The 115,343-nt window shown below is 53.8% G+C and carries 82 protein-coding genes, 1 tRNA gene and 1 pseudogene (2 of these 84 cut by a window edge); 51 read left to right on the forward strand and 33 right to left on the reverse strand.

Annotated features, from left to right (window positions below; translation table 11 throughout):
* From MKX51_RS08970 to MKX51_RS08985, 4 genes are all read right to left on the reverse strand, one after another.
* Nucleotides 1–494 carry the start of a TerD family protein gene (locus MKX51_RS08970; RefSeq protein ID WP_340992099.1) on the reverse strand. It extends 814 nt beyond the left edge of the window, so only the first 494 of its 1,308 coding nucleotides appear in the window; the start codon lies at nucleotides 492–494; the stop codon falls past the left edge of the window.
* Between the two features lie 55 nt (nucleotides 495–549).
* Nucleotides 550–1,113, reverse strand: a complete 564-nt coding sequence (locus MKX51_RS08975; RefSeq protein ID WP_209874654.1) for a hypothetical protein — start codon at nucleotides 1,111–1,113, stop codon at nucleotides 550–552.
* A 139-nt stretch (nucleotides 1,114–1,252) separates the two neighbouring features.
* Entirely contained in the window at nucleotides 1,253–2,635 is a 1,383-nt protein-coding gene (locus MKX51_RS08980) for a sensor histidine kinase (RefSeq protein ID WP_340992100.1), read from the reverse strand.
* Entirely contained in the window at nucleotides 2,635–3,339 is a 705-nt protein-coding gene (locus MKX51_RS08985) for a response regulator transcription factor (RefSeq protein ID WP_445322065.1), read from the reverse strand. The genes MKX51_RS08980 and MKX51_RS08985 overlap by 1 nt, the downstream gene beginning before the upstream one ends.
* A gap of 172 nt (nucleotides 3,340–3,511) precedes the next feature.
* Here MKX51_RS08985 and MKX51_RS08990 point away from each other — a divergent pair, with 172 nt between their 5' ends.
* From MKX51_RS08990 to MKX51_RS09000, 3 genes are read left to right on the forward strand one after another with little or no spacing between them, the layout of a single operon-like run.
* On the forward strand, nucleotides 3,512–4,429 hold the full coding sequence (locus tag MKX51_RS08990) for an ABC transporter ATP-binding protein (protein ID WP_340992102.1): 918 nt from the start codon (nucleotides 3,512–3,514) through the stop codon (nucleotides 4,427–4,429).
* Nucleotides 4,426–5,178, forward strand: coding sequence for an ABC transporter permease (locus tag MKX51_RS08995; protein ID WP_445321992.1), 753 nt, complete (start codon nucleotides 4,426–4,428; stop codon nucleotides 5,176–5,178). The genes MKX51_RS08990 and MKX51_RS08995 overlap by 4 nt, the downstream gene beginning before the upstream one ends.
* Before the next feature lie 12 nt (nucleotides 5,179–5,190).
* Nucleotides 5,191–5,916, forward strand: coding sequence for an ABC transporter permease (locus MKX51_RS09000; protein WP_340992103.1), 726 nt, complete (start codon nucleotides 5,191–5,193; stop codon nucleotides 5,914–5,916).
* Between the two features lie 120 nt (nucleotides 5,917–6,036).
* Here MKX51_RS09000 and MKX51_RS09005 read toward each other — a convergent pair whose 3' ends face one another.
* On the reverse strand, nucleotides 6,037–7,179 hold the full coding sequence (locus MKX51_RS09005; protein ID WP_340992104.1) for an asparaginase: 1,143 nt from the start codon (nucleotides 7,177–7,179) through the stop codon (nucleotides 6,037–6,039).
* A gap of 587 nt (nucleotides 7,180–7,766) precedes the next feature.
* Here MKX51_RS09005 and MKX51_RS09010 point away from each other — a divergent pair.
* The 5 genes from MKX51_RS09010 (at nucleotide 7,767) to MKX51_RS09030 (ending at nucleotide 14,211) form a co-directional block, all read left to right on the forward strand.
* Entirely contained in the window at nucleotides 7,767–8,804 is a 1,038-nt protein-coding gene (locus MKX51_RS09010; RefSeq protein WP_340992105.1) for an ABC transporter substrate-binding protein, read from the forward strand.
* 45 nt (nucleotides 8,805–8,849) lie between these two features.
* Nucleotides 8,850–9,956 carry an ABC transporter ATP-binding protein gene (locus MKX51_RS09015; protein ID WP_340992106.1) on the forward strand — a complete coding sequence of 369 codons (1,107 nt, stop codon included), beginning with the start codon at nucleotides 8,850–8,852 and terminating at the stop codon, nucleotides 9,954–9,956.
* Nucleotides 9,953–11,608, forward strand: a complete 1,656-nt coding sequence (locus MKX51_RS09020; RefSeq protein WP_340942171.1) for an ABC transporter permease — start codon at nucleotides 9,953–9,955, stop codon at nucleotides 11,606–11,608. Before MKX51_RS09015 ends, MKX51_RS09020 begins: the two co-directional genes overlap by 4 nt.
* An 82-nt stretch (nucleotides 11,609–11,690) precedes the next feature.
* Nucleotides 11,691–13,409: a sensor histidine kinase gene (locus tag MKX51_RS09025; protein WP_340992107.1), complete on the forward strand. Its 1,719-nt coding sequence runs from the start codon at nucleotides 11,691–11,693 to the stop codon at nucleotides 13,407–13,409.
* Complete coding sequence (locus tag MKX51_RS09030) at nucleotides 13,381–14,211, forward strand: response regulator transcription factor (RefSeq protein ID WP_340992108.1); 831 nt, start codon at nucleotides 13,381–13,383, stop codon at nucleotides 14,209–14,211. Before MKX51_RS09025 ends, MKX51_RS09030 begins: the two co-directional genes overlap by 29 nt.
* 64 nt (nucleotides 14,212–14,275) lie before the next feature.
* Here the strand turns inward: MKX51_RS09030 and MKX51_RS09035 are convergent, their stop codons facing one another.
* Entirely contained in the window at nucleotides 14,276–15,043 is a 768-nt protein-coding gene (locus MKX51_RS09035) for an ABC transporter ATP-binding protein (protein WP_340992109.1), read from the reverse strand.
* Nucleotides 15,043–16,149: a FecCD family ABC transporter permease gene (locus MKX51_RS09040; protein ID WP_340992110.1), complete on the reverse strand. Its 1,107-nt coding sequence runs from the start codon at nucleotides 16,147–16,149 to the stop codon at nucleotides 15,043–15,045. Before MKX51_RS09040 ends, MKX51_RS09035 begins: the two co-directional genes overlap by 1 nt.
* 293 nt (nucleotides 16,150–16,442) lie before the next feature.
* Between MKX51_RS09040 and MKX51_RS09045 the strand changes: the two genes are divergently transcribed.
* The gene (locus tag MKX51_RS09045; protein ID WP_340992111.1) at nucleotides 16,443–17,507 is read left to right on the forward strand and encodes an ABC transporter substrate-binding protein; all 1,065 of its coding nucleotides are present in this window, start codon (nucleotides 16,443–16,445) and stop codon (nucleotides 17,505–17,507) included.
* A 43-nt stretch (nucleotides 17,508–17,550) separates the two neighbouring features.
* Here MKX51_RS09045 and MKX51_RS09050 read toward each other — a convergent pair whose 3' ends face one another.
* The 4 genes from MKX51_RS09050 to MKX51_RS09065 are packed head-to-tail and all read right to left on the reverse strand — an operon-like array spanning nucleotide 17,551 to nucleotide 21,390.
* Nucleotides 17,551–18,567: an ABC transporter ATP-binding protein gene (locus MKX51_RS09050; protein ID WP_340942160.1), complete on the reverse strand. Its 1,017-nt coding sequence runs from the start codon at nucleotides 18,565–18,567 to the stop codon at nucleotides 17,551–17,553.
* Entirely contained in the window at nucleotides 18,567–19,349 is a 783-nt protein-coding gene (locus MKX51_RS09055; RefSeq protein WP_340992112.1) for an ABC transporter permease, read from the reverse strand. The genes MKX51_RS09050 and MKX51_RS09055 overlap by 1 nt, the downstream gene beginning before the upstream one ends.
* 29 nt (nucleotides 19,350–19,378) lie before the next feature.
* The gene (locus MKX51_RS09060) at nucleotides 19,379–20,197 is read right to left on the reverse strand and encodes an ABC transporter permease (RefSeq protein WP_340992113.1); all 819 of its coding nucleotides are present in this window, start codon (nucleotides 20,195–20,197) and stop codon (nucleotides 19,379–19,381) included.
* The gene (locus MKX51_RS09065) at nucleotides 20,197–21,390 is read right to left on the reverse strand and encodes a serine hydrolase domain-containing protein (protein WP_340992114.1); all 1,194 of its coding nucleotides are present in this window, start codon (nucleotides 21,388–21,390) and stop codon (nucleotides 20,197–20,199) included. The genes MKX51_RS09060 and MKX51_RS09065 overlap by 1 nt, the downstream gene beginning before the upstream one ends.
* 220 nt (nucleotides 21,391–21,610) lie before the next feature.
* Between MKX51_RS09065 and MKX51_RS09070 the strand changes: the two genes are divergently transcribed.
* From MKX51_RS09070 to MKX51_RS09080, 3 genes are all read left to right on the forward strand, one after another.
* Nucleotides 21,611–22,918 (forward strand): APC family permease, encoded by a 1,308-nt coding sequence (locus MKX51_RS09070; RefSeq protein ID WP_340992115.1) that lies wholly within the window; start codon nucleotides 21,611–21,613, stop codon nucleotides 22,916–22,918.
* Nucleotides 22,919–23,063: 145 nt separating this feature from the next.
* Nucleotides 23,064–23,136: transfer RNA gene (locus MKX51_RS09075), tRNA-Lys, on the forward strand.
* 458 nt (nucleotides 23,137–23,594) lie between these two features.
* Nucleotides 23,595–25,262 carry a DUF6138 family protein gene (locus MKX51_RS09080; protein WP_340995571.1) on the forward strand — a complete coding sequence of 556 codons (1,668 nt, stop codon included), beginning with the start codon at nucleotides 23,595–23,597 and terminating at the stop codon, nucleotides 25,260–25,262.
* A gap of 92 nt (nucleotides 25,263–25,354) precedes the next feature.
* Here the strand turns inward: MKX51_RS09080 and MKX51_RS09085 are convergent, their stop codons facing one another.
* Complete coding sequence (locus MKX51_RS09085) at nucleotides 25,355–25,708, reverse strand: VOC family protein (protein ID WP_340992116.1); 354 nt, start codon at nucleotides 25,706–25,708, stop codon at nucleotides 25,355–25,357.
* A gap of 99 nt (nucleotides 25,709–25,807) precedes the next feature.
* Here MKX51_RS09085 and MKX51_RS09090 point away from each other — a divergent pair, with 99 nt between their 5' ends.
* From MKX51_RS09090 to MKX51_RS09100, 3 genes are all read left to right on the forward strand, one after another.
* A complete protein-coding gene (locus MKX51_RS09090; protein ID WP_340992117.1) occupies nucleotides 25,808–26,173 on the forward strand; it encodes a DUF4180 domain-containing protein in 366 nt (121 codons plus the stop codon).
* 131 nt (nucleotides 26,174–26,304) lie between these two features.
* Nucleotides 26,305–29,235, forward strand: coding sequence for an insulinase family protein (locus tag MKX51_RS09095; protein WP_340992118.1), 2,931 nt, complete (start codon nucleotides 26,305–26,307; stop codon nucleotides 29,233–29,235).
* A gap of 161 nt (nucleotides 29,236–29,396) precedes the next feature.
* Nucleotides 29,397–30,446 carry an Atu2307/SP_0267 family LLM class monooxygenase gene (locus MKX51_RS09100; RefSeq protein ID WP_340992119.1) on the forward strand — a complete coding sequence of 350 codons (1,050 nt, stop codon included), beginning with the start codon at nucleotides 29,397–29,399 and terminating at the stop codon, nucleotides 30,444–30,446.
* 103 nt (nucleotides 30,447–30,549) lie between these two features.
* Here the strand turns inward: MKX51_RS09100 and MKX51_RS09105 are convergent, their stop codons facing one another.
* Complete coding sequence (locus MKX51_RS09105; protein ID WP_340992120.1) at nucleotides 30,550–31,437, reverse strand: fructose bisphosphate aldolase; 888 nt, start codon at nucleotides 31,435–31,437, stop codon at nucleotides 30,550–30,552.
* Nucleotides 31,438–31,611: 174 nt separating this feature from the next.
* Here MKX51_RS09105 and MKX51_RS09110 point away from each other — a divergent pair, with 174 nt between their 5' ends.
* A complete protein-coding gene (locus tag MKX51_RS09110) occupies nucleotides 31,612–32,259 on the forward strand; it encodes a hypothetical protein (protein WP_340942146.1) in 648 nt (215 codons plus the stop codon).
* 308 nt (nucleotides 32,260–32,567) lie between these two features.
* Nucleotides 32,568–33,809: an RICIN domain-containing protein gene (locus MKX51_RS09115; RefSeq protein WP_340942145.1), complete on the forward strand. Its 1,242-nt coding sequence runs from the start codon at nucleotides 32,568–32,570 to the stop codon at nucleotides 33,807–33,809.
* Between the two features lie 100 nt (nucleotides 33,810–33,909).
* Here MKX51_RS09115 and MKX51_RS09120 read toward each other — a convergent pair whose 3' ends face one another.
* The gene (locus MKX51_RS09120; RefSeq protein WP_340992121.1) at nucleotides 33,910–35,430 is read right to left on the reverse strand and encodes a DUF4179 domain-containing protein; all 1,521 of its coding nucleotides are present in this window, start codon (nucleotides 35,428–35,430) and stop codon (nucleotides 33,910–33,912) included.
* A gap of 20 nt (nucleotides 35,431–35,450) precedes the next feature.
* Complete coding sequence (locus MKX51_RS09125) at nucleotides 35,451–35,945, reverse strand: sigma-70 family RNA polymerase sigma factor (protein WP_340992122.1); 495 nt, start codon at nucleotides 35,943–35,945, stop codon at nucleotides 35,451–35,453.
* 259 nt (nucleotides 35,946–36,204) lie between these two features.
* Between MKX51_RS09125 and MKX51_RS09130 the strand changes: the two genes are divergently transcribed.
* The 3 genes from MKX51_RS09130 to MKX51_RS09140 are packed head-to-tail and all read left to right on the forward strand — an operon-like array spanning nucleotide 36,205 to nucleotide 38,569.
* The gene (locus MKX51_RS09130; RefSeq protein WP_340992123.1) at nucleotides 36,205–37,137 is read left to right on the forward strand and encodes an alpha/beta hydrolase; all 933 of its coding nucleotides are present in this window, start codon (nucleotides 36,205–36,207) and stop codon (nucleotides 37,135–37,137) included.
* A complete protein-coding gene (locus tag MKX51_RS09135) occupies nucleotides 37,134–38,156 on the forward strand; it encodes an aminoglycoside phosphotransferase family protein (RefSeq protein ID WP_340992124.1) in 1,023 nt (340 codons plus the stop codon). The genes MKX51_RS09130 and MKX51_RS09135 overlap by 4 nt, the downstream gene beginning before the upstream one ends.
* Before the next feature lie 26 nt (nucleotides 38,157–38,182).
* Entirely contained in the window at nucleotides 38,183–38,569 is a 387-nt protein-coding gene (locus MKX51_RS09140; RefSeq protein WP_340992125.1) for an iron chaperone, read from the forward strand.
* Between the two features lie 144 nt (nucleotides 38,570–38,713).
* Here MKX51_RS09140 and MKX51_RS09145 read toward each other — a convergent pair whose 3' ends face one another.
* Nucleotides 38,714–40,405 carry a M3 family oligoendopeptidase gene (locus tag MKX51_RS09145; protein WP_340992126.1) on the reverse strand — a complete coding sequence of 564 codons (1,692 nt, stop codon included), beginning with the start codon at nucleotides 40,403–40,405 and terminating at the stop codon, nucleotides 38,714–38,716.
* A gap of 385 nt (nucleotides 40,406–40,790) precedes the next feature.
* On the opposite strand from MKX51_RS09145, the gene MKX51_RS09150 reads away from it, so the two are divergent.
* Nucleotides 40,791–41,066, forward strand: coding sequence for a CD3324 family protein (locus MKX51_RS09150; RefSeq protein WP_209874583.1), 276 nt, complete (start codon nucleotides 40,791–40,793; stop codon nucleotides 41,064–41,066).
* Nucleotides 41,067–41,859: 793 nt separating this feature from the next.
* Here MKX51_RS09150 and MKX51_RS09155 read toward each other — a convergent pair.
* Nucleotides 41,860–42,507, reverse strand: coding sequence for a transcriptional regulator (locus MKX51_RS09155; RefSeq protein WP_340995574.1), 648 nt, complete (start codon nucleotides 42,505–42,507; stop codon nucleotides 41,860–41,862).
* Between the two features lie 337 nt (nucleotides 42,508–42,844).
* Between MKX51_RS09155 and MKX51_RS09160 the strand changes: the two genes are divergently transcribed.
* The 3 genes from MKX51_RS09160 to MKX51_RS09170 all read left to right on the forward strand — a co-directional run bounded on the left by MKX51_RS09160 (nucleotide 42,845) and on the right by MKX51_RS09170 (nucleotide 45,238).
* Nucleotides 42,845–43,282 (forward strand): LytTR family DNA-binding domain-containing protein, encoded by a 438-nt coding sequence (locus tag MKX51_RS09160; RefSeq protein WP_340992127.1) that lies wholly within the window; start codon nucleotides 42,845–42,847, stop codon nucleotides 43,280–43,282.
* Nucleotides 43,283–43,316: 34 nt separating this feature from the next.
* Nucleotides 43,317–43,772 (forward strand): hypothetical protein, encoded by a 456-nt coding sequence (locus MKX51_RS09165; protein ID WP_340992128.1) that lies wholly within the window; start codon nucleotides 43,317–43,319, stop codon nucleotides 43,770–43,772.
* Nucleotides 43,773–43,930: 158 nt separating this feature from the next.
* On the forward strand, nucleotides 43,931–45,238 hold the full coding sequence (locus MKX51_RS09170; protein WP_340992129.1) for an amidase: 1,308 nt from the start codon (nucleotides 43,931–43,933) through the stop codon (nucleotides 45,236–45,238).
* A 37-nt stretch (nucleotides 45,239–45,275) separates the two neighbouring features.
* On the opposite strand, the gene MKX51_RS09175 is transcribed toward MKX51_RS09170, so the two are convergent.
* Entirely contained in the window at nucleotides 45,276–46,559 is a 1,284-nt protein-coding gene (locus tag MKX51_RS09175; RefSeq protein ID WP_340992130.1) for a S8 family peptidase, read from the reverse strand.
* A gap of 165 nt (nucleotides 46,560–46,724) precedes the next feature.
* On the opposite strand from MKX51_RS09175, the gene MKX51_RS09180 reads away from it, so the two are divergent.
* Entirely contained in the window at nucleotides 46,725–47,087 is a 363-nt protein-coding gene (locus MKX51_RS09180; protein WP_051478024.1) for a hypothetical protein, read from the forward strand.
* A gap of 371 nt (nucleotides 47,088–47,458) precedes the next feature.
* Entirely contained in the window at nucleotides 47,459–48,862 is a 1,404-nt protein-coding gene (locus MKX51_RS09185) for an NAD(P)/FAD-dependent oxidoreductase (protein WP_340995575.1), read from the forward strand.
* Nucleotides 48,863–48,970: 108 nt separating this feature from the next.
* Here the strand turns inward: MKX51_RS09185 and MKX51_RS09190 are convergent, their stop codons facing one another.
* Nucleotides 48,971–50,059, reverse strand: coding sequence for a low temperature requirement protein A (locus tag MKX51_RS09190; protein WP_340992131.1), 1,089 nt, complete (start codon nucleotides 50,057–50,059; stop codon nucleotides 48,971–48,973).
* 187 nt (nucleotides 50,060–50,246) lie between these two features.
* Between MKX51_RS09190 and MKX51_RS09195 the strand changes: the two genes are divergently transcribed.
* The gene (locus MKX51_RS09195; RefSeq protein WP_340992132.1) at nucleotides 50,247–52,094 is read left to right on the forward strand and encodes a UbiD family decarboxylase; all 1,848 of its coding nucleotides are present in this window, start codon (nucleotides 50,247–50,249) and stop codon (nucleotides 52,092–52,094) included.
* A 615-nt stretch (nucleotides 52,095–52,709) separates the two neighbouring features.
* Here the strand turns inward: MKX51_RS09195 and MKX51_RS09200 are convergent.
* The 3 genes from MKX51_RS09200 to MKX51_RS09210 form a co-directional block, all read right to left on the reverse strand.
* A complete protein-coding gene (locus MKX51_RS09200; protein WP_340992133.1) occupies nucleotides 52,710–53,882 on the reverse strand; it encodes a copper amine oxidase N-terminal domain-containing protein in 1,173 nt (390 codons plus the stop codon).
* 143 nt (nucleotides 53,883–54,025) lie between these two features.
* Nucleotides 54,026–55,423, reverse strand: coding sequence for a transcriptional regulator (locus tag MKX51_RS09205; protein WP_340992134.1), 1,398 nt, complete (start codon nucleotides 55,421–55,423; stop codon nucleotides 54,026–54,028).
* 167 nt (nucleotides 55,424–55,590) lie between these two features.
* On the reverse strand, nucleotides 55,591–56,748 hold the full coding sequence (locus MKX51_RS09210) for a glycosyltransferase family 4 protein (protein ID WP_340992135.1): 1,158 nt from the start codon (nucleotides 56,746–56,748) through the stop codon (nucleotides 55,591–55,593).
* A gap of 292 nt (nucleotides 56,749–57,040) precedes the next feature.
* On the opposite strand from MKX51_RS09210, the gene MKX51_RS09215 reads away from it, so the two are divergent.
* A complete protein-coding gene (locus MKX51_RS09215) occupies nucleotides 57,041–57,229 on the forward strand; it encodes a hypothetical protein (RefSeq protein WP_209994245.1) in 189 nt (62 codons plus the stop codon).
* 761 nt (nucleotides 57,230–57,990) lie between these two features.
* On the opposite strand, the gene MKX51_RS09220 is transcribed toward MKX51_RS09215, so the two are convergent.
* The 4 genes from MKX51_RS09220 to MKX51_RS09235 form a co-directional block, all read right to left on the reverse strand.
* The gene (locus MKX51_RS09220) at nucleotides 57,991–58,974 is read right to left on the reverse strand and encodes a zinc dependent phospholipase C family protein (RefSeq protein ID WP_340992136.1); all 984 of its coding nucleotides are present in this window, start codon (nucleotides 58,972–58,974) and stop codon (nucleotides 57,991–57,993) included.
* Nucleotides 58,975–59,225: 251 nt separating this feature from the next.
* Nucleotides 59,226–59,705: a GNAT family N-acetyltransferase gene (locus tag MKX51_RS09225; protein WP_340942110.1), complete on the reverse strand. Its 480-nt coding sequence runs from the start codon at nucleotides 59,703–59,705 to the stop codon at nucleotides 59,226–59,228.
* Nucleotides 59,705–61,516, reverse strand: a complete 1,812-nt coding sequence (locus MKX51_RS09230) for a family 20 glycosylhydrolase (RefSeq protein WP_340992137.1) — start codon at nucleotides 61,514–61,516, stop codon at nucleotides 59,705–59,707. The genes MKX51_RS09225 and MKX51_RS09230 overlap by 1 nt, the downstream gene beginning before the upstream one ends.
* A complete protein-coding gene (locus MKX51_RS09235; RefSeq protein WP_081751153.1) occupies nucleotides 61,513–62,277 on the reverse strand; it encodes a sugar isomerase domain-containing protein in 765 nt (254 codons plus the stop codon). Before MKX51_RS09235 ends, MKX51_RS09230 begins: the two co-directional genes overlap by 4 nt.
* A 352-nt stretch (nucleotides 62,278–62,629) precedes the next feature.
* On the opposite strand from MKX51_RS09235, the gene MKX51_RS09240 reads away from it, so the two are divergent.
* The 7 genes from MKX51_RS09240 (at nucleotide 62,630) to MKX51_RS09270 (ending at nucleotide 71,336) form a co-directional block, all read left to right on the forward strand.
* Nucleotides 62,630–63,484, forward strand: a complete 855-nt coding sequence (locus tag MKX51_RS09240) for a carbohydrate ABC transporter permease (protein ID WP_036725519.1) — start codon at nucleotides 62,630–62,632, stop codon at nucleotides 63,482–63,484.
* A gap of 67 nt (nucleotides 63,485–63,551) precedes the next feature.
* On the forward strand, nucleotides 63,552–64,340 hold the full coding sequence (locus MKX51_RS09245) for a carbohydrate ABC transporter permease (protein WP_051478036.1): 789 nt from the start codon (nucleotides 63,552–63,554) through the stop codon (nucleotides 64,338–64,340).
* A 104-nt stretch (nucleotides 64,341–64,444) separates the two neighbouring features.
* Entirely contained in the window at nucleotides 64,445–65,806 is a 1,362-nt protein-coding gene (locus tag MKX51_RS09250; protein WP_340942101.1) for an ABC transporter substrate-binding protein, read from the forward strand.
* Between the two features lie 125 nt (nucleotides 65,807–65,931).
* Nucleotides 65,932–67,758, forward strand: coding sequence for a cache domain-containing sensor histidine kinase (locus tag MKX51_RS09255; RefSeq protein WP_340992138.1), 1,827 nt, complete (start codon nucleotides 65,932–65,934; stop codon nucleotides 67,756–67,758).
* Nucleotides 67,751–69,394, forward strand: coding sequence for a response regulator transcription factor (locus MKX51_RS09260; protein ID WP_340992139.1), 1,644 nt, complete (start codon nucleotides 67,751–67,753; stop codon nucleotides 69,392–69,394). The genes MKX51_RS09255 and MKX51_RS09260 overlap by 8 nt, the downstream gene beginning before the upstream one ends.
* Nucleotides 69,388–70,167 (forward strand): glucosamine-6-phosphate deaminase, encoded by a 780-nt coding sequence (locus tag MKX51_RS09265; RefSeq protein WP_340942095.1) that lies wholly within the window; start codon nucleotides 69,388–69,390, stop codon nucleotides 70,165–70,167. Before MKX51_RS09260 ends, MKX51_RS09265 begins: the two co-directional genes overlap by 7 nt.
* Nucleotides 70,164–71,336 carry an N-acetylglucosamine-6-phosphate deacetylase gene (locus tag MKX51_RS09270; protein WP_340992140.1) on the forward strand — a complete coding sequence of 391 codons (1,173 nt, stop codon included), beginning with the start codon at nucleotides 70,164–70,166 and terminating at the stop codon, nucleotides 71,334–71,336. The genes MKX51_RS09265 and MKX51_RS09270 overlap by 4 nt, the downstream gene beginning before the upstream one ends.
* Nucleotides 71,337–72,212: 876 nt before the next feature.
* Here MKX51_RS09270 and MKX51_RS09275 read toward each other — a convergent pair.
* The gene (locus MKX51_RS09275; RefSeq protein ID WP_340992141.1) at nucleotides 72,213–72,782 is read right to left on the reverse strand and encodes a YdeI/OmpD-associated family protein; all 570 of its coding nucleotides are present in this window, start codon (nucleotides 72,780–72,782) and stop codon (nucleotides 72,213–72,215) included.
* 386 nt (nucleotides 72,783–73,168) lie between these two features.
* On the opposite strand from MKX51_RS09275, the gene MKX51_RS09280 reads away from it, so the two are divergent.
* Nucleotides 73,169–75,256, forward strand: coding sequence for a methyl-accepting chemotaxis protein (locus tag MKX51_RS09280; protein ID WP_340992142.1), 2,088 nt, complete (start codon nucleotides 73,169–73,171; stop codon nucleotides 75,254–75,256).
* On the opposite strand, the gene MKX51_RS09285 is transcribed toward MKX51_RS09280, so the two are convergent.
* Entirely contained in the window at nucleotides 75,236–76,135 is a 900-nt protein-coding gene (locus MKX51_RS09285; protein WP_340992144.1) for an NAD-dependent epimerase/dehydratase family protein, read from the reverse strand. The two genes, MKX51_RS09280 and MKX51_RS09285, sit on opposite strands and share 21 nt — an antisense overlap.
* 50 nt (nucleotides 76,136–76,185) lie before the next feature.
* Nucleotides 76,186–76,956, reverse strand: coding sequence for an RNA polymerase sigma factor (locus MKX51_RS09290; RefSeq protein ID WP_340992145.1), 771 nt, complete (start codon nucleotides 76,954–76,956; stop codon nucleotides 76,186–76,188).
* Nucleotides 76,957–77,132: 176 nt separating this feature from the next.
* On the opposite strand from MKX51_RS09290, the pseudogene MKX51_RS09295 reads away from it, so the two are divergent.
* Nucleotides 77,133–77,720: pseudogene (locus MKX51_RS09295) on the forward strand (ATP-dependent Clp protease proteolytic subunit); the annotation flags it as partial.
* Nucleotides 77,721–77,739: 19 nt separating this feature from the next.
* Nucleotides 77,740–77,946: a hypothetical protein gene (locus MKX51_RS09300; protein ID WP_340942085.1), complete on the forward strand. Its 207-nt coding sequence runs from the start codon at nucleotides 77,740–77,742 to the stop codon at nucleotides 77,944–77,946.
* Nucleotides 77,947–78,868: 922 nt separating this feature from the next.
* On the opposite strand, the gene MKX51_RS33175 is transcribed toward MKX51_RS09300, so the two are convergent.
* Nucleotides 78,869–80,773 (reverse strand): acyltransferase, encoded by a 1,905-nt coding sequence (locus tag MKX51_RS33175; protein WP_445321993.1) that lies wholly within the window; start codon nucleotides 80,771–80,773, stop codon nucleotides 78,869–78,871.
* Between the two features lie 172 nt (nucleotides 80,774–80,945).
* On the opposite strand from MKX51_RS33175, the gene MKX51_RS09310 reads away from it, so the two are divergent.
* From MKX51_RS09310 to nspC, 3 genes are all read left to right on the forward strand, one after another.
* Nucleotides 80,946–81,782 (forward strand): AraC family transcriptional regulator, encoded by an 837-nt coding sequence (locus MKX51_RS09310; protein ID WP_340992146.1) that lies wholly within the window; start codon nucleotides 80,946–80,948, stop codon nucleotides 81,780–81,782.
* A gap of 508 nt (nucleotides 81,783–82,290) precedes the next feature.
* Nucleotides 82,291–83,490 carry a saccharopine dehydrogenase family protein gene (locus MKX51_RS09315; RefSeq protein ID WP_036702452.1) on the forward strand — a complete coding sequence of 400 codons (1,200 nt, stop codon included), beginning with the start codon at nucleotides 82,291–82,293 and terminating at the stop codon, nucleotides 83,488–83,490.
* Between the two features lie 26 nt (nucleotides 83,491–83,516).
* Nucleotides 83,517–84,653: a carboxynorspermidine decarboxylase gene (gene nspC, locus MKX51_RS09320; protein ID WP_340995576.1), complete on the forward strand. Its 1,137-nt coding sequence runs from the start codon at nucleotides 83,517–83,519 to the stop codon at nucleotides 84,651–84,653.
* 177 nt (nucleotides 84,654–84,830) lie between these two features.
* Here the strand turns inward: nspC and MKX51_RS09325 are convergent, their stop codons facing one another.
* Nucleotides 84,831–84,965: a hypothetical protein gene (locus MKX51_RS09325; RefSeq protein WP_340992147.1), complete on the reverse strand. Its 135-nt coding sequence runs from the start codon at nucleotides 84,963–84,965 to the stop codon at nucleotides 84,831–84,833.
* A gap of 172 nt (nucleotides 84,966–85,137) precedes the next feature.
* Nucleotides 85,138–86,670, reverse strand: coding sequence for a stalk domain-containing protein (locus MKX51_RS09330; protein WP_340992148.1), 1,533 nt, complete (start codon nucleotides 86,668–86,670; stop codon nucleotides 85,138–85,140).
* A gap of 192 nt (nucleotides 86,671–86,862) precedes the next feature.
* On the opposite strand from MKX51_RS09330, the gene MKX51_RS09335 reads away from it, so the two are divergent.
* Together MKX51_RS09335 and MKX51_RS09340 are read left to right on the forward strand one after the other, a co-directional pair.
* A complete protein-coding gene (locus MKX51_RS09335) occupies nucleotides 86,863–87,486 on the forward strand; it encodes a deoxynucleoside kinase (protein WP_339313515.1) in 624 nt (207 codons plus the stop codon).
* Nucleotides 87,483–88,136 (forward strand): deoxynucleoside kinase, encoded by a 654-nt coding sequence (locus tag MKX51_RS09340; protein WP_340992149.1) that lies wholly within the window; start codon nucleotides 87,483–87,485, stop codon nucleotides 88,134–88,136. The genes MKX51_RS09335 and MKX51_RS09340 overlap by 4 nt, the downstream gene beginning before the upstream one ends.
* Nucleotides 88,137–88,229: 93 nt before the next feature.
* On the opposite strand, the gene MKX51_RS09345 is transcribed toward MKX51_RS09340, so the two are convergent.
* On the reverse strand, nucleotides 88,230–88,919 hold the full coding sequence (locus MKX51_RS09345) for an SDR family NAD(P)-dependent oxidoreductase (RefSeq protein ID WP_340992150.1): 690 nt from the start codon (nucleotides 88,917–88,919) through the stop codon (nucleotides 88,230–88,232).
* Between the two features lie 154 nt (nucleotides 88,920–89,073).
* On the opposite strand from MKX51_RS09345, the gene MKX51_RS09350 reads away from it, so the two are divergent.
* From MKX51_RS09350 to MKX51_RS09385, 8 genes are all read left to right on the forward strand, one after another.
* On the forward strand, nucleotides 89,074–89,661 hold the full coding sequence (locus MKX51_RS09350) for a TetR/AcrR family transcriptional regulator (RefSeq protein WP_340992151.1): 588 nt from the start codon (nucleotides 89,074–89,076) through the stop codon (nucleotides 89,659–89,661).
* 353 nt (nucleotides 89,662–90,014) lie between these two features.
* A complete protein-coding gene (locus tag MKX51_RS09355; RefSeq protein ID WP_340992152.1) occupies nucleotides 90,015–95,603 on the forward strand; it encodes a hypothetical protein in 5,589 nt (1,862 codons plus the stop codon).
* Between the two features lie 27 nt (nucleotides 95,604–95,630).
* Nucleotides 95,631–103,409, forward strand: coding sequence for an S-layer homology domain-containing protein (locus MKX51_RS09360; RefSeq protein WP_340992153.1), 7,779 nt, complete (start codon nucleotides 95,631–95,633; stop codon nucleotides 103,407–103,409).
* An 85-nt stretch (nucleotides 103,410–103,494) separates the two neighbouring features.
* Nucleotides 103,495–112,215, forward strand: coding sequence for a chitobiase/beta-hexosaminidase C-terminal domain-containing protein (locus tag MKX51_RS09365; protein ID WP_340992154.1), 8,721 nt, complete (start codon nucleotides 103,495–103,497; stop codon nucleotides 112,213–112,215).
* Nucleotides 112,216–112,245: 30 nt separating this feature from the next.
* Complete coding sequence (locus tag MKX51_RS09370) at nucleotides 112,246–112,935, forward strand: S1 family peptidase (protein ID WP_340942069.1); 690 nt, start codon at nucleotides 112,246–112,248, stop codon at nucleotides 112,933–112,935.
* Nucleotides 112,936–113,200: 265 nt separating this feature from the next.
* Nucleotides 113,201–113,563 carry a LytR/AlgR family response regulator transcription factor gene (locus MKX51_RS09375; protein ID WP_340992155.1) on the forward strand — a complete coding sequence of 121 codons (363 nt, stop codon included), beginning with the start codon at nucleotides 113,201–113,203 and terminating at the stop codon, nucleotides 113,561–113,563.
* 87 nt (nucleotides 113,564–113,650) lie between these two features.
* Nucleotides 113,651–114,832 carry a MalY/PatB family protein gene (locus MKX51_RS09380; RefSeq protein ID WP_340992156.1) on the forward strand — a complete coding sequence of 394 codons (1,182 nt, stop codon included), beginning with the start codon at nucleotides 113,651–113,653 and terminating at the stop codon, nucleotides 114,830–114,832.
* Nucleotides 114,833–114,980: 148 nt separating this feature from the next.
* Nucleotides 114,981–115,343: the start of a nucleoside hydrolase gene (locus MKX51_RS09385; RefSeq protein ID WP_340992157.1), read on the forward strand. It continues 594 nt past the right edge of the window; 363 of the gene's 957 nt are visible here — the first part of the coding sequence; the start codon lies at nucleotides 114,981–114,983; its stop codon lies beyond the right edge, outside the window.

A 115,343-nucleotide genomic window follows, 5' to 3' on the forward strand; every position in this document is an offset into this window, starting at 1 on the left:
CATTCGTTCTGATATCTGTAGATCTCCCCTGCCACAATGGCAGTCTCCACGGAATAACCGCCGCCCAGGCGGTACTGGAGGAGCTCCGTTCTATCCGCAGCGTTCATAACTCGCAGATAGGGATCGGAGAGCAGCGAGAAGCTCTGCTGTCTTGATTCCGCCTCATAGATCGTCAGGGCGAAGGCAATCCGCTCAACCTCCGCAGGAATTAGACTAAGCTCTACAGCAATTTGTGTATCGTCAGCGGGTCCGCTATGGACTCGTTGCGCGGGCGGCAATATCACTACAGACTGGTCCGGGGCCGCAGGATTGCCATAGAAAATAAGATCCTTCTCTGTTGCAACCTTCTGCGACGCAGTAAGTAAAAAAACGGAGAAATCAATCTCGACCCCAGCCCTTGCTTCATTCCAGCCCATGCCTACGATGATGCGGCCGAGGAGAGGATTGTCTTTGGTTAAGCTGCATTTTTGCCCCTTGATAAGCTCAAGTGTCATGAGAACCAGCCTTTCCTATGAGTAGTTCAAGCTTGTATAAGTGCGGGTGGCAGACTCAGAATCTGCCCCGGCTTCCGGCATCCAGATTGGGACCATTCAGATCCGTCAGGCGCTCCAGGGATTGCTCGTAGATCCGTACAATATCCTGTATCTTCTGGAACTCGGGGTCCGAGGGACCCAGGTTGTCCATGAACATGCGCTGTAGAATTTCTTGGTAAAAGGAGATACGGCTCCCCACCAGCTTGCATTCGTAGTCAATGACCTCTTCAATCGAGTGCTGCTGAACGAATTCCATCAGATCGTCTGCAGGATTACCGCGTGACTCGCGTTCATTGCGTGCGGCAACCGGCGCGCTGACATTATCCAGATTGACGGTGGAGCGTATGTCGGTGAACAGAATCCCTTCCTTGGCCAGCATCACCTGAAAAGGCTTGTGCTTGAACAGCTCCTGCGCAACCAGCGTACACATTGCCTGATTCCTCAGCAGCATCCCGTCAAACGGATGCAGCACCCACCCGCTGTCATCCCGGAACAGGTTGAATGTAAAATATTCACCCCCATACTCATATCTCAAGTTGATAGCTGTCTCAGATGTAAGCTCGTATTGAAATGCATCCATTCTATTGCGCGCCTCCTGCTTCTACTTTGGATTTCTATTAGCATAGCAGAAAATGGGGAATCTTGGAGAGAGGATTTTAGCCTAAATGAAAGAACCTCTTGCGCCGCAAGAGGCTCTTCCATTCGCTGTCAATCCGTCTTCACGCCAAAGGGGGAAACTGCAGGGTGGCCCGCAGTCCGTGGCCGGCGCTGCTCTCCAGAACAAGCTTGCCCTTATGGGCTTCGGCAATGCGGGCGACCATCGGAAGGCCAAGCCCGTGGCCCTGCCGGACGGGGCGGGTCCGCTTCCCGGAGTAAGGCAGCAGGACCAGCTCCGGCAAGTGCTCCGCCGGCACACCCTGACCCTTGTCCGATACGGACAAGGCGAGACAGGAGTCTTCCTCGCTGCGGAGGATGCTAACCACAATCCGGCACCCATCCGGGTTATGCCGGATGCTGTTCTGGACCAGATTACTTACTGCACGGTAGAGCAGCTTCTCATCTCCCATCACCTTCAGGCTCTCATCAGTAAGGCAGAGGTCAATCGTATACCGCTCCTCCAGGCCGTTATTCATGAAGTCGGATACCACGGTCCGGGCCAGAGCGGATAAGCGTACCGGCTTAAGCTGCAACGGTTGCATGTCATACTCCAGCATAGAGACGAGGTTCAAGTCGCTCACCAGCGACCTTAGCTGCTCGCCTTGGCGGCGGATAATGGCAGCCTGCTGGCGTTGCTCTCCGGTCAGGTTATCTTGTTCCTCCAGATTGCTCGCGTAGCCAAGGATCATCGAGAGCGGGGTGCGGATGTCATGGGAGATCCCGGCGATCCAGTTGGAGCGGGCTTCATCCCGTGATTTCAGCTGCGCGCTCCGGGTCTGCAGGGTAGCGGAAGCCGAATTAATGCTCTCGGACAAATCACTGAAGAGTCCGGCAGTCTCCAGGTTAACCGGCTTGTCTTTGGCCAGGGCATGAATGCTGTTGATCAGGGGCCGGATATTGCGGATCAGCCGGGTGCCGATGAACAAGGAGAGGGCCACGGCCAGTACCACATTGCAGATCAGGAGCAGCAGCACTCTTAAGGGAAGGGAGCGCAGCCAGTCCGTCATGTATCCGAGCTGGTATTTTTCATATGAATATTTGGGATAGCCTACAACGAGAAGTCCTTCCGGGTGCTCCCACATATACACAGGATATTCCAGCAAGTAGTAGCGTGAGAACTTCGCCACCTCTACGATGTTGTAAGCGCGCGGAACCTCCGGCGGCAGCTGCTCACTCCACGTTACCTTGCCTCCGGCATCCAGCAGCATGGCCCAGGCCCGGTTCTGCTGAAGCAGCGCGGCCGCCTTGGGATTCAGGGAGTACTTGCCGTCTGACCCTTGCAGATCTGAGGATATTTCCCTTACGACCTTCTCCGGCGAAGCCTCCTGATGGGTCTCCTTGAAGATTAGCAAGCCGAGCAGAATCAGATTGAACAGGAGCAGGAGCGCAGAGACCAGCAGGGTGGAGCCTACGAATTTGCGTAAAATCCGGACCGCACTGTCCATTAGAGCGCCTCCTGAACAATGAGCTTATAGCCCAGCCCTCTGACCGTCAGCAATTGCACCGGCTTCGAAGGGTCGGCTTCGATCTTCTCGCGGATACGCCGGATATGTACCATTAAGGTATTCTCATACCCGTAGCTGTCATCTCCCCATACCGCCAGGCAGAGAGCATCGCTGGTCACAATCCGGCCGCGGTTCTCATAGAGCTTGACCAGAATGGCGTGCTCCTTAGCCGTCAGGGGCAGCTCCTGGCCGTCTCTTCGTACCACAGCGCTGTCCAGATCCACCACCAGCTCCCCCGACCTGAAGACAGGAAGCCGCTCCGGAACGGAGGGCGCATACACCCGCTTCAGCACAGCCGTCAGACGCAGCATTAGCTCCCTCGGCAGAAAAGGCTTGACGATATAATCGTCGGCCCCAAGGCCCAGCCCCAGCAGGCGGTCCTCATCTTCACCGCGCGCCGACACGAAGAGGACCGGCATATCAGAGAAGGTTCGTATGGCGGAGAGAAGCGAGAACCCGTCCCTATCCGGCAGCATCACATCGAGAATGGCGATATCCGGTTTTTCCTGGCGGCACATGGCGAGGGCACTGCTATAATCTCCAGCCGCATATATGCGGTAATACCCTTCTTTTCGTAAAAAGAGCTCGATCATCTCACGTATTTTTGGCTCGTCCTCAACGATCATTATTTTGCGGTTCTTCATCGTATTCAATCGTCATCACCCATGAATCAGTATACACGATCAGGCAGTGAAGAATGGGAGGAGCCGGAGTATTTAAGGTAGGCGTAAGGTTATCTTCAGCCTGGAGCAAGGGAAGGCCTCTATGCTAGGAAGCAAGAGCCGACTTGAGAGAAATGGAGCTGAAATGGAACCTATGAACATTCAACCAATTATCGAGACACAGCAATTGACCAAAACCTATGGGGGAACGCCCCGGGTGGATCAGGTGAATCTAAAGGTGCAGCAGGGAGAGATTTTTGGCTTCCTTGGTCCGAACGGAGCAGGGAAGACGACTACGCTTAAGATGCTGCTGGGACTGGTGCAACCCACCCAAGGAACCGTTAAGCTGTTCGGGCAAGAGCTGCGGAACCACCGGCTGGAGATTCTGAACCGGACGGGCTCGCTGATTGAGTCGCCTTCCTATTACGGACATCTGACGGGCCTTGAGAATCTGAGAGTCATGCAGCGGCTGCGCAGCCTGCCTGCCAAAAATATTGATAAGGTACTGCAGATTGTCCGGCTGGACAATCACCGGCACAAGCCTGCCGGGCAGTATTCACTCGGAATGAAGCAGCGCCTGGGTCTGGCTATGGCCTTGCTGGCTTTCCCGAGTCTGCTGATTCTGGATGAGCCTACGAATGGGCTCGATCCTGCGGGGATCGGAGAGATCCGGGAGCTGATTAAATCCTTGCCTGCCCAGTATGACATGACGATTGTGGTATCCAGCCACCTGTTGTCGGAGATTGAGCAGACTGCTACATCGGTTGGCATCATCAGTGACGGCAAGCTGCTGTTCCAGGGGGCTATGGCTGCGCTTCAGGCGCAGAACCGGGCGGCGGTTCACTTTCGGATCGATGATCCCGCCCGGGCAGTCCGGATACTGTCGGAGTACGGGTATAGGCCCAGAATGCAGGAGCAGCAACTGGTGTTCAGCGCCATGCCGGACTCTGAGGTGGCTCGGGTCAATGAGATGCTGGTGTCCGGCCAGATTGCTGTGAGCCGCATCGTGGAATTCAGGAAGAGTCTGGAGGATATCTTCCTGGATCTCACCGGAAAGGAGCGGAGCCTGTGATGAAAGCCTTGTTCCTCGAATATTACAAAATCCGGCGGAGAAAAGTGTGGGCGATGCTGACGCTCTTTCTGGCCGCCGAGCTGGGCTGGGCGGCCATGTCCATGAGCATCTCGATCTCGCGGAGTGCGGACAATGCCACCTGGGAAGCGCTGATATTCAGCCTCTCGTCCATGAACGGGCTGTTCCTGCCGATTCTGTCGGCGATTGTGGTGTCGAGAATTTGCGACATGGAGCATAAAGGGGATACCTGGAAAATGCTGATGACCACTTCTGTCGGACGCCAGGCGGTCTATGCCGCCAAATTCGCCTGTGCAGGCAGTCTGATCCTGTACGGCATCCTGGCCCAGGTTGTTTTTATTGCCGGCTTCGGCATGTTCCATAGACTCGCAGAACCGCTTCCGGCAGGCCTGCTGCTGCAGTTCACTGCGGGTACTCTGATTGCCAGTCTGCTGATTATTGCGATGCAGCAATGGATATCGCTGGCGGTGAAGAATCAGGCATTTGCCCTGTGTCTTGGCATGCTGGGCGGGTTCATGGGGACGACCGCAAGCTTGTTCCCTGCCGCTGTCCGGCAGTTGGTCGTCTGGTCCTATTATCTGGATCTCAGTCCGGTGACTTATGTGTATAAGGCTTCATCAGGAACTTATGTTACCGGAAGCATGCCTCTGATTCAGTTAAGTGCAGCTCTGATACTGACACTGGTTCTGTATGTTGCCGGGAATACCCATGTCTCCAAACAATCGGTCTAAGGAGGAGAACTTATGCTTAGAAGTGTTGCTGCCGAATGGCCCAAGCTGCGCCGCTCGCGGATGGGACTGGTACTGGTCAGTCTGCCTGTGGTCAGCCTGATGATCGGCTGTGCTAATTTTGTAATGAACCGGGAGGCCTTGCAGGGAGAGTGGTATAGCTTATGGACTCAGGTAAGCTTATTTTATGGAGAGTTCTTCCTGCCGATTCTGATTGCCATCTGCTGCGCCTTTGTCTGCAGGCTGGAGCATGTGAACCGGAACTGGAACATGATCCTGGCTGCTCCAGTATCCATAACAAGTCTCTTTATAGCCAAGCTTGTTATTGTCGGCGTGCTGATTGCGGGAGCGCAGGGCATGTTTCTGTTATTGTACTGGACTGCTGGGCAGATGCTCGCCTTTAGCGGGCCTTTTCCGCTGGAAATGGTGATCTGGACCCTTCGCGGCTGGGTAGCTTCACTGAGCATTGCCGCTCTGCAGCTTGGCTTGTCCATCCGTATCCGCAGCTTTGCCACACCGGTCGGAATCAGTCTATGTGCGGTTTTTGTGGGGCTGGGCCTTTATTTGCTGAAGCTGGGGCTGCTGTTCCCGTATTCGCTGCTGACCATTGGCATGGGCGTGCTTACCCAGCGCGGACTGACGGCTATGGAGAATCTGCTATTCTTCCTGATGAATGGAGTGTACCTCGTAGTTCTATCGGTCTGGTCAATCCGCAGATTGAGATATAAGGATGTAGGCTGATGCGTGGAGGGCAGGTGTAGAAGCATTAAGCAGCAGAAAGCGGAGGCCGGGGGCCTCCGCTTATCTTACGTATCCTATAAGGGATGATGCAGGGAACCCGCTCAAGAAGCGAGTGTCTTCTTATTTGCTCATATCGTAATCCGGCATTCCAATGGTAGAGAACCACTGACGGATCTGCTCCTGGTCCTTGGAGAAGGTAAGGCCCAGCTGAAGCAGGATTCTTGCCTTCTGCGGGAGTAAATCGCCTGCACCGATGATACCTTTGGCTCCGGTGTCGTATACTGCCCCTGAGCCTGCTCGCGTAGCGCTTACGAATAGAACGCCCTTCTCGATAGCCGCTGTACGGGCTGCCTGCTGTGCGGTGGAGATGCCTCCGGCACCGTGACCCGCAGTTACGATCCCCTTAACCCCTTCATCAGCCAAGGCAGTAATGGGGGTTGCGGAGGCTTCCGTATAGCTGTATACAACATCAACCTTAGCCAGATCCTCCGGCTGGATCGTACTGAGATCAAAAGGAGTTTTCCACTTCTCGGTTCCGGCATCCTTGACGCGGGCCGGTGCACGAACCGCACGAATCCGGTTCTCATCTACCGTCCCCAGAGCGCCGTACCGGCCTCCGCCGAAGGTATCCAGACGCAGCGCATCCGTCTTGGTAACTTCTCTGGCTGCAAAGAACTCATCATTCATCATCAGAACTGTACCATAGTAAGTGGTTTTCTGACTTGCAGCCAGCCGGATGGCATTCAGCAGGTTAGCTTCTCCGTCGAAGGAGATCGTATTGGATTGTCGCATGGACCCGGTGAAGATAACAGGCTTGGGACTGCGGACAGTGAGATCAGTCCAGTAGGCCAGCTCTTCCATGATGTTGGTGCCTGTAGTAACAACTACAGCATGAACAGCCGGGTTGGCCAGTTCCTTGTCGATAGCGATGGTAAGGTTGTATAAGTCCTTGGAGGTGGTTTGCGCAGAGCTGATATTGCTTAGCTCTGTACTGGTGACATTGGCTATTTTGGATAGCTCGGGCTGTAGTCTTTGGATAATATCATTAATGGGTACCTTTGGCGTGCCGTACGTCTGAAACAGCTCTCTGGAAGGAGAAGTGGAGGTAATGGTTCCTCCGACACCGACCACTACGACATTGGGAATGATTCTCCCGGGTGTGGTGATTTCGGCGGCCTTCGTGATAGAAGGGAAGGATAACATGGTGAAGAGAACCAACAGAGCGGTAAAGAGACTTAGACTTCTTTTGTGCATAAGATTCATAAGTGACCTCCTCTTAATTTGATCTCTGTGTAAGTATATATGACATTTTTCATAATTGTCAAAATGATAATTTTACTTTTATGTAAAATAAATTCATAAATATGCATAAAAATTTAAAAAAATTAATTTTATGTGATTATACAAAACATATAAATGACACATACATTACATATAAGTCCGTAACCATGAGCGATCGCCCATCAGGTGTATAGAGGGGATTTCATCTGGAGCTGCAATTAGTCTGTCAAAAGCCTGGTAAAGATCCAGCTTCTCTTCCAGTGGAACTGCATGTTCATCACCGGTATCGCTCTGCGAGTGATCCTCCATGTAAGTCACCCGTTTGTTTCGGTTAAGATGGTCAATAGCGATGTTGATGACAATCCGGGTCATCCGGGTCTCGAAATACTGCGGGTTTCAGTATCCGGCAAAAAGTTATAAAACGATTTCCATTTTGTTTGAATGTCAGTTAACATAACGCAAATAGTTATTTTAGTTGCGCATTTTAGATGATTTTGTCGAATAATAGGATTTTAATGAAATTTCAAGCTGATAAAATAGACCTATATCCAAATAAGGGGTGAATGAAAATGAAAAAGTGGTTGAAGGTGTCACTTATTATGACAATGATGGTGGTTGTGCTCTCGGCGTGCGGAGGAAACAAAGCGAATGAAGGCGCGGCGGGCGGCAGCACGAATAAGCTGGTAGTCTATACCCCTAATAGTGAAGCGATGATTAACGCACTTATTCCGGCCTTTGAGAAGCAGACAGGCGTTACCGTAGAGCTGGTATCGGCGGGCAGCGGTGAGCTGATCAAGCGGATTCAGTCAGAGAAAACAAACCCGTACGCGGACGTTATGTTCGGCGGAGCTTTCGCCCTGTTCAATGATAATGCGGACCTGTTCGAGGAATATGTCTCTTCTAATGATAAGGATCTGTTGCAGGGACACACGAATACGACAGGGATCATGACCTCTTATGTCTCTGACGGAAGTGTGCTGCTGGTGAATACGAATCTGGCAGGCGACATTCCGATTAAGGGCTATGCGGATCTGCTTAATCCGGCGCTGAAGGGCAAGATTGCCATGGCGGACCCTGCGAACTCCAGCTCGGCATTTGCCCAATTGACGAATATGCTCAGAGCGATGGGCGGCGATTATACCTCAGAGGCAGGCTGGGATTATGTAGCCAAGCTGCTGGAGAATCTGGATGGCAAAATTGCGGGCGGCTCCAGTAAAGCGCACAAGAGCGTCGCGGACGGCGAATATGTGGTCGCGTTGACATACGAAGATCCGGCAGTCAGCTATGTCAGAGACGGTGCCCCGGTTAAGGTCGTGTACCCCGAAGAGGGCGCGGTATTTCTGGATGCGGTAGCGGGAGTGGTCAAGGGCTCGCCGAATCAGGAGAACGCCAGGAAGTTCATTGACTTCCTCATTTCCAAAGAAGGACAGGATGCACTGGGACAAGAGACCACGAACCGTCCGTTACGCTCGGATGCGGTAATCGCAGACTTCATGACACCGATGGACCAGATCAAGGTGATCGATGAGGATGTGGCTTATGTTGCTGAGAATAAGGCGGCGATTGTGGAACGTTATAACGAGTTGTTTACGAGTATTGCTAAATAATCCAAGCTACTGAACAGCTAAATAGAGAGAAGGCGGGTGTGCAACATGAGCGTCGCAATATCCTTCAAGAATATTGTCAAAAAATATGGCGACACCACCGTAATCCCCGAGCTGTCCCTGAACATCCAAAAGGGTGAGTTCTTCACCCTCTTGGGTCCTTCAGGCTGCGGGAAGACGACACTGCTGCGGATGGTGGCTGGCTTCAACAGTATTGAAGGCGGGGATCTCGGCTTCAACGATAAAGTCATGAACAACGTCCCTCCGGGCAAACGGAACATCGGAATGGTCTTTCAGAATTACGCCATTTTTCCCCATCTAAGCGTGTCGGAGAATGTAGCCTTCGGGCTGGAGAACCGTAAAGTGGGCAAGGAGGAGCGGCAGCGCAGAGTCGCAGAGATTCTGGATACGGTGCAGATTGAAATCTACAAGAACAGAATGCCCAAAAATCTGTCTGGCGGGCAGCAGCAGCGCGTAGCCCTTGCCCGTGCTATCGTCATTAATCCCGATGTGCTGCTGATGGATGAGCCGCTGTCCAATCTGGATGCGCAGCTCCGCGTGGATATGCGTAACGCTATCAAGCGTATCCAGCGTGAGGTGGGAATTACGACAGTCTACGTCACGCATGATCAGGAAGAGGCGATGGCGGTATCCGACCGGATCGCGGTGATGAAGTCCGGTATCATCCAGCAGGTGGGAACACCGCGGGATATCTATCAGCGTCCGGCCAATCTGTTCGTCGCCACCTTCATCGGGCGGACCAATGTTATTGCAGCGAAGCTGGAGAGGGGAGCCGGAGGCAACGCAGTTCTTCATATGGGCAGCAGCTATTCACTGGAAGTCCCGGGGCTTCAAGAGGAATTAATATCCGCTGCAACGGCAGAGGTGAAGCTCTCGGTCCGGCCGGAGGAATTCGTACTGGCTGAAGACGGAACAGGTCTCACGGGAACTGTGGTGAACAATGTATTCCTGGGGCTGAACACCCACCTGGTGGTGGCGCTTGAGAACGGGCAGGAGGTGGAGATCATCCAGCAGTCAGCCTCCACTCAGGCGGTGGAGATCGGACAGCAGGTGAAGCTTGCCATTCTCCCTGGAACGGTCAATGTCTATGATGAAGCCGGGGAACGCAATCTGAACCGGGGGATTCGGCTATGAGCGGCCGGATGAAGCGCTGGGACATCTGGTCGCTGATTACCTTTGTTATTTTTGCCGGATATCTGGTATTCCTGGCTCTGCCCTTGTTCATGCTATTGATAAAAAGCTTCTTCGACGGCAACACCGGAGAGTTCTCACTCGCCTACTTCCATAAATTCTTCAGCAAGGCTTATTATATGAACGCAGTGTGGAACAGCATCAAGGTTACAGTGAGTGTTACCCTGCTGTCTATCCTGGTTGCTGGGCCGCTGGCCTACATTATGACGATTGCCAGAATCAAAGGCAGCGCTGCGGTGCGGATTCTGATTCTGATCTCCTCCATGTCCGCTCCGTTTATCGGGGCGTATGCCTGGATTCTGCTGCTCGGACGCAGCGGGGTGATCACTGCCTTCATGTCCCGGGTCTTCGGGTTCACGATGCCAGATATTTACGGTTTCTCCGGCATTCTGCTGGTACTGACGCTTCAGTTGTCTCCGCTGATCTTCATGTATGTATCAGGGGCGCTGAAGAATGTGGACAACTCCCTGATGGAAGCGGCGGAGAGTATGAACTGTACGGGGCTGCGCAAAATGTGGAAAATACTCGTGCCCCTGATTACGCCGACCCTTCTCGCCGGAGGACTGCTTGTCTTCATGCGGGCGTTCGCGGATTTCGGCACACCGATGCTGATCGGTGAAGGGTACCGGACGGTGCCTGTCCTGATTTTCAACGAATTCATCAGTGAAGTCGGGGGAGATGACGGCTTTGCTGCGGCAATCAGTGTGATTGTTGTGTTGTTCGCGGTCGCAGTATTCCTGCTCCAGAAGTACGTGGCGAACCGGAAGTCGTACAGCATGAGTGCGCTGAATCCGATTGAACCGAAGAAGCTGAAGGGAGCGGCCAATCTGGCGGCCCACGCCTATGTGTATCTGTTCACGTTACTGGCGCTGATGCCTCAGGTCTATGTTGCCTATACCTCCTTTCTGAAGACCTCCGGCAAAATATTCGTCGACGGTTATTCGCTGGACAGCTACCGGGCGGCCTTCTCCAAAGTGGGAGATGCGATCTACAACACCTTCATGATGGCCAGTATCACGATTGTGATCATTACGCTGGCAGCGGTGCTGATCGCCTATGTAACGGTGAAACGCAAAGGTGCGGCAGCGAATGTTCTCGATACCTTCACGATGCTGCCTTATATCGTACCGGGCTCGATTCTGGGGATAGCCCTGCTCGTGACCTTCAATAAAGAACCACTGGTGCTGAGCGGCACCGCCGTGATTCTGATTGCTGCTTTTGTCATCCGGCGTCTGCCTTATACGATCCGCTCCAGTGCTGCTGTGCTCCATCAGGTGAATGACAGCATAGAGGAGGCGGCGATCAGTCTCGGAGCCTCTACCTTGAGGACGTTCTTCAAGATTACAGTGCCGATGATGATCTCCGGGGTATTCGCCGGGGCAATTATCAGCTGGATCAGCATTATTACAGAGCTTAGCACCTCGATTATTCTGTATACAGGGAAGACCCGGACGATGACAGTAGCGGTCTACACTGAGGTAGTACGCGGCAATTATGGTGTAGCTGCTGCCTTATCGACACTGCTGACGGCGATCACAGTACTGTCCCTGCTGCTGTTCTTCAAGCTCTCCGGCAAAAAAGAAGTAACCATGTAGCTGTAGTCCGGGCCCGCGCCAGCGGGTACCGGGCTTTGCTGCATCCTGATGTATAATAGCAGGACGAATAGGAGGAGAAGGCATGGGGGCAAAAAGGAGCTTCAAGGACTCGCTGCGCAGACTGTTTTTGCTGCATACGCTTGTGCCGATTTCCATTCTGTTTGTGCTGTTCCTGATGTTCATGATGATCAATTCGCGGTTCCTGCTCATCAATCAGACGACAGAAGCGGGCAAAAAAATCAAGCTGGCGATGGAGGAGGTCTACAGCTCCTACGTTAAGGAAATGAATGAAGCTTCGGCGCTGGATTCCGTTAGGGCGTTCACAAGTGTGCAGTTCCGAGGTCCTGAGGTGTTCGAGCGGTTCTATGCCTTCAATAACCGGCAGCGGGTGAAGAGTATTATGTATATCATGGGTACAGACGGAGACATTCTGGCCTCCTCTGCCAACTATGGCTCTGATTCCTCTGACCTTGCGCTGCAGGCTATCGCCCGGCGGATGCACACTCAGGGCCTGACGGAATTGGCCGAGACCAACCCTATCCGCTTCTCGCATGACCGCTATACTGCTTATACGTTTGCCAAGGCAATTACCGGCAGCGGGGGAGTGCAAGGATATCTGATCTATCAATTGTACGAGCTGGATCTGCAGAAGCTGCTCTTTGTGCAGAATAACGAAATTGCCGTAGTCACCGATCCCTACCGGACCATCATTGCCACAACCAATAATCTGACTCAGGGCCTGATGAACAAATACAGCCTGACCAGTGATTCCAAGGGCTACGTATGGATCGATAACGGAAAATATTACAGTAAGGAAACGTACCTCCCGTTGTCGCAATGGCGCATTTACACGTTAAGTGCCGCCGAAGGGAACCGGAGCGCCTATTTGTCTCTGGCTGTATTTTTTGTGATGGCAAGTCTGCTGCTCTGGATTGTCATTTGGTATTCGGCCCGCATTATCTCCACGCGCCAATCGAGGGCGATCGATAAGCTGATCTATGCCGTCAGAGAGCTGCAATCCGGCAATATGGATTCTTACGTGTACATCGGAACCGGTGACGAGTTCGAGACGCTGGCGAATCAGTATAACCAGATGCTTCAGCGCCTGAATGAGCTTGTCGCCCAGAATACAGAACTGTCTGATCTGCGCAGAGTCATTGAAGTGAAGCATCTGCAATCGCAGTTTCATCCGCATTTCATATTCAATGTACTGGAGACGCTCCGTTACGCCATTATCGTGGATAATCGGCTTGCCCAGGATATGGTGCTTACGTTGTCCCGCCATCTGCGCTACAGTATAGGCAACGAGCAGGATCATGTGGTGCTCGGGAATGATCTGGAATATATAGCAGGCTATATGAAGCTTCAGCAGATCCGCTTCAAGGACAGGCTCCATTACCGCGAGGAGGTGGATCAGGCGGCCCGGACGGCGCTCGTTCCCCGGCTGATGCTCCAGCCCGTGATTGAGAATACCATTAAGTACGGCTACCGCCAGCGTCAATCGGTTGCGGTTACGGTGCTGGGCTGGGTAGAGGGGACGGATCTCATTCTTGAAGTGAAGGATGATGCCGGAGGAATGAGCAGGGAGCGGCTTGCGGAGGTACGGGACATCATGCATTCACAGGATAACCGTGCCCCGCATATCGGGCTGCATAATCTGCACCGGCGGCTGGTGCTGATGTACGGCGACCGTTACGGGATTGAGCTGGACAGCACGCAGGGAGAAGGCACCGTCGTTACATTCAGATTGCCATACCGGAAGGAGGAGACAGATGTTCAAGGTGCTGCTGGTAGAGGATGAGGAGATGATCCGCAAGGGGCTGCGTTTCACCTTCGATTGGATGGGGGCAGGCTGTGTCGTGGTAGGGGAAGCCGAGAATGGCGAGGACGGACTGCGTCAGATCGCCGAGCTCCGGCCTGATATCGTCATTGTTGATGTGAATATGCCGCTGCTGGACGGAATTGGCATGATTGAGCAGAGCGTAGAAGAGGCCGATTGCAGTTACATTATCCTATCGGGCTACGATGAGTTCAGACTGGCCAAGGATGCCATCCGGCTAGGCGTGACCGAGTACCTGTTGAAGCCACTGGAGCAGGAGCAGCTATTGGCTGCACTGGAGCGGGCCAAGGGGCAGCTGGCGATGAAGCGGCAGTACTCGGCTATGCTGACATCAGGTGGTACTAACGGGGAAGCGCTACAAGCTTCTGTCGTTAAGCTCCCCGGGAAATCGTCCCGTTACGTGTCGAGGATGATCCGGTATGTTCAGGAGCATTATGCGGAGAAAATCGGGATTAAGGATCTCGTGGAAAGCCTGGGAGTAAGCGCCACCTACTTGAATCAGAAATTCAAAAGCGAAACGACCTATACCTTCAACGATTTCTTGAACCGTTACCGTATCCAGAAGGCGATGGATCTGCTGCGCAGCGGAGAGGACAAGGTGTATGCCATTGCCGCCGATGTCGGCTATAAAGACTATAAATATTTCATTGCAATCTTCAAGAAATATGCAGGCTGCACACCCAGCTACTACCAGGAGCGGTACGGCCTTGGACAGAACAGCGGGGAAGCGGCAAGGGACAGTCATACGAAACAGGCAGACTAAGGGGCGGCGGTAAGCGCCGCCGCTTCTTAGTCTGCCTAAGTGTAACCTGTCATTAAGCTGATAGTTACCTTGTCTCCAGATAGGCAATGCCCAGCGCCCCGGTGACCGGATTGCGGTAGGTCTCGCACTCCACATCGAAGACCTCGCGGATTAATTCCTTCGTTAGAATATCCTCAGGGACTCCGCTGGCCGCGACCCGGCCTTCCTTCATCACATACAGATAGTCGCAGTATTCGGCGGCCAGGGTGAGATCGTGGAGGGCGGCGAGAATGCCGATATCAAGCTTTCGGACGATATTCAGAATCTGCAGCTGGTATTTGATATCCAGATGGTTGGTCGGTTCGTCCAGGATCATGAATTCCGGCTGCTGGGCCAGCACACGCGCCAGAATGACACGCTGCTTCTCGCCCCCGGATAAGGAGTTATAGCTGCGGCCTGTGTGCCCCTCCAGATTAACCTTGCGGAGTGCAGCCGTGACAATGTCAGCGTCCTCCCGGCTGTCGGTTTCCAGCATGCCTTTGTGGGGCGTCCGGCCCATCGCCACCATCTCACGAACGGTGAAGTCGAAGCTCAGCTCGTTGAACTGGCCGACTACGCCCAGCTTACGGGCCACAAGCTTCGGGCTGGCCTTGATCACATTAAGCTCAGAGAGGAAGACCTCTCCCTGACGGGGCTTGATGACCTTGTAGATGCTTTTGAGCAGCGTCGATTTGCCGCAGCCGTTCGGGCCGATTAGGCCGACGAATTGCTTGTTTTGCACCCTCAGCGAGACCTCCTGCACAATCTTCGCCTCACCGAAAGAGACGCTTAGCCGTTCAACATTCAGATTCATCAGCTTTTCCCTCCGAAGGCATAGCCTTTTCTAATCAGCATGTACATGAACATCGGCGCACCAATCAGGGCGGTAATGATCCCGATCGGCAGTTCCACATTCGGTACAATCGTCCGGGCAATGACGTCTGTCCAGATCAGGAAGATGGCCCCGAACAGAATCGACGCCGGCAGCAGCCTGCGGTGGTCCGAACCCACCAGTCCCCGCACCAGATGGGGGATAATCAGTCCCACGAAGCCAATCATCCCGCAGCTTGCTACCATAACTCCGGTAATCAGCGCTGTGAGAATCATGTAGACTCTGCGGTAGGCACCCAGATGAATGCCCAGCGTAACCGCCGCCTCATCTCCGAGCAGCATAGCATTCAGCACACGGAACTGCGAGAGGAACAGGATAACGGCGAGCAGGACGGTGACCGAGATCAGCGGCAGCTTGTCCCAGCTTGCGGCTGCCAGGCTGCCCATCGTCCAGAAGGTAACCGTCTTGATGCCTTCGGCATTGTTGGCGAAATAGACGATAAAGTTGGCAAAAGCGGTACATAGAGCGTTAATGACCATCCCGGCGAGCACCAGTTTGACGGAGGTCATTTTGCCGCCCGCACTGGCAAGTGTGAGGACCAGCAGAGAAGCGCCAACCGCCCCTGCAAAAGCCCAAAAGGCGACTCCCGACTGGCCGAGCAGCCCCATCGAGCCGAAGCCGATCAGGATGGCGAAGGTTGCGCCCAGCGAAGCGCCGGAGGAAATACCGAGTATGTATGGATCAGCCAGGGGATTCTGTACCGCCGCCTGCATGATCGTCCCGCACAGCGTAAGTCCGGCGCCGATGAACATCGCCATCAGGACACGCGGAAAGCGGATTTTCCAGATAATATCCACGAAAGAACCGTTCGTCAGCTCCTGCATATCTCCAATCTGGATGCCTGTGATGTGGTGCAGCAGAATCCGGTAGGATTGGGAGACAGGAATGTCCACCTGGCCGAAGGAGACCGCAGCTCCGGCAGACAGCAGGGTAATAATGAACAGGACGCCTATAACAGCCATGAAGCCGTAACGGGAATGAATGAGAGATTGCTTAGGCTGTGAGGGTACGGCTATTTCGGTATGCATGTCAGTAATAAAGCTCCTTCATTGAAAGAATAAGAACACACAGCAGCATGCGTTTGGGCCGAATGTACGTGAAAAACCGAACAAAATCTGCCAGATACATGGCAGCGCTAGTACGCAGCGGGAGGGTCTTTTTTAATATAAGGCACACTGAGAACGATTGTCAATGATAATAATTCTCATTGACATGCTGTCCAACTTTCTATATTCTACGGAGGTATCCCCTGCAAGGCTATGGGCTTAATGCCATACCCGCAGGATCAATAACATACATACAGAAAAGGGGACTTAAGAGAATGAAGAAAATATTCAAACGATATGTACCGCTGCTGGCGATTCTGGTGATGGCGGTTATGCTGGCGGCTTGTTCTTCCGCTACAGGCAATGAGAAGGACGCGGCGGCAACGGCTGCACCTGCAGCGGCCAGTCCCGCAACAGCGGAGAATGCACAGGCTGCGAAGACTGTATATCCGCTCACGATAGAAAACCACACGAATAATGGGGAAGGCACCGAATGGACGGCTAAAGCGCAGACCTTCGATAAGGCTCCCGAGAAGGTAGTAGCGAATACCCAAGGTGCGGCGGAGCTGCTGATTAAGCTGGGGCTTACCGACAAAATGGTCGGGGTTGCGGCTCTCTACGGTGCAGGCGATCCGGCGGTTCAGGAAGAGTTCAAGAAGATTCCTGTCATCTCCCAGGATTATGCAAGCAAAGAGCTGGTTGTGGGCAGAGGCCCGGATCTGGTGATGGGCCGCGGCGGCCTGTTCGCAGATGCGGATTGGGGAGTCGGGACGGTAGGCGGACTCAATGAGCTGGGCATCAAGACCTTCGTGCAGAGCACCAGTCTGCAAGGGGCAACGCTTGACAGCCTGTACAAGGATATTGAACAGCTTGGCCAGATCTTTGATGTGCAGGAGAAGGCAACTGCATACATTGCAGAGCTGAAGGAGCGTGCAGCGAAGCTGAAGGAAGGGGCAGCAGCAGGAGGGAAAACCTTTGCTTACGTCTCTGACGGGGGCAACGGCGCGATCGCCGTCTATAGCGGGAACGTGGATACTTTTGCGGGAGATGTGCTGGGACTGCTTGGACTGACCAACAGCTACGCGGATGTGACCGGTGAGATCAGCAAGGAGCAATTGATCGCGACCAACCCGGATGTCCTGCTGATCTCGGTGTACACAGGCGGTATTGATGCTGACCAGTCGATACAGGCGTTCTATGCCGATCCGTCACTACAGAGCCTGAAGGCGATCCAGGACAAAGCGATCCATAAGATTGATTTCAACCAGTTCTGGGGCTACAGCTATTCCATCTTTGACGGGGCGGAGAAGCTTGCGTCTGAGCTTGCTGCTGCGAAGTAAGCCGGAGCTAATATTAATCTGTCAAAAAAAGCAGCCTGAGCTGTCACTCCAACGGGTGACGGTTCAGGCTGCTTTTGGCATTCTCATAGATATTCATAACCACCTGCTGGATCGGCAGCTCCTTGACGGAAATATCCGAGAAGGCATGCTTCCGGGAGATATTCTCCAGGAAATCGCTGATGGAGATCCGGGCGGTGTCTACCTCAAGCGTAATCTGTAAGTCGGAGGGGCGTTCCATAACCTTGGTCCAGTCGTTGTCGAAAAGGGTGTCCCGCACAGACTCGTTAAACGTAAAGCTCACGCGCTTCTTCTCTCCGAGGAACAGCTTCAGCCGCTGCAGCGAGTCATCAAACACCTTCTCGCCGTGGTTAATGACAATCACCCGGTGGGCTAACTCCTCCACATCCTCCAGATCATGGGTGGTGAGAATACAGGTCATGTTCTGCTGCTTGTTCATCTGGCGGATGAATTCACGGATTTTGAGCTTGGCGATCACATCCAGCCCGATGGTCGGCTCATCCAGGAACAGGATGTCCGGCCGGTGCAGCATTGCCATGACGAATTCGCATTTCATGCGTTCGCCAAGCGACAGCACCCGGGTGGGCTTCTCCATCACTCCAGCGATATCCAGCAGCGTTGCCAGCTCGTCCAGACGGTTGCTGAAATCCGTGGCCGAGATACCGTAGATTGCTTTGTTCATCTTGAAGCTGTCGATGGGCGGGATATCCCAGATGAGCTGGGATTTCTGGCCGAAGACGGCCCCGATGGTGCGGACATAATGCTTCCGGTCCCGGGCCGGGGAATAACCGAGTACTTCGATCTCCCCGCTGGTCGGGTAGAGGGCGCCGCAGAGCATTTTGATCGCAGTGGATTTGCCTGCCCCGTTCGGACCCAGCATCCCGCAGATTTCGCCTTGCTCAATGGCGAAGCTGATATCGTTCACGGCCTGGACAGAGACGGCTTCACGCCGGAAAAAGCTCGTGAAGGTCTGCTTCATGCCTGCGCCCCGCTTATAGGTGGTATAGGACTTCGTTAAATGCTTGACATCAATCACCGGCATCAGCCGCCAACCCCCTCATATAATCTGATCATGTGCCGGTATACCCAAATGCCTGCCCAGAGAAAGACAAAGCAGGGCAGAATAGCGATGAAATCACCGGCCTGTACCCGGCCAAGCAGTGCGGAGGCCGGGAGGTAGCCGACCATCCCCACGGGAATGATCAGCGTAGCTGCCGCCTGCACCGCCTTCGGGAAGATCGGAAGCGGATATTTGCCGACATGCAGCACACTGTCCGCCAGCTCGGAAATCCGCGAATTACCGACCCATTTGAAGGACATCGCCGCCATCATCAGCGATAATCCGGCGAGTACAGCCGTCCCGGCCAGGAACATTCCGGCGAATTGCAGCCAGGCGAGGGCGGAGATAGCGCCAATATGCATAGCGGAGAAGATGAATAATGCAGCCCCGCCAAGGAATAATCCGACACTCTCTACAGAGAAGGTAGTGGCTACAATGTAGAACAGCGGATTCAGCGGCCTCAGCAGAATGACCTCGAAGCTCCCCTCCCGCACATGCGACATCGTTGTCCATAACAATCCTCCGAAGACGAGACTGGAGAGACCGCTGGACATGGTGAATATAGACTGGATCAACAGCACCTCGTATAAGCTCCAGCCGGGAAAGCTGGTGCCCGCCCGGTAGATTAACAGCGTCACCAGCGGAAACAGAATGTTGCCGATGAGTGTAATCAGACTGCTGACGATGAAGTTCATCCGGTAGGCCGAAGCCGTCTGGATAGCAGAGTACATGCACTGCTTGTATACATCCACATATTTTTTCATAACAGGACCGTTCCTTTCCCTCCGGGTATTCATGCGCCGACCGCCGTGAACTGCTTCATGGCCCGGCGGCGGACCAGCTCATTGCAGCCGAACATCACTAGCACAGCAGCGGCCTGCATACCTACGGCTTCGGGAAGGGATAGCTCAAGACCGCCAAGTGAATAATGCCCGGTGAACACCATGGCAGGCATATAAGCAATGTACTGAAAAGGCAGGAACAGCTGGGTGACCTGAAGCCAGTGCGGGAAGAAATCAAGCGGAATCAGCGCCCCCGAGAAAATACCCGACACGAGCAGGAAGGCGCTGCGAATCCCGCCGGATTGCACCAGCCAGAAGGAGGTCAGGCCAATCGTATAATTGACATAGAAATTCATGAGAAAGGCAAGCAGCACAGACACCAATGTCCACGGGAGGCTTGCCGGCCGCATATCGATCCCGAAGACGAAGATAAAGATCAGGAGACACGGCAGGAACTCAAACAAGAAGCCAAGCATCCGGTGCCCCAGCTTCTGGAACAAGGCGAAGGAACGGTGATCCACCGGACGCAGATGGAAGGTCAGGAATTTGCCGGTGCGGACCAGCATCGACAGGTTCCAGTCGGCGAAATCCATAATCAGATACCCGATCAGCGCCGTGGCCCCGAAATAGCGGATCATCTGCTGGAGATCAAGCCCGCCGAGCGTAGTCTGCCCGCCATAGACTGCGGTCCAGATGAAATATTGCACCATGAAATACACCGGGCCGACAATAACAGAGACCAAGGAATGGGTGCGGTAGGCACTCCATTCCTTGTAGGTAACCTCTGCAACGGCCCGGCATATGAGCCAGTTATGCCTGAGACGGTTCATTACATCAGTCCTGACCAGATCACATTGGTTACATTGAACAGGGCTTCCGCATGCCAGTTATCATCCGTGAAGGGCACGAACCATACCGCGGTGAGCTGCTCCACCGGATCGATTACCATACAGCAGGCGCCGGCACCTTCATGAAAATAACTGCCCTCGGAATAGAGGAATGCAGGGCCTCTCCGCATATCCAGCCCGATGCCGTAGCTCCGGTCTTTGACATTGTTGCCCCAGCAGTAATCAGGCGTGCCATAGAGCGTGCGGGTGGTGAGCTTCTCAACGGCTTTACGGCCCACAATGCGGGTGCCGTCCAAGGTACCCATGCCGAGCAGCATATTGGCGAAGCGGATAAGGTCGGCCGGGGTAGAGGAGAGTCCTCCCCCTGTACTGGATACGTTGTCCCACAGCTTCTCACCCGGCGGAATTTCAGCAGGGTTCTCCGCGATCAGGTCATGGAGCTGCTTTTCTTTGCGTTCATTTCTAATAATGAAGCGCTTCGCCAATTCGGGAGTTGGCTCCCACAGGGTATCATTCATACCAAGCGGCTTCAGGATCTGCTCCTCTATGTACTGTTCAGCGGACATGCCTGTAACCTTCTTAATGATCTCACCAAGAATACAGAAGCCGAAGGAGCAGTATTGCCATTCCTCACCGACCGGTTTGTTGATCCCGCAGCTCAGTGCAGCTGTGATCCAGTCTAGCTCCCCGTCCTCCGGATTGTACTTGTCGAAATATTCGCCAATCAGCTGCCAGTATGACTTATGATAAGGAATCATGCTGCCCGCGCAGTCCGGGAACAGGCCGGAGGTATGAGTCAGCAGGCTGTAGATGTCGATTTTATTGAACGGATCTGCGTTAAACGGTTCCAGAAAGGCACCAACGGGAAGGTCAAACCGGAGAATGCCGTCCTCCACGAGCTTGGCAATGGCTACCGAGGTAACCGCTTTGGTAATGGAAGCAATCTGATGAACCGATGTCGGCAGCAGCGGGTCCGCAGGGTCTTGACGGTAGGAACGGGGACCGATCGCGCCGTGCATGAACGTCTTGCCGTATCTGGATACGCAGTACGCCGCAGCCTGAATCTTGTGGTCGTCGATTAGTTGCTGGAAGTGGGTATGCAATATCCCGATTCTTGTAGCGTCATAATTCACCTCTGCCGGTGAGCAGTCGGTAATGCCTGGAGTGTACAGCATAAAGATATATGCCTCCTCGAAGGATAGTGGCGCTGAGCGAACCAGCTATGCCCAGGGAAATGCGCCCAGGCTTCAGTATATCTTCCATATAGTGTTAGTTACAATGGGAAGTTTGGTTTATAACCAATTTCTCCGGCTCAAAAAGAGGGGTGAACAGGACAAATAGAGAAATAAAAGCATGATAAATATTTCACAGAACGGAAGGACAATGAATCGCATCATGACAACAAAGCCGTTAACCAAAAGTATTACGTTCCTGCAAGCCCTGGCCCTGGTGGTCGGGATGATTATCGGATCGGGGATTTTTTTGAAGCCCGGAATTGTATTGAATAATGCCGGTAGCCCATGGCTCAGTCTTCTGGCCTGGGGCGCGGGAGGAATCATTACCCTGGCTTCGGCGCTGAGTGTGGCGGAGATTGCAGCCGCCATACCGAAGTCGGGAGGCCTATATACTTATTTAAGTGAATTGTACGGCGGGGTATTCGGATATCTGCTTGGCTGGGTGCAGGCGGTGATCTCCTATCCGGCTTCTGTGGCGGCGCTGGCTATTGCTTTTGCAACCTATTCCGGTTACTTCCTGACGCTGAATGCATGGCAGCAAAAGCTGCTTGCAGTAGGCATTCTGGCCTTTATCCTGCTGATGAATGTCATCGCGACGAAGTTCGGCGGGATCATTCAGACGGTGGCCACGGTCGGGAAGCTGATTCCGGTAGCGGGCATTGTGGGCGTCGGGCTGTTCTCGGATCTGGCTCCCGGCTTCGGCGGCATCGGTACAGCGGCTGCGGGTGCAGGCTTTGGGGCTGCGGTGCTCGGCACACTCTGGGCCTATGACGGCTGGATCAGCGTGACCAATATGGCGGGAGAGATCAAAGACCCGGCCAGGACGCTGCCGAAAGTCATTTCGATCGGTGTTATTTTTGTCATCGCCGTATATGTGTTGTTCAATATTGCGGTGTTCCAGGCGCTGCCCTATGACCAGATTGTGTCGTCCCCGACTCCGGGAGCCGATGCGGCTGAAGCGCTGTTCGGCAGCGGCGGCGGAGCCTTTATTACGGCAGGCATTATCGTCTCCGTGTTGGGAGCGCTGAATGGTTATCTCATGACCGCAGCACGGGTGCCGCAGGCAATGGGGGAGCGGGGACAGCTTCCGTTCTCGCGGGTGCTGAGCAGCATTCATCCGAAGTTCCAGACACCGGCGAATGCGCTTGTTTTTCAGAGTGTGCTGGCGGTAGTCTACATCTTCTCGGGAACCTTCAATACGCTGACGGATCTGCTGGTGTTTGTGCTGTGGATCTTCTTCACCATGGGCGTGTTCGGCGTATTCCTTCTGCGCAGGAAGCTGCCGCGCGAGCAGGGCCGCTACCGTGTGCCGCTCTATCCGTTCACCCCGATTCTTGGCGTAGCAGGGGGCATCTATATTCTTGCGAGCACGATCATCAGTGACCCGCTGCGCTCGCTTATAGGGATTGGCATCACGCTGGCCGGACTCCCCGTGTATGTGCTGATGATGCGGAAGAATCGCGTGTAGACAGCTGTTCATAGCCAGGAGTGAGAAAGTTTTAATAAAACAGTTGACAGCGACCGTTCAAAAAAGTATACTATGAAAGTACTTTTGAGCGGACGCAGTCAGCTTAGAGATCATCGTCTAGAAGAATCATACATAGACACCATACGGACTCTTAGCTCAGTTGGTAGAGCAGTAGACTCTTAATCTATTTGTCCAGGGTTCGAGCCCCTGAGAGTCCATCCCTTAAGAAACGGCAGAAATGCCGTTTTTTTGCTGTTTTGGATAAGTGGCGCGCAGGTATGGTGGCCCGATGAGGTACACAAGTGCACCTGAATCGCCCGAACGCGGGCTAAGCGAGCGGATGTGGGGTGTCGCAAAAGCAGATACTCTACGGGTGGAAATAAATCCCGTACTCCATCTTAAAAGCTTAAATTGTAAGAAAGGAGCGATTCTCCGTTATTCGTGGATCGCTCCTTTGCGTTTTATGTTCCTCCACCTGCTTGCTTCAGCAGGTTGTGGAGCGAGAGCCAACCAGCCCCTAGCGTCACTTTTTCAAAATCGCGAAATTACTGATTGCATGTTCATATAAAAACGGCTTGATTTCCCTCATATCGTTTGTCGCAGCCAAGATGATGGGTAATAGATAAAATGTACAAAACCATACATAACCCTTAAGAGGTGATACGGATTGACGGAAATGAATCAGCTTCACACATTAGCGGCGGAGATCATGGCTGCTGTGGCGGAATGGCTGCAGGAGAGTGAGGAGGAGAAGGGGAAAGCGATCCAGGAGGCGGTTAACCGCACTTCGCTGCAGGCCGGCATCCATGACTTGGTTTATATGCAGGTGGAGCAAGGGGAATTTAAGCTGTCTACCTGGATCAGCGACTATGGCTCGCCGGAATTTGAACGGCCCATCCCTCCGCCGGACCCGCCCATTACCCGGCAGCAAGCCGAGACAGTGTTGATTCCGTTGCTGGCGGAGGGAATTGGTGGAATACTGCAAGGCTATGCGGACAATCCTCTGATAGATTATCATCTTCAGGTAAGCCTTGAGCTTGATAATTTTGGGATTCTTCCGGTTCTGCATACGATTAATGAGCGCAAACGCGGTCTGCTGCTGGAGCGCATCCAAACGTATATCGCCAAGCTGGAGAATCATGCTTACCCAACCGATCCGCTGGAAAGCTTCTTTTTGGCGCAGCACCTGGTTGATCCGCTGCTGTTCCCGGAGCTTAATTCCGCTTTTGTGTTGCGCATCTATGAGCTGGTGATGGAACGCAATCGGGACAATCCGGCCAAGCTGAAGGAGCACCGCGGCAACTTTATCCGCGCTTTTACCGTGTGGGTAGAGGAAGAATTTCTGCCGGCCTATTATCATCGGATCAAGCCCAAGTGGGGAGTGGTGGAATATACGCTTAAAGCGGATGTGGATAAGGCGTCGATCGATCAAGAGCATCTGGAACTTGTGCTGCAAACGGCCATCTTGATCATCAAATACGAACCGAACTACAGCCGGCAGAGAGGACTCGATTTGCTGGCTCGTTTGCAGGAACTGGGTTATGCGAAGGCGGCGCGGGTGATCAAGGAGGGCAGCGGCACGCTCCCTGCCGATGCAATTCACTATAAGGATCAGCAGCTTGAGTGCCAGGCACATGATGTGTTCTCCACGATCACCATTCGCATCAAAGAAGAGTGTGCGGACAGCTACGGCAAAGGGCTGGATTATATCTCGAACCTGCACACGCTGGGATTCTTCCGCAGCTACCAAATCAAGCTGAAATCTTCGGTTAAGCAGGCAGTGGACGTTCCCGGTCTGGCCAAATCGCAAACACACCGTTTTTTTGCCAACGCGTTGCAATACGAGGAACTGCATCCCAAGCTTGAGGCATACGCAAGGCTGGCGATGGTCGAATTTGAGTGGTATGAGGATACCGAGGGGGAGAAAAATTGTATGCCCGGCACCTATGCTGTGTTTGGCCTTGGGCTAACGGACCCGCGCTATTATCCGCTGGTACAGGAATATATGAAGGTGGTAGACAGTGAGCATCAATCGGTGCAAGCGGCCTTCACTGCGGCTTTTATCCACCGGTTCGGTGTTGATGAAGCCAGCCTGCCGACGATAACGGCTTGTCTGCTCGCCTGCGAGGATGGCAAGTTCACCAAGCATGGACCGGCATTTGAAACAGCAAGCAATCTGCACGCGCTCGCCGGGATTCTGGCAACCCTTGAGCCGTACGAGGCCCGTCATATTGTCGAATTGGTCTGGGGAAGCACAGCGAAGCTGGAGAAGAAAGCGAAAGCGGCAAAAGGCGAGCTTACGGAAGGCTTCGCGCGGGTGCGCGATGCAGTGAACCAACAATAATCAGAGCAGAGGAGAAGGATGATGACGACACGACTTTAAGTACACACCCGCTTCTCCACGTCCGTACGTTACTTTATCCCATCCGAACGCCGCTACATATGCTCCGCAAGCTGGACCTCGAAGCCGTCGGGGTCCAGAATGTAGAAGAAGCGCAGGCTGGGATTCGGCGCGATGGGGCCGCGGGCTACCGGGATTCCTTCCTTGCTAAGCTCCGCCATAGCCTCGTCCAGCGACCTGACCTCGAACCCTACAGACACTCCGCACTCCGGCTTCACTGGCGGGTCACTTCCTTCTATCAACTCAAGCTTGGGCTGCCCCTCTATCCCCAGCATGACGATCTGCTTCCCTCTGCTCTCGAATCTGCGCTCCACCGGAAGCCCTAGAATTCTGTGATAGAAATCAAGGGAAGCCTCCAGATTGCGTACCCTGAGTGTAATCCAATTCATCGTGAGCTCCATCATGATCCATCCTTTGTTGTATATTTCAATTGCTGCTAAGATAAGCTATCCGCATATTTTAACATATTCGATCAGGAGGTTATAACCATGAACATAACAACTATAGAAGCTGGAGGCACGATCATCGCTGTAGTGAGCGGCAACGAGGCCGTGGTGGGGGATGTCCAGAGCGCACTGGATCTTATGGCAACGGTCCGCTATGAGACGGACTGCGACCGGATTGTGATCCATAAGGCGTTGCTGAGCGAGGAGTTCTTCGACCTCAAGACTCGGCTGGCCGGTGAGATTCTGCAGAAGTTCATTAATTATCAGGTGAAGGCTGCAATAGTCGGGGACTTCAGTGGCTATACCAGCCGCAGTCTGCGTGATTTTATCTATGAATGCAACCAGGGGAAGGATATATTTTTCGTAGCGGATGAGCAGCAGGCGGTTGAGCGGCTCATCCGGGTCTAGATTCTCGCAGCGTTAGAGCTAAGGGCTGCAACGTTAGCCTGGTCCTCTATGCAGCTCATACTGGAACCGGAAACCCCGGATATGATAAGCTCATGGAATCAGGGCAGCCCTGAACCAAGGAGGGAAAAGTTATGAGCAGCTTAATAGCAGGTGAAGTTTATTCCGGGTTTGAAGTCATACGCAAGGAGTACATACGGGAAATCGAATCCTCCGTATACACGCTGGAGCATCAGCAGAGCGGCGCACGGCTGCTCTATGTACAGAATCAGGATGACAATAAGGTGTTCAGTGTCACGTTCCGGACTCCGCCTGCGGACAGCACGGGAGTGTTTCATATTCTGGAGCATTCGGTCCTCTGCGGCTCCGGCAAATTCCCGGTGAAGGAACCGTTCGTGGAGCTGCTGAAGGGCTCGATGAAGACGTTCCTGAACGCTTTTACCTTTGGCGACAAAACGATGTATCCGGTAGCCAGCCAGAATGACCAGGATTTTGCCAATCTGATGGAGGTCTATCTCGACAGCGTCTTTCAGCCGAATATTTACAGTCAGCCGGAGATCTTCGAGCAGGAGGGCTGGCATTATGAGCTCCCGCACTCCGGGGATGAGCTGATCTACAAGGGCGTCGTCTACAATGAGATGAAGGGCTCGTACTCCTCGCCGGTGACGGTGCTGATTGACCGGATCAAAAAATCGCTCTACCCGGGTACGATCTACCGTCACTCCTCCGGCGGTGATCCGCAGCATATCCCTGCCTTGACCTATGAGCAGTTTCTGGAGGCGCACCGGAATTATTATCACCCCTCGAACAGTTATTTCTATCTCTATGGCGATCTGAATATCGAGGCACGGCTGCAGTTTATCCATGAGGAATACCTCAGCCGCTATACCCGCAAGGCTATGGATACTTCGATTGCACTACAGGCACCGACCGGCATGACCCAGCTTACGGCGGAGTATCCCATTCTGGAGACGGAAACGGCTGCCGACAAGACATACTTGAGCCTGAATTATGTAATGGGCACCTCTGTGGACCGGGAGCTGAATCTGGCCTTTGCCATTCTGAAAAGCATGCTGATGGACAGCAATGCCGCCCCGCTGAAGCAAGCGCTGCTGGAGAGCGGCCTTGGCAAGGATGTGGTTGCCTTTTATTCGGATAGCATGGCTCAGCCTATGCTGGGTATTGCCTTGACGCATTCCAACCCCGGTGCCAAGGAAGAATTCGTGAATCTCGTCAGAGCTACCTTAAGCCGCCTGGCGGCGGAAGGACTGGATGAGAAGCTGGTGCTGGCTGCGGTGAACAGCAAGGAATTTGAACTGCGGGAAGCCGATTTCAGCCAATATCCGAAGGGGCTCACCTACAACCTGGAAGTGATGAAGGCCTGGCTGTATGACGGCTTGCCGTCCACGTATCTGGAGTATGAAGCAGCGATTACGGCGATCCGTGAGCAAAGTGGCGAGCGGTATTTCGAGCGGCTGATTGAGACCTACCTGCTGAACAGTAACCACTGCAGTGTCGTTGTCCTCCAGCCCTCTCAGACTCTGGCGGGGGAAAAGGATGCGGCGGTCCGCAGCCGTCTGGCGTCATACAAAGCGTCTTTGGCCCCGGCACAGCTGGATGAGCTGGTGCTTAGCACGCAGAAGCTGCTGGCCCGGCAGAACACTCCAGACCCCGCAGAGGAGCTGGAGAAGCTGCCGAAGCTGACCTTGCAGGATATTAACCCTGTTGCCCCGGCCGGGGTACCCACAGTGGAGGTTGCGCTGGACGGGATTAAGGTGCTCCATCATGAAGTGGCTGCCGGGGCCATCGCCTATATCAAGCTGTACTGGGACACCAACGTGCTTGCCGCGCAGCAGATTCCTTATCTGGAGCTGCTGGCGAGAGTGCTTGGACAGCTGGAGACGGAAGCCTACAGTATCGAGGAGCTGACCAGTGAGATCGGGATCACGACCGGGGGCATCCGTTTTCAGAATGAGGTGTTCGGAGCCGGGAAGTCTGCGCAAGGAAGCTATCAGGCCAAGTTCAGCGCGCGGATCAAGGTCATGCAGGGCAACATCGGCGGTTCTCTGAAGCTGCTGCATGAGCTGCTCTACGGCAGCAATCTGGATAACCTGTCCAAGCTGCAGGAGATTGTCCGCCGGGAAGCCTCCGGGATGGAAGCGATGCTGACCCAGAAGGGCAATGAGATTGCAGCCAGCCGGGTGCTGTCCTATTTCTCGGATCGGGGGATGTACGAAGAGCAGCTTAGCGGCGTGGCGTATTACCGCTTCATCAAGGAGCTTGCCCGCACCATTGACCAGCAGGCTGAGGGACTTGCGGATACCTTGAAGGAAATCTGCGGGCTGTTGTTCAATACGCAGAATCTGACGCTCTCGCTCACTGGTACGGCGGATTCGTATGCAGAATTCGCCGCACATGTGAAGGAGCTGGACCTGAGCAGACGGGTAGTAGACTCCCAGCCGCTCTTATCAGCACAGGGGCAGGCGGTCAACGAAGGCTTCATGTCCGCGAGCCAGGTGCAGTATGTAGTCAAAGGTTATGACTACAAGAAGTTGGGCTTCGCCTATTCCGGCAAGCTCCAGGTGCTCAAGAAGATCCTCAGCCTGACCTACCTGTGGAATACGGTCCGGGTCAAGGGCGGTGCGTATGGCGGCAATCTGCTCCTGCGCCGCGACGGGGTAATCCTGTTCACTTCCTACCGCGACCCGAACCTGCTGGAGACGCTGGAGATCTATGACCGGGCCTCTCAGTTTGCCGGAGAATATTCGGCAGATGAAGCGGAGATGGAGAGGGCAATTATCGGGACTCTGGCTATGCTTGACCAACCGCTTAGCCCCGGCGCGCAAGGCCGTCAGGCGGACCGGCATTATTTCGAGCAGATTACGGCGGAAGACCTTCAGCAGGAGCGTAATGAAATCCTGTCGGCCACAGCTGGGGATATGAGAAGCTATGCGGGTCTGCTTAGGGCGGTAACGCAGCAGAATTACTTCTGTGTGGTCGGAGGCGAATCCAAGCTGAAATCAGCTTCCGGTGCCTTTGGCAGTCTGGAGGAGCTGGTGAAATAAGCGGAAGCGGCTGCGATTAACCAGCTAACACACAATTGGGTGCCTCAGGAGCTGTTGACACAGCCGGGGCACCCTGTTTGCTGTGGCTTGATAATTTCTTTGAATATTCACCTATTTAGTTTTAGAATATAAAGATTACTGACTTCTAGGAGGAACAATACGTGGAACTTGGAATAAGCACCTTTGTCGAGACAACACCTGATGTGAATACCGGAGTGACGCTAAGCCATGCGGAGCGGCTGCGCGAAGTGGTAGAGGAGATCGTGCTTGCGGATCAGGTGGGACTGGATGTATACGGCGTGGGTGAGCATCACCGGCCTGATTTTGCAGCTTCATCGCCTGCTGTGCTGATGGCGGCCGCTGTACCGCTGACGACCCGCATCCGCCTGACCAGTGCGGTCATGATTCTGTCCTCAGCCGATCCGGTGCGGGTATTTCAGGATTTCGCGACATTGGACGGAATATCGGGCGGCCGTGCCGAGATTATGGTGGGCCGGGGCTCGTTCACCGAGTCGTTTCCTCTATTCGGCTATGATCTGAAGGACTACGAAGAGCTATTTGACGAGAAGCTGGACCTGCTGCTCAAGCTGCGTGAGCCCGGCAAGGTGAACTGGAGCGGCAAGCACCGTCCGGCTATAACGAATCTGGAGATCTATCCGCGCCCGGAGCAGAATCCGCTGCCGGTATGGATTGCGAGTGCGGGAACTCCGGAGTCTGCGGTACGTGCGGGTACCCTGGGACTACCCTTTGCCCTGGCGATTATAGGCAATGTGAACCCTTCAGATTATGCCATGCATGTACGGCTCTACAAGGAAGCAGCGGCCAAGGCCGGTCATGATGTGTCCAAGCTTCCGATTGCCTCACACTCTCATGGTTATGTTGCGGAGACGGAGGAGCTTGCGGTAGAGGGCTTCTTCCCGTCCACACATGCGCGGACGAATATCCGGGCGGTGGAGAAAGGACTGCCTTCGTATCAACGTGCGGATTACGATGCTGCCCGCAGCTTTGACGGTGCTCTATATGTGGGTGACCCGGACACAGTTGCCCGCAAAATCATCCACCTCTACGAGCATGTAGGGATCACCCGCTTCCTGCTACATGTCCCGCACGGCTCCATGCCGCATGCCCAGGTAATACAGGCCATCCGTCTCTTCGGGACAGAGGTAGCGCCTAGAGTGCGGGAGGGAATTAAGCGGTTGAAGGAAGCCTAACTGCCGTTACGAGCTTAGACAACAGTGAACAGCCCCCGTGCCTTATGGCCCGGGGGCTTAAGTCTGCAAATCTATGAAACCAGAGAACAGGCAGCCAGAGGGCTTAAGTAATCGAAGCCTCATAGATGGCCTGGATCGACGCAGCGAGGGTGCTGTTAAATTCATCTTCCGTCTGCTGATCGCTGAGACCCTGGGACAAAGCGCGGGAGAAGCTGGCAATCACTCCATGCTGCCGGGCCAGCTTCTCGTTGGCTTCAGCCTGGGTATACCCTCCTGAGAGGGCTACGATCCGAACCACATGGGGATCTGCGGCGAGCTCGCTGTATAAATTATCCTCCGTCGGGATCGACAGCTTGAGCATGACCTTCACGCCATCTGCCAGCTCAGACAAGCGGGCGGCCAGTTCACGCTTCAGCAATTGCTCTGACGCCTGCTTGTCCTTACTGAGGATGTCTACTTCCGGTTCAATAATCGGAACGAGTCCGAAGGCGGCGATCTGCTTGGCCAGCTCGAACTGCTGTTCCACTACCTGCCGGATACCCTCCGGGTTCGCCTCATGGATCACGGAGCGCATTTTGGTGCCGAAGATATGCTTGCTGACTGCCCGCTTCAGCAGATCATCGAGGGCCGGAATAGGCTTCATGAGCTGGACTCCGTGCTGAGGAGCGGCCAGTCCCTGGTCAATTTTGAGAAAAGGCACAACGCCTTTCTGCTCCCACAGGTAATCGGCGGTATATTGCCCGTCTATGAGGCGGTCCATCGTGTTCTCGAATAGAATTGCACCGAGAATATGCTCGCCTGTAAAGGCAGGACTCTGAATAATGCGTGTTCTCATGCTGTGAACCATGGTGTACATCTCTTCGTCTCCGGAATAACGGTCTTCTTTAATACCGTATTGCAGCAGCGCTTTGGGGGTGCTTCCTCCGCTCTGATCCAGAGCAGCTATAAAGCCTTGGCCAGTGTGAATCCGGTCCAATTGTTCAGTATTCATGGTTAGGTTCATTCCCTTCTGCAAAATGAGATGGTTAGTGTACCCTGTCTAGTATAGCACTTGCACATAAGGACATACATGCGGGTCCGGCAGAGCTTTCCATTTGAGTTGAGAGATATGGTATGTTACCTTCTTCAATAGGATGGTATGATAGAAAGTGGGGTGAATTTAATTATGACAAACGAAACAACCAATGAGACCACGAATGAGCCGGTCAACGGTGAGGCGGAAGCTGCCGAGCAGGCCATGACCGAAGAGAACTGGAATGAGCTGCTCAAGGCTGTTTTTCATAACGGCATTGTAGCGCTCAAAATGAGCTTCAGCGATGTGGAAGGACAGGTGCTGAACCTGGACAACTACGGCCCGGTATATGTATTCCGTGTGAAGGATAAAGATAACGCTGATTATTACTGCGGCTTCTTCCTTCGTGAGCTGGCTGCCCGGTTCCAGTCCGGCAACAGTCCGGAGATCTGGATGGCCTCTTTCTTCCACGAGCTGATGAAGACCAAGGGAGGCAACTCCATGCCTAAGCCGCTCGCCAGTGAAGAGGAAGCCAAGGCCGCTGTCGATAATGTGCTGGTTCCGATGTGTATCGCCGCTGTAACGGAGGAGTTCGCACCGGAGCAGGTGCATGCCGGACTGGCCTGGAACGAGGAGCATGGACCGGTCTTTGAAGCAGGCTTCCCTGCAATTACGGACGGAAATAACGTATGCGCTATCCCGCTCCATCTGTTACTGACCCATCTGCAGCTTAACCGTGATCCTTCGGAGCTGCTCGTGCAAGGGATGTACAAGATCCGCGAAGAGCACGGACTCGAGTAGTACGGCAATCAAGGTATTATCTTTGCAAAAGCATGAACCGCCTCCGTTGGAGAGCGGTTTTTTGCTGTGGCTGGGCTTGATGAGGCAGTGTCTTCCGAAAGGCCGGCCCTTCCTTTTCCGCCGGGTTCGCTGAATTGTCAAATTTCTGGTTCTTCCGGGAAGCAAAAACGATATATATGGGATGTAGCAGAAGAAGGCGCTGCCAATATCCATATCCGAAACCGGTTGGGTAAGGTTTCAACTGCACGAACGTACGCGTGCATTGAAATAAGGCTGGCAATTTTGAAAGGCAAAAGAGGAGGACAAAGATGGTTAGAAGAGGTAAAGTCTTAAGCTTGTTCATGCTGTTCACGTTATTAATCGCACTGGTCCCTGCGGGGAGTGCAAGCGCAGCAACCTGGAATCTGGCCTGGAGCGATGAGTTCGACGGCTCCTCGCTGAACACCGCCAACTGGACGGCTGAGACGGGCACAGGCAGCGGCGGCTGGGGCAACAATGAACTGCAATACTATACGAACCGTTCACAGAACCTGAAGGTAACCGGCGGGAACTTGGTCATCACGGCGCAGAAAGAATCCTATGAAGGCATGAATTATACCTCGGCACGGATTAAGACACAGGGACTCAAGAATTTCACCTATGGCAAAATCGAAGCCAGAATCAAGTTGCCCTCAGGCCAAGGATTATGGCCTGCGTTCTGGATGCTCGGCTCCAATATCAACACCCCGCCCGGCTGGCCGGCCTGCGGAGAGATCGATATTATGGAGCGGGTAAATAATAACGCTGCTGTCAACGGTACGGTGCACTGGGATGCAGGCGGCCATGCCGAATTCGGAAGGGTATCCGGTAATCTGGACTTCTCCCAATACCATGTATACAGTGTGGAATGGGATTCGAAGTACATCAGATGGTTCGTCGACGGCAACCAGTTCAATGAATTCTATATTGAGAACGGAACCGGCAATACGGAGGAATTCCAGAAGCCGTTCTTCCTGCTGCTGAACCTCGCGGTAGGCGGTAACTGGCCGGGCGCTCCGAACAGCTCCACCCCCTTCCCGGCGCAGATGCTTGTGGATTATGTACGGGTGTATCAGGCGGGTGCGCCTTCGACCGGCATTGTCAGCGGCGGGGTCTACACCTTAATGAACAAGGCAAGCGGCAAGGTAGTGGATGTGAAGGATGTGTCTACGGCAGACGGAGCGAAGCTGCATCAGTGGACCAATTATACCGCAGCCAATCAGCAATTCAGAGTGGAGAGCACAGGAGACGGCTTCTACAAGCTTACAGCGATGCATAGCGGCAAACTGCTGGATGTGCCGAATGCCTCCACGGCAAGCGGAGTCCAGCTTCAGCAGGCGAATGACAACGGCAGCAACGCCCAGCGGTGGAGCATCGTCGATGTGGGCGGCGGATATTACAAGCTGATCTCCAAAGCCAGCGGGCTGGCTATGGATGTCTCGAACTCCTCTACCGCAGACGGAGCGGTCGTGCAGCAATGGACAGATAACGGAACCGATGCGCAGAAGTGGCAGCTGACCAAGATTAATTAGGGCAGTGGAACGCTTATACTGCTGCAAAAGGGCTTAAGAAAGGGAGAAGCCCCGCAAGCCTGTCGGCTGGGCGGGGCTTCCTGCTGTTTGCGGCAAGCTTCTATTTCTTCGCAAACAGCTCAATACTGTGTGTCTCCACAATTGGATTCCAGATACGCTCTACCGATAGGGTAAGCGGCTGCGGATAATCTGCAGCTTGACTGTCAAAAGATAAACTGATCTCACTGGTTCCCGTACCATCTCTAGAGATCATGGTGCCGCCGAAGTCGATTAGTGGCGTTTCCCGATTCGTTCTATTATGCACCTGGCCGTTCGCATCGGTGAATTTGTCAGCCAGTTGTGCGCCGATGTTCTCCGCCTGTACCGCCCCTTGCGAATCGGTGAAATAAGACAGATGGGTCACCTTACGCCGGAGCAGAATCTCTGCCGCTGTTGCATGATGTTCTTCCTTGGATGTGACCATTTCCCAATCGTTTACCGGTGCTTCAATCACTTGCTGCTTGTTCAGATCGACCACAAATTTCATACGGTCCGGCTCCATCGCCGAGATCCCGGCAATCTTCAGCGTGGTGGAGTCCGGCTGGTTAAGCTCGGTATGCCTGAACACCAGCGTGGCCTGCGAGTTGTCTTTGTACACCTCGGAATTATCGGCCGTGATTCTGCCCGGATAAACTAATTTCTCGGTTTGACTCCCGGTTGTTGCGGTCAGAACAGGATTCAGCAGGCTGAAAATCTGTTTGGTGTTTGCCTTGTCATACTCCAGATCGACATAAGTATTGAACGGAGTATACTGTACTTGGCGCACTTTGATCTTTTGCCCGTCCACGGTAAGCGTGCGATTCACAGGCAGTGTGTGCTCCTGGTCTTTGAACCTGCCCGGATCAAGCTGAAACGATACCTCCAGGCCGGTCCGATACTTGCTGCTGCTGGAAGCGAGTGCTTGGTCGGATGTTCCAGTGAGAATTAAAGTGAACTTCACCTCCTTGGAATCAGGGATGAAAGCCGGATAATTAGTGGAATAAATAAAATCTTTGCTCCCGCCGGGCTGAATCCGGGAGTCGCCATCGTACGCCATTTCCAAGGCCGCACCTCGATGTGGATATGGAACCTCGAAATCACCGAATTGAATTTTCGTATCCGCAGTAACAACTTCTTGATCCGTACCGTTGTGCACATTGAATAGGATATACACTTTACGGCCATCCGTGGCCGCGCCTTCCACATCTATACGGTATCCTTTGTTGGTTGCGCTTTGACGGACCGGTTGGAACAGATTTCGTTCCAGGATGTCGCCAACCACCCGGTTCGTTAATGGCTGCTTGCGATAGTCCGCAAAATCATTCCAGCTTTTGGTGCTGGCCGCCTGCACTGAACCGCTGAGGCCGGAATCGTCTATACCTCCAGATGGCAAGCCGATGGATGAGACAAGCACAAAAATGGCTGCGGCCGCGGCTAATACAGCGCCGGCCCCATAGGAATAGAAACGCCGTTTGCTGCGTTTTTTTCCTTGCGTCATTCCACTGCGCATGGCATTATAAATTTTCAATTCCTGAATCTCCTCTGCATGAAGATGGACCTCCCGGGCATCCTGTTTCAGGACACGCTCTTCTTTTTCCAACATTTCTGTCACCTCCGATTTGCTCACAGATATTTCCGCAACAGCCTAAGTCCTTCACGCAGCCAGGTTTTGACCGTGCCTTCGGGCTTATTCAGTACCTTGGCAATTTCAGTGGTCGTCATATCCTGGTAATACTTGAGCATCACGGCATGCCGGTATTTCGGCTTGATCCGGCTCATCGCCCGCTCCAGATCGAGACGGTCGCTGCTCCTCATCTCCTGGGTCTCCTTCTCGTCCAGCTTCTCCGCCGGCACGACGCGTTTTTTACGCCTTAACTCATCCATGCAGCAGTTGATGGTAATCCGCAGCAGCCACGGTGTGAAGGCCTGTTCGTTCTTAAGCTGTTTGCGCTTCATCCAAGCCCGGCATGAGGCTTCTTGCACCGCTTCCAGGGCATCTGCTTCTGAGCGCAGATAGCTGTACGCGAGCGCATACAGTTTACGGTGCTCACTTGCAAGCCGCTCAAAGAACACCTCTTCATCCATCAGTTCCAGATCTGCTGTATTGGCTTTGTTCATTGTCTTCCCCCCATTCACCATCCCCTCTTCCTTATTGTGTTGGTCTATGGAAGAAGTCGTCCTTTAAATATGTTTTCATAAGTAAGACGGAGCTAACCGGAAAAACGATTGATTTTTATTAAAACACATATCAGATAGGCCAACCAGTGACAAACAGGCCGCAGCCAAGCGGTATAATTGTACTACTATAAATATCCAGATTTGTGGTACTGTTAATTGTAAGCGCTGCGATTGTGGCGGAGAACGGGAGGCGGTCGATATGAAAGGTTCTCGAAGCTCCAGGCTGTATCTGCTTCTGATCATACTGTGTATAGTGCTGGGAGGTTGTTCGCGGAACTCAGGCGAAGACCCTCAAGGGGCAGCAGACAAGGTTGAGACGGCACCGCTGCAAAGCCCCGGCGTTCAGCATCTGGTTTTTCACAGTGAAGCCCTGGACTGGGATATGCGGCTCAGTGTCTATCTTCCTAAAGGGTACAATGCCTCTCAGCGTTATCCGGTCCTCTATTTCATCCATGGCTACGGCAGCCGGGAGACGGATATGTGGGGTGGGCTGAATATTCAACAGAATGCAGACCGACTGATTGAGGCCGGTCAAATCGAACCGATCATTATCGTTGCTCCACAGATGGACAACAGCTATGGACTGAATGCTGTAGTTAATCCAGGTGATCCCGCAGCACTGGGCGGTGAACGGTATGAGGATTATCTGGTCAAGGATGTTGTGGAATATACAGATTCGCATTTTAATACTATGGCTGAGCGCGGTTCCCGTTATATTGGCGGTATATCGATGGGAGGTTTTATCAGCCTGCATTCGGCGTTTTTGCATAGCGATGTCTATAGCAGGGTTGGCGGGCATAGCCCGGCGCTGTTCCTGGATGATTGGTCTCTTGCCGGAGGCGAGAACGGCCTGATCCAGTTTCTCTATCCGACGGAAGCGCTGCGGCAGGAGCGTGACCCGCTTCTTTTGGCGCAGAACAGGGACTTATCGAAGTTGAGTATCTACCTGGACTGCGGGGCGGAGGATAGCTACCGGTTCTATGAAGGCACGGAGCAACTGTATACCCTGCTTAAGGAGAAGGGCGTGCCGGTAGAATATCACCTCAGAGCAGGCCAGCATGACGGGGACTATTGGAAGAGTCACATGGACGAATATTTGAAGTTCTATGCCGGGAGGACGAAGGGATTATGACGCTTACGAATTACACATTGAATTTTGAAAAGCTGTGTGCTACATATAAGTTGGGCTTACTGAGTGGTGTGCCGGAGCAAATCTCCGGCGGTTTCCTCCACCGGATGTATCGTGTGACCACGAATCAGGCAGAGTATGCAGTGAAGGCGCTTAACCCGCAGCTGATGCGGAAGGAAGCTGTGATGAATAATATGATAGCAGCCGAAAAGGTAGCCATGCTGGCCCGCAGCCAGGGAGTGAACGCACTTCCTGCACTGCTGAATGAGGGAAGCTGTATACATGAAGCGGATGGGCAATATTATTTGCTGTTCCCTTGGATAGAAGGCCGTTCCATCTCTGCGGCTGAAGCGGGGCTGGAGCAATGCATTCTGATCGGACAAGCTCTGGCTGACATCCATGCAGCGGACTTCGCTCCTCTTCACAAAGAGCTTCAAAGGGACAGCACAGCGGAGGAATTACGGACAGATTGGCAAGGGTATGCCTTGCAGGGCGAAGCTATGGGCCTACCATGGGCTGCACCCCTTAAGGCTAATCTGGATAAGCTAAGCTGCTATGAAAAGCAGGTCAATGCCGCTATGGCGGTCCTTAGCGGGAACATAGTCATCAGCCACCGGGATCTGGACCCGAAGAATGTAATGTGGAGCTCTGAAGGCCAGCCCGTGATCATTGACTGGGAGGCCGCAGGCTGGGTTAACCCGGCGCAGGAGCTGATGGAAGTGGCGCTCTATTGGTCAGACTTTGAGAGTGGTCACATCCGCAAGGCAGATTTCTGTGCAGTAATCCATGCTTACCGTAATCAAGGGGGAGAAATTACTGATCCCTGGCCCGAGGTGCTAAGCAGCGGCTTCCACGGCAAAATAGGCTGGCTGGAGTATAGCCTCCGGCGGTCTCTGGGCCTGGAAGGACCGGATATTTCCGAGCGGGAGCTTGGAACGAGTCAGGTGCTGCCTACCCTGCAAGCATTGAATGATTATGCCGGATTCATTCCGGTATGCCTGCAATGGTTTGAAGATCTTTGAACCAACCCAAGGGAGATGAAGCCGGAGTGGAAAAGAACAAAGTTACCTATGAAACGGTTGACCAATATATTGCGGACTTTGCACCGGAGGTCCAGGAGCTTCTGGAGAGCTTGCGTAAGGTCATTTCGAAAGCTGCGCCGGAGGCCGTGGAGAAGATCAGCTACCAGATGCCTACCTGGTTCCTGCATAAGAATCTGGTGCATTTTGCCGCCTTCAAGAACCATATCGGATTCTACCCGGCACCCAGCGGGATTGAAGTCTTCAAGGAAGAGCTGGCGCGTTACAAAGGAGCCAAGGGTTCGGTGCAGTTCCCCATTAATGAGCCGCTCCCCTATGATCTCATTGCCAGAATCGTCAAATTCAGAGTAGCAGAGAATCAGCAGCAGGCTGCAGAAAAGCGGAAGAAGAAATAAGAGAGCGTGCTCATGCCGATCCAACTCAAAATAAGGGGCTGTCCCGAAGCCATGAAGTGGCTACTTGGGACAACCCCTTATAGTTGATGCTGTGATTGATGGTGCATGGAAACTTAATTGTATCTGGTGTATGAATCCCAGTCCTTACAGTGCCTTATCGTCTATGCTGTTCAACCAGCCCTCAATCTCTCCGATAACAGAGCCGATGCAGCCATCCTCGAACGGGGAGGTTAATCCGGCAAGCTTCACCAGCTCCGTGAAGGAGCGGCTGCCTCCGGCCTGACAGAGCTTCAGGTAATCCGGCCAAGCCGAGGTGAAGTCCTCGTTCGAGCGTTTCCAGAACTGGAAGGCGCAGAGCTGGGCCAGGGTATAGTCGATATAGTAGAACGGGGAACGGAAGATATGAGCCTGCTTGTGCCAGAAGCCGCCTTGTTCCAGATAAGCATTGCCGTCATAATCACGGTGCGGCAGGTATTTCCGTTCAATGTCCCGCCAAGCCTGTTTGCGTTCCTGCGGCGTAGCTTCCGGATGCTCGTACACAAAATGCTGGAATTCATCGACAGAGACGCCATAAGGAATGAACTCCAGACTGTCAGCCAGGTGGTTGAAGCGGTACTTGTCCGCCTCCTCCTTGAAGAACAGGTCCATCCATGGCCAGGCGAAGAACTCCATACTCATCGAATGAATCTCAGCGGCTTCGGAGGTCGGGAACGCATATTCAGGGACCTCCATATTCCGGCTGGAATACACCTGGAAGGCGTGCCCGACCTCGTGGGTTAGCACATCGATATCTCCGGAGGTTCCATTGAAGTTGGAGAAAATGAACGGCGCGCGGTAGTCGCTGAAGAAGGTACAGTAGCCGCCGAATTCCTTGCCTTTTTTGCTGACCAGATCCATCAGCCCGTTCTCCTGCATGAAGGTGAAGAATTCACCGGTCTGCGGGGACATCTCCTGGTACATCTTCGCACCATTCGCCACGATCCAGTCCGGGTCTCCCTTAGGGGTAGCGTTGCCGGAATTGAACTTAATACCCTCATCGTAAAATTTCAGCCCGTCCAGCTGAAGGCGTTCGCGCTGGCGCTGCTTCAGCTTCCCTGCAACCGGCACGATATGCTCATGTACCTGCTTGCGGAAGCCTGCTACCATCTCAGCATTATAATCGGTACGTCCCATCCGGTCATACCCGAGCTCCACGAAGCTCTTGTATCCCAGCTTGGCAGCGATTCCCGCCCGGACCTTCACCAGCTCGTCGTAGATCCGGTCGAATTCGGGTTCATGCTTTGCCATGAAGGCATTACGGGCTTCGAATACGCCTTTGCGGACTTCACGGTCCGTGGAAGAATCGAACGGAATCAGCTGTGCCAGCGTGCGTTCTTCGCCCTGGAACAGGATTTTGGCGGACGCGATTAATTGAGAGTATTCGGAGGACAGCTTATTCTCCAGCTGCAGATCTTCAATGACTTCAGGGCTGAAGGTACGCAGTGAGATCTCGGCCAGGCTTAGGAGCTGTGTTCCCCATTCCTGCTCGAACTCGGCTCTATATTTGGAATTGACGAGGGCTCTGTAATAATCCGTGATGTACTCCTGGATCACCGGTCCGGTCTCATCCATATAATCCTGCTCTGCCTTGTAGAATGCATCCTCCGTATCGATGGAGTGGCGGACACTCACGAGGGTCTCCATCGTATCGAAGCGGCTGCGCAGCTTATTGATTGCTGCCACGGCAGCCTTTTGCTCCTCCAGATTGCCTGTCTCCAGGTCCTTCAGCAGAGTGGTGAACTCCTGTTTGAATTGCTCCACATCCGGGCGTTCGTATACATATTCTGTGAATTTCATTTGCTGCATCGCATCCTTTCTTTACCATATAGATCTTATTATATAATCGGCGCCCGCAAAAAACTAATGTTCTTCCGGTAAACTTTGATTATAGCTAAACACTATACTCCTGGCACCGCGCACATCCGTTGTTGAACCAATATGGAAATTATTCTAGAATAGAGTTAATCTGCACCAATTATTAAATCCCGGGAGGTGATGACCCATGTTTCGGATGAGTCAGTATATGAACGGCACGCTCCATGCAAAGCCTGTGAAATAACTAAGGCGAAAGCTTGGCATGGAGCGGATTCATATTCGCCTGAAGTATGTTTTAAGAAATACAGTTATTTATACACAGGCTTTGCCCTTAAAAGATTAATATATTTTAAGGAGCGAGCCAGATATGCAATGTATAAATGCAGCAAAGCTGTTGCCAGACCACCTGCTGAAGGAGATTCAGCAATATATTCAAGGGGAAGCCCTGTATATCCCAACCTGCAAGAGCAAACGCAGAAAATGGGGCGAAAGCTCAGGGGCAGCCGATTACTATAAAGTCCGCAATGCTGAGATCCGTAGCCGCTTCCAAGAAGGTGCAGAGTTGTACCAATTGTGCGAGCAATACGGGTTATCCATCGACAGCATCCGTAAAATTGTATATTCCAAGAACCCGCAGAGCTGATCTGCGGTTTTTTGCGGTTGGAGAGGGCGTGGTTGCCGGGAAAAGTGCCAAGCGGATGCCGTGTATGGTCAAGTGTGCATCGGTAATAGACAGTGGATGGTCAAGAGACATCAGCCAAGCTGCTATAGTTGAGTGTTGATCGGCTAAGGGTGCGATTTTCACAAAGGCTACGGACTGAGATTCCGCTATTGTGGATTTTCAGGACCAAGTGGAACTTTGGCGGACTGACAATCCGTTATTGCTGCTCAGACAGGCCGTTTCGGTGGTTTGTAAGGCGGATAGCGGAATCTCAGTCCGCGAACAAGCGAATAAGTAACAATTTCGGTAAAATAGCGGCTTCTCAGTCCGCGCCATCAGGCTCGTGCGTCTCGTGTACCTCCGACATCAGTCTCCCGCACATCAGCTACCCCAAGCTCGTCATAAAACTAATATTCCAGGGACCCGCAGAGCTGAACTGCGGTTTTTTTTGAGGTTGGTGGGGGGCTACGGACTGAGATTCCGCTAATGTGGATTTACAGCGCCATATGGACTTTTGGCGGACTGACAATCCGTTATTGCTGCTTAGACAGGCCGTTTGAGTGGTTTGTAAGGCGGATAGCGGAATCTCAGTCCGCGAACAAGCGAATAAGTAACAATTTCGGTAAAATAGCGGCTTCTCAGTCCGCGGCATCAGGCTCGTGCACCTCCGCGCCATTAGACTCGTATCCCCCCCGCCACATCAGGCTCACACACTTCCGAGTCAGCCCCCCGGCTACACAGGCTTACGTCTCCCGCCCGCAAGGCTCAGCGCCTACTAGACCCGGAGCTTATACGTGCGAACCCGCTCTGTACCACTCGCCACCTCCAGGACTTGTAGATCAACGAGATGGTGAAGAATGCGCCTCGCTTGGCGGTCACACACCCGCAAATGCGCGGCCAGCTCCAGCGGCGTCAGCGGACGCAGAATACGCCGGGCCAGGCGGACGGTTTCTGCCTCCAGCCAGGATAATGATGCAGATACATCAGTAGCAGCGAATCTGCCAATGAACGCAAGTACAAGCTGCTGGCATAGCTGAGGTTCTTCTGTAATAGACGGATAGGCAATAGGCAAAAAGGTCCAACCGTCCAGCGCCAGCAGACAATGCCGTCTGCATAAGTCTTTGAACCGCCTGACATCAAGGTCCCGTGCATGCGGACCAAAGCCTTGAATCTCAATGCCGCCCTTGGCACCGCCTGGCATATACGCCAGATCTAAATAACAGTAACCGTTGTTGAAATCACGGACCTCCCACTCCGTATATAGAGACTTGAAATTGCCGACAGCGGGAATCCAGACTGAGCGCAGAAACTCTACGGTCCCGTGCCCCAACCCCTTATTAAGAAACTCCAACCTTATTGAACTTGTCTCCGCATGAATCTGTTCCTGAAGCCATTCCTCAACATGCTGCTCGAATCTCGACAATGAAGCTTCCCCTTTACTGTAGATTAGCCGTGAAATCCGCAGTGATCCTGAACACAAGAAAAGCCGCCTCCATAGAGACGCATCCAGAGTTAGCTCCAGATAAACGCTCTATTGAGGCGGCGTGTTCTTCACGACCTATACCGGTTATTATACCGTATTTCTTTTTATAACCGGTACCATTTATTGCAGAAGAACCAATGAAGGAGTTGAGCCTGGTTGGACCTCCCAAACCTGCAGCTTGAACCCGCTGGAGCGCAGCTTGCGCAGAGGCCATTGTATAAGTCTTTTTACAAAAATATACTGTAGCTGTAGGGAGAGAAGGCAGGAGGCGGTGGCGGTGAAAATCACGATTGAGCAGGTTCCGGAGGGCGGTGAGCCTGAAATTATTCTCAGGTGCAATGACCCGGATGAAGCCTTGCTGGGGCTGATCTACTCGGTGAACGCAGGCGCAAGGAAGCTGATTGGTATGACCGGGCTGCAAATGCACATTATCCATCCGCGTGACGTCTACTACTTCGAGGCGGTCGATCATAAGGTGTTCATCTACTGCCAGGAGAAGGTGTATGAGTCAAGGCTGAAGCTGTATGAGCTGGAGACGGAGTATGAGTCTGGCGATTTTTTCAGAGCATCCAAATCCAGTATTCTGAATGTGGCCAAGATCGAGTCGCTCCGCCCGGTGCTTTACGGAAGATACGAGGCGCTGCTGCACAACGGTGAGAAGGTCTACATCTCCAGACAATACGTCCCGGTGCTCAAACGGAAGCTAGGGTTATAGCTGTGCTGTCAACACTTGAATAGGAGGAATACTCATGATTACAACCAGAAAGTATGTGTCTTTGTTCGTGAAGGATCTGCTGGTGGCTTGCGGGGGGCTGATGGTGCTCGCGGCGGTTGTGCTGGCTCTGAACTCAACGGAGATGATCCGGGGCTCGCTGCTGGTGCAGCTGTTCCTGGGGGCTTCGGCATTTACCTGCTTCCGCTATGCGCTGGTGAATACGTATGAGGTAGATCCCAAAGTGCAGACGATCAGCTTCTATCTCTGCTTCATCCTTGCCGATGTGCTGGTAATTCTCTGGCTGTGGCAGTTCGCAGATGGCCCGCTGATGGATAAGGGAGTGCTGGTGCCGTTCGTCATTGTTATTCTGGTGGTCAAAAGTATGGTATACGCGATGATGCACATCGACGGGAAGCGGGAAGCCAAGAAGCTTAATCAGAAGCTGAATGAGTATAAGCAGGGCGGGGATCAAGGAGACGAAGAGCTTTAGGAAGCGCTGGAGTTAAGGAGCATGAAAGCCATCTTGAAGGGGAAGCGGTCCGGGTGGCTTTTTTGGTGCTGAGTAAGCTTGGGGATTTTTGTTACCTTTTGCAAGACTGAACCGTAATAAGCCAAATGCTATACATAATCTTCCATGGAGATGATCTTATGCTGCTTCACAAGGTATCCCTGACAGAAATGATGAGCCGGATTCACGAACCCGGATATTCACCCGAAACTGTGCTTAACCAGTACATGGAGCGTTACAGACGACTTGAGCCGCATATCCATGCATTTGTCCCTGAGTATGACGTTGAAGGGCGTTTGGATTCGGAAAAAGCTCTGCTGCAACGTACCTACAGCGGAGATGAACGTAAACCGGCCCTATTCGGCATTCCTGTGGCCATTAAGGATCTGCTGCATGTAGACGGTCTGCCCACCCGGGCAGGGTCGCAGCTATCTGCTGAGGTGTTAGCTGGTGCCCAAGGGTCTCTGGTCACTAAACTGCGTGCCCTCGGGGCCGTGATTGCGGGCAAGACGGTGACCGAGGAATTCGCCTATAACGGGCCGATTGCTACGCTTAATCCGCATAATACCGCGCATACTCCCGGAGGGTCCAGTGCAGGCTCCGCCGCAGCGGTGGCTGCGGGGCTCTGTCCGCTGGCTGTGGGCACACAGACGCTGCGTTCGGTGATCGCCCCGGCGTCCTTTTGCGGAGTGGTCGGCTTCAAGCCCAGCTACGGGAGGGTTCCGCTGGATGGGGTGCTGCTGTTCTCGCCGTCTTTTGACACGGTAGGGTTCTTCACGCAAGACTTGCCTGATATGGAGGCAGCGGCAGCCTTGCTTGTCCCGGACTGGGAGGCTCCTGCTGCCCCAATCCCCCGTAAGCCGGTTCTGGGTATCCCCAAGGGAGTCTATATGGAGCTGATGAGCGCGGAAGTCAAAGGGGTGTTCGAGGCTCAGATCACAGGACTTAAGCAGCTTGGATATGAAGTCCGTTATGTCCAAATGCCGTGGGAGGATGAACTCATCTATGGAAATGCCATGCTGCGTTTCATTGAGGGAGAGCTGGCACGGGAGCATGAAGATAGATTCGCGGTGCATAGAGTAGAATACGGCGTTCCCGTGCAGGAAGCGATCCTTAGAGGACAGCACATTCCGGAGGAGGAGCTGGAGCAGTACCGCACCCGGCAACGGGAGCTTCGGCGTGATCTGACGGAGCTTATGGAGCAAGAGGGAATCGACCTGTGGGTCTCTCCGGCCCAGGGAGGGACTGCGCCGAAGATCGAGGAGCGGAATACAGGCTGGGCAGGGATGCCTGCGGTCTGGGGCTTCGCGGGAGTGCCCGCGGTCAGTCTGCCTGCGGCAACGCTTGAAGGCATGCCGCTCGGCTTCCAGTGCATAGGAAGATATGGAGAAGACGAGATGCTGTTAGCCTGGGCACGCCAGCTATGGCCGCATCTGGCGGAGGAGTAACCGCTCCCCGTGAAATAAGGAGCGGTTACCGGGCCGGTTATTTTGTTCGGGGTTTCTTGGGGGAGCAGCGGCGCTTCAGGAACCGTACGTCGATCTCCCCGCTGCCGCCGGTATTCGGCTTCAGGCGGAGAGGGAAGGCGTTACGCTTCAGCAAGAGCTTCACCTGGCGCGGCGTGAGACCAGGCGCAAGCTGGAGCAGCTGCGCGGCGGCACCGGACACGATGGGCGTGGAGATGCTGGTGCCGGACAGCTTGAAATACCGCTTGCCGACCTTATTGCGCGGCAATTCACGGACCAGCCGGGAGCCGGGGGCGCGCAGCGAGATCACGGAATCGCCGGGGGCGACCAGATCCGGCTTCAACTTGCCGCCGGGAGCGGGTCCCCGGCTGGAATAGACGGCGATCCGGTCATCCTTCTGCGTCAGCGTCCGGCGGTCATTGACGGCTCCGACGGTGATCGCGGAGGGGCTGATCCCGGGGGACTCTACGGTCCTGCGCCGAGGGCCGGCATTGCCGGCGGCGATGACTACGGTGAGGCCGGCTTTGACGGCTTTTTCCACGGCCTGGACGAGAAGATCATCCTTGACATGCGGAGCCACCGGTCCGCCGAAGGACATGGAGAGGATGCGCAGCTTCAGCTTTTTGCGGCGGGTGATGCAGTATTCAATCGCCTTGATGATGGTGGAGTCATAGCCGTCCCCATACTTATCCAGCACCTTGATTCCGACAATACCCGCTTCCGGCGCGGGTCCCCGGTACTTGCCCCGGCTGGACCAGCCGTTACCGGCGGCATCCCCGGTGATATGTGTCCCGTGTCCGTTGTCGTCATACGGGCATTTCCGGTGATTGATATAATCCTTGAACGCCAGGATGCGGTTCACCGGCCGGGTCAGATCGGGATGCGGGTAGACTCCGGTATCGAGCACAGCGATGTTGATGCCTTTGCCGGTAAGTCCTCTTGAGCGTCTAACCGCTGTAGCTCCTATGGATGGAGTCGCGATGTTGAGTGTAGCCTTCTTGATGCCATCCAGGTAGACTTTATGGACCCCGTTCCAGCGGCATACATGCTCCAGACATTTCAGGGATACCTGTGAAGCTACGGCCTGGTGCAGCCGCAGATGATGCTTGACCGGGAGGACATGCCGTCCCAGATGCTTCCTCAGTTCACGGAGCCCTGCCGGAGTAAGCGGTTGTCTGAACTGTATGATCACCGGTATAGCAGTAGTTGAGGCAGCAGTGGAATAGGCTCTGCGGATCTTATGCTTTAGGGGCCGGTTGAGCTTGGCGGCGTGACGCCTGACCCATGATGGTACACTTTTCATAATGTAATCACCTCTATGAAGCAGTGTATGCGGCAAGCTGCCTCGTGGGTACGAAACCATGAATGAGTACAGTAATACATTTATGTAAATAACAGGCAATAGCGCGTTTCGGCTGATTCTTCTATTGCATTTACTACTGTATTCCAATAGAAAGTGGTGAAGTAAATGAAAGAATCAGAGAAGAAGGCATTGCTGGCAAAACGTCAACTGATGGCTAAAAAAGCAAGAGCAGCGGCGGTAGTAAGACCCAAGAGACGGCGGATCAGACAGGTGCTTAATAATTTCATCGTGCTTGCCGTGAACAATAACAATGTCCCTTACGAAACACAGGGCTGGACGGCAACACTGACCCGGAGCTCCGGCACTGTGATCACGGCACAATTTGATGAATTCGGCGTTGCCCAGTTTAATACGATCAGTACGCTGACAACAGTCAGCTACACGCTCCGAATTATCGACGCGGATAATGTGCAGCGCACACAGAAGTTCGTCCCGTCGAACCGCGAGTTTTTTGTAGCACGCTTCTAAGGCGGTGCGCCTATTTATATTCTATGAACAGTGCAAGATAGAGAGCTAGATTGCATAGTGTATCTATGAATGACGGAATGAAAGAGCTGTTTCCAGGGCCGGAGGGCTGATGGGGGCAGCTCTTTTGATATATGTGTGAGATAATATTCCGTTTGTCAAGCATTAAGGGGAGTTGGCGTTAAAATATTGGCTCAATGTACAATCCCGTCCGCAGAATTCAGCTCTTATGACAATAAACCTTCCATCAATATTCAAAAGCGGGGGCATACCCTATATAATATCGCCATAGATGTATATCAGGGATTGTGGAGCAGGATGCCAAGCGGGCAGCAGCTATGAGCTGAAGATGCCCTGGAAAGGTCTGAGGAATGATGAGCCTGGAAGCCTTGAATGAACGTGTGAATACGGATCTCTCTTACCTCGCCTATGGCGGCGCGGACTGGGTCCGCCCTGTGGAGCATGTGGAAGGCCATGTCTATGATGTCGTCATTGTGGGCGGAGGCCAGAGCGGGCTCGGTGCGGCTTTTGGCCTGCTGCGCGAACGGATCTCGAATCTGCTGATCATCGATGAGAATCGTGACGGGCTGGAGGGGCCGTGGGAATCCTATGCCCGGATGGTGACGCTGCGCACACCCAAGCATCTGACCTCGATTGATCTTGGAATTCCATCGCTGACCTTCCGCTCCTGGTGGGAGGCTCAGCATGGGGCGGGGGCCTGGAGTGAGGTAGATAAAATCCCGCGCGGGCAGTGGATGGAGTATCTGCGCTGGTACCGGCAGATTCTGAAGCTGCCGGTACGTAACGAGGTGCAGCTAATGCTGGTTGAACCTGGTGACGATGGAATCTACCGTCTGCAGGTTACAGGAGCGGGTGCGCCGGCCGGAACACTGCTGGCCCGTAAGGTGGTGCTGGCTACCGGTATTCAAGGCGGAGGGCAGTGGCATGTTCCGCCAATGATTGCAGATCATCTGCCGGAGCGCCTGTATGCCCATACTTCCCGGCAGATTGACTTCGCTGCCCTTCGCGGCAAGCGGGTGGGGATTCTAGGCGGCGGGGCGTCTGCCTTCGACAATGCCAATTACGCGCTTCAGGAGGGCGCGGCTGAGGCCCAGGTCTTCGTCCGCCGGACGCAGCTGCCGGGGGTGAATCCGATCCGCCAGATGGAGGGCTCGGGAATGATTGAGCGGTTCCATACCCTGGCGGATGCGGACAAATATACAGTCATCTCGCATTTCTTCCAGTATAATCAGCCGCCGACGGGCGATACCTTCCGCCGGGCAGCGGCATGGCCCGGCTTCCGGCTGCATCTCGGCTCGCCGTGGCTGAAGGTGGAGGCTGCGGGGGAGCAGGCGGTGGTGACTACACCTGCCGGTGAGTTCAGCTTCGACTATCTGATCATCAGCACGGGCCTGCTCAGCGATCCTGCCCTGCGGCCGGAGCTGCGGCAGGTGGAGCCTCATATTGCCCGCTGGAGCGACCGGTACACAGCGCCTGCGGGAGCGGCGAATCCGCTGCTGGATGCACACCCTTACCTTAGTCCAGGCTTTGCCCTTCAGAGCCGGGATGAAGCAGGCCGCAAGCTGCTGCATGGCTTATTCGTGTTCAACTATTCCGCGCTGGCCAGCTGCGGGTTATCGGCATCGGCCATCTCGGGACTGCGCAATGCGATTCCGAGACTGGTCAGCGGCGTGGCAGACCAACTGTTCCTGGATGACCGGGAGCAGATCCTGCAGGCTTATTATGATTACGATGAGATTGAATTTACAGGCCAGTAAGACGGCCGGAAGAGGCTGTACCTGAGGCGGGCAATGACCTCTGGTGCAGCCTCTTGGCGTGCAGAGCGGATAGATTGGCCAGTGCCTGAGAGCTGACTGGCACCCGGGTCAGGCAGTAATCCTGGCGTACAACGCGAAGAACAGCGCCAGCTCGCCCATAATCAGGACATTCGGTACATGGACTAGAAGATCCAGCACATAGAAGCAGGCCAGAATGGCGGTCAGCCCTGCCAGCGGCTTCATTCCCAGCCGATGCTGCTTATGCCTGTAGACCTGGAAGACCAGTGCCGTGGAAGCGAAGTAGAGCAGTGCGGAGCCGAACAACAGGTTCAGCATCGGTCCATAATGTAGCTGATCCAGGAAAAGCAGCTGGATGGACGCAGCAAGCATACATAGCGACAGATAGATGAACAGATGCCCGTAGATAATCGTCTGTCCGGCAGTCTGGATGTGCATATCGACCTTCTTCTCCAGGTTGTCATAATACTGCCACCATATGGCGATGATCAGTACAAAGGTGAGCGCAGCGAAGCCGACAGATTGTCCGGTCCAGCTGCTGGATTGCAGTACGGCGAGAATGCTGACCACGGATTCGCCGAGCAGGATCAAGGCGAACAGGGAGAAGCGCTCCAGCAGATGATGGGTATTGGCGGGCGTCTTCACCAGAATCCTCCGTCCCGTCAGCGGGAGAATAATGTCTAGTATAATCCCGGCGTACAGTACCGCATACCGCAGCCAAGAATCGAAGAACAGGGAGCAGGCCGAAATCGTAAGTCCAATCCAGAAGCGTGATCCCAGATAACGGGCGGTGCTCCGCAGATGTCCGCTTTCTCTGGAATGGCTGTAATGATACTGGACCGCAGTCATGATCCGGAGTCCGAGGTAGCCAATCAGAAACGGCAGATAGTTGGCATCGAAATCTACCGACAGGCTGGCTGTCATAATCAATACGAAGAACAACTGGATAATCAGAAAAATCCGGTGCATCACCGTATCCTGACCATAGCGGTTAACGAAGAGCGTCTGGCCGACCCAGGCCCACCAGATCGGAATGAAGATCAGTATGAATTTGCCCTGTGTCTCAAAGGACAGGGTCTCGTGTTCTACATGCAGCAGCACATGGCTGGCTTTGGGGACCGCAGCGACAAACAGCAGATCGTAGAAGAGCTCCAGCCAGGTTACCTTTTTGATGATCATTGCGTTAGTCCCCTTTGCCGTTTGTTGTCCGGAGCTGTCCGGTTTACAAGTATAATAATGGCTCTCCACAGAAGAAGGCAAGAATATCTGTGACAATTGGAGAGGTTGCCTTGGCGGGAATTGACCTGACGGACACACTCATTGATAATAAAGAGGTTCATATTCTTGAGAGAATGGGAGTAGAAGCATGTCATATCGCAATATGGAAGAATGTATTATTGACCTGGAGAAGCACGGGCATTTAATTCGCATACATGAAGAGGTAGACCCGCATCTGGAGATGGCGGCGATACATATGAAGGTCTATGAGGCGGGCGGTCCCGCTCTGCTGTTCGAGAAGGTCCGGGGCTCGAAGTACCGTGCCGTCTCGAATCTGTTCGGAACGATTGAGCGAAGCAAGTTCATCTTCCGCGACACGTGGGAATCGTCACAGGCGGTCATCGCCCTGCGCAGCAATCCCATGAAGGCGCTCAAGCAGCCTTTGCGGTATATCGGGACAGGCCTTGCCGCCCGTAAAGCGCTGCCGATCAAGAAGGGCAGCGGTGTACCGGCCGGGTTCGAGGAGATTAGGATCTCCGATCTTCCGCAGATTAAGCACTGGCAGGGCGACGGAGGGGCGTTCGTCACGCTTCCGCAGGTGTATTCCGAGGACCCCGATAAGCCGGGTATCATGAACTCCAATCTGGGGATGTACCGTATTCAGCTTAGCGGCAACGAATATGAGCTGAATAAGGAAGTAGGCGTCCATTACCAGATTCACCGCGGGATCGGCATTCATCAGGCCCACGCGAACCGGCGCGGCGAGCCGCTGAAGGTTAGCTGCTTCATCGGCGGCCCGCCTGCGCATACGCTCTCGGCGGTGATGCCGCTGCCGGAGGGCTTAAGTGAAATGACCTTTGCTGGGCTGCTCTCGGGGCGTCATTTCCGCTACAGCTATGTAGACGGCTTCTGCGTCAGCAGCGATGCCGACTTCGTCATTACCGGAGAGATTCATCCCGGGGAGACGAAGCCGGAGGGGCCGTTCGGCGATCATCTGGGCTATTATAGCCTGACTCACCCGTTTCCGGTGATGAGAGTACACAAGGTTTACGCCAAAAAAGGGGCCATCTTCCCCTTCACGGTGGTCGGCCGTCCGCCGCAGGAGGACACTGCCTTCGGAGAGCTCATCCATGAGCTGACCGGCGGGGCGATCCGCTCGGAGATTCCCGGCGTGAAGGAGGTACATGCGATAGATGCTGCGGGAGTGCACCCGCTGCTGTTCGCGATCGGCAGTGAGCGGTATACCCCGTATCAGCAGCTGAAGCAGCCTGCAGAGCTGCTGACGATCAGCAACCGGATTCTCGGAACCGGACAGCTCAGTCTGGCGAAATACCTGTTCATCACGGCAGAAGAGGACAAGCCGGTCAGCACGCATGATATCGCCGGATTCCTGACCTACATTCTGGAGCGGATCAATCTGCGCCGCGATATTCACTTCCAGACGAATACAACGATTGATACGCTGGATTATTCCGGTACGGGGATCAACAGCGGAAGCAAGGTGGTCTTCGCAGCCGTAGGAGAGCAGAAGCGGAGCTTGTGCACGGAGGTACCTGAGGTTCTTCAGCGGGTGGAGCAGGGCTGGGGTCCGGCGGCCATGATTATGCCGGGGATTGCCGCCATGCAGGGGAAGCCGTTCCGGGATTACGCCTCGGCGGCAGAGGAGATCTCCGGCCTGAGCGCTGCTATTGCAGCGCAGGGGGCGCTTGATTCCTGCCCGATGATTATTCTGTGCGATGACAGCAGCTTCATGTCGGATTCGCTGAACAACTTCCTGTGGGCGACCTTCACCCGCAGCAATCCTTCCCATGACATCCATGGGGTGAACAGCACGGTGGAGTATAAGCACTGGGCCTGTGATAATGTGATCATCGATGCCCGGGTGAAGCCGCATCAAGCGCCGCCGTTAATTCCTGACCCCGAGGTGCAGCGGAGGATTGAGCGGGTATTTAGTGAAGGAGCAAGCTTGGGTGGACTGCAGAGCCGTAAGGGGTGAAGCAGCACTTCTATAACCGCTGAAAAGAGGGGTTGTATGGCTGAGCTATTCGGGGTGCTTTTCGAAGTTATGCTGGAGCTCGTATTGGGCCGTAAGGACCGCAAGCGGAGGAGAGAACGAAGAAGACAGAGAAGAATAGAGCGGAGAATGAAAAGGCAGGGGCGTTTGTAGACGCCCTGTCTTTCATTTGGTGGCTGTTGGATGTTAGACGCATAAACGTCATTTATGATAATAATGACGTTTATGCGTTTTTTATCGTGGCGGAAAATGTATGCGAAAACAAACATGTCTTTCAAGGCACAACTCCAGCATAAAAATGAGCAGCACGGAGGTGTGCAGACCAAATGTAATCGAAAAACCGATCACAATACGCAACGTGGAGGCGAGCGCACCAAATGTAATCGAAAAACCGACCACAATGCGCAGCGTGGAGGCGAGCGGACCAAATGTAATCGAAAAACCGATCACAATACGCAGCACGGAGGTGTGCGGACCAAATGTAATCGAAAAACCGACCACAATTGGACTGGAGGTGCCGCGTAGGTGGTGCGTTTATCGCAAGAGACGTATTTTCACAGAAAAACCGAGTGCAATCGAATGTGAAAGTGCAGTTCCTCAGTTCTGACTGCCGGGCCATGTGTAGGTCTTGATGATATCCTGGCTGCCGTCCATTCTGTGAAGCTTGAAGGTGAAGACATTGTCAGTACGTCCGGTGAAGTAGATATAGTCTCCCGGGAACATGAAATCGGGCTGCTCTACCTCGCGCTGGCGCTCTGCACTGAGTAGCTGCTTGTATAACAAAGTCTGCTCACCGGTAGCACGGTCAACTAGGGTCAGGAAGGCGGTGTCTGTAGGGCGGACCAGCAGAACATCCGGGTAGACGGCTTCGACGTTGTAGTAGACATCCTGGGCAACGGTGGTGCCCAGCAGTTTCGGTAGATTTACGGTCTCGCTGACCGCTCCGGTTCCATCCTCAATGAGCCTTAGTGTGCGGCCGTCGTTGAAAATCAGCTTGCCGTCAGCCCAGACCGGGGCTGTGCCGAAGGAGGTATGGATATTCGTATGCCCCTGGCGGATCACACTGTTGTTCTTCACTAGATAGGTGTAATACCCTGCATGTACATGGGGCTCGCCATACGAATTCACGACTTGAAGCAGAGTCAGACCGGCAGGTGTGCGCTCGAAGGTGAAATCCACTACATCCAGCCCTCTGCCGAGAACAGCCAGCTTATGTCTGGTGTTCTGCTTCGTGGTCAAATACAGCTCGCCGCTGTCCAGCGACAGGGAGTACACTCCGCCGTCGAACACTTCCGAATAACCGCGGTACATATGCAGACCATTGGCCCGTATCGTATTCGTGGCGGCATCCCATCTTACGGGCCCGCCTTCAAGAGCCGCTACCACAAACTTGACGGGTACATACAGTTGCTTATCCGCCATATAAGGTGTGCCTCCAAGGGAGACCTTCTTCCCGTCCAGTACGCCGGTGGATTGACCAAGCTTCATGCTGAAGCTTTTGTTCCACCCGCTGAAGGTAGCGGTTTTGTCTGCATTACTCCACTTGCCCTCAAGACCCATGATTGTGACCAGGTTAGCCGGCATATAAGAGACTCCGTTCTTGATCTGTGCGGTGCCTCCGGCCATGCCTGATATCCCGCTTCCGTTGCTGTAGGTTAATTGAAGTTGTACCTTCGGGGCGGGCTTGGCCGAAGCCGGAACGGCTTCAGCCCCTCCGGCCAGAGCCAGTGCAAGTGCGGGGAGGAGTAATAACCTCCGGTTGATCTTCATGTTCGTCATCCTTTCTGCGGGCGCGGCCGCTGCTGGATCAGCCGTCCCCCGTCCCGTGACCCATAGGCTGAACCTGGGATTGTACGGTAGTCTCTCTTACAGATTCATAACCCCCCAGGGGGTGAACAGCTATAACGGCCAAGCTACATGACACTAGAAGCATAATCATTTTTCTTATCATTGGATTCTTGCACCTCTCCAATCAGAAGTCTGTATTGCTCTGTCTGTTCCTCAGTGGCTTGATGCCGGAATTGTTCAAACAGATTCACACATTTAATGATTATGCTATCACTCTTTATTTTAGCAGAAGATTCCAGACTTTGGAGCAGGAAGCCCATTCCTTCGGGGCGGTGATTGCGTAAATAATAGTTGGCTAATTCCGCGAGAAAGGTAGAGTACTGGTCGGCCAGGATCTGCTGGTTGTGAAGCTCCCCGAAGTCCTTCAGGTTGGTCCGGTAAGGGATATAGGAAGGGAACTGTTCAAGCACCTCATCGACATTCCAGGAGAAGCGGTTGGCTGAGATCATAATATGGTACAGGGCAACGAAAATCTCACTGGCTTGCGGAGCAATATAGGCCACATATTCAGGCAGCGCTCCATGATCACCGGACATCATCCGGTAGAGAAGGGTGTTGGCCGTGCCCCACTCCTGGAATTGGTCCAGGATGCGCCGGGTGTCTTCCCCTTTTTCACGTATCCAGCTCCTATCCATATATAGAGCTACGTATTTCAGCGCCGATTCATAGTCCCGGAATTCTTCGCACACGCTTGCCCGCATCAGATGCGAATACAGCGCATAGAAGAATACCGGCTTCTCCGGGCTTTTATCCTGGCGGTCCCTGCGCTGCGATCGGTGCAGATGGTGGTAGCTGAGCATGGCAAGGCGGTGCATCTCCTGGGCCAGGGCATCCACCTTGTCCCACTTGTGCAGCGAGTAATAGACATGCATCAGAGCTTTCAGTCCATCGAGCTGATCCGGCACCTCAAGCCGTTCAATATAACATTCGAACAAAAGAGCAGCCTGGAGGTTGAGTGTCTGGCTGTCTCCGAGGGTAATGCGGAACAAACGGTACTGGCAGAGGGCCAGCCGCTCGGAATGCTGATACTTCTCGCTTGCGCTGATATTCTTGTAGAGCACGGCCGCCGCTTGCCAGTGATGCTCCTGGAACAGGTCCTCGGCCACTTCAAAAAGCATCGGAGCGTAGGTTAGGTTGTCCAGCAGATTTTTGACTACAAGCTCAATACAGTCCAGCCGCCCCAGCTCCGCTGAATTCAGGATGAAGGGGCGCAGCCGCCGCCAGGTTGGTGCCGAATATAAGAAGCACTCATCGACATACATGCTATAGAAATGATCCTCCGGCAATGACATGCCCCGGGTAATCAATTTCAGGTGGTTCATGGCAATCGGCTGCTGGCCGCTAAGGATACGGCTTAAGGTGCCGGAATTAACGCCGGACAGAATGGAGAACTGGTTGATGGACAACTGCTGGGAATAGAGATAAGCCTCAAGATGACTGCGAATCGTTGTGAGAGGCTTCAAGGGATCACCGCCTGACTGAATTCCATATTTTGGATTATTGTATATGTGTATAATATAAGTCATTATTCCAATGGTCAATAGAGTGATGGGGAGAAACCGTGAACAATGGAAAAAAGCATTCCCATAGTCCCAGGAACGCTTAGTCTTCATAGGGGGCAGACAGCGGATCAGGCGGTATAAATCCCTGCTTCATTCTTGATCCTGCGGTGCTCGATGACTTCTTCATAATCTTTAATCAGTCTGTCAAAAATCTGCTCCCAGGAGCGTTGGAGGGCTTGGCGCCGCCCTTCGCGGCCCATTGCGCTCAACAGCAGGGGCCTGGCGGCGGCGGTGCAGATCTGCTCTGCCATGGCTGCCGGGCTGCGCGGCTCGAACAGCATGCCGGTGACACTGGGTGCGATCAGCTCCCGCGTTCCGCCTGCATCTGCGGCGATCACGGGAAGCCCCGACGCCATGGCTTCAAGCACGACGTTGCCGAAGGTCTCCGTGCAGGAGGGGAAGACGAACAGATCGGCGGAGGCGTACAGCTCTGCCAGCTCTTCGCCGTGTCTGGCACCGGTGAAGGTGACATTCTCCTGTGCCTGCGATTTAAGCTCAGGCAGCAGCGGGCCATCGCCGGTAATCACCAGCTGAACCTGCGAACGCACGGACTCCGGCAGGAGCTGCGTAGCCTGAAGGAGGGTGGTGAGATCTTTTTCCGGGGCAATCCGTCCGACATAGAGCATCATCAGCGCTGCTCCCTTGCCGTAACGTTCCCTGGTCTCTTCGCTTCTTCTCTCCGGCGAGTAGAGGGTACAGTCCACGCCTCTGGACCACAGACGCAGCCGGGTGAAGCCCTCCATGCGCAAGCTGGTTAGGGTCTCGCGGGAAGGGGCCAGGACGGCATCGCAGGAACGGTGATACCACTTCATGTATTTCCAGTAGAGCGGGAGGATTCTTCTCATTTTGTAATATTCGAGGTAACGGTCGAAGTGGGTGTGATAGGAGGCGACATGGGGGATTTGCTGCTTGCGGGCATACCGGAGGCCGGTTAAGCCGATATTGAAAGGGGTGGCGAGATGGAGCAGGTCAGGGGCGAACGCAGTCAGTTCACTCTGTATGGAGGACATGCCGGGCAGGGCCAGCCTGCACTCGGGATACAGGAAAAAGGGGATGCTGGCCACGGGTCTGACAGGATCGGGGTAGCTGCTCTCCGGGGCGGATTTTGGCGTGAACAGCAGATGATCGATTCCCCGGCGGTGCAGGTGGCCGGTCAGCCGGCCGAGTGTACGGGCAACCCCATTGGTCTGCGGAAGAAAGGTATCCGTGAATAGAGCCAGACGCATCGGTATCCCTCCCAGTAATCTTGTTGCCTTGATCTTAACAACCAACTATTACTTGGAGATCAACCGCAGGTTAAACATCTTGCATGAAGAGGGGGATTTACAGGGAGGGTCGGAGGGAAGCCGGGAGGACAAGGGAGGACAAGGGAAGACAAGGGAGGACAAGGGAGGACAAGGGAAGACCAAGGGGGACTAGGGAGGACTAGGGAAGACCAGGAAGGACTTGGACAATAAGGTTAAGGGAGGAGCGGAACGGGTATACATGAGGTATCAGGAATGAAGGAGGTATATGGATATGAGCAAAGATCTGCCGCCGGAGGTTCCGCCGAAGGTTGTCCCTGATGTGAAGCCGGATATCCTCCCGGAGCCGGTAGTAATCCCGCCGGAGATTGTGCCGGAGAAGCATCCCGAAATCGTGCCGCCAGAGCAGCCCGAGATTATCCCGCCGGCCCCGCCGGAGATTCTTCCGAATGATCCGCTGTAAGCTGGAATGCTGTCTGACAGCAGACTAAAGACTGACTGACAGAAGAATAGTGGATAGATTATGCTAAGCGCCCGGGGAACCGGGCGTTTTGCGATTATATAGGAAACTAAAGTTTCCTACTGTAGAAAAGGTATGTGTACATTTGTGAATATGAGTTCTTGGAATGATTCGTAAAATGACCTTGATGCTGAATGTGACTGAGGGCTGAATGTATGTGAAAAACAGTACACAATGTGTTCACAAGCAGGCATATGGACCAAATGTATGTGGAAAACAGTATACATTGTGTTCGCAAGCAGGCATATAGACCAGATGTATGTGAAAAACAGTATACATTGTGTTCGCAAGCAGGCATATGACCAAATGTATGTGAAAAACAGTATACATTGTGTTCGCACGAAGGTAATCTTATTCGTCCGTAGGATGATTTTGCTGTGTGCTCTGTTCCGCGTAAAGTACCTGGGCAGGTATCGGAGCTAGAGCCAAAATCCACTTGTTACCTGATATTCTTGAGAAACTGGCGAAATAAGATACGTTTTTCCAATTGTTAGTGGCAGGCACCTGTTTCCTGAGGTGGAGAAGAGCGTGGCAGTAATATGGACGGGTCAGGTGTTTGTTAAGCAGCTGGCTTCCTGTTCCAGGTTGGCGGTGCCCGGTGACCGGTTCCCGATCCTGGTTGACAGTTCCCGATGCCCGGCTCCCTGTTCCAGGTTGGCGGTTCCCCGTTCCACCGTACCCGCTCTCCAATCTCCGCTCTACCCTCAACTGCCCGGGAGACTTGTCCAGATCGGTTCGGCGTATTGGTTCTGCAGATTCATGCTGCAATCCTTGCCGGTATCGTAGGAGCGGTTGCCCAGCACCTGTGCGAATTGCTCCTGCTTGCGCCTTACTGCAGCGGGTTCCTTGCACTCCAGCCAATCGGCAAGCGCTCCGAGCACCGTCCGGCCTTCCGCAAGAGCCGCCTCCCATAGCTCCCACACCGATTCTGTGCGGACCTCGGAATAGAGTGCGGGATGCCGCCATTCGGAGTGCCGCTCATTTAGATAATCCAGCTGCTCCTCACGCGCGGTAAGCTTGCGGGAGAACAGCAGGCGGGTCCGTCCCCAGGTGATGGCCTTCTTCCAGCCCTTCGGGTCATACAGGCAGCGCTGGGCCAGCACCATATCGCGGTAAGAGGTCTGCCAGATCTCTTCAGGCAACCGGGACATCGCCTCCGGGTAATGCTTAAGGGCCGTAGTGTGAAGGATGCGGTGAACCGGACCGGGCAGGCGGGAGCCGGCGTCAATCAGAGACCAGGCCGGGTTCTCCCACGTGTTGAGCTTCCGCCGCCGGTTCATGAACAACGTGTCCAGATCAATCTCGAACCGCTGATGATCGCGGTATTGATAGCCCGCCTTCCAGTTAATATAGGGATGGAGATTGCGGTCCAGCAGATGATGGGTGAGGAAGCCGAGGAAGTAGAGCAGGGCCTGCTCCCCTTCAGCCCCGCTAAGGTTCCGCGCAGACTCCCAGAAGTCCATAAGAACAGGCCCGCAGCTTCGCGTATGCATCAGATCCCCGAGATGTAGCGCCCCGGCATCCTTGCTCCAGGGGAGAAAGCTGTGATACAGCAGAATATCCGGGCCCTGACAGCCAAGATGATAGAGAGGCTGCTGCTGCTCCAGCTGCTGAAGAAACGGAAGCCGATTACTGAATTCTCCGGCCAGCTGCCGCCCGTACTCGATATGCATCCAGATATTAGGCATGATCATTCCTCCTATCAGTTCATGTGTCAGCCGCAACTAAGGATATTCATATATTTTACCCCTTGTATGTAAGAAGAAAATCAGAAATTCCGCATAAAACAGCCTGCATTCTTTTACAATTCTGTGAATGAACTCAATTGAACCCATAGACCTGCATTTGGCCGGAAAATAACCCATCAAACAGCGGCAGTCAGGGACGGAATGTCCCGGCTGCCGCTGTTTGCTGGGTGCTCACACAAAACAAATCGTATTCAGTCCATGCTGATCAGGTCACGGAATACCCCGGGAAAAGAGTCAGGGACCGCAATCGCACCCACGGTCTTCTCATAGAAAGGGACGGCGTCCGCCACCCAGCCGATAATGGCATAGCCATAACCGCTCTGGTGCATCGCGGACAGGCATTCCAGCAGCAGGGCCTTCCCGATGCCCAGCCCCCGGTAATCCTCCAGCACCCCGGTGGGGCCGAAGAAGTTCTTCACTACAACCTCGTGACAGGCGAAGCCGATCACCTCGCCTTGCTTCACGGCAATATAGCAGTGGACGGGCAGGTGGGCGAAGGCTACCTCGCATTCATTCCGCCAGCTCTCCGTGAAATGGCGGCCGACAAAATCGACAATAGCCTGCTTATCTCCGGTCATCGCCCGTTTAATAACAATGCCTTGTCCCCGCAGACGCTCCAGCAGCGCCCCGTTGTCCGGCAGATCGTATAGCTTCACAAGCATATCAGGCATCAGCTATCCCCCGCTTTCTGTTCTATGATCTCAAGATCGGTAATCATGGCATGCAGGTCTGCTTCAAACAGCTCCGGCCGGTAGAAACGGGAGCGGATGAATAGCTCCGCCATCTGCGGCACAAGCAGCTCGGCAAGCACGCTCTGCATTCTTAGCTTGGCCCGCCGGAGATCCCCGTATCCGCTCCGGTATTTGTCCCGGAGGAAGGTCAGCACTTCCTCGCTCCCCGGTGACATCGCTCCCCGGAAGAGGAAGGTATGCAGCGGGGAGCGGCGCTGCGCCGGGATCTCATACTGGATCATGGCGTCGATCAGCTCGGCGGTCAGGCGGTTCTTCCTCACCTCCGGCAGGAGCTGCGGAATCAGCGCGTAATAATCGGTTACCGCATAATCCGCCCATTCTTCCCCGCTGAGCCGGTCCGCAGGCAGGCCGTGGAACTGGTGCAGGAACCGTGTCAGGAAGGTTCCGGTCTCTGCTCCGACGTTCCAGCTCTGCTCCGCAGCGAAGAAAGCCGGATAACGCGAGGTCTCGAACAAGCCGTAGGGGCTGCCTAACGAGAACGGGCAACCCCAGTTCGTATGAATAATGCCCTCCAGCTGCTCGGAGCGGGCGAGCTGAATCCAGTCCTGCACATTCTTGACCCGGTTATGGATGACCGGATAATTCTGGTCGCCGTTATCATCCCAGCAGCGGACGGACGAAGCGCCAAGGGTCTGAATGCCCGCATCCCGCAGCTTATGGAGAATCAGCCGGGCATCGGCCTTCATCCGGTGTCCGCCATAGATCCAGACAACGACTATAATGCGTTTGTCCAGCGCCGCAATCTCTTCCGCAGTCGCATGCATGATCATATCATGCCAGATCATCGGCTGCTTGCCAAGGCTGACCGTCTTCTCCGCCAGCTGATTGACGAAGCGGATGAACGAAGCCTCCGGGGTAAGCCCGGACCGCTTGCAGTCTTCACAGGTGCCCAGGGTCCAGACCTCATCACAGCCCAGATGAAGATATTCGCTGTGCGGATGAAGGGCGGCCACTTCCTCCAGAATGCCGGCCATCATCTCGAAGGAGCCTGCGCGGTGCGGGCATAGCTCCGAGACCGTCTCCGGGATCTCGCGCAGACCGATATAAGCCGGATGCTTCAGGATATATTCCAGATGGCCGAAGGACTGCTGCTTCGGAATCACGGTGACGAAGTGGTCATGTGCGGTCTTGAGCAGCCGCTGGTGTTCTTCTTCAGTGAGGGCAAGCTCAGGATGCCGCAGGAAATCCAGCTTACGGAAGGGCAGCTTGTCTTCATATTCAATGACCAGCGTATTGATCTTATAATCGGCCATCTCCGCGATATACTCCAGGATATGCTCATAGGTCGGATAGACCGTGCGCAGATCGAGATAATCGCTGCGCAGCTTCAGCTCCGCCCAGTCGGCAACCGTAAGTGCAGGCACAGTGCCTTCGCCGGAGGTTATCAGCTGCTCCAGCGTCTTAATGCCGTAGAACAGGCCGGAAGCACTTAGCGCATACAGCTCCATCCGGTCCGTGTCTGTAATGAGAACGTAACCGTCATGCTTGCCTTCTACCCGCCGGGCCATCAGCGGGTTGAGCGGGGTACCCTCCGTGACCAGAGAGAATACACCGCTGCCGTCATGCGTAGTACACACCGTCACCTCTGTGAATATCCTTTGCGCTGCCGCAAGCAACCGGACATCCTTCATGGGGAGCTGAAGCTGCACCGTCCAGCCGCTAATACCGCTGACCGGCTCCGGTCCCCGGCTCTGCACCACCTGAGGCTCTGGAATCAGCTGAAGGTTCATAGCCAGCGGACCCGGCCCTTGAAGCGTTCAATGAAGCGGTTGTTCCACTCATCCCCGCCGGGAGCATTGCCGCTGCGCCAGACCGGCACCTCGATCCCTTTGGCCCCGAGACAGGCCGCTGTAGTCATCATCAGGGAATTGAGCAGAAAAGCGTTGGCGAAGGTTGAGGTCGAACCCATCTTCGGTTCAATTCCGTCAATATGCAGCGCAGCGTCACCGGGCTTCACCTTGCTGTCCAGGACATAGTCGCACAGCTCATACAGATTCTGCCCTGAGGGGTGGCGGGCAATATGATCCTTAGGCGTAGCTTCAGCATGGCCGACCGAAGTAACGGCAATCGTTGTGACTCCCCGGCGACGGGCCTCTACAGCCGCATCAACACAGGCGGTGTTAATCCCGTAAGCATTGGCAAGAATCAGAATATCGCCCTCGCCCAGCCGGTTGTCTTCAATAACAAGTGTTCCGTAGCCGGGAGTGCGTTCAACGGCCATCGAGCGCAGAGCGCCGTTCGAGATCATCGTGCCTTCATCTAATATGGCGCTGATATGCATCAGGCCGCCGGCGCGGAAGAAGACTTCAGTCGCATTCATATTGGAATGGCCGCCCGGGCCGTAGAGGTAGACCAGCTTGTCCTGTGCGATATGATCCGCAAGCAGCTCTGCCACCTGCTGCAGCTTGTCCTGCGGTTCGTTCCGGATCTCATTCAGCAGCTCAACAATAGTATCCATATAAGCGGACATAATATCTGGCTTGGCGTTCATCTGGATTCCTCCTAAAAGTTTATAAGTACAAGCCCGTGTGTGCTTGCCTAGAAGATAACAAAGCGGGCAAACCAAGTAAATCAACTATTTTGCGCAAATCTGCACCGTTTTTGACCGATTTGCAACAGCAGTTACCAGATGTCCGGGGAACGCTGATCATCCGCAGCGGCAGGTAAAAATTTTTCTGAACGGGTCAGGATCGTAGCTTATGTAAAATTCTTTGCTTTTCTATAATGAGAGATAAGATCACGCAAGAGGGGGGACAGAGCCTTTGAAGACGTCAGTTACCTTACCGCAGTCCCATCAGACACCAACCGCCGGCAGCAGAAAAAGAAAACGGATAGAAGCGGGGATGGGCTACTTTTTCGTCGGACCCATGCTACTGGGGGTGCTGGTATTTACACTTATTCCGATGATATTCTCCTTCATGCTCAGCTTCACCAAATGGTCATTCGTCACCGGGTTTGATAAGATCCGCTGGAGCGGCCTCGATAATTTCCGCCAGCTGTTCCAGGATGAGGTGTTCCTGAAGTCGCTGGGCAATAACTTCATTATGCTGCTGGCGGTGCCGGTAGGGATGGCCATAGCGCTGATCCTCGGGGTAATTATCACGAGTCATGTATATGCGCCGGGTGCCTTCAAGGTCATCTACTTCATGCCCCAGATCTCCAGTGTAGTTGCTGTGGCGGTAGTGTGGCAGGTACTCTTCCATCCTTCGTACGGTCCGGTCAACGGATTCCTGTCGGCGATCGGGGTGGACAATCCGCCCAAATGGCTGGCCGATCCCACGTATGCGCTTCCATCGGTCATGCTGCTGATGATCTGGATTGACCTTGGGGTCTCGCTGATTATCTACATTGCCGGGATCAAGAATATCCCTGCCGACCTGTATGAAGCGGCGACGATTGACGGCGCGTCCAAGCTCGCCCAGTTCCGCTCCATTACCTTTCCGCTGCTGACGCCGACGACCTTTTTCCTGCTGGTGACCGGGATTATCGGCAATTTCAAATCCTTCGCCCTGGTCAAGGTGCTGACGGACGGCGGACCGGCTAACTCCACTTCTGTCGTAGTGTACGATATGTACCAGACCGCATTTGTCGATCTTCAGACCGGTTATGCTTCATCCATGGTCATGATTCTGTTCGTCATCGTGCTTGCCATTACCGGCCTGCAGTGGCTGGGACAGCGTTATTGGGTCAATTACTAGATAAGGGAGGCACATACCTGTGAGAATAGGCAATCTGGACTGGGGAAAAGCCATCATCACCCTGATCATGGCACTGCTGGGCATTGTGTTTCTGCTCCCTTTTATATGGATGCTGTCCGCTTCGCTCAAGCCTGAGGCCGATGTGTTCAAATATCCGATCGAATGGATTCCGCAGACATGGAGGGCGGCGTTCAACTATCATTCCGTCTGGTTCGGCAAAGCCAACTTCACCCTGTATTACTGGAACTCGATTAAAGTCACAGCGCTCACGACACTTCTCTCTGTAGCGGTGTCCAGCATGGCGGCCTATGGCTTCACCAAGATCCGTTTTCCCGGCAGAAATGCACTTTTCGTACTGGTGCTGGCCACTTATATGATTCCTGCGGAAGCTACGCTGGTGCCGCTGTTCATTATCTTCCGCTCCACCGGCCTGTACGATACACATCTGGGCCTGATCCTGCTTGGCGGGTTCAGCGTGCTGGGCACCTTTCTGCTCCGCCAGTTTTTTGCCTCACTCTCGAATGAGTATATCGAATCGGCGCAGATCGACGGCGCGGGACATATCCGTATCTTCCTGTCGATTCTGTTCCCGCTGGTCCGTCCCGCCATTGCCACTTATGCCATTCTGCGGTTCATCTGGACCTGGAATGATTTTCAGACGCCGCTGGTCTTCCTGAACAGCAAGACACTTTATACGCTTCAATTGGGCATGAATGCTTTCGCTGACCGCAACGGCGCCTTCTATTCGCTCATCATGGCGGCTTCGGTCTCGGCGATTGTCCCGCTGCTGGTCGTGTTCATCCTCGGGCAGAAGCAGGTGATCGAAGGTATTTCCTTGGGGGGGGTGAAGGGGTGAGGGCTGGCAAGTTCCCGGAAGCTGCATAACCGGAAGACAGGCGGGCGGATAGGATGGTCAGGGAGTGCATGGAACTGTAGACCACATTAGAAGGGGTGTTAGTAATGAAAAAGAATGTGTTCGCTCTGGTATGGATCATCGTGCTTCTGGTAGCCCTGGCGGGCTGTGGCAATTCAAACAACACCAATGGTGCAACTCCCACTTCCGGCAGCACGGCTGCACCGGAGGCGGGGGAGAGTGCTGCACCTTCCGCAGAACCGGTAACGATCAAAGTCGCCAACTGGTCGCCTGCGGCGGATATGGAACCGATTCTGCAGGCGTACGAGGATTCCCATCCGGGAATTACACTGGAATACGTGGAGCTGGCTGACAACGGCGATTCGGTTGCCGGGATGAAGAAGCTGGATCTGCTCGTCGCATCCGGCGAGAACCTGGATGTGGTATTCATGCCGGGGGCAACTGACTATTCACAGCGTGCCGGACTCGGACTGCTGGCTCCGCTGAATGACCTGATCAGCAAGGAAGGCATTACGCTGACAGACGAGTATACGGTTGATCCGTCCGTTGACGGCAAGGTATATGCACTTCCGGATACGCTGGAGAATTATTTCGTCCTGCTGAACAAGGACAAGCTGGATGCGGCAGGCTTAGCCGTTCCCACCGATTGGAGCTGGGACGATTACCTTGATTACGCAGCCAAGCTGACCAGCGGCACCGGGCCGTCCAAGACCTTCGGTACGTATTTCCATACCTGGGCCATGTACTGGGAGCTGGCCGTCATCAACCAGGAGAAGGACAATAATCTGGTCAACAATGGTATCGTGAATATCGACAGTGCGGGGATCCGCCAGTCCCTGGAGCTGCGCAGCAAGGCAGAGGCATCGGGAGTAGCGGTGCCGTATGCCGACACCATCTCCCAGAAGCTTGCGTACCGCTCGGAGTTCTTCACCGGACATGCCGCGATGATCGTGACCGGCAACTGGATGATCGGCGAAGCAGGCGGGTCGGAAGAATTCCCGGCTACGTTCACCACCGCGTTCGCTCCGATGCCGTCCAATAGTGCCGGACAACCTGCGGGAGTCAGCATTGCCAACGGCAACTATGTAGGCATCCTGGAGAAGTCGGGACATCAGCAGGAAGCCTATGATTTCATCCGCTGGTACTCCACAGAGGGCGAGCAGATGCAGAATGTATATTCCGCGTGGAAGAAGCAGGATGTGGACAAGTTCATTGCCGGCGTCAAATCGGGTGCCATGAGCCCCGACAAGATTGACGAAGCCTCACTGGCCTATGTGATTAAGAATGCCAAGCCCGCACCGCTCAGCGTGCCGCCGACCTATCAAGGCGAGCTGGAAACAGCCTTTACCAAAGAAACCGAGCTGTACATCCTGAAACAGCAGGATCTGGAGACTACCATCAAGAAGGCGCAGGCTGAGCTGCAGAAGATAGTAGACGCCAATAAGTAAAAATTGGAAGCGCTGAACAGCCCTCTTTTACCGGAAATAATAGATTGAAATGAGCTGCTGGAGGCGGAAAGCTGATATGATAGAGGCATAGAAAACGATAGTCTGATTGTGAAGGAGGATTGCCATTGCTGCCTAGAGGATGGAGACTCGGTTTTCGCAATAAGCTGCTCGTCGCTTCTCTGCTCTGTCTGCTGCTTCCCGCCTCTATTACCTTGTATATCTCCAATTCCTACACCGAGCATATCCTCCGCTCCCAGGTGATTCAGAATGAACGCCGTTCGCTGGAGCAGGAGAGCCTATATATCTCTAACCTTCTCAGCAATATGGTGCTGGTGGCGAATTATATCCAGTTCGACCCCGGCATCACTCTTATTCTCAAAGAAAACTGGCAGCGCAGCAAGCTGCACGAGCCTGATACCGCCAAGCATATTCTCGATTTCAAAGAGGTGACGGACAAGCTGAACAGTGTCACCTCCATGATGGAAAAAACGTTCGTCACCGTTCTCACCTCAGATGGACAATATTATTCAAACTATGCTTACGCCAAGCTGGATGTCGGGGCACTGCTGAGGCAGCCCTGGATGGAACAAGCCCGCCGGCAGCCTGCCTTCGAGCTATATTGGGCGGGTGTGCTTGCTAACTATATCCCGACTGCTGCTCCGAGCAGCCCGCAGGTGCTGACCATTGCCAGGAATCTCAAGCTGTCCTCCAATTCAACCTATGCTACCTTGGTGATCAGTATTGGGGAGAGCCGGATCAGCCAGATTTTTAATGACAACGGGCAGGGACAGGAGACGCTGCTGATTGCGCCTGACGGAACCGTTCTTGCCGCCAAGGACAAGACCCGGCTGGGCCAGCCGTTCGCGCTTATGGATGCTGTGAAGCATTCAGAAGGTTCGGGGTTTATGGATTACCGGGGCGAGCAATATCTGCTGAGCAGCCTGGAGATTCCTTACGGGAATTACCGGATTGTCAGCCTGGCGCCATACCGTGAGGCCGTGAGCCAGATCAGTGCGACCCACCGCTGGAGCAGTGCCGTGCAGATCGTATCGGGCGCTTTTTTCCTGCTGATCCTGGTGTTGCTGGTAAGGCAGTTCACCAAGCCGGTGATCCGGCTGGATCAGGTGGCGGCGCGGGTGGACCGGGGAGAGCTGGGCATCCGCTCAGGCGTCCGCGGCTATGATGAGATCGGACGGCTGGGCAAGTCCTTCGACCATATGCTGGACCGGGTGGAACGGATGATTATCCAGATCAAGGTGGAGCAGGCGCAGAAGCGCAAGGCCGAGCTGGCAATGCTGCAATCGCAGATCAATCCCCATTTCCTGTTCAATATTCTGAATTCGATCCGCCTGCGCATCATGATGCGGGGCGATGAGGAGAATGCGGAGCTGCTGTTCTCGCTCTCCCGGCTGCTGCGGATGACCATTCAACAGCGGGATGAGTACACTACCCTGCATGATGAGCTGCATATTGTCAGGAGTTATGTGGAGCTGCTGAATTTCCGCCAGTCCGAGGAGGTGTCGCTGGATACCGATTGTACTTCGGAGAGCCTTGGCGTGAAGATCCCCCGCTTCCTGCTGCAGCCGGTCATCGAGAATGCCTACATTCATGGTCTGCATCAGGAGAGCGGACGTATTCTGATCCGGACCCGGACGCAGGATCACCGGCTGCTCATCGAGATTGAAGACAACGGGCAGGGGATGGATGAGGTAACCTTAAACCGCCTGCGTGCCGAGTTAAGCTCTGAATGGCAAGAGAAGGAAGCGATGCCGTCCAGCAGACTGGCCCATATCGGCATGTCCAATGTCTATGAGCGGCTGTATCTGACTTACGGTGTTGCCTTCCAGATCACGATTGACAGCCTGCCCGGACAAGGGACGACCTTCCGGTTCGTGCTGCCTGAAGAGATTCCGGATCAAGGCTATGAAAGGGAGCGTGGAAGCGATGTATAGCGTAATGCTGGTGGATGATGATCAGCCGGTACTGGACTTTCTCTCGGCAATGATTCCCTGGGACGAGCTTGGATTAACGCTGCATTCGGCCTGCAAGAATGGTCTGGTTGCCCTGGAGAAGGCACAGGCTGATATGCCCGATATTGTCATTACGGATATTGGCATGCCCTATATGGATGGTCTGGAGCTGATCCGCGAGCTGAAGCTGCGCAGCGAAGAGCTGCGTGTGGTGGTGCTGTCCTGCATGGATGACTTCACGTACGCCCAGCAGGCGGTGAAGCTGATGGTGAGCGACTATATTCTGAAGGAAATGATCAGCCGCGAACTGATTACCGGGCTGCTGCGGGAGCTGTGTGAGGACCTGCGCCGCAGGGATGCGGACAAAGCCCAGACGCTGAAGTGGAAAAGCATGGCCGAGCATCAGAAGGTGCTGCTGAAGCAAAGTGTGCTGCGGCGCATCGCTGCCCGCGAGCTGCCGGACAGCGAATGGCGGGCAGACGCCGCCGAGCTGGGAATTATGCCGGATCTCACGGCCCATGTAGCCGTGCTCTGCCGGATCAGCGGCAAAGCCGGGGAGAGCGAACCGGAGGAGCTTGCGCTAATGTCATGGGTGGAATCCGCCGCCGAAGCCGTGCGGCAGGAGGATACCACTGCTGTGTGCCTGCCCTACAGCGGCCGCGATTGTGTGCTGGTCTTCAGCGGCGGTATGGGCAATGGAGCGGACTCAGGCCATATCTCCATGCTGGGCAGGCTGCGTTCTGCCATTCAAGCGCTGCCGGGGGTTAAGGCTTCCTTTCAATATTTGTGTATACCGGCGGGCGGCGGGCATTTCCGGGAGGGTATTATTGATCTGCTTAGCCAAGGCCGCGAATATGCCTTCTATCTGAAGCCGGGAGAGCTGAACGGCCTGAAGACGCTCCCGCCGTTCACGGAGGAGGATCTGTTCCTCTATTATGCCGAAGCCTCGCAGGAGATCCGTGAGGCCTTCCTGGAGGAAGCGGCGGACAGGCTTGCGGCCTTGCTGTCGAAATGGATGAATACCATCCGTGCCAGACGTTATGCACCGCGACAGGTGAAAGAGTGGATGCTCAAGCTGCTCTACGATAACCAGATGCGGCTGATGGCCCGCCAGCAATACCAGTCCACCTTTTCCCTGGAGCTTCTGCATGATACCCTGACGGCCATTGATCATATCGATCACCTGGAGGAATGGTCTCAGCAGTTCTTCAGCGAACGGCTGCCGGTGATCCGGGAGATGTACCAGGAGACCCGCCGGGATGAGATCAAGAAGGTGAAGCAGTATGTAGACCGCCATCTGAACCGTAAAATCACGCTGGAGGAGGTGGCGGAATACACGCATTTGAATTCGAGCTATTTCAGCCGCCTGTTCAAAAAAGAAACCGGAATGAGCTTCATCCACTATGTCACCCATACCAAAATGGAGCAGGCCAAGGAATGGCTGGACCAGTCTCCGCAAAGTGTGGAGCAGGTAGCGGAGCAGCTCGGATATGAGAATAAAAGCTATTTCACGAAGCTCTTCAAGCTGCATACAGGCACTACGCCCGGAGAGTTCCGGGGGGAGGAAGGCAGCCGGTCTGCACAGACATCAGGCACAAGGAGGCACTACCCATGCTGAACATCAAACCGATTCATACAGAACTGTCAGGTGCTATGCTTGTCCGTGTATACAAGAACCGCTCACAGCTCGGAGCTGCTGCCGGGCGTGAGGCAGCGGCGGCCATCCGGGCGCTGCTGGCCTCCAAGGCACAGGTGCGGATCGTGTTCGCCGCTGCACCCTCCCAGAATGAATTTCTTGCGGAGCTTGCCGCTGCGCCGGATTTGGACTGGAGCCGGATTACTGCGTTCCATATGGATGAATATATCGGCCTGCCGGCAGGCTCGCCGCAGAGCTTCGGCAGCTTCCTCAGGGAGGCGCTGTTCGGCAAGGTCTTGCCGGGAACGGTCCATTATCTGAACCCTGCCGCCAGCCCGGAAGCCGAATGCAAGCGTTACGGACGGCTGCTGGCGGAAGCGCCGATCGATATCGTCTGCCTCGGCATCGGGGAGAATGGTCACTTGGCCTTCAATGATCCGCCGGTGGCAGATTTCAATGACCCGCTTCCTGTGAAGCTGGTGGTACTGGATGAGGTCTGCCGGAACCAGCAGGTGAATGACGGGTGCTTCCCCAGCCTGGCGGAAGTGCCGCAGCAGGCCTTGACGTTGACGATTCCGGTCCTGCTGTCCGCGCAATGGCTGTTCTGCATGGTGCCGGGCGCTTCCAAGCGCGGCGCGGTTACCCGCACGCTGCATGAATCTGTCTCTACGGCATGTCCGTCCACGATCTTGCGCGAGCACGGGGATTGCCGGATGTTCGTGGACACCGACTCCTTCGGGGCGGTCCTCTCATGAACATTGACGCGCTGCATTACCGGACAGGCGAACCGGTCCGCATTACGCTGCAGGAGGGCTTCATTGCTGCAATTGAATCTCTTGATACGGAGCTGACGCTGGAGGAACGGGCGGAGCTGTCTATGGTTGCGCCTGGCCTGGTCGATCTGCAGATCAACGGCTATGGCGGATATGATTTCAATCATCCGGCATTGGGTGCAGAGGATGTCAAGAAGGCGGTCCGCGCGGTGTGGCGGGAGGGGATAACGGCCTTCTACCCGACTGTAATTACCGGCGCCCCGTATACTATTCTCGGAGCGATGCGGGCGATTGCCCGGGCCTGTGACGAGGATGAGGCCAGCGCGGCGACGATCAAGGGCATCCATCTGGAAGGCCCGTTCCTCTCGCCGGAGGACGGGCCGCGCGGGGCACATGCGCTGGAGCATATCCGTCCGCCGGATACGGCCTTGTTCGACCAGTGGCAGGAGGCTTCGGGCGGACGAATCTCCATTGTGACGCTGTCCCCCGAATGGGAGGGGAGCGCGGAATTCATCCGCCACTGCGTACGGCAGGGAGTGACGGTCTCCATCGGGCATACGTCAGCGGATACCGCGCAGATTGCCGGGGCGGTTGCCGCCGGAGCGCGGCTGTCCACGCATCTGGGCAATGGTGCCCATGCTATGCTGCCGCGCCATCCGAACTACCTGTGGACCCAGCTCGCCGAAGAGGCGCTGTGGTGCACCTTGATCGCCGACGGCTTCCACCTCCCGGATGAGGTGCTGAAGGTGGCGATGAAGGTCAAGGGCCGGCGGGCACTGCTGGTCAGCGATGCCGTTGCCCTCGCCGGGCTTGCGCCCGGCAGCTACGACACGCCGGTCGGCGGCCGTGTCGTGCTGACCCCGGCGGGCCGGCTGCATCTCGCCGGCGAGCCCGGGCTGCTGGCGGGCTCGGCGCAGATGCTGCTGCGCCACATCGCGCGCCTCAGCGCCGCGGGCCTGGCCAGCCTGCCGGACGCCTGGGACATGGCGTCCGTGCATCCGGCAGGCTTCATGGCCCTGCCGGCGGCCGCGGGCCTGGCCCCAGGAGCGCCGGCGGATCTTGCGCTGATCCGCCGCTCGGGCACCGGCGCGGCCGGGCTTGCGCTGACGGCGCTGTGCCAGGCCGGCGGCTGGGTCTACCGCCGGGACTGAGTGAGCGGCGGCGGTAAGGTGTGGGCAGGTCCCCGGTTAAGGGGGCCTGTTATGGTTTTTTTATGCCTTTAGCCAGTTGAGTGCGTGAAACATGCGAAATCAGGACCACCCGTCCAACGGATGGTCCTGATTTGGAAGTGAATCGCTTAACTTGAGCGATTACAGGCGGAGGGAGCGGCATGGGCAGGGCATGGGGATGGCTGTTGCGCCAGCGTCTGCTCCACGCCAGTAACATTAACAGTAAATGTGTTCTGTTTTCCGCACACATTTGCCCCGATCGCCTTCGGGCAGCGAGAATGTATGCTGTTTTTCACATACATTCGGGCCATGCGCCTGCGTGCCACCACAATGTATGTTGTTTTTCACATACATTCGGGCCATGCGCCTGCGTGCCACCACAATGTATGCTGTTTTTCACATATATTCGGGCCATGCGCCTGCGTGCCACCACAATGTATGTTGTTTTTCACATACATTCGGGTCATGCGCCTGCGTGCCACCACAATATATGTTGTTTTTCACATATATTCGGGCCATGCGCCTGCGTACCACCTCAATGTAATCGTTTTTCCGCATACACCCGCACTAGCTATCTGCACTATGTCCGCACTAGCGTCAACGTTTGCGCCAGCGCCTGGACCAGTAGCTGCATCAGCATCAACATAGTTATCTGTACTAGCCTCAGCCCCGGGCTCACCACTAGCCCCAGCCTCACCGTCTGCATCAGCCCCACCCTCAGGAAGCAGTTGAACTTTTAGGTACTTGTTCAGGGGCGGAAGCGGGCACACTCCAAAGGACCAACTATAAGATACGTTTTTCCAACGATATAGATTGGAATTTTATTTTGTAACTTGTCCCAAAAAAGCACCCGCAGAACTAATAATCCAGCAGACGCCCGTTGTCATGCCACTCTCCGTACATTTTGTTCACGCGGGTATTCTCGATGAATTTGTCCAATCTGCGTTCGAACAGCTCCGGCTGGCGGATATAGCTCTGAATGGTGTCGATCCGCACCCGCTGATACAGCGCCGGAAAGGCCAGGAAATGGCGATACACCTGCTCGTCCTCCTTCAATCTCTGTTCAATCACAGGATCGATTCGAAAAGCTCCGACATTCATATCAGGCAGGCATCGCCGTCCCTCGCCGCGCATCAGCCCCAGCTTCTCCAGCCTTCGCACGCGCTCCTTATTAAGCTCAGTCCATGAACTCCGCTTGCTGCGTGGAGACAGCCGTTGCATCAGCTTGCCTTCAGCATTCACCTTCTTCACCCCGTCAATCCAGCCGAAGCACAGCGCTTCTTCCACGGCGTCAAGGTACAGTATTGTCCCCGGGAGCGGCTTCAGACTGACCTCGACCCAGCAAGAACCCTCTGTGGTACTGTTCGCCATCAGCCAATTTCTTAATTCTTCCCTCGTTGTAGCTGCAAGCCTATTTTCAATGATCATAGTTAGTGTTCACTCCCTTCTGACGTTAACCCGTTGCTCTCTTCCTGATCCAAATCCTGCACATTATACAACTTCTCCCTTATTAAACTAATCCAAATCTAAAAATATTGCACAAAAGGCAGCATTCCCTCTTCTCTAAGTGGTTAGGCGGCGACATTCCTGCATTTTTTGCAACAATCCTGCCATTCCGGCGGTATGTATGGTATTAATGCTGCAATTTGTGCAACATCCTCCGTTTCCCTTAAATTTTGCCGCTTTGTTAACACTTTCGCAACACATTCTTTACGCTGCGCATACACAACTTGAGAGAGTAATTAATATCCGGCTTTTACAATGAGGTTATTAGCATAATATACCTATTGCAAAATCAGGCTGGATATGAAGGGATGATACTTTTGAAGGGGAAGCCGCTGCACTTTTCGATGAAATGGAAGCTGATCTTGAGTTTCTCGGCGATTACACTTATTTTTCTGGGCGTGGCTGTGTACCAGGGACATAAAATCAAGCAGGTCGAGCTGTCCATGGAACGGCAGAAGAGCGAAATGGAGAATAGAATCACGGTCTCAACCATCACCCAGCAGCTGCAGGAGCTGAACCATGCCGAGACTTCCTTGGCGGAATCCAGCGACCTGGAGCAGGCAGAACCCTTGCAGGAGAAGCAGCAGCAGCTGTCTGGCGAGCTGGATAAGGTGAATTTTGAGCAGGGTGCGCCTGCTTCTGCCAGTTATAAGCTGCTGTCTGCCCAGGCCGCAGAATACAGTGCTCTGACGAAGGAACTGGTAACAACGATGGCGGATGAGACCCTTGACCCGCTAAGTGTTTTGGAGAAAATCGATGGTATACATACGAAGGCGCTCGCATTGAATCAGGACATGCTGAAGACGAACGGGAAGCTGTACACCGCCGCTGCCAAAAATGCCGAACAGGCGCAGAATGTCTCCTTCGCCCTGCTGGATGATACGGTATCCATCGTGACGTATGCTGCGATCGCAGTGTCCCTGTTCCTGCTGATGCTCGCCTGGCTGCTGATCCGCTCGTTCCTCACCCCGGTACGCAAGCTGCAGGCCGCGCTCAGACAGATCGCGGATGGCGATCTGCGGCAGCAGATTAACTCCCCGTACAATGACGAGCTGGGACAGCTGAGCCATCATTTCGACCATATGGTCAATAGGGTACAGGGGATGCTGCGGCAGACGTTGTCTGCGGCGGGGTCGCTTGCCGATTACGCGCAATCTTTTCAGGGGTCTTCGGCGGTTACAGCGCATACGAACCAGAATATTGTCAGAACCATACAGGAGATTTCGCTTGGAGCAGACCAGCAGGCCAGCCAGTCGGAGCAGAGCACGCAGCTCCTGGTGGAGCTGGCCTCCGGGGTTCAGGAGATTACTGACTATACCGATGTGATGCTGACTACGAGTGAAGCCGCTAACCGGAACAGACAGCTGGGCTCGGAGACCGTTACGGCGCTGCGCCAGAGCTCGCAGGATTCCCGGGTGTCCATCAGCAAGGTCTACGGGGCGCTGGACAAGCTGGTGAGCCAGTCCAAGGATATCTCGCGCATTACCCATTCGATCACCGAAATCTCGAAGCAGACGAATATTCTCTCGCTGAACGCCGCGATTGAAGCGGCCAGGGCCGGAGCAGCAGGCAAAGGCTTCGCCGTGATTGCCGATGAAGTGCGCCAGCTGTCCGTCCAGACGAATGGCTCCTCGGTGCATATCAGCAGGATTATTCAGGAGCTTGAGGCCGGTATGGCTGATTTCCAGGGACATATGATGGAGACCCGTGACCGTCTGGAGCAGCAGGACCATCAGGTGGAACAGACCCTGGCTTCCTTCGCCGCGATCGACGAATCGATTACAGGCATCAGCACACAGATCGGGCAAATTCACCTTAAGGTGGAACAGACCAGTGTCCTCAATTCGCGGCTGGCCGAATCTGTACATTCTGTTGCGGCTGTAGCTGAGCAGACAGCGGCCGGAGTTCAGGAGGTGAACGCTTCCAGCACCCAGCAGGATCAGGCCATCAGCGACATTGCCAGGCAGGCCGGGGAGATTAATGAAATCTCGCAGCGGCTGTTCCGGGAGATCAATGTGTTCAAAATTGCGGAGGCTGCTGAGGCCGGATTCGAGCTTGGAGTAGCGTCTGAGCTAGAGCCAGACCCAGATTCCGTTTCAGATTCAGGTGTAAGTTCAGCACATGCAGACCGAACGCTTCGCGGAAGGGTGCAGGAACCGGAAGAGCAGCAGGAAGCGGAGACAGCCGTGGAAATTCAGCCCAAGCTACAGCAGGAGATGCATACGAACCTCACGGAGCAGACAGACAAAAGGGCAGAAGCCGGAATTCACCGGCCCCTGCCTGCGGGAATACCGGTGCAGGAATGGCCTGCGCCCGGCCAGAGTATAATTGTGAATGAACCGCAGAAAGAAATCTCCAAAGAGCTGAAGGAGGAGCTACTGGTCCTTGCGAAGTGAATGGGTCAGCGACGAGACCAGCTCCGGGAACCACTCTGATAAGGACAGGAAGCTGAAGCCCGCACTGCGGGCTTTTGCCGTATCCATGAACCAGGATGCTGGTATCCCAAAAGGAGATTGATCCGCTTCAGCGGCGTCGTCCCGGATGACTGCCGTCAGTCCGGTAATCTCTTCAATGATGGAGATGACGCCGCCAATGGTGAGGGTTCCGTCCGAGCAGGCATTCACCGGCCCCGTGACGGCTGAGCCCTCCCGGCCTAGCCAATGCAGGAAATCAGCCGCTTCGTCCGAACGGATGAACGAGATCTCCGCCTGCGGATTAGGGATGCCCACCGGTTGACCCGCCAGAACATGCTCGATGTGAAAATGCAGCCGGCGCGTATAATCATCCGTGCCCAGCACAATCGGAAAGCGTATCGCAGCCACCGGGAAATCCGCTGTCTGAAGCAGAATGGCTTCGGCTTGCCTTTTGCCTTCCTGGTAACTGACATCCGCCTTCCCGCCAGACTTCAGCGGATAATGCCAAGGGTCAAAGTCCGTTTCAGCCAACGCCTCCGGCTGCGGATCGTACACCGACAAGCTGGAAGTCAGGATATACCGCTTGGTCCGTCCCGCCCAGATCCGCCCAGCCGCCGCTGCCTCATCCGGCGAGAAGCAAATATTATCATAGACGATATCCCATTCGGTATCTCCTACAGCCCGTTCAAGTGCTGCTTCATCCGTCCGGTCCACGGCCAGCCGGGTGACACGCTCCCCGAACGTATCCTCAGCCAGGCCCCGGGTCAGAATAGTGACCTCGCTGTCCTGGTCCTGGAGCAGAAGCTCCACCAGCCTTTTGCCGAAAAATCGCGTTCCTCCAAGCACAAGCACCTTCTTCATGGGATCACTCTCCTAAGTTATAGTCAGAGCCACTGCTCCATTCATCCGTATTATGCAGCCATCCGAAGCTCACCGTACGCAGGTGCTCCCTGGGTATAGGCGTATCTCGCGTTGTCTGTATACATGGAATACACGGCCTGAACTGTAAAGGTGCTTACAGCAGATGCTGTCTCCCCGGCGTTCTCCTGGCGGAGCAACTCCAGCAATACTGGAATCTGCCCTTGCTCATAGGCCTCAGCCAACGCCCGCAGATACCCCCGGTAATCGGCATCCTGCGGTAGAGCGGGGCCTTCATGCTGGATCAGCTCTTCCCGGACCCTGCTCAAAGCCTGGCGTGCACGGTGCAGCGCTGCTTTGACCGCTCCTTCCGTGGTTGACAAGAGTCCGGCGGACTCAGCGGCTGAATACCCCAGCACATCGCGGAGGACCCAGGCGGTCCGCTGTGGCGGCGAGAGATGGGCGAGCAGCGCCTGGAAGGTCAGCTCCAGCCCGGAAAGCTCCTCTAGAGCTGCGGCCGCAGAAGCCGGGTCTGATGATGCTCCAGACCGCTGCATGGCGCGAATGAGGGACCCCTTGCGGCGGGAGGCGTCAATCCAGGTATTCTTGGCAATCCGCAGCAGCAGGGCTTCGGGATTGGGGCTGATGGTGAATTTGCGGTAGCCCAGCGCTTTGGCCCAGGTCTCCTGCGCCAGATCGTCGGCGTCGAAGCGGGAGCGGGTGAGCGACAGGCAGTAGCGCTGCAGTGTTGTTCCCAGCTCTTGAAGATGTCTTGTATCCATAGCTATCGTATCCGGTGTCCGGTGATGTTCAAGCATCGTCATAGTAGCCCTCTCCTTCGATGGATTGTGTTGCTTCTATTATATAAACGAACGGCGCATTGTAAAAGATACGCACTCCCGCTATTTCCGCTCCTCCTCCGGCTTCCGTATCTTTTCGTGCAGGCTGACCGTTTACAGGGTATCAAAACCAACACAGGAAGACAGATCAGAGGAGGCACACCAGAATGAGCGTAATACCTTATGTGATTGAACAGACAGCCGGAGGAGAGCGGTCCTATGATATTTATTCCCGGCTGCTGAAGGACCGGATTGTATTCGTGGGTGCGGCGATCGATGACGGGCTGGCTAATAGCATTATCGCGCAATTGCTGTTCCTGGCGGCGGATGAGCCGGAGAAGGATATCCAGATGTTCATTAACAGTCCGGGAGGTTCGACTACCGCAGGCTTCGGGATTTATGATACGATGCAGGTAATTAAACCTCAAGTCAACACGATCTGCACTGGTTTTGCCGCTTCGTTTGCTTCTCTGCTATTGCTCTCCGGCGCTACAGGCAAACGGTCGGCCCTGCCGAACAGCGAGATTATGATCCATCAGCCGCATGGCGGGGCGCAGGGGCAGGCGAGCGATATTGCGATCAGCGCCAGACGTATTCTTCAGATCCGCGAGAAGATTGTCGAGATCACCGCGCAGCGGACCGGTCAGCCGCCGGAGAAGGTGGAGAAGGACATGGACCGGGATTATTTCATGTCGGCTGAGGAGGCACTGGATTACGGAATTATTGACACGATCATCACCCATTTGTGAGACGAAGGAGAGGAAGAGCATGCTGGAAGCGCTGAAGGGACAGGAAGTTCATATTCATTTTTTGGATGGTACAAGTGTTAGGGGAGGCGTACTGGAGGAGCTGGACGAGAGGTTCGTGAAATACAGCACCGAATATCAGACCCTCTACATTCCGATTACTTCGATCCGGGCGGTAGATGTGCAGACCAAGGAGCGTGAGCGTCCGCGCGTCGGCTTCGGGCAATAGTCGTTCGGGAGCTGCATGTAAAAGCGTACAACACCCCGTCATCTCTGCTCAGAACGAGCGGAGATGACGGGGTGTTTGCGCTTGTTCAGGAAATTATAGTTTCCACAACCGAATACAATAGGCTAGCGCTACGGCGCATGGCCTGAATGTATGTGAAAAACAGCATACATTGAGGTAGCACGCAGGCGCATGGCCCAAATGTATGCGAAAAACAGCATACATTGTGCTCGTAAGCAGGCACACGGACCGAATGTATGTGGAAAACAGCATACATTGAGGTGGCACGCAGACGCATGGCCCGAATGTATGTGAAAAACAACATACATTTGCTAGCGCGCAGGCACATGGCCCGAATGTATGTGAAAAACAGCATACATTGTGCTCGTAAGCAGGCACACGGACCGAATGTATGTTGAAAACAGCATACATTGTGCTGCAAGCAGGCATATGGATCAAATGTATGTGGAAAACAGCTTACATTGTGGTGGCACGCAGACGCATGGCCCGAATGTATGTGAAAAACAGCATACATTGAGGTAGCACGCAGGCGCATGGCCCAAATGTATGTGAAAAACAGCATACATTGAGGTAGCACGCAGGCTTATGGCCCAAATGTATGTGAAAAACAGCATACATTGTGGTGGCACGCAGACGCATGGCCCAAATGTATGCGAAAAACAGCATACATTGAGGTGGCACGCAGACGCATGGCCCGAATGTATGTGAAAAACAGCATACATTTGCTGTCGCGCAGGTAATCTCATTCACCCGCAGGGTGATTTTGTTCAAAGAGAATTGATATGCTTCGCGCTATACATTATCCTTCTATTTCTCGCTGAAACGGTACCGCCTTTAAAAGGACGACACAGCCGTTTCCACTTGTGCGCGTAAGTTCTGGCACCTGTATGAACGCCAGTCCCGCTTATACGGATAACAAGAAGGCAGGCTCCAGGCGGTGTACTCCCTTAGGGGAGTAGCCTAGGGCTGAGCTTAATCCGCACAAGTCCGCCAACAGATAGATAATGCTCAGCCACATCTCGGTGCCCTGCAGGCCGGTATCCTGCTGCCGGGACAGCTGGAAGGCGAAGCCGCGCTCCGGAACCCAGAACTTCAGCACTTCGCTGAGCAGCTTCTCGGCCCAGGCACGGATCTCCGCCTGCCGGTAATCACTCTGCTTCTGGCAGAGCCAGAGCGGATGAACCACATCCAGCACGTTGCAGGCATTCAGCAACTCCGCCCGGAAGAAGCGGCGATCCCGGCTGTGGGCCAGCGCGGTATCGATGCTGCGCTCCGGGTACGGCAGGGGCAGACCGAACTGGGCGTAGGTAGCGCGGGTAAGCCGGTAAAAGCCGTTCACCGGCTGCAGCCAGCCCTCCTCCGCAGTAGGCAGACCCCACAGCCCGGAGTCCCGGCGGCAATGCGTCGCCAGCCAGCCGAACAGATCATCCGGGCGCTTGCCGGAGCCGAAGGACTTCAGATTGTGATACAGGCCGGTAGTATAGCAATCGATCCAGTCACCAGCGCCCCAGGCATTGTCCGCCCATGGCAGACTATTCAACTGCTGGTACAGTGTCACGGTATCCATATTCTCGGCCACGGCAACGGGGTAGGGCAGAGCAGATCCTAACACCTCCAGTGCGTAGCCTGCTGCAAGAAGATGATACCGGGAGAGATGATCGGATAATAACGCGGGCTGGTCATCCTCTCCAGGCGGAGACCAGGGATCGGGCAGCAGTCCTGTGCTGCTGTCCTGAAATCCCTGCAGCTTGGCGATAAGCTCCTCCCGGGTCCAGCCGGGCGGCAGGCTGCCGAACATGCCTGCGATCTCCACGGCATCACAATATGCTCTAAGGGTCCGCTTTGAGCCCGGCCGGTCCCGGAACAGCTTCTCTCCCTCTATCGTTTCCGAGTACAACTCCAGCAGGGGAACAAGCTGTTCCCGTACCTGTCTGCCGAAGTCAGCGAGTTGCCGCGAGCGCATCATGCGAGTCTGTCTATCCTCTGTAACAAGCGTTGTCTCCCCGCTGCCAGCAAGCAACGTCTCCACCGCGCCCGCATGACCGGCAGCATCTGCCACTTCATGCACTGCGCCCGCGCTCCACGCAGGGGATTCCCCTGCATACTCCTTCCTCGCTGTCACCGAGTCCATGTGTACCGCCCCCTCGCTCCACTCTGCGGGACTCCCTGTGTCTTCCTTCCTCGCCAACGCCGCTTCCTCCTTCTGTCCCTGCGGCACGGCTTCTGCCGGGGAATCCCCGGCCAGCCGGCTGCGGATCAGCCTGGCCGGATTGCCGCCGACAATGCTGTACGCGGGCACATCCCGGGTCACGATGGCACCCGCCGCAACAATGCTGTGCGACCCGATCCGCACTCCGTCAAGAATCACGGCATTCGCCCCGATCCACACATCATCTCCTATGACAATGCCCTTGACTGTCAAAGGCTGGCGGAAGACCGGAACATCCGTCACAGCATAGCCGTGATTGAAGCCGTATAGACTTGCATGGGAAGCGATCCGCACGCCATTTCCCATGGTAATATCGCCTGACAATATGCTATAGCTGTTCATAGAGCAGTCGCTGCCTGTGACCAGCCGTGTGCTGCGGATAATCGCACCTCCTGCAATGTAGCTCCGGTCGCCGAGCGCCAGCTGATCCGGCAGCACGATGGCTTGCGGCGAGACGAAGCAGGCTTCTCCGAAGGTGCAGGGATAATCCGCAGCAAGCTGCTGCTGGTGGCGGTCCTGCTTAAGCCGTTCTTGTTCGGACAGGCCAATCCAGGGCATGTAATCCAGGGCTTGTACCGGGGTGGACAGGGTTTCAGTCATCTGGTATCTCTCCTTCATCATTCCAGCCGTTAATGTCCTAAGTGTAGCAATGAATGCAGGGGAGTGGCATGGTATAATGAACAGAATTGGCATGTCAAAAACGCTTCGAATATCCCAGCCCGGATTGAACTCATTCCGGTAAATGGCAGGCCGAGAAACGGAGGAGCTGTACATGGAGGAGATTCCGCAGAATCTGGTGATGGATATCCACTGGATTCATGATAAGATCACCTTCCCGCACTGGAAGGATATCCGTCAGAATAGACATGTACACAGTCTGTACTGGATTCAGGAGGGGGAGGGTGTGTTCCGGACAGACACAGAGGAGCATACGGTGTCGCCGGACATGCTGTTCTATTTGCGGCCGGGCCTGTCCATGGAGATGAGCAGCGGAGGCGGGGAGCCGCTGCGGATCACCATGATCCTGCTCTCGCTGTATACATTGTCTCCGTCTGCGGACAATCAGGGCAGGGTGGAGCCGCTTCATGCGCTGCCCTTGCCGTTCCGCCTGAAGCCCGGAAGGGAGCCGGGCAGACAGTTGGGTCAACTCTTCCACCGGATTGCTGACGGCTGGGTTCCCGGAAGTCCCGGAAGCCAGCTACAGACTCAGGCGCTGCTCTATCAGCTTTTGCATGAATTGCTCCAGGTCCGGGCCATTGACCATCCAGACCGTGGACAGGGCTATGAACTGTTTGTACGGATGAAGGAGGAGCTTGAGCGGCGCTACAGTGAACCCTTGCAGATCCATGAGCTGGCGGTGCGCTACGGGATATCGCCCTCGTATGTACGCAGCCTTTTTCAGCAATATCTGCACAAGAGTCCCAAAGGGTATTTAAGTGAAATCCGCTATGAGCATGCGAAGAAGCAGCTGCTGTACACCAGGCTAACCCTGAAGGAGATTGCGGCCGCCTGCGGGTACAGCGATGAGTTTCATTTCAGCAAAGCCTTCAAGCAGCTCAGCGGACAGCCGCCGTCTGCCATGAGGTTCCGCGAATCCCGCAAAGGCTAGGCACGACAGAGGTATGGGATAGAGCGGGTTACGCATAATAAAAGGATGGACCGGATCAGAGTAGTCAACACTGGGCGGCGGCCTTTACAATGATCAGTTAACGGCAGCGAAAAACGGGTAATTTATTATTATGTGTCTCATTGGCACTTTTGTCCGGCTGACCTTGCTTAAATTTGAAATAAATAAGTTGAACAACACCGCTGTTGTGATATAATTATCCGGTTGGCCTGATGCACTGGAAATGGACGGGACCCCAAGCTGTTTTCCATTCGGTTAAGGTTAAAAGCGAAGGAAAACGAAGGATTTCAGTGCAATGAAGTGAATTACAGAGTATTAATGTAGAAAACTGCAGATTTTACACGGAAGATCACAGTTTTTGTCGGATTTTATTGATTTATTAAGAAAGTTTCTGTATAATCAGCGTTGTTGATTTTTCATAGGATGTAGCCTGTTCCAGAGCAGCAAGGCTAATAACTAATAACTTAAGCATAATTAGGGGGTTATTATTTTGGGAAAAGCGTTAATTATTGGCGCTGGCGGTGTAGCGAGCGTTGTTGTTCATAAATGCTGCCAGAACCCGGATGTATTCGAAGAGATCTGCATTGCCAGCCGTACGGTGTCGAAGTGCGATGCGCTCAAGGAGAAGCTGGACGGGGGCCTGACTAAGATTTCTACGGCCAAGCTGGATGCTGACAACACGGAAGAAGTCATTGAGCTGATCAAGAGCTTCCAGCCGGATGTCGTGATTAATGTGGCTCTTCCTTACCAGGATCTGACGATCATGGATGCCTGCCTGGCTACCGGAGTGCACTATGTGGATACAGCGAACTATGAACCGCAGGATACGGCGAAGTTCGAATATTCCTGGCAATGGGCTTACAAGGAAAGATTCGAGAAGGCCGGAATTACGGCGCTGCTCGGCAGCGGCTTTGACCCTGGCGTAACCGGTGTGTTCACGGCTTATGCGCAGAAGCATTATTTTGACGAGATTCATACGATTGATATTGTAGATGCGAACGCGGGCGACCATGGTTATCCCTTCGCCACCAACTTCAATCCTGAGATTAATATCCGCGAGATTACTGCGAACGGACGTTACTTCGAGAATGGCGAGTGGATTGAGACAGCGCCGCTGTCCGAGAAGAAAGTATACGATCTCCCGGAGATCGGCCCGAAGGATATTTACCTTTTGTACCATGAAGAGTTAGAATCCCTGGCTGTTAACATTCCTGGCGTGAAGAAAATCCGCTTCTGGATGACCTTCTCGCAGAACTATCTGACTCACCTGAAGGTGCTTGAGAATGTCGGCATGACTTCTATTGAGCCAATTAATTACGAAGGTAAAGAGATTATTCCTTTGCAGTTCCTGAAGGCCATTCTGCCTGACCCGGCTTCCCTGGGACCAAGAACCAAAGGTAAAACCAATATCGGCTGTATTATTCAAGGAACCAAAGACGGCCAGCCCAAGACCTATTATGTCTATAATGTCTGCGATCACGAAGAGTGCTACAGAGAGGTTGGCTCTCAGGCCATTTCCTACACTACCGGCGTTCCTGCGATGATCGGGGCAATGATGATTATCAAAGGCATCTGGAACAAGCCGGGTGTACACAATATCGAAGAGTTCGACCCAGATCCATTCATGGATGCTCTTAACAAACACGGCCTGCCTTGGCAAGAAGATTTCTCGCCGACGCTGCTGGATTAAGGCGTATGACCATGAAGAACAAGGACATCGATATTGATATCAGCAATCTGCCGTCCCCTGCGTATCTGGTGGATGAACGGCTGCTGACGAAGAACCTGGAGACTCTGAATTATGTGCAGGAGAAGAGCGGAGCCAAGATTCTTCTTGCGCAAAAAGGCTTCTCCATGCACGCTATGTACCCGCTGGTAGGCAAATACCTGCATGGCGTAACTTCCAGCTCCCTGTTCGAGGCCCGGCTGGGCTTTGAGGAGATGGGCAAAGAGGTCCATGTCTATGCACCGGCTTATGTAGACCGCGAGTTCGATGAGCTGCTTCGCTACAGCGATCATATGGTGTTCAACTCGTTTGACCAATGGAGCCGGTTCAAGCAGCGCGTGCAGAACGCGCCGAAGCAGATTAGCTGCGGGATTCGCGTCAATCCGGAGTATTCCGAGATTGAAGTGCCGCTCTATGATCCTTGCTACAACTTCTCCCGCATGGGCGTAACCCTGCCGAACTTCCGGCCGGACGAGCTGGACGGCATTGACGGCCTGCATTTCCACACGATGTGTGAGCAGAATTCGGACACGCTGGAGCGTACGCTTAAGGTCGTAGAGGAGAAGTTCGGCCAATATCTGCACGGTATGAAATGGCTGAACTTCGGCGGCGGGCATCATATTACCCGTCCTGACTATGATCTCGACACCTTGATCAAGTGTATTCTGCACATGAAAGAGACTTATAATGTAGAGATCTATCTGGAGCCGGGCGAGGCCGTTGCCTTGAATACCGGTTATCTGGTTGCAACGGTACTCGACACCATGCATAACGGCATGGATATTGCGATTCTCGATACTTCGGCGGAATGCCATATGCCGGATGTGCTGGCGATGCCTTACCGTCCGGGCATTATCGGGGCCGGAGAACCGGGCGAATTCGCCCACACCTACCGGCTGGGCGGCATGACCTGCCTGGCGGGGGATGTTATCGGCGATTATTCCTTCCCCGAGCCGCTGAAATACGGCGACAAGCTGATCTTCACCGACATGGCGCATTACTCCATGGTGAAGAACCACATGTTCAACGGCGTCAACCTCCCGGCCATCGCTTCTTATAATGAAGCAGAAGGCCTCAAGGTAATCCGCGAGTTCGAATATAGTGACTTCAGCGGCCGGTTGTCTTAACGAATAGCTGCGAATGAATATATAGATGCATAATAGAAGCGCCCCTTCAGCTTTGGCTGTTGGGGCGCTTTTTGGGTGCGCGGATAGGCAGGGGGAGCTTGCTTGATTGGCAGCCTGCGATATTGCCAATTTGCTATTTTTCTGATGAATCTCCGCTATATCCCCGCTAATCAGTAATTAGTCCTGTTCACCGTTCACCGTTACTTTCCCGGTGCCGCGCTGCTTTACCTGCCGCTGGAAATGCTGCAATAAATGCAATAATGCCGCCGCTGATCTGCCGGTCTGCGCGAAATCCTGCACAAAATTCAACAATATGCTGATCTCATCCGCTAATCCACCGGAAATGCTGCAAAAACTACAACAATGCTTAGATTAGTCCCCTAACCAGCCAATAATCCTGCATTTAGTGCAACAATGGAGGTCGGAGAGAACGCTATATCATGGGAGATAGCCCGTTTTGCTCTTTTATGGGAGGAAGACCTTCTTACTTCATACTAATCGCAATTCTGCTCTCCTGTGGCAGCCAGTCAACCTTCGCCCCAAGCTGTTCGCTGATGAAGCGCAGCGGCAGGTAGACGGTGCCATTCACTACAAACGGCGGTGTTGCCAGAGTGACGCTTTTATTATTTACGGTGGTGGCTCCGTTCACGGTCTTGATGACGATAGTTAGCGGAGTTTTGTCGGCAGCGGTACCGGTAATCGTTACTACTTTGTCCATGGAATAACCGATAGTAGCTCCCATCTTGGTGAACAGCGAACGCAGCGGAATGAAGTTCTGTCCGTTACGGGTGATGACACCGTTGGTGAAGGCGATGGATTCGCTATTCAGGGTAACAGAGATCGGCTTCTGCATCGGGACCGGCTGCTTATAGCTGAATTCATAAGTACCGTACCCGAGCTCAGCATTCTTGTTCACGCCCCAGCCCCAGAGCGTGCCGTCATTCTTCTGCATAATGACATGTCTTCCGCCGCCTTTTATCGACTGGATATCGGAAGCAAGCAAGGTGAACTTTGCATTCGGCGACATAAGCTCTGCTGCAATCGAAGCTGCATAGACCTTGCCGTCTGAGGTCAGGGCGACAATAGATTGTTCAACGATGTAGGCATCGGTCACCTTGCTGATTCCTGAGAAGACAACCGGAACGGGTTCATCCTGATATGTGGTTCCATCCGAATATCCGGTGACCGTGGAGCCCCAGAACCATAGACGGGATTGCTTGTCAATCGCGAGCCGGCTGCGCCCGTTGTTGTACAGGGCCCGAATATCTTTTAAGCCGGAGAATGGAGTTGCAGTTAACTGGGCCGGGTCACTATAGGTTTCCGGTAAATAACTATCCTGGTCCGGCCAGGTCCATACGCTGCCATCCTTGCTGAGCGCATAATTCTGTTCGAGTTGCACAATATCCTTCAGATTGGGGACTGGTGTAAAAGTGGCAAGTTCGTCAATGCTGGTCCAGACCGTCCCGTCTGTCTTCAGGAACAGATAACGCTGCCAGTCGCTATCCTTATTGTTAAGCTTATTGCTCTCGTAATATTGAGAGATAGCTGCAACGTGATCCAGGCCCGGAACAGGCGCAAACGGTGGGGTCGTATTATCGTCAGTTGACGTAACTGAAGTATATACCGTACCCTCTCCGGTGACTGCTAAATGACGCGGGTATCTGCTTTGGAAATTGCTCATTTCCTTCAATTCCGGTACAGGCGTAACTTCGATGGCCATAGTCCGGGCATTGCTAGTCCATTTCCAGACCGAGCCATCCTTGGTGGTTACCAGCGCACCATTCCATAGCGGGAAAGAAGCCTGTACATCACTTAGTCCATGTACCTGTGTAGGTACAGACTTCGTCTCACCCCAGACCCACAGGCTCCCGTCATCCTTAATCAGATAATCGGGTCCGTAGGAAGCGATGCCGGAGCCACCGCCACTAGCTGCTGCTGTTGCAGCCTCGGGAGTCCCAACAGTCAGACACGCCGTCAAACCCATCACCATGCTCACTAGCAAATTTCTTTTTTTCATCAAGATATCCTCTACTCTCTTTAGGAAATTACTGAATTAGGTAAATAAAAGAATATATTACCTTGAATATAGACGCTGCTTGTCCCTGAAAAGTTTCTTTGAAAATTAACCGTTCTTGGCGGCGCTCCTGTGGTACAATAATTTAGTCTGTTTTTTTGGAATTGTCCGTACTTGAGGAGGAAATTAGCGTTAATGAAACATGCACCTTTTATAGCCGTGGAAGGCCCGATTGGAGCCGGTAAAACCACCCTCGCCACGATGCTCGCCACCGAACTACAGCTTCCGGTCATCAAAGAAATTGTTGACGAAAATCCGTTTCTGGACAAGTTCTATCAGAATATGGACGATTGGAGCTTCCAGCTGGAAATGTTCTTTCTCTGCAACCGGTTCAAGCAGCTTGAAGACACGACTGTGCAGTACATAGATCAAGGGAAGCCGGTCATTTCGGATTATCATATCTATAAGAATCTGATCTTCGGGGAACGTACACTGAAGGGATCGAAACGGGACAAATACCGGGAGATCTATCATATCCTGACCGATGATTTCCCCAAGCCGAACATTATTCTGTATATCCGCGCGGATCTGGATACGCTGCTGGCCCGGATTGCCAAGCGCGCGCGTACGTTCGAAGAGATCATTGCCCCTGCCTACCTCCAGCAGTTAATTGAGGATTACGACGATGCAATGGCATCACTGGCCCTCCGCGAACCGTCCACCGTAATCGTCACGATCGACGGAAACCAGGTGGATTTCGTGGAGAACCCGGAAGACTTCACCGCCATCGCGGAACAAGTAAAGGAGCTTATGAAATGAACAGTTACAATATCCCGAACAATGCCATTATCACTGTGGCCGGAACCGTAGGCGTTGGCAAATCGACGCTGACCGCAGCACTGGCGGAGCGCCTGGGCTTCCAGACCTCACTGGAGCAGGTAGATCATAACCCGTACCTGGAGAAGTTCTATCACGACTTCGAGCGGTGGAGCTTCCACCTGCAGATCTATTTCCTGGCGGAGCGCTTCAAGGAGCAGAAGAAGATGTTCGAGCTGGGCGGCGGTTTCGTGCAGGACCGTTCGATTTATGAAGACACCGGGATTTTCGCAAAAATGCACGCTGATCAAGGCACCATGTCCCCGACGGATTATGCTACTTATACCAGCCTCTATGAAGCCATGGTGATGACGCCATACTTCCCGCACCCGGATGTGCTGATCTATATTGAAGGCAGCCTGCCTTCGATCCTGACCCGGATCAATGAGCGCGGGCGCGAGATGGAGATCCAGACGGACGTCTCCTACTGGGAACATATGCACGGCCGGTATTCCCAGTGGATCAACGAATTCAGCGCCTGCCCGGTGCTGCGCCTGAACATTGACGAGTATGATGTGAAGGACCCGGCTTCCATGTCGGAGATTTTGACCCGGGTCAGCGCGATAATTAACCGGACTGCGGTGGGGAAATAAATAGTTAGAGTGAAAAAGCAGCACCAGGGGTTGATCCTGGAGCTGCTTTTTTGATCCACCTTCCTGCAATGAGGCCAGATCCATCACAGAATGTTAAAATACAATGGTTTCGGGGGTTACACCCTGGGGATATTCTTCCTCCCATACGGTTTTGTCCATATAGGCTTGATACCACATGTCGCCAATCACATCCGGATCATTGATTGCGCCAGTACCCGACTCCTTAATCAACAAGCCTAAAGAACGGTGACCAACAAAAATGCCTTGAGCAGCCAATGAAGTATGAAGATTAGCTACATAATTGCGCAGTCCTGAAAGAGCAATACCGATATTCCCCATCAGTGGGACGGGATACATGGCAGATAATCCTGTGGTAAAGAGTATGGAACCCTCTTTCTTAGCGAGCATATCAGGGAGAACAGCATTGACAACTTGGATGGCACTGACCACATAGGCCTCAAATGAGTCCCTTACATTCTCTACTGTTAACTCCAATACAGAGGTAGGAGGATAGTTGCCTGCTGTAGGACTGAATTCCAGCACATCAATCTGGTCATACTGTTCTTTAATATTGGTGATCGCCTGTTCAATCTGTTCTTTACTGAAAATATCCGCTATGAAATAAGAGGCCTCAATACCCTCCGCTTTCAATTCATCCACCATTTCTTGCAGCTTTGCGGCGTTTCTTGCGACTAATGCCACTTGGAAGTCATTTTTTCCAAAGCTTTTCGCAATAGACATTCCTAATCCCTTACCTGCACCAATGATCGCTAGTGTTTTCATATCTGATTCTCCTTTTATGAATACGTGAGTGTAATTGACAACTATAATAGTAAAATATACAATTATAATGCTCAATGGTTGATATAATGCAGAATGACATTTAAACATCATTTTATATAAATTTGACTATTATTTATGAAGGAGTGGCTTATTATTGGGTAAGGATAAGGTGGATCTGCGTATTCTTAAAACGCGAAAAGCGATTAAGGAAGCCTTCTTGAGACTAGTGCAAACCAAAGGCTACGAACGAATTACTGTACAAGACATTGCCGACGAAGCGATGATAAACCGAAACACATTTTATTTACACTATGTAGATAAACCTGAATTCATGGACAAGTTATTTCAGGAGAGCGTACAGAATTTGAATGCTTGCTTGAGCCTGGAGGTGAGCTCGATCCATGAGATGGACAAGGATATGTTCGGTGCAATGATAAAAACGATTTTCGACAATATTGATGCAAACATGATATTCTTTAAAACCATGCTTACTCAAAACATCCAACCCAACTTCTCCATATATTTAAAAGATGCTTTTAAAACGTTCATCTTCGCCGGAATCGGCGATTATCACCACGATGAAAAGATGAAAATTGGTCTCGAGTACATGATATCGGGATTGGTAGGTGTGATTTGTCTATGGATTGTTGAACGAGAGAATTATAAAATGGATGGCTTTATCGAGCATCTGAGTGAAATTCATTATCACAACATGGTTGACTTGTTGAAGAATACTAGGTAGCAAAACAACACCAATAAACCGCAACTGAGCCGTTCTCAGTGCGGTTTATTTTGCTTTTCAGACATTTTCTCTTAAAAATTCAGGACTTTTTTCGTTTTCCGAGTGTATTAACCCTATTTTGGGGCGTTTGACGCAGCTTTTGTCGAGATTTGTTAAGAGTTTGTTTAGAGCTGCCTGATAGAATAAACGCAGATATGAAAAAATAGGTAGTTTATAACTAGTATTTTTTGTCCACGGGAGGGCAGGGCGAAAGGAGAATGCGGAAGCATAGGGAGTGAATCTTAGACTACAGCGAAGCTTGCTGCATGCCGGACAGGAAATGATGAACGAATAAGGGGGAGCACCAATTGTTAATGAGCAGGAGATTGAAGAGATATACCTCGTTAAGCTTGATTCTTAGTATGTTGTTATCGTTAATGCCCAGTTCCTTTAGTGGACTGGCAGAGGCTGCGGGTGATGATTTTGAGGTCACGTTTCCAAACGGACAACATGTCGGAAATCTAAGCTACCCTGCGGACAATACGTTTCTTAACTTTTATACCAAGGTTGACGGTTTTGTCCAGACAGAGACAAGTGCAAATGCCAAATATGATTGGGCCAAGGGCGATATTTTTGCCGGTGTCAATGATAAAAAGACCACGGTTCGATTCCAGGTTAAGGTAGCAGACAATCCGATTCTAAAAAATATGGCCGAGAGCGGACATGCGGAGATGCTTACAGGGTTCGCTGTGCTGCGGCGTCACTCCGGGGTCTTCTGGACGCGCCATTCTGAAATTACAGTAAACATCGACGGAAAAGATATTATCAATGAACGAACCGGCAGCAGCCAGCGGTATAACAAGTCGGCCAAGGCCATCATCAAACCTAATTCTGTTATTACCATTAGGGTCTGGGGTGAAGGCGATGACGACGGTGAAGCAGCCGGTGTACGCGGATTCTACCTCAAGTTCCAGGATCTCAAGCGTCCGGTCATCGATAACTATACCTTTACAGGCAATGGTGCAGAACGGCTCAACGAGAAGATTAACCAGAAAGAGCTGTATGTCAAAAGAGATGAGAACATCACACTCAGCTACAACTTCAGTGAGCCGGTCAGACCGACTTCAGTAGTGAAGGCAAATTCTGATTATTTCCTGCGGCACAAGCTCTTTGTTAATGATGCTCTAACTGGACTGCCAGCAGCCGGACAGCAGCAGTACCTGCAGAATATATCGTTCAATGAGAATAATCTGGATTCCTACCAGAAAAAAATTGCCTACAGATATACGGGAGTTCCTTTTCACAACAGCGGCAATAATCCGCTGAGACCGTTAATTACTGGAGGAACCACCGGCGGAGCGCAGATGGATCTGTCGCTGGATAATAAATTGAAAGAAGCCGTGCTTAGCGATGCGGCAGGCAATAAAGCGGTTGTCAATCTCAACACCGTGCCCAGCAGCGGCAGCAATGCCTGGCTGGACAGGAAAAGCGGGAACCCGTTTGACTTCGACCGGGGCGGCTTCCGTGTCATTGTCGATGCCGTGCGTCCGAAGTATTCCAAGACCAAGAACGGCATTCAGCCGGAGATTCTGACCGGAGTTACGCTGAATAAGGGAGATGTGATTGACTTCACCCTCCAGATGACGGAAGAGGCGATTGCCAAGACCGGCTGGGATGAGAAGAAAACCTTCATCCTCTTCAATAACGGCATGAAAGCCTATTATGTTGCAGGTCGGAATACACCAAATTGGAGCTTCCGCATGACTGTGCCTGATGGCAAAACTGTGGAAACCCCGCTCCTTAAGGCTGTTGCTATATCTAATGATGCCAAGGGCGGCAGTGAGCCTATCCAGATGGATACCGATGTTATCCAGGATTACGCAGGGAACCTGATGATTCAGCCTGCTAACTACGATGGAATCCATAAAGAGGAAATTAAACCTTACGGCAGTGATGATTCGCTCGCCAACTCCAAGATTGACTGGGCGAACCTGTTCATCGACAATACGGAGCCGGTGATCGGTTACCGGTTCGAGACTGGCGGCGCTACTGATCAGGAGTATGCCAAAAAAGGCAAGGTTACAATTGACGCCAACGATCCTTCCATTAAAGTACCGCATCTTGATCCTACCGTCCCTGACCGTGGTACGGAACGGCCGAGCCGCGGCATCTACCGCCCTTCCAACATGAGTGCGGAAGCTTCTCCTTCTGTGGGCCTGGTGTACTACTGGTGGAGCCAGGATAAGGCTGATCCGTTCGCCGGTGTAGCCGGAGATCATTATGCAGCACTCAAGCGTTACGCACTCTCCGCCAAGCAGCCGTCGGATGAGCTGTATCCCGGAGAATTCGAGAATATAGAGCTGTCGGTAGTGAATAACAAGACGAACCTGCTTGCTCCTCCGGCGGAAGCCTTCGAGGAAGGGAACAGCGGGGAGTGGTACCTGCATACCTGGACTGCCGATATGTCCTGGGATTCAGCCAGAGAATTGATGCAGCATGAGAAGAAAGATGTATACAAGAAAACCCATCAGGCGCAGTACGATGCTTGGATAGCAGAAGCGCCGGGTGAAGAGGCAGATAAGATCTTCTATGCCGACAATCAGGCGCTGGCCGCCGTTGGACAATACGGCGATAAGAGTGTCTGGCCGCTTAAAGATTTCAAGAATGACGACTCCAACTGGAAGCATGAAGTAGGAGTTCTGAAGCTGGACAACCAGGGACCTGCCATTACATTGGCAGGCGAGGATACCGCAACGGTACAGGCCCTCGTGAAAGACCCGCATAGCGGAGTCAGCAGTGTACAGTATCAATGGGTGAAGGACGGGGATTCCCCGGCCAGCGGGAAGTGGGCAGATACGCCATACACCGGTTCGACCGTAACCCGGTCTACCTATGAGGATATTGATGAGGACGGCTCGTACTGGCTCTATCTGAAAGCACTGGATAAAGCGGGCAATGAGACGATCAAGACACCGCAGGAAAGAGCGGTGGTTGTAAGTTCTGAGGCGGCTATTCCGACAGAGTTCACACCAGAAGCCAATCCTAACTATGTGAAAAGTCATGATGTTACGTTCCGGATCAGCGGTGTGCATCCCGATTATGCGGGCTATGCCATCAGCGACAGCTCGCTTCGTCCAAAAGATAGTGATTTCACCGGACTGGAGGTTTCCGAGTCATCCGGCATATCTCCACTGGCTGATAAAAGTCTAATTGAAGACGGTTCGGAACCGGGTGCATCTGGTGCCCCTACAGAGCCAAGTCCTCCGGTTGAGCCAGAAGTTACAGCAAGCATCGGGCCGGTGGCCCTTATGAAGTTCTTGTCCTCCGGGCCGTCAGCGCCTTCGCTGACCCCGCTTGAACCGGAAGAGACTCCGGCACCGGATAACAGTGCTGAGCCGGTAACGACTCCTGCTGCTTCGGCCGAAGCAACTGAACCGGCAGTGACACCTGCGGTTTCGCCAGAAGCATCTGAACCGTCGGCGGCACCGGAAGCCAGCCCCGATGCCAAGCTGGCAGCCAAGGGTCTTGGCGCTTCTGTAAGTGAAGCCACTTACAGCTATGTCATTCCTGCTGATAAATTAAAATTGAACGGCACGCAATACATTCATCTTATGGTGAAGCACAGCGACAAAACGTACTACTACTCGAAGGCTTATTATTTTGATAATGAAGCACCGGTAGTATATTTCAGCCCTGATTCAGTTGCTTACCCGCTGCCGCTGCAGAAGACGAAGATCAGCGTGTCGGAATTCTACAGCAAAACAGGACTGGTCAGCAAGTATCAATGGGTCAGACAAGATGCAGGTGCAAAAGTACCTACAGAGTCTTCTACCAAATGGGAAGATGTTCCGGCAGGCGGCTCAGTATCCATCGACGACAAATCGCTGGATGCAGGAGAAATCTCTGAGTTCCGCTTATATGTACTCGCGGTTGATGGAGCTGGCAACAGCACGATCAAGGCAAGTGCAGGAACCTTCAAGGTCTCGGCAACGACCAAGCCGGATGCGCCGGTGTCGGATGCCAAGTCTTCTCTGATCTATCTGTCCGGTGATGCAGCGGACGGCTACACAGCCATTATGAAGCTGAGTCTCGAAACGGAAGACAAGACCGGTTACGAATATTCAGTCTCACCGGATAACGGAGTGAGCTGGCTGAACTGGAAGCCTTATACGAACTTCGTAGCCGTGAAGGTTCCGACGAGTAAGGCTGAGGAGCTTCAGGTGTGGGTCAAGTACAGAACGCCGGGCGGTCTGATCAGCAAGCCGGCCCAGCTTGAAATCAAGCTTCCTCTTACTACCGTACAGCCGGTCTATGCGCTTGCTTCACTCAGCGTGAACAGCCCGGTTAATGCCAAGGTTGGTGCGGATATTGAGATTACGCTCCCGCCGGGTATCCGTGTAACGCCTTCGAAGATTAACCCTTCGGTGCCTGTGCGGACCGGCAATTCATTCAAGATCTACGAGAATGGTTACTACAGCTTCGATCTGACTGATCTCAGTGATCCGGACCGGACAGATACTCTATATCTGGTCGTGAAGAATATTGACGGTACTGCTCCTGAAGGAACCGTTGAATATTCATACATGGAGAGTACGAACGGTAATGTGGTTGCCCTTCTTCAGAGCACCTCTGAGCCGGTGACGGTTGTGAACAATGGCGGCAAGACAGCCTACACCTTCACGGAGAACGGCAAGTTCGAATTCGAAATTAAGGATGCTGCCGGAAATGTCAATAAGGTTGAAGCAACGGTTGCGAACATTAACAAGGAAGTGCCTAGGGTGAAAGTTGTCCGTTCCTACCAATATGGCGAGAATGGAAGCCAGACCTTCGGCACCCTGAAGGATAATAGCGGCAATGTGCTGTTCTCCACAGGTGTAACACTTAACGTAGAGAAGGCAGATGCATCGGCTAAGGCATTCAATGTCATCAGTGCCGATAAGAGCATTACACTCATGGAGAATGGAACGGCTTCATTTACTGTGGTGGATGTGTACGGCAATACGACAGTTATCAAAGAGAAAGTAACCAATATTCTCTCTGCGCCGCCGGTACCGGACAAAGTGGCCTATACCTTTGTAGATGCCGAAGGCAAAGCGGTTCCGGCCGATCAGATTGTTACCATCGGCGGACAGAAATATGCCAAGGGCAAAGTGAAGGTCACGCTTAGCGGCACAGTAGCTGCCCCTAACCAAATGTTCTCAGGCGTAAGACCTATTTCAGATGGAGCCGCGTATACGAACCAGATCAGTAAAGCGGATGGAACGTACAGCTACTCGCGTGCTTTTGAGAGCAGCGGATCAGCGGTTATTGCGATCTCGGATCTGCTGGGCAATGTGAACAAGGTTCCGGTGACCATAGCCGGACTTGATAACACAGCGCCTGAGCTGACACTGAACAAGGAAACCGTAGGAATTGTTCAGAACAAGAAAGACTTTAGCTTCCGTACGGATCTCGGCGGGTTCACCGTATCTGATAATGTATCGGCTGAGGCTAACGTGAAAGTATCGGTCAGCGGGCTGGATCTGAGCAAGCTTGGACGCCAGCGCGTAGCGTACACTGCAGTTGATCAGGTAGGCAATAAGTCGGTGGTCTATCAGGATGTGGTGGTCGTGAAGGACGGCGGATTGCTGGTCTTCGGTAACGATACCTTAATCTCGGCTTCATCCGGCGAATCCGCATTGTTCAATACCAACACCATTACCTTCAAGGTATCCGGCTTCAACCTGATGAAGGTAGGCGGAGTAGACAAGGTCAATCAGGCAGGAACGTTCGATATTCTGTATTACCCTGGTCTGTACCGCGAAGGACAGCTGAAGCTGGTGAAGCAGAAGCTGACCTATGCTGAGCTGGTGAGCAGCAATTTCAAGGTCACCTTCCCGAAAACAGGCTGGTACACCATTGTGGTGAGAACCCAGGAGCGGGACCGCGAATTTGCTACCTTCTTTGTCGGCAATCTGAAATAGTTGAAACAAGAACAGGGGGAATACTTGGTGAAGTTGTTGAAACGCACAGTAGCGGTAATGCTCACCTTAATCATGGTATTTCTGTCCACCTCCGAGAGCTTCCATGCTCTCGTCGAGGCGGCCAGCAGTACCAAGACAACCATGATCCAGAATGACTTTATTAAGGTCACCGTGGATAACGAGACGGGCCGCTACGGCATTCGCACTGTAGAGGGTCAACCGATCCGCAAGAAAGATAATAATGTTAACCTGCTGTTCCAGGGTGATGACCCGGAGACGTCGTTCACGACGTTCCGGATCGATGGAACGGATTATATTTACGGCAATAAATACAAGTTCGACAGCAGCCATTATTCTGAGACTACTGCACCTAAAGTGGTAGAAAATTCAAATGGCACCAAGCAGCTGGAGATGATCTGGAAGATTAAGGGCGTAGAGATCAAGCAGATTCTGATGCTCTACACCGACAGCAAGGATGCTGTGAATTCCGGTAACGTCAACATCCGCTATGAAGTGAACAACAAGAGCGGGGCGCAGGTGCAGATCGGCAGCCGGATTCTGCTGGATACGATGGTCGGCGGTAACGACGGGCCGCAGTTCCAGATTGGCACAGCCTACAAGTCACCGCTGCAGGTAGAGCGGAAGCTGGTGCATAATCCGGAGGACGATAAGGGGATTCCCTTCGAAGATAGAGCTTACTTCAAGATTCCTGCTTATTGGGTGATGCGCGACAAGCTGGATCTGACGAATCCTCAGGCAACCAATGTGGTGGCCTACGGTTTCAATAACTTTGCCGAACAGAATATTAATATTGTGGATGAGATGATCGTCGGGCACTGGAACGGCCTGGCGAATACGAAATGGGATTATAAAATTAATCCGAATCTGGACTTCACCAGAGATACCAATGATTTCGGTACGGCGGATTCCGCCGTTGCCTTCTACTGGAACCCGGAGAAGCTGGCACCGGGAGGCTTCCAGAGCTTCGAGACCGTATATGGCCTGGGTGAACTGACAGCCCCGGATAAAGTGTTCTCGATCCGTTATGTAGATCAGGTTCAGCAGCTGGCGACAGCTTCGCTGGGAACGGGGGAGACCGTTCCGTCGAAGTATGTGGATAATGGTGTCTTCACGATTACAGCCGAAGTAGAAAACTTGCAGGCCTACAATATGGAGCACTCCAAGATTGAAGTGGAGATGACGCTGGAGAGTGGTCTCAGCTTCGTCAGGCAGGATGAGTTGGGCCAGGATGTTAAGGATGCCAATGGCAATCCGGTCCTGGAGAATTCCCGCAGCAAAATGCTGGAGTTCAAAAAGTCAGCCACACCCGACGAAGCAGCCATGGGCATTGAGCCGAAGTACAAGCCGGGTGACGCGATTACCGCGACCTTCCGCGTTCAGGCCAAAGGCAGACCTTGGCCGGTTACCCGGGAGTATATGATTTCCGCGAGAAGCCCGGAAACACAAGGCAAAATCGAAGGCGTGAAGGATGAGGGCATCAAAGCCCAGTATGAATCGACTCGTACCAACTTCATTCTCCTGCCCCCGGTAGGAGAAGCGACAGCTACGTATTCCTATGCACTTGCTCCGGCAGAGCTGTATAGCACAGATGTGAAATATCTGACGGTCAATCTGTCGAATATTGAAGCATACAATACAGGCAATGCAACGACTGCTCCGAACTTTGATCTGTACCTCAAGAATAAAGCAGACGGTAACCGGTATAAAGTCAATGTCCAGGATGCAGTGGTGATGCAGCCGACGGATGACGGATTCTCCGGCGCCATGCGGATTACGTACCGCGGCGGTGATCAGGTGGATTCAGGCGGCAATGTGCTGGAAGCCGGGCTTGGACCGGAATTGCCGCTTGGTGAATATCAGGTGGAGATTGATTACAAAGGCGACGCCGGAGGGGACGAGGAAGTAGCGGCTCTATATGATATGACGACTCCGCAATCCTTCCTGGTCACCGATAATAACGACACACGAATCCGTGAGGCCGGAGTGATGGCGGTCTATAAGGAAGCTGTAGATATCAGCGGCCTTGCGAACGGTGCTTCGGTAAAGGATGAGCTGGTGGATCAGCTGAACTCTCTGTTCCCGGGCAAGCCGTTCAAGGACGGTTCGTTCCTGTACAAGGCTGTTACCGAATATAAGAAAACCAAAGCCTTATTCGGCGCAGCGAGCAAAGCGGTTGATCCGAAGTTCGATATCAGCGAATTCATGGATGATGAAGCGCTGAAAGAGACGCCAATGTATGCTTACAAGCTGTTTGCAACGGAAGAGGACTTTGAGGAATTCAAGGAAGAAGCGGAAGCCAAGGACCCGGAATTCGACCGTGAGATTCTGGTTACCGTCCGCGGCATGATCAAGCAGGTGGGTACAGGTGATGAAGAGCAGGTCATCGTGGATACCAAGACAGAACCGGCCATTATTAATGATGCTGTAGCTTATAAAGGTAAAGATCTGTCTTTTGTACGCGGCAAGCTGGATATCTTCGGCAACACCCTGCCTGGCGATCTGCCCTTCCTGGATACCCTGTTTGTCAAGGGTGAAGGAACGCTGAGCGTAGCGAGCAGCGGATTCGTCTTCCATAAGGGCGAATGGACGCTCGACTTCTTCAACGGCTTCAACAAGTCGCTTGGAGAAGAGGACTTCGATCCGACGAAGGAAAAAGAGGAAGAAGATAAGGGCAAGGATGACGATAAGAAGGACGAGAAGGGCAATGACGGCAATCCGGAAGACGACAGTCAGAACGGCAGCCTGAAATGGGCCATCGGCGGTGTAGGTGACAGATTGAACCCGCTGCGCCAGATCATGATTGAGGATGTGTACTTCAACAAGCAGTCTTTGTTCGGGGCACCAAGCTTCTCGATCGACGGCTTTGGCTTCTCCTTCAATGACTTCATTCTTAGAGAGAATGGGATTTCCTTCGGAGGCTCGCTGTCCCTGAAGATCATTAACTCCGAGATCAAGAATGTCATCTTCAACAGTGCCGGCTTCTATGGCGTCGATGCCTCACTGGGCTTCGATCTCAATCAGGAGATGGGCTTGTTCGGACCGGATAAGAAGAAAGATGCGAATAAGAAAAAAGGCCCGGATGCTCCTAGCGGCAAGGTTACGATCAAGCACGCTGTGCAGGGCAAGGGGATCGGTAATGAATACGGCCTGGAGTTCGCAGCACAGCTGAAGAATATGATGGGCGTAGAGATTGAATTCTCGCTCAAGAAGGTAAAGGACGGCCGGATTCTTCCGGATGTCATTGCCTTCGGGGCAGAGCTTCCGCAGCCGGGTATTCTGGTGACGGGTGCAACTTATCTGACAGCCATACGGGGTGCAGTGCGTGAACTGGCGGATACGATTGCCGGAGGTACGGCACAAGATCCATTCCCTTTAACCATTCAAGCAGGCGTAGGCATGCGGTTCGGGATTGCTCCGGCGTATTTCTTCGGCGATGTGGACCTGACGGTGAAGCGCACCGGCCTTAAGGTGGAAGGTAGGCTGGATTTCGCCGCCAAAGCCGATGCGGAGAAAGATGACCGGCTTCCAATGCTGACCAAAGCGCTGCTCGAAGCGCAGTGGGTAACCCCATGGTTCGTGCGCGTGGAAGCAGAGATGGATATCGGCGGATGGGATATCATCATCGGGAAGGCTGGTATCTTCGTCGGACAGAATCTGGAGAAGAACCGTACGGATTTTGAAGGCTATATCAGCTCCAAGGTGCAGATTCCGAACGATGTACCGGTTGTGGGAGGCATGCCGCTGTCCAGTATGTTCCTTGGGGTCAACAATGACAAGGTCTGGGGTAGCATCGGCATTCTGCTGATCTCCTTAGGCATTACCTACTACTGGAGTGGGGGCATTGAATTCGGTACTTCTACAGATCAGCTGCCGGAAGGTATGATCCATCTGGTGGTGGATGATCCTGAGCTTGGACCGCGTCTGATGGTGATTGGGGCAGGCGTGCAGACGCTGGCCACATCCAAGGTGGCTTCCGAGGAAGAGAATCAGGAGATTATCTACCGTGAGGTAGAAGAAGGCGTTAAATATGTCGAGAACGGCTCGATCAATGTCGGCGTAGGCGGCATTACGGTCAAGAACGGCGGCAGAATCCATGAGATTCCGATGGACGGCGTAGCCGGCAATGCCATCATTGAGATGGAGTACAGCAGCAAGGAAATGCCGGAATTCAAGCTGCAGGATGCATCAGGCAAATTGTATCCGGTGAAATTCGATAACACGAACACTGATCCTACAGCAAATGCTTTTACACAATATATTCCTGCAAGCTATAAAACAGATAATGGGTCCAAACTCAGCAGCGAAGTGGACATTCGCAGAGCATATATCATTATTCCTGAGAATGAAGCCACAAAAGGCGGCACTTGGAAGCTGACAGCCGTCTCGGCGGTTGACACCAAGCTGTTGAACGTTCCTACCCTGCCTACTCTGGGTGAAGTCAACCTGGCGAAGGACAGCTCGAATGCGAATAAGTTCACAGCCTCCTGGAAAGTCGCCAACGCAGCCGAAGGCGATACAGTGAACCTGTATCTGGCAGAGGATGCGGTGACAAACCGCAAGGAAATGCTGAATGGTCAAGAGATTCTGCAGACGGGTGATCCCGGTATGCTGATCGCCAAAGATGTACCGGTCGGCGCAGGCGGCTCGGTCAGCGGCGGAATCACGAGCGGCAGCAAAGTGATCGATGTAACCAATGTAACCTTGATGGGGAACCCGGAAGATATCCGCGGGCTGCTCAGACAGGGCAACTATTACCTGCGGGCCGAGCTGAAATCCAGCTCGAACTTCGGGACGAAGACATCGCCGCAGCGCTTTGAGATCATTGATCCGCTTGCACCACAGAGTGTCAGTGATGTCATTGTTGAGCCTGCCGGCAACGGATTGTTCTCACTCTCCTTCAAGCCGGGAGCGAAGAAACCGGGACACAGCGGCTACGAGCACAGCTATGTGGTCGATGCGAAGCTGGATGATGGAAGCAAACTGGGTGAATATGCTCCGTTTGGAGAGCTTTTGTATACCGAACAGGAGCTTAAGCCTTACTGGAATGCCTCCACAGGCAAATACGAAGGTCTGTTGATTGGCGGCTGGAAGGCTGTATCTACAACAGATGAAGTCTATAAGGGCAGCCTTGAAGGCTCAGTGATTGATCTGAGCAAGGTGAAATATGTCGGCCTGGAAGTGAAGAAGAATTACGTCATCGGCGTCAGTGCCGCAACGGTTCCAACCGAGGATGCCGACAAGCATCAGAACTATCATTATGCCGAGCGGCGTGAGAGCAGCAGCACCTTGCTGCCGGTTCCGAATCTGCCGAAGCTGACGGTATTGAGTTCATCGGGGACGGTAGATGCCTCCTCCGGGAACTACGTGAACCTGTTAACGAATGAAACGAAGCAGAAGCTGACGCTCTCTTCAGGTCAGTCCAATGTGACGGTGGAAGCATTCTATGCTGACAAATCCATTGGGACTGTAGCCCTGACGAACAAGGCCGGCGGCGGAAGCGAAGGCACCTTGAATCTAGACCAGTTCCAGACGGACGGTCCGTATGCGATTGAACTGAGAGCCAGAAATACGGTGACTAAGGATATCTCAGTGACCATGCTCTATCTGACGGTAGATACGATCGCACCGGTCCTGTATCTCACAGAGCCGGTAACGGGCGAACGTACTGCACAGGGTGCCGTTCGTGTAGCCGGAACGACAACTACGGGAACGAAGCTAAGTGCAGTTTATACCGTGAGTCAGTTGCAGTCTGACGGCAAATACAAAGACAAGGTCATCTCCAAGGAGCTTACGGTAGATCCGAAGACGGGAGATTTCAATGGAATGGTGGAAGTGAATTCTGAGGAGCCTTCAGTGGCGCTAAGCATTGTCGCAACTGACGGTGCTACTAATCAGAACACAGCCATTGTGGATATTACGAATGCCGGATTCAAAGTACCGGTTGCCCTGGTTCTCAAGGGGGCGGAGACGCTGACGCCGGGTGCGGCAGGCCAAATCCAGGCTTATCTCAAGGTTTCGGATGGCAAGGACGGGAATGGCAAGCCAATATTCAAAGAAGAGCCGATTACCGGTAAGGATCTGGCTAATCTGACTTATGAAGTGGCCGTAGGCGATTCGGTATCCCTGTCGGCACAAGGCAATGTTACTGCACTAGCTACAGGCTCCAGTCTGATTGAAGCCGAGTATAAAGTGTCTGAGGGTGTTACGCTCAAAGGCATGGCTGTGACGACTGTAGCTGTCCCTGAATCGAACGATTTGGGTACTGTGCAAGCTGTATCCTCTCCGATTAACGGAGACAGCAACCATACGAAGATTACGGTGACTTCCGCCGGAGATATGACTGGACAGCAAATCGCTTACAAGGTCTTCTCGTCGGGTCCGGCAGAACTGAAAAGGGATGACAATGTAAGCTCATGGAGTCTGCTTCCGCTCGATGGTATCGTGTCCGCTCATCCGGGCGCCACTGTTGTGCTGGCCAAGCGTACCTCCTTGGACAAGCTGGTTAGGGCTTCCGGCAGTGTAGCTGCATCGGTCTGGACCAGCAGCGGTTCAGGCGGAGGCGGCGGTGCTGGCGGTGGTGGCGGAGGCGGTGGTGCCGTACCGGGAGTTGTTGAAGAACAAGCACCGGAACAGGCAGCCCGGATTACCGTCAACGGGCAGGCCGTGACAGCAGAGTGGGATGGACTTACAGCTATCGTCCGGATTACGGATAAAGAAGCTGTAGCAGGCAGTGACCTCACAGTAAGCTCCGCCGATCCGAATGCCAAAGCATTCAGTATCCGTGTAGACCAGAGTGTGGTTCAGCAGCAGCTGAGCGCGAAGAAGAAGATTGTGATTGAAGTTCCAATGGGACAACTGGTGATTGCTCCTGAGAATCTTGCAGGTGTAACTGCCGGACTTACTATCGGTATTGGTGCCAACAGTGCTGCCGATCAGCAGGCTATGAAGGCTATCGCCGATCAGCAAGGCTTCACTCTGATGGGGGCTGGCCAAGGTGTAACGGTGAACGTTAACCTGCCGAAGGGCAGCTGGACGCCGGCGCTTGCAGCCAAGATTGCCATTCCTGCGCCGCTTGCGGCCAAGGAAATTACAGCCATGGTGCTTAAGGATAAAGACGGCAACTGGACAACGGTACCGTGGAAGCTGGACAGCAGCGGTACAGCAGTGAATGTACAGCTGACCGGTGAAGGCAGCCTCTTCTTCATCCGTAACCTGAAGACCTTCAAGGATATGCCTTCAGGCTGGGGCAAGGAAGGCATCGCAGCGGCATCTGCCAAGCTGTTCGTGCTAGGGAAATCTGCGGAACTGTTCGATCCGTCAGGTAAAGTGACCCGGGCAGAATATCCAACCATTCTGTTGCGTGTTGCAGGTCTGATGAACAAGCAGGCAGCTTCGGCAGGCTTCAGTGATGTCAGCGCCAGCAGCTGGTATAACCGCAGCGTCTCCATTGCTACAGAGCTGGGTATTGTCACTGGTCTTGAAGGCGGCAAGTATGCGCCTAAGGATACGCTGACAAGAGTTGAAGCGATGACGATGCTCGGAAGATTGCTGAATCAGGTGAATCCGGGCAGTGAACTTAGCGAGGACGAAGTCACTTCGATCCTCAGCGGTTTCACTGACAAGGGCAAGGTTCCGGCATGGGCAAGACAAGCAGTGGCAATGAGCATCAAGAACGGCATTATCCTCGGGGAAGGCAACAAGGTGAATCCGTCCAGTCCGCTTACGCGTGAACAGGCGGCAGCCATTGCCATCCGCCTGGATCAGTTCATTACAGCCAAGCAATAACTAGGATGTGCCCGTTCGCTCGCAAGCGGGCGGGCACACTCTGCTGGGAAATCCCTAATCACAATACTATTCAGGTGGTGTCAACATGGCTTTGAAGCGAAGATCATGGATAGGTTATCTAATAGCACTGGCGGTAATTGTCGTTGCCGCAGTTGCCGGAGGCATCATGGCCAAGGCTGATCCGCAGACCTGGGACAGCACGGCCGATACCAGGTGGTATGTGCCAACGAATGATACCTTCAAAATTAAGAATGCTGAAGAGCTGGCAGGTGTAGCCAAGCTCGTCAATGAAGGTACCGTAAACGGTCTAAGCGGTAAAATTCTGGAGATTACGGACAACCTTAATCTCTCTGCTTACCAGTGGGTGCCCATCGGTACCGCTGAGCATCCATTCCGGGGAACACTCATCACCGAGAACGGGTTGATGAAGAAGATTAACGGGTTGAATGTAGTAGCAAACCGTTCTTATCAGGGTCTGGTAGGGAACATGGTAGGCGGTACAGTAGGCGGCCTGATTTTTGAAACAGGCACCATCTCTGTTACCGGAGTGACCTATGATGTCTATGCAGGCTCTGCTGTAGGTAAAATGAGCGGCAGCAGCATTGTGTTTGACATTACTAACCAGATCAATATCACTTCGGACGCTTCTCCGTACCACTCCTACGCGGGCGGTATTGTCGGCATGGGCGAAGGGATGATCTCGAATTCTATCAATAACGGGACGGTTACAGCGTATGGTTCAGCCGATGTTGGCGGAATGTTGGGCTATGGCGATTCCAGAGGCATTATCATCAAAAAAGTGGTCAACAATGGAGCGGTTCTTGCCCAGGGAACGGACAGTTCTGTGCTTACCGCAGGCGGGATCGCAGGTCATACTACAGGACCGCTTCGTCTAAATGATGAAGACACTCCAATCATCAATACGGCGGCTGTTACCATCGCCGGAGGGAATCAGGTTGCAGCAGGCGGGATTGCCGGTAAAGTAGACAACACCGTCGTGTTCTCCAACATGACTACCAATAATGGTGCAATTACCGTGAATGCAGCAGCGGCAGTGAATTCGGCAGCCGGGGCGCTGGTAGGTGCAACAGGTACGGTAGCAAGCGAAGCGGCTTCCATTACCTTTGTAAATACAGCGCCGGTTACCAATAACGGCGGCAAGAATGTATATACAGGCGGGATTGCCGGATATACCGGCAGCAAATTCACCTGGACGCATCCTTATGCGAATACTCAGCAGATTACAGCAACAGGCTCAGAGAATGTAGCTACCGGCGGATTCGTCGGATATGCCGCAGGCGGCTTGGTTACCAGCAACGCTTCGGCAGGAGTATTCGAGAATAGAAAGCTGATCTCAGTTAACGGCGGTAAAGGAGTCTACACTGGCGGGATTGCCGGTTACGATGCAGGCGGGAATATCACGCAGACCTCTTCCACAGGTGAACTGAAGGTTAATGGTACTGCGGATGTATACACAGGCGGTACCGTTGGTTACGAAATGGGCGGAACCATTGTTTCATCAGTTACCGGCACGACAGAAAGCAAGCCTCTGGCCATCACTTCCGATGGTACCATCGGCGGTATCGTCGGCTATCTGGAAGGAACCTTGAGTAATTCTTCTATTAAATATGCAACACTGCAAGTCACTTCTGCAGGCGGGGTTGCCGGCGGAATCGCCGGGAACGCACAAGGAGCGGTAAGTGGAGTCACTGCCGGTGATGCGGAATCGGCAGGCTACAGCACTTTGGTGCTTCAAGCTGTGGTAGCGGATGCGGCAGACGGGCAGGACAATATCACATTCGGCGGACTCGTGGGCGTGAACACCAAGCCGCTGTCGCTGACCGGCAGTAAGGCCTCGCGGATCAGCTTCCTGAATGAAGCGGGAAGAAGCGGGTATATCATCGGCGGCGCAGCAGGTAAGCTGAACGCTGATGCGGTAGTCGGGTCTGCTGCTGTGCCTGTGGATGTCCAGGATATCGTTACAGAGCTGAAGGCCGACAAGGTAAGCTTCGGCGGCGGCGCAGGGCATAACTCGGCTGCCCAGTTCAACGGGCACACGAATCGGATTGAGATTAAAGCTACAGGCGCTTCGGTAAAAGCCGGCGGTATGTTCGGCGAGAACCATTCGGCCGCAGCCGCTCCGTTCAATCATGCGGAGAATGTAGTTATCACTGCAAGCGGTGCGGATAACCAGCTTGGCGGGAATACCGGCTTCAATGCCGGACAGCTGGTTAACGCTACAGTGACTCAGTTGTCTATTCAAGCAAAAGGTGTACACGCTGTAGCTGGCGGGATCACCGGATATTCGGCGGGGACAGAGACTCCTGAAGCACGTGCAGGAATTACATCCGCTGTGCTGAATGTTCCCGGTGCTGAACCCATGATTACGCTGACAGCGGCGGATGCCAAAGCGGGGGCGATCGTAGGTGCTGCTGTGACAACGGATATTACAGCACCGGAAGTGAATGCGCAAGATGGTGCGCTGATGCTCATCCAGGCACAAGCTGCGAAGCCGTCTGTCGGCGGTCTGGCAGGTACCCTTTCGAACAGTACCATCAGCAGTGACAGCAAAGTCGTCAATGTAGAGAATATGCTCATTCTGGCAGGACCAGCGGCTACGGATGCCTATATTGGCGGGATTGTAGGCTACAATGAGTCCTCCAGGCTGGAACGTCTGGTAGGTTCAGCGGTGAGTCTGACCCTTAACGCACCGCGCGCTACTGCAGGCGGAGTGGCCGGATATAACCACGGCAGTGCTACAGGCATTATTGTAGACACTTATATCAGCGGTCTGAATCTGAAGGCTAACGACGGTGCAGTCTCCTCTTATGCCGGGGGCATTGTGGGCCTCAATGCGGCTCAGAGTATTGATCCGGTGCTGAGTCCTGCAACCTCGGTCAGCACGATTCAGAATACCCGTACACTGGGTACGGTCTCAGCTACCTCCTCAAGTGCCATTGTGGGCGGTATGGTCGGTGAGAACCGTACGCTGATTGCCAACAACAGCATTACCGATAAAATCTCGGTGATCTCCAGAGGCAATTCCTCCCTCATTGGCGGTCTGGCCGGTGTGAACACGGCATCAGGAACACTCTATTACACGTATTCCAATGCGAACCTGACCATTGAGGGGACAGGCACACATGCAGGAGGATTAGTAGGCAGCAATGCTGGTGCAGTCATTGGCTCTTATGTAGATATTGATGTGACGGGCAATGCCCAAGGAACATCAAGCGGTTCGGTCTACCTGGGCGGACTGATCGGCAGAAATACAGCCGGTACGGTGGAGCAATCCTACTCCGCTTCCAAGGTTACAGCGAACAAAGTCTATACCATTGTCGGCGGTCTGATCGGAGAGCTGTCCGGCGGAACGGTCAAGAATTCCTATGTAGCGAAAAGTGTTAACGCTGCGAACGATAATTCTTACGCCGGCGGCTTCGTTGGCAGAATTACAAACGGTAAAATAAGCAACGTCTACTCAGCAGCAGAGGTTAATGTAGCGGAGAAAAAGACCGCTTATGCCGGCGGTTTCGCCGGACGTTATGATAATGCAAGTAAAGAACTGCTCTACAAGTCTTACTATATTAAAGACGAAGGACTGAATATCAACCGCGATCTGCCTGATTTCGCAGAGGGCAATCACCGCTGGCTGAATGTGCATGTCCGGCTGACCACCATTCTGTCGGAGACACTGAAGGACAGAACGGTATTCCCGGGCTTGTCGGGCTGGGATTTCGAGGGAGCCTGGAAATACGGCTCGCTCAGCGCGGCATACCGCTATCCTGAAGTCAACCGCACTGCCAATACCGGCGGCGGAGACAACGGCAATAACGTGAATGCCAATATCAACTGGTACACGAAGGATAAGGATGCAATCGGCTTCGAGATCACCTCGGAGGCTGAGCTTGCCGGTCTGGCGGGAATTGTCAACGGCACCATTGCCGGTGTAGAGCAATTCAGCTTCAAGGACAGAACGGTGACTGTGATGAATCCGATCCATATCCAATCCAAGCAGTGGGTGCCTATCGGTGACAAGGAGGCTAATCCGTTTGAAGGAATGTTCGACGGGAAAAGCCTGCTAATCGACGGCCTGACCCTGCAGCCGGTATACACGCATTCCGGGCTGTTCGGAATCATTGGAGCGAATGCTACAGTGCAGAACATGAACCTTGAGCCGCTCGCGGTTGGTGGCAACGGCTACACCGGCGTACTGGCCGGGACGAATCTGGGTACAGTTAAGAATGTTGACCTTAAGCTGCTTGGCGGCGTGAAGGTCAGCGGCAGCATTGTCGGCGGCATCATCGGCCAGAACTCAGGAAGTGTTGCCGGTCTGCAGCTTACGCTGGACGGCGGAAGCCGGATTGAGACAGTAGCTGAAGGCGGCATCGCCGGCGGTCTGATCGGCGACAACACAGCGGATATTACAGCTGACATTTATGTTATTCACGATAAGGACGGCAGCATCGGCAGCGCGGCTGACCATGCCGTTATCGGCGGAGTTATCGGGGTTCAGAATGGTAATGTGACAGGCCTGGCCCTTGAAGTGAACTCAAGATACCGGATCTCTTCAACAGGAATGGAAGCCACGGTTGGCGGACTGGTTGGACATTACCAGACGGGTCAAGCTGAAGGGCTGACCGTGAGCTTTGCAGACGGAACCCTGGAAGCGCGGGGGCTTGGCTCCATCCTTGGCGGTATGATCGGTCAATCCGATCAAGGGAACAGCATCCGCAATGTAATCGTAACCGGCTCCGGAAGCGGAGTACAGCTGACAGCTAATGGTACGGCTGGCGGTGTTGTGGGCGTGAAGGATGGCAGACTCGGCGGAATGCTGGCCCGTTCTGTGGATACCGGCAGCAGCTTCGATATTGAACATGCAGCAGTATCAGGCGTGAAGCTGGCTACAACAGGCGACAGCTTGAAGGCTGTGCTCGGCGGGATTGCCGGATCGGCTTCCCGGACGGCGATCAATGACGCCAAGTTCAAGGCTTCGTTGCAGGCCGCTGGTGATGTGATCACTGCCGGAGGTATTGTGGGAGAGAGTGATAACTCCATCATCTATAATGCAGATTCGTCACCTGAGCTTCAGGCGGCGGCGAAGAGCGGTGAGGTCGCGGTCGGCGGAATCGCCGGAACGATATCAGCGGACGATATCGATCAAGGCTTTGACTTTGGCAAGGCATATCCGCTGTATAAGGGGATTTATATTGCGAAGGTTCATGATGGTCAGATCACAGTCACCGGAACAGATCATCGTGCAGATCTCTATGCGGGCGGTCTGACCGGCAAGAATACGGATGCCTCCATCTATAGCTCCGAAGTTGCCTCCGGTCTCAAGGTAACCGGCGGTAATACCGTGAGTGCAGGCGGAGTAGCCGGATACAGCAATGGTATCATTGTAGATACCATTGTCAGAAGCGGTGTGAACACGGATAACAGCAGAGTGATCAATACCGGCGGACTTGTCGGTTGGGGAGACGGCGGAGAGATTCATTACAGTAAAGTTATCTCCGGCTCAGGACAGTCCATCACCATCGGATCGGCGGTCACCCTGGGTGAATCGGTACCGAATACACGCGTCGGCGGGGTCATCGGAATGGCCGATCATGTCCTGATTACGAATACCCATACGGATATTCCGGTAGTCATTACAGATACCAATCAGGATAACACGATGTATGCAGGCGGTTTTGCCGGACTGCTGGGTGAGAACGGCACGCTTGCCGGACAAATTCAGAAGTCTTATGCCACAGGCAAGCTGAATGTCAGCGGCAGATTAGGCTCTTATGTCGGCGGATTCGCCGGATCTGTAGATCATTACTCGATCACAGATTCCTATGCCTCCGGTGACATCAGCAATACCGGCTTCGATACACGCAGCGGCGGCTTCGCAGCATCTGTGGAGAGAAGCGGCAGCATCAGCAAGTCTTATGCATTGCAGAATAAGCTGTCTACTGTCGGAGTGAAGTCTTCGACCCGTTCCTATAACGGCGGCTTCGCCGGATATAATGACGGAACGTTAACTAGTGTATATGCCAATGTACCGCAGATTACGGTGGCGGTTGCCGGGGACAATGTCTCCAAGGGAGCACTGGTCGGCTACAACTTCCGGGACGGCAAAATTCTTAGTTCGTCCTACACAGGCACACTGGATGCTGTAGGACGTAACACAGGCGCGGCCGCAGCAGCCGTAAGTACAGCAGCAGTTGATCCGCTGGCTTCAGGACTCTGGAGTATCGACTATGATACTACCTTCCTGAACGACCTGACGGATGGGGCCATTACAGTACAGACGCCGCTGCAGCTGGCGGGGGCAGTCATGTTCTATAACGAGACAGGACTGAATTATTACAAGCTGTTCAACAGAACGGCTGAAGACAAGCCGGAGCTGGCAACGATCCTGCTCGGTGCGGATATCGACCTTGCCGGACGCTACTGGACGGCATTCGACAGCTTCACAGGCGTGTTCGACGGTCAAGGCCATACGCTAAACGGACTGTCGCTGAAAGCCTCCGGTCAGCAAACCGCCGGATTCATCAAGGATAACCGTGGACAGTTCCTGAATGTGAGCTTCACCGGGGCCGATATCTCCGGTGCAGTGAACGCAGGTGTTGCTGTCGGGATTAACCACAAGGGTGCAGTCATCCAGAATGTGAAGGTCAGCGGTTCCGTGACTGCCAGTGCTGCCGCAGGCGGGGCAGCAGGTGTGAATCAGGGTACCCTGGAGAAGGTCACGAATGAAGGTGTGACCCTTGCCGGAGCGGGCCGGATTGGCGGCATTGCCGGAAGCAACGCCGGTGTGATTCACCAGGCTGTATCCAAGGGCAATATTGATGTTACATCTGCACTGGCCGCAGGCGGAATTGCCGGTGAGAACAGTGCGGAAGGCACGATCACTGAGTCGATGGCCTATGGCGATATCCGTGTAGCTTCAGCCCAGGCGATCGCCGGCGGAATCAGCGGTCTGAATGCGGGAGAGATCAAGAACAGCTACTCGGCTGGGGCGGTCCTCGCCGAAGGCATGTCTACTGCATGGGCTGGCGGTATTGCCGGTCTGGCAGAGAGCGGATCGATTATTACTTCCCTGAACACCGGAGAAGTGAAGGCTGGAGTGAAGGGCAAGATTCAACCGCTGCAGGCCTTCTTCGGCGGGATTGCCGGACAGAAATCGGACAAGGCCACGATCAGCGGCTCCTTGTTCAACAGACAAATGCTGAAGAATAATATTGCGTACTACAATCTGAATGGTCAGGCAGTGTCCGGCAATAACAGCAGTGCCATGGGGCTGCCGGGTGCAGAGCTTACTGGCGCGAATCTGCCGGCAGGCCTGGATGCCGGAATCTGGACAGCCCAGAACACATTCTATCCGCTGCTTCAGGCCTTTAACGGAACAAATGAAGGGACACTGGCTTCAGCCGCTGTTATCCTGAACCCGCAGGATCTGATTAACCGCGTGGGTTCGGCATTCCACATGAGCAGCGGCGGAGCACTCTCCTGGAGCGCTGATCCGTCCAAGGCTGTAGTGAACGGTACAACCGGCAGCCTGATATCAGGTGGCAGTGCAGTGCTGAAGGCAAACGCTGGAGGACAAAGCAGAAGTATTGCTATTAATACAGCTGCATTCCAGTACCCGAGCGCAGCAGTTGCACCAACTGCAACTCCTGCAGATAAGAATTTCACCACTGAAGTGAAGGTGGAGCTGGCAACAGGCGAGCAGGGAGGAAGCATCTACTATACACTGGACGGTACAACACCTACAGAGACCTCCCAGGTGTACAGCGGACCTATCGATCTTAAGAGCACAACAACAGTTAGAGCCGTTACCATTGCTCCCGGCAAAGAGTACAGTCCGGTGGCAAGCTGGACCTGGACACTTGTCGTCCCTAATCCCGGCCCTGGTTCCGGCCCTGGTACGAGCCCAGGGGGTGGTCCTGGCCCGGCAGCTCCGCTTCCGAGCCCGACACCTGCACCGGCAGCTCCGGCAATTACCGCTATTGCAGGCGCAACGTCTATTAATGGAGACAGCAAGGAGCCTGTGAAGATTGCCAAGAACAGCAAGCTTGCGCTGAAGGCTCCAGAAGGGCAGACAATCTATTACACAACGGACGGCAGCATTCCGACTGCCAAGAGTACGAAATACACCGGCGAGCTGCTGATCACCAAGAGTATGACGGTCAAAGCCATCACGGACAAAGACGATAAAGTCATTACCATCGAGTATGTGGTGGAGAATGCGAAGTACAGCCTGAAGAGTAACAGCGGCGAGATCAAGTATATGGCTGCCTATCCGAACGGCTTGTTCATGCCAAACGCTGCTATTACGCGGTATGAGCTGATCCAGTCCCTTGCGCCGCTGCTCGATATGGAAGAAGTGAATGTAGGCAATCTGTTCAATGATGTCAATGCCGAGAATGAAGGCCTGACCGGATTCTTCGCATCGGCGGGCATTATTGAAGGCTTCCCGGATGGCGGATTCGGCGGAACGAAGGGCTTAACCAGAGCCGAGTTCTCCAAAATCATGACCACTGTGCTGAAGCTGGATGTAACTCAGACAGGTGTGACGAAGCAGAAGGATATCCGCGGACACTGGGCTGAGAAATACGTGAATGCCCTGTCGCAGGCGGGATATGTGCAAGGCTTCCCTGACGGAACCTTCAAGCCGGGAACACCGATTACCCGTGCGCAGGCCGTAGTGCTGATCAACCGGATTGCCGGCACGAAGAAGCTGACGGTAACGGCTGTACGGTTCAAGGATGTTCCGGCAACCCACTGGGCTTACAAAGACATCATGTCAGTTGTGAAATAACAGAAATTCATAAGTGAAGGAGATCGGCGGATGAAAACAAAGCTGCTTGCCGTAAGCCTGGTCCTCTCATTGATCTCGGCGATACTCTTCTATTCGGGCACCACCAGTGCGGATACACCTGAGGCGTTTAGCGCTGAACAAAGCTATGGAATAGCGAGTAAGGCGATCTTTTATCTGCGTGTGCTGAAAAGCGACGGTACTGCAAGCTCTACCGGAACAGGAATTATCCTGTCTCCGGCCGGTACCGCAGCAACGGCGTATCATGTGGTCAAAAGCGCACAGCGCATTGAAGGAGTCATGGCGGACGGAACGGTGATCAGTCCGATTAAAGTCACGAAGTCCGACGAGCTGAAGGATGTGGCCATCCTTGAACTGCCAAGTCCCGCTGCGATGAAGCAAAAGGATAATGCCTATGCTTATCTGCCGCTGCGTAAGGACAAGCTGAGACATGGTGAAGCGGTGTATGCCCTGGGCTATCCGCTCAAGAATACAGCGATCATCACGGAGGGGATTGTCAACACTCCGGCAGCCGACATTAACGGCCGAAGCCGGATTCTGACCTCGGCCCAGGTGGCAAGCGGAATGTCCGGGGGGCCTTTGCTCGATACGCACGGCGAGCTGGCCGGTATCATCTCCGGTTCCCTGCGGACGATGACTAACATTCATTTGATTGTGAATACGGAGGATCTGCGCAGCCTGCTGCCGGCTTCCTTCAACTAAAAGCATTACCAGAAGCAGCTTACACTTGCGGCTGCAATATAATACCGACTATGGCTGTCCTCAGGCGTTTCGTTGAAAACGCGGGGACAGCAATTTTTTTAAAAATATAAGAAATTATATGTTTCACACAATAATTTATCCTTCTATTTCTCGCTGAAACGGTACCGTCCTTTACAAGGACGGCAAAGCCGTTTCCACTTGAATATAGAATGTATGGGCTGCTCTTGTAACCGCAATTCACCGTATGGAAGGAGGAGGAACCCGGGTGATTAAGGCCTATTTGCTGGATGTGAATCAGAAGGATCTCTATAAGCTGTCATCGATGCTTCAGCATACAGGCAAGGTGAATGTGATCGGCATGTCTGCTTATCCCGAGAATGTGGTGGACCGGATTGTTCTGCTGCAGCCCGATGTGCTGTTTCTGGATCTTCAGCTGCCCGGCCACCAAGGAGTCGTCGTAGCCGAGCTGGTGAAGAAAAAGCTGCCGGATATTCAGATTGTGGTGGTCACAGAGACAAAGCAGCATGCCCTGTGGGCCTTCGACCAGGATATTGTGGATTATGTGCTGAAGCCGCTGGAGGAGGTCCGGCTGGGCCAGTCTCTGGAGCGGCTGCGCCAGGGAAGCTGAAGCAGGCTGGCGGATGGAATCAGGATGCCGGATGTCCTCTGCCCATGGTACAATGTACGGACAAGCAGAAAGGATGGGTGATTTTAGTTGAAGTATGATTTTAACCGTATCATAGACCGCCGCAATACCCGTTCCTACAAATGGGACCAGTCCGAGAAGCTGTTCGGAGACAAGGAGATTCTTCCGCTGTGGGTAGCAGATATGGACTTTGCGAGCCCTCCTGCGGTTCAGGAAGCGATTCTGCGCCGCGTACAGTCAGGAATATACGGCTATAGCGTGACGGGCGACTCTTACAAAGCGGCGATTGCCGGCTGGTACCGCAGACGCCATGACTGGGAGATTCAGAAGGACTGGATCTCGGATTCCCCGGGAATTGTCACCTCGCTCAGCCTGTCTGTAGAGCTGTTCAGCCAGCCGGGCGATCAGGTGATCGTGCAGTCGCCGGTATATTATCCGTTCTATGATGTCATCCGCATGAATGACCGCAAGGTGGCGGCGAATCCGCTGAAGCTGCAAGACGGTCATTATGTGATGGACTACGTGCAGCTGGAGGAGCTTATGGCCGGTGGCGCGAAGCTGCTGCTGCTGTGTAATCCGCATAACCCGGGCGGCAGAGTGTGGGAGCGCGAAGAGCTGCTGCGTCTGGGCGAACTATGCCTGCGGTACGGGGTAACCGTGATCTCGGATGAGATTCATTGCGACATGATCATGCCCGGACACAAGCATATTCCGTTCGCTTCCCTGTCGCCGGAATTGTCAGACATTACGCTGACTACACTAGCGGCAACCAAGACCTTCAATCTGCCGGGGCTGCAGACCTCGTATATCGTCACCTCCAGCCCGGAGCTGAAACAGAAGTTCGATTACAAGATCAAGGCGCTCAGCCTGCATATGTCGCCCTTCTTCACGCCGGAGGCTGTGGAGGCGGCTTATAACGAAGGAGGAGAATGGCTCGATGAGCTGATCCCGCATATCAACGGCAATGCCGAATACGCGATCAGTTATCTGACAGAACATCTGCCCCAGGTGAAGCCGATGAAGCCTGAGGCAACCTATCTGCTGTGGATTGACTGCCGGGCGCTCGGACTCGATGCGGACGGGCTCAAGCAGCTGATGTATCGCGAGGCTAAGGTGGCCTTTAATGAAGGCTCCGTCTTCGGAGCGGAAGGCCAAGGCCATCTGCGGATCAATCTGGCCTGCCCGCGCTCCCTGCTGGCTGAAGCGCTGGAGCGGTTCGTTAAGGCTGCGGGGGCTTATGTAACCCGATAATCTGTAATAAAGAATCCGCTGGCTTATGAAGCTGGCGGATTCTTTATTGTGTGGAAACCATATTGAGCCGGGGGAAGCCCCATGTTAAGATGGGCAGTGCGACTAAGCCGAGAGAGCGAAGTAATTATAGGGAGTGGGAGAGATAGAGATGAGTAAAAGCACAACTAGAATCATCATTGATTGTGATACAGGGATAGACGATGCACTGGCCATATTGTACGCGCTCCGGGCACCGGGTGTGGTGGTCGAGGGGATTACGACCGTGTTCGGCAATATTGATGTGCAGCAGGCGGCGGATAACACGCTGCGGCTGCTTGAGCTGGCGGCTCCGGGCTATGAAATCCCGGTAGCGCTTGGCGCTTCCCGTGCGCTGGTACGCGAGCTGACCGGCTTCTCCACCCATGTTCACGGGGAAAATGGCATCGGCGGCGTTCAGCTGCCGCCCTCCCGGCAGGTGCCGGTGCAGGAAACGGCGGCAGAGTTCATTGTGCGGATGGCGGACGAGAATCCG

The sequence above is a fragment of the Paenibacillus sp. FSL M7-0420 genome (genome assembly GCF_038002345.1).
In the GTDB taxonomy this organism is placed as follows: domain Bacteria; phylum Bacillota; class Bacilli; order Paenibacillales; family Paenibacillaceae; genus Paenibacillus_AQ.

Coding starts and splice junctions, on each gene's coding strand:
- MKX51_RS08975 (WP_209874654.1), bottom strand. CDS start 1,113: ATGGATGCATTTCAATACGAGCTTACATCTGAGACAGCTATCAACTTG.
- MKX51_RS08980 (WP_340992100.1), bottom strand. CDS start 2,635: ATGGACAGTGCGGTCCGGATTTTACGCAAATTCGTAGGCTCCACCCTG.
- MKX51_RS08985 (WP_445322065.1), bottom strand. CDS start 3,339: ATGAAGAACCGCAAAATAATGATCGTTGAGGACGAGCCAAAAATACGT.
- MKX51_RS08990 (WP_340992102.1), top strand. CDS start 3,512: ATGAACATTCAACCAATTATCGAGACACAGCAATTGACCAAAACCTAT.
- MKX51_RS09000 (WP_340992103.1), top strand. CDS start 5,191: ATGCTTAGAAGTGTTGCTGCCGAATGGCCCAAGCTGCGCCGCTCGCGG.
- MKX51_RS09005 (WP_340992104.1), bottom strand. CDS start 7,179: ATGAATCTTATGCACAAAAGAAGTCTAAGTCTCTTTACCGCTCTGTTG.
- MKX51_RS09010 (WP_340992105.1), top strand. CDS start 7,767: ATGAAAAAGTGGTTGAAGGTGTCACTTATTATGACAATGATGGTGGTT.
- MKX51_RS09015 (WP_340992106.1), top strand. CDS start 8,850: ATGAGCGTCGCAATATCCTTCAAGAATATTGTCAAAAAATATGGCGAC.
- MKX51_RS09020 (WP_340942171.1), top strand. CDS start 9,953: ATGAGCGGCCGGATGAAGCGCTGGGACATCTGGTCGCTGATTACCTTT.
- MKX51_RS09025 (WP_340992107.1), top strand. CDS start 11,691: ATGGGGGCAAAAAGGAGCTTCAAGGACTCGCTGCGCAGACTGTTTTTG.
- MKX51_RS09030 (WP_340992108.1), top strand. CDS start 13,381: ATGTTCAAGGTGCTGCTGGTAGAGGATGAGGAGATGATCCGCAAGGGG.
- MKX51_RS09035 (WP_340992109.1), bottom strand. CDS start 15,043: ATGAATCTGAATGTTGAACGGCTAAGCGTCTCTTTCGGTGAGGCGAAG.
- MKX51_RS09040 (WP_340992110.1), bottom strand. CDS start 16,149: ATGCATACCGAAATAGCCGTACCCTCACAGCCTAAGCAATCTCTCATT.
- MKX51_RS09045 (WP_340992111.1), top strand. CDS start 16,443: ATGAAGAAAATATTCAAACGATATGTACCGCTGCTGGCGATTCTGGTG.
- MKX51_RS09050 (WP_340942160.1), bottom strand. CDS start 18,567: ATGCCGGTGATTGATGTCAAGCATTTAACGAAGTCCTATACCACCTAT.
- MKX51_RS09055 (WP_340992112.1), bottom strand. CDS start 19,349: ATGAAAAAATATGTGGATGTATACAAGCAGTGCATGTACTCTGCTATC.
- MKX51_RS09060 (WP_340992113.1), bottom strand. CDS start 20,197: ATGAACCGTCTCAGGCATAACTGGCTCATATGCCGGGCCGTTGCAGAG.
- MKX51_RS09065 (WP_340992114.1), bottom strand. CDS start 21,390: ATGCTGTACACTCCAGGCATTACCGACTGCTCACCGGCAGAGGTGAAT.
- MKX51_RS09070 (WP_340992115.1), top strand. CDS start 21,611: ATGACAACAAAGCCGTTAACCAAAAGTATTACGTTCCTGCAAGCCCTG.
- MKX51_RS09080 (WP_340995571.1), top strand. CDS start 23,595: ATGAATCAGCTTCACACATTAGCGGCGGAGATCATGGCTGCTGTGGCG.
- MKX51_RS09085 (WP_340992116.1), bottom strand. CDS start 25,708: ATGAATTGGATTACACTCAGGGTACGCAATCTGGAGGCTTCCCTTGAT.
- MKX51_RS09090 (WP_340992117.1), top strand. CDS start 25,808: ATGAACATAACAACTATAGAAGCTGGAGGCACGATCATCGCTGTAGTG.
- MKX51_RS09095 (WP_340992118.1), top strand. CDS start 26,305: ATGAGCAGCTTAATAGCAGGTGAAGTTTATTCCGGGTTTGAAGTCATA.
- MKX51_RS09105 (WP_340992120.1), bottom strand. CDS start 31,437: ATGAATACTGAACAATTGGACCGGATTCACACTGGCCAAGGCTTTATA.
- MKX51_RS09110 (WP_340942146.1), top strand. CDS start 31,612: ATGACAAACGAAACAACCAATGAGACCACGAATGAGCCGGTCAACGGT.
- MKX51_RS09115 (WP_340942145.1), top strand. CDS start 32,568: ATGGTTAGAAGAGGTAAAGTCTTAAGCTTGTTCATGCTGTTCACGTTA.
- MKX51_RS09120 (WP_340992121.1), bottom strand. CDS start 35,430: ATGTTGGAAAAAGAAGAGCGTGTCCTGAAACAGGATGCCCGGGAGGTC.
- MKX51_RS09125 (WP_340992122.1), bottom strand. CDS start 35,945: ATGAACAAAGCCAATACAGCAGATCTGGAACTGATGGATGAAGAGGTG.
- MKX51_RS09130 (WP_340992123.1), top strand. CDS start 36,205: ATGAAAGGTTCTCGAAGCTCCAGGCTGTATCTGCTTCTGATCATACTG.
- MKX51_RS09135 (WP_340992124.1), top strand. CDS start 37,134: ATGACGCTTACGAATTACACATTGAATTTTGAAAAGCTGTGTGCTACA.
- MKX51_RS09145 (WP_340992126.1), bottom strand. CDS start 40,405: ATGAAATTCACAGAATATGTATACGAACGCCCGGATGTGGAGCAATTC.
- MKX51_RS09150 (WP_209874583.1), top strand. CDS start 40,791: ATGCAATGTATAAATGCAGCAAAGCTGTTGCCAGACCACCTGCTGAAG.
- MKX51_RS09165 (WP_340992128.1), top strand. CDS start 43,317: ATGATTACAACCAGAAAGTATGTGTCTTTGTTCGTGAAGGATCTGCTG.
- MKX51_RS09170 (WP_340992129.1), top strand. CDS start 43,931: ATGCTGCTTCACAAGGTATCCCTGACAGAAATGATGAGCCGGATTCAC.
- MKX51_RS09175 (WP_340992130.1), bottom strand. CDS start 46,559: ATGAAAAGTGTACCATCATGGGTCAGGCGTCACGCCGCCAAGCTCAAC.
- MKX51_RS09180 (WP_051478024.1), top strand. CDS start 46,725: ATGAAAGAATCAGAGAAGAAGGCATTGCTGGCAAAACGTCAACTGATG.
- MKX51_RS09185 (WP_340995575.1), top strand. CDS start 47,459: ATGAGCCTGGAAGCCTTGAATGAACGTGTGAATACGGATCTCTCTTAC.
- MKX51_RS09190 (WP_340992131.1), bottom strand. CDS start 50,059: ATGATCATCAAAAAGGTAACCTGGCTGGAGCTCTTCTACGATCTGCTG.
- MKX51_RS09195 (WP_340992132.1), top strand. CDS start 50,247: ATGTCATATCGCAATATGGAAGAATGTATTATTGACCTGGAGAAGCAC.
- MKX51_RS09200 (WP_340992133.1), bottom strand. CDS start 53,882: ATGAAGATCAACCGGAGGTTATTACTCCTCCCCGCACTTGCACTGGCT.
- MKX51_RS09210 (WP_340992135.1), bottom strand. CDS start 56,748: ATGCGTCTGGCTCTATTCACGGATACCTTTCTTCCGCAGACCAATGGG.
- MKX51_RS09215 (WP_209994245.1), top strand. CDS start 57,041: ATGAGCAAAGATCTGCCGCCGGAGGTTCCGCCGAAGGTTGTCCCTGAT.
- MKX51_RS09220 (WP_340992136.1), bottom strand. CDS start 58,974: ATGCCTAATATCTGGATGCATATCGAGTACGGGCGGCAGCTGGCCGGA.
- MKX51_RS09225 (WP_340942110.1), bottom strand. CDS start 59,705: ATGCCTGATATGCTTGTGAAGCTATACGATCTGCCGGACAACGGGGCG.
- MKX51_RS09230 (WP_340992137.1), bottom strand. CDS start 61,516: ATGAACCTTCAGCTGATTCCAGAGCCTCAGGTGGTGCAGAGCCGGGGA.
- MKX51_RS09235 (WP_081751153.1), bottom strand. CDS start 62,277: ATGAACGCCAAGCCAGATATTATGTCCGCTTATATGGATACTATTGTT.
- MKX51_RS09240 (WP_036725519.1), top strand. CDS start 62,630: ATGGGCTACTTTTTCGTCGGACCCATGCTACTGGGGGTGCTGGTATTT.
- MKX51_RS09245 (WP_051478036.1), top strand. CDS start 63,552: ATGGCACTGCTGGGCATTGTGTTTCTGCTCCCTTTTATATGGATGCTG.
- MKX51_RS09250 (WP_340942101.1), top strand. CDS start 64,445: ATGAAAAAGAATGTGTTCGCTCTGGTATGGATCATCGTGCTTCTGGTA.
- MKX51_RS09260 (WP_340992139.1), top strand. CDS start 67,751: ATGTATAGCGTAATGCTGGTGGATGATGATCAGCCGGTACTGGACTTT.
- MKX51_RS09265 (WP_340942095.1), top strand. CDS start 69,388: ATGCTGAACATCAAACCGATTCATACAGAACTGTCAGGTGCTATGCTT.
- MKX51_RS09270 (WP_340992140.1), top strand. CDS start 70,164: ATGAACATTGACGCGCTGCATTACCGGACAGGCGAACCGGTCCGCATT.
- MKX51_RS09275 (WP_340992141.1), bottom strand. CDS start 72,782: ATGATCATTGAAAATAGGCTTGCAGCTACAACGAGGGAAGAATTAAGA.
- MKX51_RS09280 (WP_340992142.1), top strand. CDS start 73,169: ATGATACTTTTGAAGGGGAAGCCGCTGCACTTTTCGATGAAATGGAAG.
- MKX51_RS09285 (WP_340992144.1), bottom strand. CDS start 76,135: ATGAAGAAGGTGCTTGTGCTTGGAGGAACGCGATTTTTCGGCAAAAGG.
- MKX51_RS09290 (WP_340992145.1), bottom strand. CDS start 76,956: ATGACGATGCTTGAACATCACCGGACACCGGATACGATAGCTATGGAT.
- MKX51_RS09300 (WP_340942085.1), top strand. CDS start 77,740: ATGCTGGAAGCGCTGAAGGGACAGGAAGTTCATATTCATTTTTTGGAT.
- MKX51_RS33175 (WP_445321993.1), bottom strand. CDS start 80,773: ATGACTGAAACCCTGTCCACCCCGGTACAAGCCCTGGATTACATGCCC.
- MKX51_RS09310 (WP_340992146.1), top strand. CDS start 80,946: ATGGAGGAGATTCCGCAGAATCTGGTGATGGATATCCACTGGATTCAT.
- MKX51_RS09330 (WP_340992148.1), bottom strand. CDS start 86,670: ATGAAAAAAAGAAATTTGCTAGTGAGCATGGTGATGGGTTTGACGGCG.
- MKX51_RS09335 (WP_339313515.1), top strand. CDS start 86,863: ATGAAACATGCACCTTTTATAGCCGTGGAAGGCCCGATTGGAGCCGGT.
- MKX51_RS09340 (WP_340992149.1), top strand. CDS start 87,483: ATGAACAGTTACAATATCCCGAACAATGCCATTATCACTGTGGCCGGA.
- MKX51_RS09345 (WP_340992150.1), bottom strand. CDS start 88,919: ATGAAAACACTAGCGATCATTGGTGCAGGTAAGGGATTAGGAATGTCT.
- MKX51_RS09355 (WP_340992152.1), top strand. CDS start 90,015: ATGAGCAGGAGATTGAAGAGATATACCTCGTTAAGCTTGATTCTTAGT.
- MKX51_RS09365 (WP_340992154.1), top strand. CDS start 103,495: ATGGCTTTGAAGCGAAGATCATGGATAGGTTATCTAATAGCACTGGCG.
- MKX51_RS09370 (WP_340942069.1), top strand. CDS start 112,246: ATGAAAACAAAGCTGCTTGCCGTAAGCCTGGTCCTCTCATTGATCTCG.